We start from the raw sequence: 114,571 nt of genomic DNA on the forward strand, positions 1-114,571 counted from the left end.
GAACACCAGCGGTGCGAGGCCGCGCTCGCGCAACTGCGCAGCGGCAGCGAGACCGATCGGTCCGGCTCCGATCACCACAACAGGTAGTTCATCCATCACCAACACTCCTTCATCGACAGTCATCAATATTTAATCCGACTATATTGACGAACGTCGATGAATGCAACCATCGACCGTTATCGATATAGTGTGAATATGACATCGCTGCAGACTCCGGCCGTTCGCATCGGCGATTCGGCTCAGGGCCAGATCGGTTCGAACCTGATCGAACAGAGTGACGCCGACACGTATGCACAGTGGTTCGCTTGCCTGGCCGAGCCGATGCGGGTCCGACTCCTGCACCGGGTCGCGAGCGCTTCCGGCGGGATTACCGTCGGCGCACTCGCAGAAGCTCTGGGAATCGGACAACCAACCGTTTCCCACCATCTACGCAAGCTCGCCGACGTGGGATTCGTAGATCTGCGCAAGGATGGAACCAGCACCGTTGTTGCGATGAGTCCGACGTGCTGCGTTGCCTTGCCGCAGCCGGCCGACATCGTCATGGGAGTTCTCGCGCCGCGGCCCTGCTGCCCGACCGATCTGCCCGACGACGTCACCGTGCGGGCGATGGCCGACAAAGACTGGGACGCGGTCCTACGGATCTACGGCGAAGGGATCGACACCCGCAACGCCACCTTCGCCGTCGAGGTTCCTACCCGCGAGCAACTCGATGTGCAGTGGCTGCCAAAACACCGCTGGGTCGCGACCATCGACGATCTCGTCGTGGGATGGGCGACTCTGAGCCAAGCCTCCGGGAGAGACTGCTACCGCGGGGTTGCCGAGAATTCCGTCTATGTAGCCGACGGGATGCGTGGCCGAGGCGTCGGAAAAGCACTGCTACGCAAGCAGGTTATGTCCGCCGACGATGACGGCTTCTGGACCTTGCAGACCTCGATCTTCCCCGAAAACCGCGCTTCGATCTCACTGCATCACTCCGCCGGGTTCCGCACCGTCGGCATCCGCGAGAAGATCGCCCAACTCGACGGCATCTGGCGCGACACCGTTCTTCTCGAACGGAGATCAGCGGCCGAGTCCGCCTGAGGTCTTCGAGCGACGGTTCGGCCATCGCCGAATTGCGCCCTATTTCGATATCTGTCAATATTGACGAATGTCGAATCAAGACGTGCCGGAATCCGACGCGTGCTGCACCCCACTTGTCCGCGAACCGTTGACCGAGGACTGGGCCGGTGACTTGGCCCGGATGTTCAAGGCACTCGGCGACCCCGTGCGACTGCGCCTGTTGAGCCTGGTGGCCAGCCACAAGGGTGGAGAAGCCTGCGTCTGCGACATTTCCGACACGTTCGATCTGTCTCAGCCGACAATCTCGCATCACCTCAAGGTGCTGCGCCAGGCCGGACTGCTCGACTGCGAACGACGTGGCACCTGGGTGTACTACTGGGTTGTTCCTGCTGCACTACGACAGCTTTCAGCGGTTCTCCTGGTCGAAGGATCCGCCGCAGACAAATGCGCCGAGGTCACGGCATGAGCAACGCTGCCACAACCAAGAATCCAGCCGTTGTCGGCAAACTCTCCACTCTCGACCGATTTCTTCCGGCGTGGATCGGTGTCGCGATGGTTGCCGGACTGCTCCTGGGCCGTTGGGTTCCAGGCTTGAACACAGCAATCGAAAAGGTGCAGATCGACGGTATCTCGCTGCCGATCGCGCTGGGCTTGCTGATCATGATGTATCCCGTACTCGCGAAAGTCCGATACGACCGCCTCGACACCGTCACCGGCGACAAGAAACTCCTTGCCGGATCGCTGTTCCTGAACTGGATCCTCGGACCGGCACTGATGTTCGCCCTTGCCTGGCTTTTCCTGCCTGACCTCCCCGAATACCGGACGGGTCTGATCATCGTCGGCCTGGCCCGCTGTATCGCAATGGTCATCATCTGGAACGACCTGGCCTGCGGAGACCGCGAAGCCGCCGCGGTATTGGTAGCCATCAACTCGGTCTTCCAGGTAGTCATGTTCGCCGTGCTCGGCTGGTTCTACCTCTCGGTTCTGCCCGGGTGGCTCGGCCTCGAGCAGACAACGATCGACACGTCCCCGTGGCAGATCGCCAAATCCGTGCTGATCTTTCTCGGCATCCCGTTGCTCGCCGGCTTCCTGTCCCGCTTTTTCGGTGAGCGGTCGAAAGGCCGAGACTGGTACGACAACACGTTCATTCCCAAGATCAGCCCGTGGGCGCTCTACGGTCTGCTGTTCACTATCGTTGTCCTGTTTTCGCTGCAAGGCGAGCAGATCACTTCGCAGCCGTGGGACGTCGTCCGCATAGCGCTTCCCCTGCTGGCTTACTTCGCCCTGATGTGGGGCGGAGGCTACATCCTCGGTGCCACAATGGGATTGGGATACAAACGCACCACAACACTCGCGTTCACCGCAGCCGGCAACAACTTCGAATTGGCAATCGCCGTTGCCATCGCCACGTACGGCGCCACGTCCGGCCAAGCACTCGCCGGTGTTGTCGGCCCACTGATCGAGGTACCGGTGCTGGTCGGCTTGGTCTACGTCTCACTCGCTCTACGTAAACGCTTTGCCACCCAGGATATTTCACTCGAATCTGCCGACTCTACAAACGCATCGTCCTAGAGTTGCTTCGTGAAAGGAACCCGAAACTCATGTCCGACAAGCCCAGCGTTCTGTTCGTGTGCGTCCACAATGCCGGCCGGTCACAGATGGCGGCCGGATTCCTGAATCATTTCGCCGCCGATGCCATCGAGGTTCGCTCAGCCGGATCCGCGCCGGCCGAGAGCGTCAATTCCGCTGCGGTCGAAGCGATGGCGGAGCTAGGTATCGATATCTCCGACCAAACTCCGAAGATTCTCACCGCCGATGCAGTGCAGAATTCGGACGTTGTCATCACGATGGGTTGCGGTGATACTTGCCCGGTCTTCCCGGGTACAAGCTACCGAGACTGGGTTCTCGATGATCCGGCTGGAGCGGGCATCGACGCCGTCCGACCTATCCGGGACAAGATCAAGGCCCATGTACAGGCACTTGTCGACGAACTCACGGCCCAACCGGTCTAGCTGCTACTACCTAAACTGCAGTGTGGTTCTCGCTGCGTTCCGACTGCGCCAAGTGAGCACACGCCTGCACCAACAGTGCAAGTGACTCACTGGACAACCCCTCCGCGACACGCATGAATCGCAGCGCCCAGACGTCCGATACCTCGACCTCGTTGCTGCCACCCATCTCGCCCAACCATTCCAGGACGATCTTCCGGGGGTCTTGCCCCAGGAGTTCGCGACCATCGGTCAGCACTCCACCAGCCATCTCCCACTGAGCATCCGAGCAGGACAACACTGCCGCAAGGTGCCCACGAGTGAGTACCGTCCCCGATTCGGCCGCCGATTGGAACAGGACACCAAGGCGATCTGCTAAACCCCCGCCGCCGTATTGCCGATTGTCATTGTCGGACAACCCATTCGAGCTGCCGAGACTGATTGCCTGACGAGACATGGGAACGCCTTCCATGATGCTACCTCCACCGATTTCGCAATAACGGTCTTGTCACAACGGTCATCCATACGCCATCGGATGCCGTAGACATTCAGCCTGTCCACCAGGCTTACCGTTACAGGTTACCCAGATCTGTAAAGAAACGGCAAGTGTTTTGTTACATTCGCCCGAAAACTTCTTTTGTAGTGAACTATCTACATAAAACAAAGTACCGGTTGGTATGTATACAACTATGCCCGGTACCTGCCGGGTAAGTACCGTGAGAACTCGAGTAGGACTACGCATCCAGCCAAGGCGCTCGGACCTGCAGACTTATTGTCATGAGCACACCGACAACACCCTCGAAGAGCACCGCCGCATTTTTTGCACAGGCCGGAATAGCGTTTGCCGTGAGCTTCGTAGGCACCCTCGTGGGCATCGCCTACCTACCGATCGACGCCTGGCAGCGCGGATTCCTCGGCATGTCTCTACTGTTTCTGGTGACCAGCACATTCACCTTGGCAAAGGTGATTCGCGATCAGCAGGAAGCCTCCACCGTACGGGTTCGTATGGATGAAGCCAGGCTCGACAAACTGATCGCGGAACACGATCCATTCAAAGCTGCGGCGTGAGGACTTTCGACTCCCCCGCGGGGACGGGTGGTTGCCGCAGATCCAACCGTCGAAGCAATTGAGCGTTGACCGCAACCACCACGGTCGATACCGACATCAGGATTGCCCCCACTTCCATGGGCAGCACAAACCCGACAGGCGCCAGCACACCCGCAGCCAAGGGAACCGAAATCGCGTTGTAACCCGCTGCCCACCAAAAGTTCTGAACCATTTTCCGGTAGGTTGCGTGCGACAGCTCGATAACCGAGGCTACCGCTCGCGGATCATCGCTGGCCAGAACAACTCCCGCCGACGCGATCGCCACGTCAGTGCCGGCGCCACTGGCGATACCGACATCGGCCTGGGCCAACGCCCCATCACGACGTTGTCCCTCAATACATGCAGCACCGTCGAGCCTTCACCCAACCAGTGATCGCTACCTGAAATCACCTCAGCCACGGATTCCGACCCGCACCATCACCGTGCTGGTGATTGCGTGTCCGCACGCGCTGGGGCTGGCAATCCCGTTGGTAGGGTCGATTGCCACGGAACATGCTGCGCGAGCGGGGATTCTGATTACCGACCGCATGGCGCTCGAGAACATGCGCAGGCCACAGTGCCCGCAACCACCTGATCACCGATTGTGCGCCGCACCGTTTTCAACTCACCGGTGATCATGGACTCGTCCATGTCCTGAACGAATGCCCGAATCAACACCTCGACAATCGCGGGCACCGCTACAAGGCGGCCAGCATCGCTTGCATCTGCACAATCTCGGCCTGCTGAGCAGCGATGATCTCTTCTGCCAGCTTCTCGGCAGTTGGATCCAACCCGGAGTCGAGTTCGGTCTGCGACATGGTGATCGCGCCGGTGTGATGTTCGATCATCATGGTCAGCCACATCTTGTCGAACTCGACACCCTGGGCATCCATCATCTCGGCCATGTCGTCATCCGACATCATGCCCGGCATGTCCGCCATTCCTACTCCGTGACCGGAATGGTCCATGCCGCCTGTGGGGTTGGACGCCGGGTCGGGGCGCCCCCACTGTGTCAGCATTTCCGACATTTGCTGCATTTCCGGGTCCTGAGCAGCTTCGATCTGCGCTGCCAGCGCGATCAGTTCAGCGTTATCCGTCCGCCCCTCAACCATTTTTGCCATGTCGAGCGCCTGGGCGTGGTGCGGGTACATCCCCTCCAAGAACTCGATGTCCGCTGCGTTAACTCCCTGCGGGACCGCAGTCTGGGTGGCGGATATCGATGTCTCCGCTGCAGTTGTGGGCGCCGAATCACCGCCGTCCGAACAACCGGCGATCACCAACGCACCTGCTGCCAAGACGGGAACAAACTTCACATAACCACTCTTGAGAGAGAACACCACGACAACACTCCTGAAAATCCGACTTCACACGAAACTTATTACTGTGCAACGACTTCGAAATTGAAACCTTCGAAGCGTGCGTCCACCACCCTACCGACGAGAGTGCGCCGAAGCCCGTGATAACCGATCGAAACGGAGTACCTTCATCGAATCTTCACAGTCCACCGGAAGGCGCCGATATCGCCTCGCTGCTGGGCTAACCTGACAACATGAACTCCGAATCCGGACACTCACGCGCCGAGGGAGCCGACCGCGTCCTGGTGGTCGAGGACGAACCGGCACTCGCCAAGGTGGTAGCCAATTACCTTGCACGCGAAGGTTTTCACGTTCGCATCGCGCATGACGGTCCGACCGCCGTCGCGGCTGCCCATGATTTCGAACCTTCGCTTGTCGTTCTGGATCTGATGCTTCCCGGATTCGACGGCATGGAAGTCTGCCGACGAATCCGCAGTTTCTCCGATGCCTACATTCTGATGTTGTCGGCCCGCGGCGACGAGTCCGACAAGGTCGCGGGACTCGCAGCCGGTGCGGACGACTACGTGGTCAAACCCTTCGGACCGCGCGAACTTGTCGCGCGCGTCAAAGCGCTTCTACGTAGACCCAGGGCGTCGAGCCTGATGTCCGAACCGTTGCCGACGCCGGACGGCCTCGATATCGACCTCATCGCGCGGACCGTGCGCGTCGACGGAGCGCCCGTAGAACTCACCCCCACCGAGTTCGAACTTCTCACTGCCCTGGCGACCAGACCCGACGCCGCCCTGAGCCGAAGCGACATCATCACGGCAGTCTGGGGTTCCTCGTGGTTCGGCGATCAGCACATCGTCGACGTCCACATCCGCGCGCTCCGACGCAAACTCGGCGACGACGCAGCAGATCCCCGTTTCATCCGGACCGTGCGCGGTATGGGTTATGCATTGAGGTCGTCATGAACCGCCTCGGCCTGCGCGGCAGGTTGCTGGTCGCTCAGATTGTCGTTCTACTGGTGTGTTGCGTGACGATCGCTGCGGTCGCTGTCGCAATCGCGGCTCCTCTGTTCCACAATCACCTCGCGATGGCCGGGATCGAAGACGACAACGTCCGCCTGCACACCGAAGAAGCCTTCAGCCAAACAATATTCGTGGCACTGTTGAGCGGCATAGCGGTTGCACTCGTCGGCGCGAGTATCGCTGCGGTGTACGTCGTTCGGCGGATTACCGCACCTATCAGTCGACTCGCGGTCGCGGCGCAGAGCGTCGCCGAAGGCAAGTACGACGTCCACATCGAGCAATCGGATGTCGACTCGGATTTCACGCGCCTGGAAGGCGCATTCTGCGACATGGCCGAGCGACTTGATCATTCCGATCGCGTCCGTAAGCGCCTGTTGGCGGATCTGGCCCACGAATTACGCACTCCGGTATCAACTTTGGCAGCTTACGTGGACGGCCTCGAGGATGGTGTGCTCGAGGCCGATGGCACGTCATGGGCAGTGATGCGCGATCAACTGGAACGACTGCGACGGCTCGCTCATGATCTCTCCGATGTTTCGGCGGCCGACGAGCACGCCCTGGATCTCATTCTCGCAGCCGACGACCTCAGCGATATCGTCTGCAGCACAACAACTGCGGTCGCACCACGGTTCGAGGAACGCGCCGTGACGCTGTCTACGGCAACACCTGCGCACCCGGTGAGAGTTCGCGTCGATCGCCAGCGGATCGAACAAATTCTGTCCAACCTTCTCGAGAATGCATTGCGGCACACGCCAGGCGGGGGAAGCGTCGCCGTAGCCGTCACAGAATCGCCCGACCACATTTCGGTAGCTGTCAGCGACACCGGTGAGGGCATCCCGGAGGATCAACTCGAGTCTGTGTTCGACAGGTTTCATCGCGGCGAGAGTTCCGACGGTTCCGGATTGGGACTCACCATTGCGCGGAGTCTCGCACGCGCCCACGGCGGCACGTTGACGGCTCGGCCGAATCCGCTCGGCGGCACCATCCTCGAACTGGCACTGCCCGGGCAACTCGCATCAGACACATGAAAAACAGCGCCCGCCAACCAGGTGAACTGGTGGGCGGGCGCTGCCGAAAAGATGTATCAGGCGTTGACGATGGAATCCAATGCCGAGTAGAACAAGCCGAGTCCGTCGTCGCTGGGGCCGGTAAGAGCCTCGGTGGCGTGCTCGGGGTGCGGCATGAGTCCGACGACGCGACCGTTGGCGGAGGAAATACCCGCAATACGACGCTGTGAGCCGTTGGGGTTCTCTTCCGAGTAACGGAATACGACGCGGCCTTCGCCTTCGAGTTCGTCGAGAACGTTCTCGGATGCCTGGAAGCGACCTTCACCCGATTTGAGGGGGATGAGGATCTGCGCGCCGGCCTCGTAACGTGAAGACCAGGCCGTGTTGGTGGCTTCGACGGTCAGCCACTCGTCGCGGCAGATGAAGTGCAGACCCTGGTTGCGGGTGAGGGCTCCGGGGAGCAAACCAGCTTCGCAGAGGATCTGGAAGCCGTTGCAGATGCCGAGGACGGGCATGCCGCCCTTGGCTGCTTCGACAACCTTGCCCATGGCCGGAGCGAACCGTGCGATCGCACCACAGCGAAGGTAATCGCCGTAGGAGAATCCACCGGGGACGATGACTGCGTCGACGCCCTTGAGGTCGGCGTCGCCGTGCCACAGTGCCACAGCTTCACCGCCGGCCAAGTTCACCGCGCGAGCTGCGTCGACGTCGTCGAGTGTGCCCGGGAAGGTGATGACTCCGATTCGTGCGCTCATGCCTCGACTCGCCTGACGGTCCAATCCTCGATCACCGTGTTGGCCAGTAGGCCTTCGGCGATCTTCTCGAGCTCGGCATCTTCGACGCTGCCGTCGATTTCCAACTCGAACCGCTTGCCCTGACGGACATCGGATACTCCTGCAAAGCCCAGGCGAGACAGTGCCCCGACAATGGCCTGTCCCTGGGGGTCGAGAATCTCGGCCTTGGGCATGACTTCGACGACGACACGGGCCACGTGCTGCTCCTCGGTACTAGTGCGCGAACCCAGAGTGAAACACCGGGTATCGACGAGTTTACCGGGCGCAGTCTGGAACCTTCGCATCGAGTGAGAGCTGGGGTGACGCCCACCACCTGTAAAAGGCATACTCGAAATCATGCGACTGACACATTTTGGCCATTCCTGTGTACTTGTCGAATTGAACGGTTCGAAAATCCTCTTCGATCCGGGCAATTTCTCGCACGGTTTCGAGGGCGTGACCGGCCTCGACGCCATTCTCGTAACGCATCAGCACCCGGATCACGCGGATCCAGAGCGTCTGCCCGCTCTCGTCGACGCGAATCCCGACGCGGCTTTGTACAGCGATCCGCAAACTGCGGCCAAGCTCGGTGGCCGGTGGAATGCCGTTCGCGCGGGTGAGCACTTCAGCATCGGTGAGGTTCAGGTGACCGGCGCAGGCGGCGAGCACGCGATCATTCATCCCGATCTGCCGATGATCGACAACACTGCTTTCCTACTCGGCGATGCCGTCAATCCGGCACAGTTCATGCACCCGGGTGACTCGTTGGTCGTGCCCGAGCAGTCCGTTGATGTTCTTGCTTTGCCTGCCGCTGCGCCGTGGTTGAAGATCTGGGAAGCCGTCGACTATCTCCGAGCGGTAGCTCCTCGTGTCGCGGTGCCTATTCATCAGGGCATACTCCGCGAGGAGGCATCTGGCATCTTCTACGGTCGTTACTCCGACATGGCCCCCGCCGGCACCGAGTTCCGGGTGCTCGACGAGGAGTCCGACGTCGAGATTGCGTAGCTGGAGTTTTCCGAGGCGAGTTTCTTCTATGCCTTCACCTTGACGATGATCCAGCCGGTGCTTGTCCCACCATTCGCGTCGGTAAGGGTGTAGAGAATCTTGTCGGTGCCCGTCTTCGTTCCGGCTTTGAACACCACTTTGCCGTTTTCGAGCTTCACGGTGCCACCGAGCAGTGACGTTGCCTCGACACCGGTCACGGAGATCGAATCTCCGTTGCTGTCATGATCATTCGCGACTGCGTCGATCGTGGCCGTAGCACCGGATCGAACTTCTGCGGTGTCGAGTGCTGCGTAAGGCGGCAACGCGGTCGCGGTGTACCGGCCCAGGTCATCGAGTCGAGCCGACGCGACCTCGGCGGCATCGACGATGGCGGCAAATTCTGTTCCGTCGAAGCGGGCCAGATCATTGCCGTTCATGATCGTGCGGCCCTCCGCGCTACCTCCGTGGTAGTCATCGGCGTAAAAATTGTGTCCCAGTTCGTGACGGAGTACCCGGGAGAAGTTACCGTCGCCTTCCGCGCCGACGTGCGCGTAGCTGTGATCGATGAGGAACTTGGAGTAGTAGGCGTTTCCGCCACCGGACTTGCACACGACTGTCGCCTGATCGACGGTGGTGCCGACTTTGTCGGACCACTCGCTCTCGAGAGCATCAAAGTTTTCGCAGGAGGTCTTGTACGGATCACTGGCTGCATCGGCCCGCAGCACGACTTGACCGACGACCGGCCGAATTCCCACGTCCCTCATCCAGATCACCGCAGTTCGCGCGATGGATTCCTCGACGCGATCCAATGCAACTGCAGGACTGCCGTTGCCGTGCGCCGAGTACCACTCCCCGCTCAAATCCAATCCGATGTCGAACTGCTTCATGGTTTTTCCCACTGATGCAGCCGACGCGGGCGCGATAGCAGCGGTTGGCCATGTGGGGGCCGCGTCGGTCGGCGCGGAGGTACGGCCCACTACCGACGAGCCGACAAAATCGATAGAGGCGCCTCGATCGAAGATCACCTGTCCACGAAGGGTTCCGGTGGAGTCGACGATGGCGGCAACAACTGCGTCTGGATGACCGTCGACGCTTCCGAGATACGAACGTGGTGCAGGCAACTCCGAATCAACAAGGGCGCCACCGGATTTCTGCACGGCCATACGAAAATCCTTGCCGCGCAGATCTACCTTGTCCAACCGCAACGTCAAGGACGAGCCCTGATCATCGACGGTTGCAACGAGGGCGCCCTGGCCCGATTCGCTCGATCCGCCATCCAGGCTGCCAGTGGACAGCGAACCCAGGTCGACCGGTGCCGCAGTTGCCACAGTGGGTACCAGTGCCGCGCAGGCGAGTGCGCCCACTGCCGCGACAATACGTCGATTAGTCGACTTCGAGAACACTCGTGCGCGCATGGTTGTATCCCAGCCCGATCTACTAGCGGTAAATTAACTGGAAGCACCGTAGCACCGAACTGAGGCGTCGACCACACCCCCGAGGATGATTGTCCACTTTGCCCGCAAATTGTTGAGAGTCCGAAAATACCGTCGCTGATCACATAAAAGGTATTGAACGTACATTCCGATACCTAGCCGAGGGCGCAGGCAGCTAATCCAGCTACTCAATAGTTGCTATAGCTCGGTCAATCATCCCGTCGACAATCCGAACAGAAAACGCAGCGAACACGGTCGCAAGAGGTTGGCGGCATTCGCTATCAGTAATGCTGATCCCGGCTATCAGCATATTCATCTTCCCTTATCACCAGTGGCCGATCGATAGTGGTGGGAGTCACAAGCATGTGGCGCAATCCCCACACCGAAAGGGTCAGTCTCGTGGACCTTTCCGCCATCCCCCATCCGACATTCGCACTTGGCACCGTCAGGAGCGCCGATCGCTCGTATGCCGCGTTACTCGTCGACACCATGGTGCTCGACCTCGACACGGTCGCCGACACGCTCGCACTGGAGACACCGATCACGATTCGCGCAGTTCTCGATGCGTGGGACCGAACCGAACCGATCCTGCGCGGGCTGGGCGTCGACGCCGGTTGTTGGGTGCCAGTTGATTCGGTGACTGCTGCGGCACCGCTCGAGCCTCGCCAGATCCTGCAGGCGGGCGCCAATTACCGCACCCATGTCATCGACCTTGCGGTCAAGCATGCCGACATCGCCAACGGACGTTCGGAGGAGCAAGTTCGCATCGAGACAGCGGCGATGATGGATAAGCGCGCAGCAGAGGGAGATCCGTACTTCTTCATCGGCCTGCCATCTGCAGTCACCGGCCCGTACGACACCGTGACGTTGCCACCGAACACCACGACGAACGACTGGGAGCTCGAACTGGCGGCCGTAATCGGAAGACCCGCCCATCGACTGAGCCCCGAGAACGCTCTCACCGCAGTTGCCGGCTACACCATCGTCAATGACCTGACCACGCGTGAATTCGTCTTTCGCCGGGACATGCCCGAAATCGGCACGGACTGGCTGCGCGCGAAGAATGCACCCGGTTTCCTCCCCCTCGGCCCGTGGATAGTGCCGAGCGCGGAGGTCGGCGATCTGTCGGAGCTTCGTCTCACGTTGGAACTGGATGGGCAAGTGATGCAGGACGAATCCACCAAGGACATGCTTTTCGATACGGCTCAGCTCATTTCAGCGGTATCGCAAACCGTGACGTTGCTTCCGGGTGACCTTGTCCTGACCGGTAGTCCCGCGGGCAACGGGATGCACTGGGGCCGACTCCTTCGCGACGGCGACGTCATGGAATCGACAATTACAGGCTTGGGCTACCAACGAACGCCCGTCGTGCAGGCAACAATCGCTAGCGACGCCCGATGAGTGGCGCAGCGGTTGCGTCGGTTCTTGTCGTCGGAGCAGGCATCGCGGGAACTGCCGTTGCGGCAACGCTTGCGCGCGGTGGCGTAGAAGTTGACCTGGTCGAGATCAAACCACGTAACAGCGCACTCGGTTCCGGTATTACGTTGCAAGGAAACGCACTCCGAATCCTTCGAGACCTCGGAGTCTGGGACCAAGTCGCCGACAACGGGTTTGCATTCGACACTCTGGGGCTTCGCGCTCCGGATGCCGACGGCACAGTTCTCGTCGAGATGCCGGATGCGCGAACCGGTGGCCCTGACCTACCCGCGACACTGGGCATCGAGCGTCCGCTACTCGCGGAGATCCTGCATGCCAATGCCGAGAGCGCCGGCGTCAAGATGAAATTCTGCACCACGACAACGGGCCTGGTGCAGGATAATCAGGGAGTCGACGTCACTTTCTCCGACGGTTCGACGCGTCGCTACGACGTAGTGATCGGCGCAGACGGAATCCGGTCCTGGACAAGGCGCGCGCTGGGCATTCCGTTGGACACCAAGCCGACCGGGATGGGAATCTGGCGACTGATCGGCCGCCGTCCTGCGGCTGTGACGCGGACCGACCTCTACTACGGCGGAGCGTGCTATATCGCGGGCTACTGCCCCACCGGGGAGGACAGCCTGTACGCATATCTGGTCGAGGACGCTCGGGATCGCAGCAACCTCAGTCCGGAGGAGCAACTCGCGGTGATGCGGGAACTCGCGTCGAACTATCACGGCCCCTGGGACGAAATCCGCGAGCAACTGACCGATCCCGCGGCTGTCAACTACACATGGTTCGAGTCTCACGTACTGGACCAACCGTGGAACCGAGGCCGCGTCGTCCTGATCGGCGACGCTGCGCATGCCTGCCCTCCCACCCTCGCACAAGGAGGCGCGCAAGCACTCGAAGACGCAGCGGTACTCGCCGAACTGCTCCTCGACAGAAGCCTTGTCGACGAACATCTCTGGGACGAATTCATGAATCGGCGATTCCCGCGCGCGAAGGCCGTTGTCGAAGCGTCGTTGCAACTGGGCACGTGGATGCTCGATCACGACCAGGACGCGGACGTACCCGCCCTCATGGGTCGTATCGCAGCGCTTGTCAGCGAGCCGGCATGACAACCCCGGTGACGGATGTTCATGCCCACGCGATCATTCCGGAAGTGGAAGCAGTTGTCGCAGGGCAGGAAGGGCTGGCCCGGCATCGCCTGCTCGACGCGCAGCGCAACGGTGAGGAATCGCTCGCCGTATCCGGAAAGATGGTGGCGCAACGCATTCCGCAGCTCACCTCCGTCGAGCGCCGCTTGCGCGATATGGACGCTGCCGGCATCGACGTGCAGGTGGTGTCGCCGTCACCGTCGCAATACCACTACTGGGCAGATGAAGATCTGGCAATGACTTTGTGCCGCAGCGCAAACCGTGGGATCGCTGCTTTGGTCGCCGAAGAACCCGATCGATTCGTGGGTCTTGGTCTCGCTCCACTGCAGCACCCCCACTTGTGTGTGGCGGCTTTGGATGACGCGGTCCACGGGTGCGGACTGGCCGGCATCGAAATATCCTCACATGCGCAGTATGCCGAGGGCGAGGGAACTGTCGAACTGTCGGACAGCCGCCTGGAACCGCTCTGGGAGCGTGCGGAGGAACTCGGCGCAGTCATATTTCTGCACCCCTTCGGCTGCACGCTCGACGCCAGGCTTGATCGTTTCTACCTGTCCAATACCGTGGGACAGCCGGTGGAGAACGCAACTGCACTGTCGCACTTGATCTTTTCCGGAGTGCTCGACCGCCATCCGGCACTCGAAATCATCGCTGCGCATGGCGGCGGTTACCTGCCCACTTACTTGGGACGTTCGGATCACGCCTGGCGGGTGCGCCCCGAAGCGCGCAGATGCGCACAACTTCCGAGCAGCTATCTCAGCCGCATTACCTTCGACTCTCTGGTTCACGGATCCGGCGCACTACGTGCCCTGGTCGAAGCTGTCGGCTCCGAAAGGGTAGTTCTCGGGTCCGACTATCCATTCGACATGGGATCCGACGACCCTGTGGGCGAAATCAACTCGGCCGGATTCGATCTCGCCGCGAGCCGACGTCTGCTCGGTGGAAACGCCGCCCGACTCGGACTGATCCCCGACAACACCCGATCACACACTCCCGGAGTTCCCTCATGAGCGGTTACGCATTCACTCACCTGCGTCACGTCGATCTCGCAGTGCCGGACTACGACGCTCAAGTCGAGTTCTACAGCAAGCAATGGGGGTTGACGGTCACCGCAACAGATGGTGATGTCGCATACTTGGCGGCCGAGGGGTCGCCTGAGCAGTACGTCGTGCGATTGCGCCGCGCTGAAGACAAGCGCCTCGACCTGGTGTCCTACGGTGTCGCAGACGCTCTGCAGGTAGATCAACTCGCCGAACGCCTCGCGCAGGACAATGTACAACTCGTCGGCGAACCGGACACTATGCAAACGCCCGGTGGCGGATACGGGTTCCGGTTCTTCGATGTCGACGGCCGTACCGTCGAGGTATCCGCCGATGTCGCCGTCCGAACGCATCGGAAAGTGGAAGAGGGCGAGTCGATTCCGGTCAAACTTTCACACGTCGTGCTCAATTCCCCCAATCCTGAACGCACAGTATCGTTCTACGACAAGCACTTCGGGTTCCGGTTGTCGGACACTCTCATGCATCCACGGATGGGCGAGATGATGTGGTTCCTTCGAACCAACTCGCATCACCACAGTATGGCTGTCGCGCGTGGACCACATGTGTCGCTGCACCATGCCTCTTTCGAGCTTCGTGGTATCGACGAGTACATGCGGGGAACCGGAAGATTGTTGCGCAACGGAACCGAGAAGATCTGGGGGCCCGGGCGGCACCTCGCCGGCAACAACACTTTCTCCTATTTCCTCGATCCCAACGGCAACACTGTCGAATACACCACGGAACTCGAGGTTCTCGACGAGGATTCGTGGCACCCGCACCTTTACGATTTCTCCGATCCTGCCGTCTCCGACCAATGGGGCACGGCAAACGCGATGGATGAGTTCGTCGCAACTAAGTCGTTCAACGACCCTGACAAGGGCCTGTTCGTTGCCCCACCGGTGTAAGGGATTGCCATGAAGTTTGTTACGTATCTCCACGAGGACGTCGAACAGTCCGGTGTCGTCTCAGGCTCGCGAGTATTTCCGATTGCGGGGAATCCTTCGGTACTCGATCTCGTGACATCAGGCCTCGACAGTGCGCTTCACGCCGGCGATAGCGCCCTCAGAATGGGCAAAAGTGCTGCACTCGAAAGAGTTTCACTGCGTGCACCGCTGCAACCGCCGACCGTTCGAGACTTCGTTGCTTTCGAAGAACATGTCGAAGGCGTACGGCGCAGCATCGACGGCCAAGCCGGGGTGGTGGAAGCCTGGTACGAAGCGCCTCGGTTCTACTTCACCAATCCTTACGCGATAGTCGGTCCCGATGAGCAGGTGCGTGCGCCCTACGGATGCGCAGCGCTGGATTTCGAACTCGAGGTGGCCGCGGTGATCGGCAGATCCGGGTCCGGCATCACCGCGAAGGAAGCGACCGACCACATATTCGGGTACACAATCCTCAACGACTGGTCCGCCCGCGATCTGCAAAGCCGCGAGATGCAGGTGAATCTGGGGCCGTCGAAGGGCAAGGATTTTGCAACGTCGATCGGACCGTGGTTGGTGACCGCCGACGAACTCGACCCGTATCGAGACAGTGAGGGCTTCCTCGATCTCGAGTGCACCGTCGGTGTCAACGGTGTTGAGGTCGGCCGGGATATGTTGTCCAACATGGGCTGGACCTTCGAGACCATGACGGCGTACGCCTCACGAGACACGTGGGTGCACCCCGGGGATATTCTCGGTTCCGGGACCGTCGGAAACGGGGGTTGTCTCGCTGAACTATGGGGACGCAACGGAGAGAGAACGCCAGCACCCCTACGTGTCGGTGACCGAGTCGTCCTGTCTGTCGATGTGCTCGGAACACTCGCCAACACCGTTGTCGCCGAACTTCCCGCACCGGCACTGCCTCCTGTCCGGCGCCGCGATCATGCGCGTGCTCGAGCGAGCCTTCGGGCCGCCCGATGACCGACCTCACAGACAAGATCATCGTAGTCACCGGGGCCGCTGCAGGGATCGGCGCTGCCGTCGCGAACGTCTCACATGCACGGGGAGCCAGGGTAATCCGGTTGGACGTTGCACCCCCAGTCGAATCCGGACCCACCCACAAGTCTTTCGATGTCACCGATTCGACGGCTTGGGCGGACCTTCGGGACGAACTTTCTGCCGTCGTGGTGCATGGTCTGGTGAATTGTGCTGGGATAACCTGGCGTTCGCGCCTCGGCGAAGTCACCGCCTCCGATTTTGCACGCGTACAGGCTGTGAACGTGATGGGTCCGCTACTCGCCATTCAGTCATTGACTCCCCTCATGCAGGCCGGTGCATCGATCGTCAACATCGGGTCGCTCGCTTCGGTAACCGGGCATTACCCCATCGCGTACACGGCAAGCAAATGGTCGCTTCGAGGTGTGACACGATCCGCGAGCCTCGAACTGGGATCGCGCGGGATTCGCGTCAACATCGTGCATCCGGGTTTCATCGACACACCGATGACGGCCTCCGCGTCCGAAGCGTTTCGTCTCGGTTCGATCGCCGAAACACCTATGGGCCGAGCAGGTTCACCGGATGAGGTTGCGCGGGTGGTGGCGTTCCTACTGAGCGACGACGCTTCGTTCGTGAGTGGAGCCGAGATCGCCGTCGACGGAGGCGCATCGGGCCACGGCGGTGTGAAATCCATTTCCGACGCTCTGCACGAAGATTCAATTCGCTCCCGACACGAACAGGATTAGACGTGGACACCGAATACGAACTGGACCGATCAGATCCGGAAGCGGCCATCGCGGCCGCCGCAAAGCGCTGCTCCAACTGGGGACGCTGGGGTCCCGACGACGTTCGAGGCACAATGAACTTCCTCGACGAGTCGAAGCGAGTAGGAGCTGCATCACTGATAACGAGAGGAGTCTCCTTCTCCCTGGCACAGAGTTTCGATATGGACGGCCCGCAAAAAGGGTGGCGTCGTCGCACTAATCCCGTCCACACGATGCTCGACACGGGAACGGATGCCGTAGCCGGAGTGCAGGGATTTCCCCACGGAATCGGCGGCGCCGACGACGTGGTGTCGATGCCGCTGCAATGCTCGACTCAATGGGACGGCCTCGGTCACATCTTCGATCATGGAAAGGCCTGGAACGGCCGGCCGGCCGATCAGGTTGTCACCAGCCTCGGCGACGGAGTAACCGGGATCGAGACAGTTTCCGATGTAATCGTCGGGCGCGGAGTGCTTCTCGACGTCGGTCGCCATATCGGCGACGGTGAACTTCCCGACGGATTCCCCATCACGACCGAACATCTGGTCAGTACCGCCATGGCGCAGGGATCGTCGGCCAAGGTGGAGCGTGGCGACATAGTGCTGGTGCGCACGGGCCAACTCGCCCGCACTCGACGCGAGGGCTGGGGCGACTATGCCGGCGGCGCTGCACCCGGTCTCTCGTTCACGACAGCCGACTGGCTGCACCAAAGCGAGATTGCGGCAATTGCCACCGACACGTGGGGATTCGAGGTGCGTCCCAACGAGTTCGACGACGCTTTCCAACCGCTGCATCAGGTTGCTATCCCGAACATCGGGCTCTTTCTCGGCGAGATGTGGGATCTGGATGCTCTGGCCGAGGACTGTGCCCGCGACGGTGTCTACGAATTCTTCCTCACCGCAGCACCGATTCCGGTAACCGGAGCTGTGGGATCTCCGGTCAACCCCATCGCGGTGAAATGAGCAGCGACAGTGGTCGACTGGCCGGAAAGGTCGCCGTCATCACCGGCACCGCTGGTGGGCAGGGGCGTGCAGCGGCACTACTCTTCGCTTCGGAGGGTGCGATTGTCTACGGGTGCGACATCAAGGTCGACGAGGCTCGCGAGACGGCTGATCTCGTCGAATCGTCCGGAGGCCTGATGATCGACAGCTCACCGCTCGACCTCACGGACCCCGCCGCGGTATCCGTCTGGCTGGACTCGGTTTCCGCAGAACACGGTCGAATCGACATTCTGTACGCCAACGCGGGCGCCACCCGGTTCTCCCCCGTCGCGGACACATCCCTCGAGGATTGGAAATTCGTGCTGACCTACGAATTAGACGTGGTGTTCCTACCCGTCAAGCATGCGTGGCGTCACCTGCAGCGTTCACAGGCCGGAGCCGTCATCCTGGTTGGGTCCACAGCCGGCGTATCGGGCTCGGTAACCAATCCTCGCATCGCCCACACCGCTACCAAGGGCGCTGTGGTAGCGATGACCAAACAGTTGGCCGCGGAAGGTGCATCGTGCGGAATTCGAGTCAATTGTGTAAGCCCGGGGATGATTCGCACGCCCGCCACCGAGGCCGACCTTCTCTCCGACGATCATCCGATGAGTCGGATCGCGCTGAAGATACCCATGGGCCGAGTCGGACTGCCGGGGGAAGTGGCGTCTTGTGCCCTCTTCCTGGCCTCCGAAGAAGCGTCCTACGTGACCGGTGCAAATCTGATGATCGACGGCGGCTGGTCGGCGGTACTTCCTGGCGCGTGAGCCTGTTTGATCCACGCGGTATGGCTGATACTGATCGAACCGCACAAACACGGGAGCGTCATGAACCTGGGTAACTTGGACCTCAACCTGTTGGTCTCGCTCGACGCATTGCTACGCGAGCGGAGCGTCACCCGTGCAGCAAGCCGGATGAACCTCAGCCAGCCCGCGTTGAGCGCGGCATTGGGCAAACTCCGCAAGCACTTCGCCGACGAACTTCTGGTGCGATCAGGAAATTCCTACTTGCTCACTCCCCTGGCCAGTCAATTGCTCGAACGGTGCGCTCTAGCATTGTCGGACGTCGAAAGGGTCTTTGCGGCCACCGCGCACTTCGATCCAGCGGAGTGCGAGCGCGAATTCACTATCCTCACATCCGATTACGGACTGAGTATTCTGGGCCCCGACTTTGCGGCTGCAATGGCTCGGCACGCACCGAGAGTCCAAATCCGGTTCGAACAGCACTCTCCCGACATAATCGATCACGCCTTCGAGCGCCTCCGCGTCACCGACACCATCTGGCTTCCACACGGATTCCTCAGCGACCTGCCACATATGGACCTGTACACGGATCGGTGGGTGTGCGTTGCAGCCACGAACAATCCGGCAATCACGGAAGAGCTGACGGTGGAGAATCTCCGCACCCTTCCTTGGGTTGTCAATTACCAAACTCCCACGGCGTATACGCCTGCCACTCGACAGATGGAGCTGTTGGGTATCACCCCGCAGATCCAGGTGATCACGGATTCGTTCATCACCATCGCAGCCATGATCTCCGGTACCGATCGCATCGCACTGGTTCAGGAAAGGCTGGCAAGGCGCATCTCTCCCGAACTCGGTGTGATTATCTGGCCGGTACCCTTCGACGTCGTACCTTTGGTCGAGGCGGCGTGGTGGCATCCGCTGTCCGATCGCGATGTCGAACATCGCTTCATGCGTGATGTCCTTGCCTCCGTTGCCGAGTCGGTGTCGACCGATCCCCACACAACCTGAACAGACGCCCCGTTTCTGTCGATATCACTCGGACTGATGTCAAATACCCGCGAAAGTGATTTCCCTGCAACGGCTTCCACCTGCACACTTCGAGATGACCTGTGATGCAGGTCATGCCGAGAAGGACAAGGGGAAGTCATGACACGAATTACCTCGCCGAACACCGGCGCGAGCAGTGCAAGTATCCGACGCGCGGGACCAGCCCAAGGTGTTCTACTGCTGTCCATGAGCTGCCTGTCGGTGCTCGGAGCTGTGCTGCTGGCGCCGATGCAGCCTCGCATGGTCGATGCTTTTGCAGATCAACCTGGCGTCGCAGCTCTCGTTCCGTTGGTCATCACGGTGCCAGCCCTGATGATCGGCCTGCTGGCGCCTGTGGCGGGACGAATTGTGGATCGAGTGGGACGTCTCCAACTCCTCACTGCCGCGCTCGTCGTCTACGCTGCTTTCGGCACTGCTCCACTCTGGCTGAACAGCCTGCCGCTGATAGTCGCGAGTCGCTTCGGTGTGGGAGCAGCGGAAGCGGCGATCATGACGTGCTGCACCACGCTGCTCGCCGATTACTTCGAAGGTAAGGAACGAGATCGCTATCTCGGCCTCCAGATGGTCTTCACTTCCCTGTCCGCGGTTGTGTTCATCGCGGTCGGCGGCGCTCTGGGACAAGTGGATTGGCGTGCACCGTTCTGGCTGTACAGCGTCAGTCTCGTTTTTGCCGTGCTGTGCCCGCTACTCCTGTGGCGGCCGGTTGCCGCCGCAGCCGATGCATCCCGCGACGTTCCGATGCGTTGGCGTCCACTCCTGATCCCTCTCGCCGTAACGTTTGTCGGCGGAATTTTGTTCTACGCACCCATCGTCGAATTGTCGTATCTACTCGATGCGATCGGAGTCAGCTCACCGGGTATCATCGGCCTTGTAAGTGGATTCGCCTCTGCCGCAACAGCGCTCGGAGCCTTACTGTTCAGCCGAATATCCACGTGGGGCCCACGACGGCTTCTTGCCGCGTCGTTCTTGTTGATCGGTGCCGGACTCGCGGGAATGGGCGTCGGCAATACTGCCACGTCGATTGCGGCCGGCGCAATCGTCGCCTCTGCCGGCGCAGGCGTTCTGCTACCAACCCTCGTCACCTGGGTACTGTCTCAACTCGATTTCGAACAGCGCGGGCGCGGAACGGGTGCGTGGACCGCCAGCCTCTTTACCGGCGAGTTCATCTGTCCCATTCTTGTCATCGGATTGGCTGCACTGTTCGGCGGATTGCCGCCCGCCATTATCGTTCTCGGCGCAGCATCCGCGGCAACAGCGCTGGTGGTACGGACCGCTCTTCGCTAGGCTGCGCCCAGTTCCGACGCCGATGAGTTCCACCGGTACACATTCGATGTCGCTTCATGGAAGAGCGCAAGGTCGATCGCGTCGAGCATCGCCCGACGCGGCCCTTCGTTCCCCAACTGCTTGGCCGAAATCGACAGTCGGACAAGGCCGCCGCGCTTTGCGCTGCGGCCGGCCCCGAGGATCAGGGCCCGGCACCACCACGGTTCGACTTTGAAACCCTCACCGATTCCGAGCACACGACCTCGCTGCGATGTTCCTCGCGCAAGGTCGTGCACGGCGCCGAGTCCGGCCATCGAGCGAAATCCGGCCTCCGGCAACACCGACATCGCTCCGGTGGAGGCCACCCAGCGGGGCGGAGCGAACACTCTGGTGCGCAATCCTGCCTGCTCCAACACTCGATCTGCTGCCAGCAGACGGAGTTTTGCCTCATGCCTGGACAGCGTCGCGAACTCCGCGCGTCGACGCTTGGTCGCCGCCTGATCGTAGCCGTGCAATACGACGGCATCCCCGTGCTCGCGGCGTTCACGCAACCAGGCAGCGGTAACGGCGTCGTCGGCGAGTCGGTATTTGTCTTTGAGCCTGGGTGCCACGAGGAGGGAAAGCCGCACTCCCCTTGCATCCATCTCGTCTGCGAATCCCGCAGCGAGATAACATGTCTCGTCTCTGATTCCGGACACTGACACGATCAGTTCAGCAGACATACCTCTGATGGTGGCAGCTCCGGGTGAACAACACACTGCCGCCGGATGATCATCCGGCGGCAGGTGGTGGTCAGTTGTGCGGCAGAACCGCTTCGATGGCGGCAATGACCTCGGGAGCGTCCGGCTCGGTGCGCGGACGGAAACGGTTGACGACGGTTCCGTCCGGCGCGATGAGGAACTTTTCGAAGTTCCACTGAATGTCGCCGGCTTCGCCGTCTGCATCGGGAGTCTTGGTGAGTTCTGCGTACAGCGGGTGACGGTTCTCGCCGTTGACCTCGATCTTCTCCATCATCGGGAACGTGACTCCGTAAGTGGTGGAGCAGAAGGATTCGATCTCTTCGGCGGTGCCGGGTTCTTGGCCCATGAACTGGTTGCATGGGATACCGATCACGGTCAGGCCGCGATCTGCGTACTCACTCGCCAGCTTCTCGAGCGTCGCGTACTGCGGGGTGAGACCGCACTTGGACGCGACGTTGACCACGAGCACGGCCCGGCCACCGTATTCGCCCAGCGAGGTGGGTACACCGCCGAGTGTGTTGATCACGATGTTCTGTACTGGAGTTGTCATGATGTCCAACTTAGCGACTATCTCGCCCACCGCTACGTCGATGCTCCGAGAATTCGATCGAGGTCGTCCAGAACGGTGAGCCCACCGAACGATCCGACGCCGGTGATCCAGTACGACATGTCGACCAGGGCACTTCCGGCCACGTAAGTCCATTGCCGAAGAGTGACCTAAAGGGGCCACCGCTTCGGGGTGTTTGATGCCCAAATGTCCGTTATGTTCGCGAAGTGGTTACTTTCTGGTGCCATGCCGCACGGTGCGGGGACCAAATTGTGAAGGCCAAATAGATGACGACTCTTGATTCTCGCTCTGGGTGGACTCGCCTTGGTAGCGCCCGCCTCGCCGCCCTGGTCGGCGGGATCACGCTTGCCGCTTCCATGACGTTCGGTACCGCGGTCGGACCTGCGTCAGCAGAAACCGCCGCCGAATTCCTCGCCAGTCGGTGCGCAAATTACATCGCCAACCCCCAACCCTACGAGGCCGCCAGAAGCCATTGTGATGGGGCGGACCTGTCCGGCGTAGACCTGTCCGGCGTGGACCTGTCCTGGGCGTTCCTGACCGAAGCGAACCTCGCCGACACTGACCTCACCGGCACTGACCTGCACGGCGCCTACATGGCTGACGCGAACCTGGCCAACGCAACCCTGACCGGCGCGAACATGGACTCCGCGTACCTGGGTCAAGCGAACCTGACCGGCGCGAACCTGACCAACGCGAACCTCACCGACGCTGACCTGACCAGCGCGAACCTCACCGACGCTGACCTCACCGACGCGAACCTCACCGAAGCGAACCTGACCCGCGCGAACCTAACCGGCGCGAACCTAACCGGCGCGAACCTGACCGACCTGAACCTGACCGGCTCAGCTCTAGTGCCTGCCGACATCACTGTGGACGTTATGGATGCCGGATGGTCGTACGACGGGGCCTACGTAACATGGGCCACTCCCAGTATGCCCACCGGAGTGGAATTCGGCGCCTGTGACTATCCCTCCGGGACAAAGTTTCCCACCGAGCTCACGGTCGTGAAATGCGACGTCGCCACTTCCTCCAGCGGCAGTTATGGCTACTTCACCGTCTACGTCATCCCCGGACCGAACTGGGGCGAACCACCCGTCACCGGATCCCTTGGCTCTCTGAACTCGTTCTTCGGCAGCTGACCTTCCCGACAGTGCACGCGTCATCAGTGCAGGCTACCCCTCAAAAACATTGTCCTCCAAACCCTTCCGTAGGGGTGGAGGACTACCGTTCGGATTTCTCTCACCGATCAGTGTCCGAGAAAAGATCGGTTGACGGACACAGCGGCTTCGATGGGAACACAGTCGAGCAATCAACTCAGCCTCCCTCAGAGCTACCGGTCACTGCCCGGCCGGGCAGTACCCACTGTTCCAAGCAGTGCATCGGCGAGGGGGTCTGCCGTGCTGATGCCTGCGGCTACACCCCGAAGCAGAGCGTCGAAATCAGCGGCGACGATGGTGACCTCCTCGAACTCCGGCTCTCCCCCACGGACAACCTGACCGTCCGGTGCGATCGCCAGGTACTCGTACCCGTTGCGTGTCGACAGCAGGACCGGGAGGTGAGTGGACCAGAAGGCGTTGATCGCCGCGCGCTCAGCCGGCCCGGAAGCAACCGCCAGACTCTCGTGCCGGAACGCATCCCAGGGAAAGGCCTCATCGCTGATGCCAACTCCGCCGGCATAGTTCTCCGCCGAGAGAAACCACACCTGGTCGTCGGAACTGGCAAGTACGGAGAACGAACTCGCCCACACGATGAGTTGATCACAAGCGCCGACCAGCGGTTGCGGAACGGGGGCAGAGGCCGATCGAGTAGGTTCTTCGCGAACCCAGCCTGCGATCGACAGCGCGGCGGTTGCGTCGAGGTGAAGGCACATGGCCCCACGGTAGGTCAGGCGTCTCGCACCATTAGCGCCGGTCGGAAACGTTCGATTCTGGACGGCGGTCTGTGGGAATGAGCCGTGCTCCGCTCCGGCATCGCGATTTCAGCACCCACTGATGTCGGGAATGCGAATCGATATGACGGAAAGCCTGCCACGAACGAGGAACGAGACCGCCGCACGGTGAGTGCAACGGTCTCGTTCGTCATTCTCCGACCAGGATCACTGATCTGAAGTACGGGTTCCGCTCCAGCGGAGGGGTCAAACCTCTAGTGGTGGCTCACGAAGGACTGCTGGGTGCCAGTCGGCGCGGTTTCGAGTTTGTGCTGTTCGGCTTCGTCCTCGTCGTCCAGCATGGTCGCCTCGTTGAACGGAATCTTGCCGTCCAGAACATCGACGACGCGGTCCTTGTCGATGGTCTTCGTCCAGGAGCCGACGAGCAGGGTGGCGACTGCGTTGCCCGAGAAGTTGGTGAGAGCGCGAGCCTCGGACATGAAGCGGTCGATACCGACGATCAGGCCGACCCCGTCGAGTAGTTCGGGACGGTGACTTTGCAGGCCGCCTGCGAGGGTCGCGAGTCCGGCGCCACTGACTCCGGCTGCGCCCTTCGACGCGATGATCATGAACACCAGCAGCGAGAGCTGCTCACCGAACGCGAGTGGCTGACCCATCGCGTCGGCGATGAAGATGGAGGCCATGGTCAGGTAGATCGCGGTGCCGTCGAGGTTGAAGGAGTAGCCGGTCGGGACGACGATGCCGACGGTGGAGCGTTCGACGCCCACGTGCTCCATCTTGGCGATCAAACGCGGGAGTGCCGACTCGGAGGACGACGTCGCGAAGATGAGCAGGTATTCGCGGGCCAAGTACTTGACCAGCTTGAAGATGTTGAATCCGGTGACGGCGCGCAGCAGGGTGCCGAGGACACCGAAGATGAAGATCAAGCAGGTCAGGTAGAAGCCGATCATCAGTGTTCCGAGCTGGACCACTGCGTTCAGTCCGGTCTGGCCGACCACGCCGGCGATGGCACCGAAGGCACCGATCGGGGCGAGCCACAGGATCATGGTCAGGATCTTGAAGACCAGCTTCTGCAGGTGACCGATGCCCTTGAGGATCGGTTCACCGGACTTGCCGAGCGACTGGATCGCGAAGCCGACGAGCAGGGCGACAAACAGTGTCTGCAGCACGCTGCCCGCGGTCAGGGACGACAGCAACGACGTCGGGATGATCGACGCGACGAAGTCCCACGTTCCACCGGCACTGTGCGCTGCCGTGGTGAGCTTCTCGACGGACGCCGGGTTCGGCTCGATGTTCAGGCCGCTGCCCGGGTTGAGGAGATTACCGACACCCAGGCCGATCGCCAGGGCAACAGTGGACATCCCGATGAAGTAGGCGAGCGCCAGTCCGCCGACCTTGCCCACCTTGGCTGCTGCGCGCACCGAGCCGATGCCGAGCACAATGGTGCAGAAGATGACCGGGCTGATCATCATCTTGATCAAGCTGACGAACAATGTGCCCAACACGGCGACCGACTTGCCGAATTCGGGCGCGAGCCAACCGACGAGAATGCCTCCGATGACGGCGACGATGACGCTCATGTAGAGCCAATGCGTCTTGTCGCGCTTCGCCGGAGTGCCCTTCGGCTGGGGTGAATCGTTTACTGTCCCTGTTGCCGTGACGCTCATGGGGATGTCCTTTGATGGAAATCAGTGAAGTGATGGGGATCACTCGAGTTCGTGGAGAATTCTTGTTGGAAATGTGTAAGGCGTGAAGTTTGTGTTCATAACGTTCAGGAGTAACCGATGGTCCAACGACGCAGTCGCCGACGCATGAGCGTCGCCCGGCAGATCCTGCTGCTGCAGCTTGCGCTGTTGTCGCTGGTCATCGGCGCGGGAGCGGCACTGGCCGTAGTGGACGAGCGAGGTGACAGCGACGACGCCATTAGTCGGCAGGTGAGCTCGATCGCCGAGACACTGGCCTTGACGGACTCCACCGCGCAGGCGCTCTCCAGCGACGACCCGACCGCGATTCTGCAACCGCAGACCGAGAAAATTCGCATGGCCACCGGCGTCGACTTCATCGTGGTGATGGCGCCCGATCGCACCCGGTACACCCATACCAGTCCCGAACTGATCGGCGAATTGTTCACCGGCAACATCGACCGGGCGCTGGCAGGCGAGACGTTCACCGAGACCTACGCAGGTTCGTTGGGCCCGTCGATTCGCGCGGTCACACCGGTCTACGACGCGAGTGGGACGCTTGTCGGTTTGGTGGCTGTCGGCGTCACCCGAGAGGAGATCAGCAAGCAATTCGCCCAGAGCATTCCGACCATCCTGACAATTGCTGCCGCGGGATTGATTGCAGCTGTTTTGAGTTCGTTGTTGGTAAGTCGGCGAATCAGACGTCAGACCCTGGGCCTGGCACCCGACGAACTGCTCACGATGTACGAGCATCACGACGCCGTTCTCCACAGCATCGGTGAGGGACTGGTGGTCATCGGCCGGGGACGGGGCGGGACGGCTCAGGTGGACATAGTCAACGACGAAGCGCGTCGCCTTCTCGATCTACCGGAAGGCCGAGTCGATCTGTCCTCGATTCCGGCCACGTTGCGGGATGTCGACGCAAGTTCGGCCACTGATCAGGTCCACCTCACCGATCAACGAATACTCGTGGTCAATCAGCACCCGGTTGAGTGGGAGGGCAAGCGAATTGGCACAGTTCTGACTATTCGCGATCACACCGAATTGCAGAATGTTCTCGGCGAACTCGATTCGGTTCGCGATTTTGCAGAATCGCTGCGCTCGCAGGCCCACGAGAGCGCCAACCGCCTGCACACCATCATCACGATGGTGGAGCTTGGAAAATACGACGAGGCGGTTTCCTTTGCCACCAACGAATTACGGCTGTCTCAGCAGTTGATCGATCGTCTCGTCAATGCCGTTCAGGAACCGGCTCTGGCCGCTCTGTTGCTCGGAAAACTCAGTGAGGCGACCGAACGCGGAGTGGAGTTGACCGTCACCGAGGACACCGCACTCGGTGCTCTCACGCCGCTCACGTCCCGTGAGTTGGTCACACTGGTCGGCAATCTGGTGGACAATGCCATTGACGCCTCGCGGACCAGCGAGCAGCCGTGGGTGGAAGTGACGGTCATGGAAGAGGATTCGACAATGGTGGTTGCGGTGGCCGACAGTGGGCCAGGCATGACGCCCGATGCCCTCGAAAGGGCCAAGGAGCGTGGATATTCCACCAAATCCGGATCCCGCGGCATCGGCCTCGCGTTGGTTTCGCAGATCGTGAAACGCCACGGCGGCACCTTCGTGAGCGAGCCTGGGCTGGGTTCCATGCTGGTCGTGCGCATCCCGCTACGGCAGGCACAGCGGTGATCCGGGTACTCGTGGTGGACGACGAACCACTGATCGCGCAGGCGCACCGATCCTATGTGGAGCGAGTGCCGGGGTTTGTCGTGCACGGTGTGGTTCACAGCGGTCAGGCCACTCTGCGAGCGGTCACGGAAGCGCACGCCGCCGGTGAGTCCATCGATCTGGTGCTCCTCGACATCGGCCTACCGGACGCAAGCGGACTCGATGTTGCATCGGCGCTCGGTGGGTTGCGTCCGAGCCCAGACATCATTGCGGTGACCTCCGCTCGCGACCTCGATGTGGTGCGAACCGCCGTTGCCCGCGGAATTGTTCTCTACCTGCTCAAACCGTTCACGTTTGCGGCATTCCGCGACAAGCTCGAACGGTATGTGGAGTACCGCGCAGCGCTGCCCGCCGGCGAATCCGCAGCGAGTCAATACGACATCGATCGCGCGATGGCCGCACTACGCACCTCCGACGATCGGGCCGCGTCGGCGAAGGGCTTTGCCTCCCAGACGCTCGGACTCGTATCGGCGTGCGTTCGGGATACCGACACTCCGCTCACCGCAGCAGAAGTTGCCGCTTCCGTCGGCGTATCCCGGGTGACAGCGTGGCGCTACCTCGAAAAACTGGCAGACGACGGTCTGCTCACCCGGGAAACCGAATACGGACGTGCTGGGCGCCCCCAGGTCCGTTACCGCAGAAGCTAGTTCGCCGCCCCGACAGTGTCGAGGACCCACGCGAACTCGAAGGCAACTTCCTTCCACTTCTCGTAACGACCGCTGACACCACCGTGTCCTGCGCTCATCTCGGTCTTGAGAAGTAGTGGAGCGTCGCCGGTCTTGGTGGCACGCAGTTTCGCGACCCACTTTGCCGGTTCGACGTACAGCACTCGGGTGTCGTTGATACTGGTGATCGCCAGAATCGCCGGGTAGTCCTTGGCTTCCACGTTCTCGTATGGACTGTACGAGTGCATGTACTCGTAGACGGCCTTGTTGTGCAAGGGATTTCCCCACTCGTCCCACTCGATGACCGTCAGCGGCAGCGACGGGTCGAGGATGGACGTCAGCGGATCCACAAACGGCACATTCGCAAGAATGCCGGCAAAGAGTTCCGGTGCGAGGTTGGCTACAGCACCCATGAGTAGGCCACCCGCGCTACCACCGTCGGCAACCATACGATCGGCGGCGGTGACGCCGGTATCGATCAAATGCCGTGCACAGGAGACGAAGTCGGTAAACGTGTTCTTCTTGGTGAGAGCCTTGCCGTTCTCGTACCAATGCCGACCCATCTCACCGCCGCCGCGTACATGCGCGACAACAAACACAACACCGCGATCGAGTAGCGACAACCGCGCAACCGAGAACGACGGGTCGATGCTGGCCTCGTAGGAACCGTAGCCGTACAACAACAACGGCGCCGGACCTTCGGGGGCGCCGGCCTTGCGAACGATCGAGAGCGGAATGCGGGTACCGTCCTCGGCCACTGCCCAATCACGTCGCTGCACGTAGTTCTTCGCGTCGAAATCGCCGAGCACGGGCTGCGACTTCCGCAGCGCCAGTTCACCGCTGGCGACGTAGTAGTCGTACACCTGACCGGGAGTGATGAAAGACGTGAAGCCCAACCGGATGGTGGGCTGCGCCCATTCCGGATTCGATCCCATTCCGATACTGAAGAGCTCTTCGTCGAAATCGATCTCGTGACGCTCGCCGTAGCCGTCGGCTGTCAACGGCCACACGGCAACTCGGGTCAACGCCTCGCGGCGGTAACTCAGCACGATGTGGCCGGCAAAAGCCTCGGCTTCTTCCAGCCGCACGTCGTCGCTGTGCGCGATCAACGTCGTCATGTTCATCGGATCCGATACCGGAGCCTCCACCAGCACGAAGTTCTCGGCCTTCACACCGTCCACTACGTCGTTGTGGAGGATGAGGAAGCGGTCTTCTCCCCCGATCACGGCATGCTCCGCGCCGTATTCGACGCCTTCACGACGCGGAATGATCACACGGAAGTCACCTTCCGGGTTGGCCGATTCGAGGATCCAGCCCTCGCTGGTCACCTTGGAACCGACCCAGATCACCAGGTACTTCTCGCTGCGCGTCGAACCGACCGACACCCAGTACCGCTCATCCGGTTCGTGGAACACCGAAACATCTTGGCTCTGCGGCGTTCCCAGCTTGTGGCGCCACACAGTGTCCGGACGCCAGGATTCGTCGACAGTCATGTAGAAGACATGGCTGTGATCAAGTGCCCAGGTTGCGCCGGGAGCGGTGTCGGGAATCTCGTCACCGAGGATTTCCCCGGTCTCGAGGTTCTTGAACCGCAGCGTGTACCGCTCGTCGCCGACGACGTCCACGGAGTACGCCAGCAGGGTGCCGTCCTCGCTGATGGAAAACGCGCCGAGAGAGAAGAAGTCGTGCCCTTCTGCCTCGAGGTTACCGTCCATGAGGATCTGTTCGCCGTCCAGTTCAACCCCGGGGGTCAAGTTGGGCGGCGTCCAGTCACCGTCGTCGGCGATCGGGCAACGGCAGTGAACGTTGTACGACTTACCTTCGACGCTACGGGCGTAGTACCACCACTTACCCATCCGGGTGGGTACCGACATATCCGTTTCCTGGGTGCGCGATTTGATCTCCTGGAAGATCTTCTCGCGCAACGGCTCCAGATGCGCCGTCTGCTCTTCGGTATACGCATTCTCGGCTTCGAGATACGCCACTACCTCGGCGTTGTCCTTGTCCCGCAGCCACTCGTACTCGTCGACGAACGTGTGTCCGTGATGGGTGCGTTCGGTGGGAACCTTCTTCGCGACCGGCGGGACGAGGCTCATGCGCTGGGACCGACCCAATCTGCGAAGGACAATCCGGAAATACGTTCGTACGCTTCGATGTAGCGCGCACGGGTCGCGTCGACAATCTCCTGGGGCAAAGCCGGCGGCGGGGTATCGGACGCCCGATCCCATCCGGATTCGGGGCCGGTCAGCCAGTCGCGAACGAACTGCTTGTCGAAGCTCGGCTGAACCTTGCCAGGCTCGTAGCCTTCGAGTGGCCAGTACCGCGAGGAATCAGGTGTCAGCACCTCGTCGGCCAGCACGAGATTGCCGCCCCCGTCGAGACCGAACTCGAGCTTGGTGTCGGCGAGGATGATTCCGCGATCAGCGGCAAAATTGGATGCTCGCGCATACACGTCGAGGGTGTCCTCACGAAGCTGAATCGCGAGCGTCTGACCGACCTTCTCCACTACCTGATCAAAGCTGATGTTCTCGTCGTGATCTCCGAGAGCAGCCTTGGACGCCGGGGTGAAGATCGGATCGGGCAAGCGTGACGCTTCCACGAGGCCCTCCGGAAGGTTGACGCCGCACACCGCGCCGGTCTTCTGGTAATCGACCAGACCGGAACCTGTGAGGAATCCTCGGACCACACATTCGACGGGAATCATGTCGAGCGAGCGCACAACCAGCGCACGCCCGAGAACCTCTTCGGGGATGCGGTCGTCGTCTGGCTCACCTGCGAGGTGATTGTTGCCGCCGAGGACGTTGAAGAAGAACACGCTCATCGCGGTGAGGACGCGGCCTTTGTCCGGAATCGGCGTGCTGAGCACGTGATCGTAGGCCGAGATCCGATCACTCGCGACCAGCAGCAAGTGCTCGTCGTCGATCGTGTAAAGGTCACGGACCTTGCCACCGGCCAGATGAGTGTAGGAATCAAGTGTAGGACGCACGCTTATCACCCTATCGGGCGTTCGCAGTTCGTACAGAACCCTGGTAGCCAGGACGGGTACAGAGACTCCCCGTCCGGGGAGCCGTCTGCCCTGCTTAACCGGATAATGCAGCTAGCCAGGCCCGGTGCGCGAGAGGCCGCCGTCACAGTTGATGAACTGCCAGTTTGCAGACAATCCCGCCGAAGCAGATCTCCCATTGGGTGGGAGGCCCATCAAATTTGCGGGTTTCGCGGGTCCACACTCGATTCAGAGCCTCTCGCGAATTCAGATTCCCTCTCCACGAAGGACTTTCACATGTCACGAACTTCACGCAACACCGGCGTCCGTGCCGTCGCAGCACTGGCGATCTCGAGCACTCTCCTGATCGGCGGCGCTGCACTTGCCCAGGCTGCTCCCCAGCCGCCCGTCGGCTCGCTCGACTTCGGCTCTTTGGATTTCGGCAGCTCACAGCAGGTTGCCGATGCTCCTCGCCTGGTGGGTATCGACAACTTCCGCGACGTCGCCGGGACCGGATCCGGGTACTCGGGCTCCTTCGGCCAACACGTCAACAAGGGTGTTTTCTACCGAGCCAATGCCATCACACCGAAGGGCGCCGACATGGCTGCCTTGGAGTCACTCGGATTGACCAAGGTCTACGACCTGCGCACCGCAGCCGAAATCGCCGACAAGCCGGATGTTCTGCCTGCCGGGGTCGCTTACGAGAACATCCCGGTCCTGGCCGGCGACATCTACCAGATGGCATTCCAGATCAAGTCGCCCGAAGAAGCCCGGTCGTTGATGCAGGATGCAAACCGCGCGTTCGTCACGGGCACCGCAGAACGGGCCGGATTCACTCAACTGCTCACGTCGCTCGCGGAAACCGATGGGCCACAGGTCTTTCACTGCACCGCCGGTAAGGACCGCACCGGCTGGGCCTCGATGTTGCTTCTGAGCATCGCCGGCGTCGACCGCGCCACGATCATGAGTGATTACATGCTGACCAACGAGTACTCGACCGAAAGCATCAAGGCAACACTCGCGTACATCTCCAGCGTGGCTGGTCCGGCAGTGGCAACCAATATGGAGCCTCTCCTCGGAGTCGAGGCCGGTTACATCGAAGCCGGACTCGATCAAGTGGAATCCTCGTACGGAACCATCGACCGCTACCTGACCGAGGGCCTCGGACTCAGTCGGTCGACTATCGCAACGCTGAAGGCAAAGCTGCTCGGATAAGTGCACTCTCACGTGGTATTCGTCGCCGCTTCGCGGAGGCGGACACCACGTGCTCTTATCGAACCCGTGAATCTCTCACCATATTGTTCCGATACGCCCAGATGACAATCTGCACCCGCGTGCGGACATCGAGTTTCCGGCAGATATTGCCGATATGCGATTTCACCGTGCTCAGTTCGAGTTTCATCGCGTCGGCCACCTCACCGTTACCCAACCCACTCGAAAGTAGCTGGACCACTTCCATTTCCCGAACGCTCAATCCGTGGTCGGGAAATTCGACTGGGGCAGACGGTTTACGACGCGCGAATTCGGCGACCATTCTGCGGGTGAGCTTCGGCGACAATACCGAGCCACCGTCTGCAGCGGCAATGACCGCGTCCACCAAATCGTCCGGGTCGGTGTCTTTGAGCAGGAACCCGACCGCGCCTAGGTCGAGCGCACCAAAAACGTACTCGTCGAGGTCGAACGTCGTTACGACGATAATGCGAGTTTTCGGGAATTCCTTCAGAACCTCGAAAGTCGCAGTCAGCCCGTCACCGTGCGGCATGCGGATATCCATGAGAACCACGTCCGGTTGAAGCAATCGGACTTGCTGAAGTGCTTCGAATCCCGATGCCGCATGGCCGACGACCTCGATGCGAGGGTGATCGGTGAGGAAAAGCTCGAACCCTTGACGGACAACTTGCTGATCGTCGGCGATGAGTACTGTAATCACGCGATCATCCTCCAGCTCGGCGTGGTATTTAATCCACGTTATCGATCTCGATGATGGCAGACGCACAGTTACACCGATTTGCCGGATTGCCCGTTTACGTTCGATAACCGCAATAAATTTTCCGCCTCACCGGACCAGAGTGATATCTCCCAGTTTCCAACTTCGATCGAAATAAGGTTCCAGCGGACCGTAGAAGCGGAAATACGAGAACCACGATGTGCATCATCGGCGATACCACCAGCAGTCGGCCCCACGGTAGCTCGATAACCAAAGTCCCCGAAGCACCCACGTCGGGTGAACTACTGGATCAGGGCGTCTCGGATGACAGCAGCCGTACTGTCGAGAACTGACCTGGTGGGTGTGCGCGGAATTGCACGAAGCCCGAAACCGTCGCCCCGATTGCGCGGAATGACGTGCAGATGAACATGGAAAACTTCCTGCCCTGCAACGGCTCCGTCGGAGAGATGCAGGTTCACCCCGTCGACGGGCAGATGTCCGGTACGCATCGCTGTGGCGATCTTTTGCGCGACTGCAAATATCCTGGCACCTTCGTCGAAATCGAGGGTCGACAATCCGCTGGCATGACGCTTCGGCACCACCAGCAGATGCCCCGACGTGAACGGCCGAATATCCATGAAGGCAAGTACATTCGCGTCGTCGTAGACAACACTTGCCTCGACTTCGCCGGCGATGATGGAGCAGAAGATGCAGTTCATGGTCTTCGACCCTGTGCGCCTTTTCGGCAGGGGCCACTACCAGAAAGGCGCACGGGGTCGTAGCCCCTACAGAATCGGCGACGGCGCGTATGCCGCAGCTTCAGGATTGGCGTCGACAAGCTTCTGTACCTCGGCCACTACGGCGTCGACCTGAGCCGACGCAGCACCGATGAAGGCCGCCTTGTCCGCGAGTGCCTCGTCGAGGGCAGCGCGATCCAGGGGAAGGCGGTCGTCCGCAGCGAGGCGATCGAGCAGATCGGGTTCCTTGCCCTCTTCACGCATCGCGAGTGCCACGGCGACAGCATTTTCCTTGATGGCTTCGTGCGCGGTCTCACGTCCGACACCGGCGCGAACTGCTGCCATGAGTACGCGCGTCGTTGCGAGGAACGGCAGGTAGCGGGTCAGTTCCTTCTCGATGACGGCCGGGTATGCGCCCATTTCGGCGAGCACGGTCAGGAACGTCTCGAACATGCCGTCGATGGCAAAGAATGCGTCAGGCAATGCGACTCGGCGAATGACGGAGCAGAAGACGTCGCCTTCGTTCCACTGAGCGCCCGCCATCTCGGCAGCCATGGACCCGTAGCCGCGCAGGATGACCTGTAGGCCGTTGACGCGCTCGCACGAGCGGGTGTTCATCTTGTGCGGCATCGCGGAGCTGCCGACCTGGCCCGGCTGGAAGCCTTCGGTCACCAGTTCGTGGCCGGCCATCAGACGGATGGTGTGAGCGAACGACGACGGCGCTGCGCCCACCTGAACGAGCGCGGAGATGACGTCGTGATCGAGCGAGCGCGGGTAGATCTGGCCGACGCTGGTGAGAACGTTGGTGAACCCGAGGTGCTGGGCAACCTTAGTCTCGAGCTGCTCGAGCTTCGCCGCATCACCGTCCAGAAGGTCGAGCATGTCCTGAGCGGTGCCCATCGGGCCCTTGATTCCGCGCAGCGGGTAACGGTCGATCAGCTCACGCAGACGGGTCAAACCGACCAGCAGTTCGTCGGCTGCGGAAGCAAAACGCTTGCCCAATGTCGTCGCCTGAGCTGCGACGTTGTGCGAGCGTCCGGCCATCACGATGGACGAGTACTCGGCAGCGCGCTCACCCAGACGGGCGGCGACGGCGATGCCGTGGCTGTAGACGTGCTCGAGTGAGCGGACGATCTGCAACTGCTCGACGTTCTCGGTGAGGTCGCGGCTGGTCATGCCCTTGTGAACCTGCTCGTGACCGGCAAGAGCGTTGAACTCCTCGATACGTGCCTTCACGTCGTGGCGGGTGACGCGCTCACGATCCGCGATGGACGCAAGATCGACGTTGTCGATGACTCGCTCGTAATCGGCAATAGCGTCGGCCGGAATGTCGATGCCCAGCTCAGCCTGTGCCCGCAACACCGCCACCCACAACTGTCGTTCGAGCACGATCTTGTGCTCGGGAGACCACAGAGCTGCAAGCTCCGGGCTGGCGTAACGGTTGGCAAGGACATTCGGGATGCGGCTCACGAGGCCTCAGTCTAACGGTGCGTGAACAGTGCTGTTACCCCTACGCAGGTGGGGCCATCACGTCGATGGATTCGAGGAGCATTCCGCGCGCCAATCCACGTGGGTCGGGGTCGTACTCCCCCAGGGCCGAGATCATGGCGCCGTCGACCATCGCAACAAGGCGTCGCAACTGCCCTTCCGAGCTGGTGCGACCCGACCGTGCCAATGCCTCGGTGAGCGCCTCGTCCAGTTGCGCGCGCAATCGCAACTGGACTTCACGCAGTGCCGGGTGGCGGGCGCACGCCACAAATCTCTCGTACCGCGCGATCAATCGTTCTCGGCTCTCCGGCCGCTTCTCGTCTTCGCCGAGCAGAACCTCCACCAGCAGGTCGACGGTGGACTCCGGGCCCCGGCGACGCTGAGTCACCGCGGCAACCCGGGCGCGCACGGCATCCATGTCCGCGTTGCCGTTCAACTCGACGGCACACGCAATGAGATCGTCGAGTGAGTCGAAGTAATAGGTTGTCGAGGCCAGCGGAAGACCGGCCCTGGCAGCGACCGCGCGATGACGAACCGCGTCGAATCCACCCTCCAGCAAAAGTTCAGCAGCAGACGCCACCAACGCTTGGCGACGTTTCGCTCCCTTGGGTGTTGCGGCTCCCGACACGTTTCCATCGTGCCAGGAGCAGCAGTCTCGGCACCGGAAAACAGCCCGAACGTCCTGTTGATTGTTAAGTGAGCCACGTTTCGAGGCGTCGTAGTGCCTCTTCGATATCCGCGGTGGCACCAGCAAACGAGAGACGAACCATCCGATCTCCGTGCACCGTGTCGAAGTCGATTCCCGGGGCAAGCGCAACTCCGGTATCTGTCAGCAACCGCGAACACCAGGCAGTTGCGCCCTCGTCGCCGCACAGATGCCCGATATCGGCGTACACGTAGAAAGCGCCGTCCGCAGGAGCAAGTTCGGTGATGCCGAGCTTCGGCAGGCCTGTCAGCAGAAGTTCACGGTTGAGCGCGTACCGCTCGACGTGGCCGTCCAGCTCGATCTTCGCTTCCGCCGAGAACGCTTCGATTGCGGCGTACTGCGAAATTGCGGGCGGGCACACGGTCATGTTCGACGCCAGTCTCTGTAGCGGGCGACGCAGGTAAGTGGGCACCAGCATCCAGCCGAGACGCCACCCGGTCATGGAGAAGTACTTGGACACCGAGCCGATGACCACGGATTCGCGGGACGTTTCCCAGGCACTCGACGTCTGCTGGTCTCCGTAGCCGATGCCGTGATAGATCTCGTCGGAAATCAGCAATGTTCCGTTCTTGTCGCACCACTTCGCCAGTGCGGCAAGCTCTTCGGGTGCGATGACGGTACCCGTCGGGTTGGCGGGGCTGGCAACGATCAGTCCGGCCGGAGGCGTCGGCAGCGCGTCGAGCATCTCGACGGTCGGCTGGTACCTGGTAGCTGGGCCACAATCGAGTTCCACGACGTTACATCCCAGCGCCGCAAGCGTATTGCGGTAGGCCGGGTAGCCCGGACGCGCCACGACGACGGTATCGCCCTCGTCGAACGCCGCCAGGAACAGCAAGGTGAATGCACCCGAAGATCCGGTGGTGACAACGACGTCATCGGCGTCGACGGTGATTCCCGAACTCTGCGCGTGGTACCGGGCGATGGCCTCACGAAGCGGAAGAATGCCGAACGTCTCGGTGTATCCCAACAGTTCTGTGCCGAGGATCTCGCGCGTTGCGGCCAGCACCGGGGTGGGCGCCGGCGTCGACGGCTGGCCGGCCGCCAGCGTCAGGACGTCACCATGAGTCCGCTGACGTTCGGTGGCGGCTTTCCACACGTCCATGACGTGGAAAGTCTGGATGTTCGATCGACGAGATTCTGAGCGCACACCTCGACGGTAGTCGGTACGGGCAATCGGGTGTCAGCGGGTTCTCGATCAGTAGCATTACGGTCTGGAAAGCCACCTGAGAGAATCGAAGCGATGACACAGGCACACAGCGACTTCCCATTGACGGCAGACGAGTTACGCACAGTCGCAAGGTTCGCCGCCGAAAGCGCTCAACAGCTACTGCCCTATTTCGAGGCCGAAGCACCCGACGACCCACGCCCGCGAGCTGCACTCGACGCCGCACGGGCTTTCGCCGACGGAGCGCCGAGAACGATCTTGCAGCGCGTCGCCGCCCTCGATGCACACCGGGCTGCACAGGAGATCACGAGCGAGGCCGGGCAGCTCGCGGCACGGGCCTGCGGTGACGCCGCAGCTGCTGCCTACCTGCACCCCATCGCGAGAGCGACGCAGGTCGGCCACATCTTGCGAGCGGCGGCGTGTGCCGCCCGAGTAGCCGAACTCGAGGCGGGCGGCGATGAAGCCGCCGCAGCACAGTCCATAAAGTCGACCTGCGATCGCGCGACCTCTGTGCTGGTCGATGTCCTCGGGCGATACCCGACTCCCCCGATAGGGAAGAACAGGCTTGCCCAACTCATGAGCACGCTCGACAGCTCCCTACGCCGCCTCGAAACCTAGCGACGAATCACTCTCTCCTAAAACCTTTTTCGATTCAACCAAGCTAATTTCCGAGTTGTGCGGAAAACCACGCAATCGTGCCATCCCACTGATCTGTCGGTACAGCAAGAGGCTGCTCACCCACCCGCTCCAGCGAGACATGCAACGACTCCCCAGTTCGCCAAGCAAGGATCTCGTAAGTTCCACCCGGAACGTGTACCTGAGTGGTGCGCTCCGGATGCTCGACGACAGCGCTGTCCGCGAACTGGGCCGCCATCGTCAGATCCGTGAACGACGGGACAAAAAGCACTCCATCGGTAACATCGATCCGGGCAGATGCGCCGTCGTCGGGAACACGTTTCGGGTGACCGAGCCTGACATTCACCGCTGTGCCATCGGCCTCCGGGCCCACGAATACAACAAATGCCGACGCGAGCCGACGCGCGGCCGCAAAATGCTCCAACAGTTGCGGCAGGCTCCAGTCCTCGTCCACAAAACCCTCGTAGGTCGAAGTGTTCACCAACGCGAAGAAGCCGTCTTCGTCCACCTGAATCTCACCGACCACACGAAGGTCTTGCGAACCACTTGGCACGTTCCCCATTGCAATCCCCCGACTATCGGACACCAACGACACCACACGATAAGTGATCCTCAGTTGAAAGGATGCTGAGAAGGATCTTGCATACTTCCTTCCCTGGGCGAGACTGGACGGCATGAACTTCGCGTCGTCGATTCTCCATCCCTCACAGTGGAGTGTTCGTATCCGCTCGACTGTGGCGTCGACGCTGGTCATAGCGTTCTGCCTGGTAGCAGCGGGGTGCGCGCTCATACTTCTTCTCGCACACTCGCTTCAACTGTCGGCGCAGGACACCGCGGACACTCGCGCCACTCAACTCGTACAGGAACTCACAGCGGAAAGCGCAGCCGATCTCGATCCGTCCTTGCTCTCGACGGACAGCCAGGTCGGGATCGTTCAGATCGTCGGTCCGGATCATCGAGTTCTGGTGCAGTCCCCCGGTACCGGAAACCAACTACTTTCCCAAAAGACGCTCGAACCCGGAGACGCTGCGTCGCTCGGTCGCGTCGAAGTGGACGACAACGGCGACTACTGGCTTATCGGCCGCGGCGTCGCGACACCTACCGGGCCTGTCACCGTCTTTGTCGGGGCGGACCGAGAACCCGTCGAATCCGTAGTGACCGCTGTGGCAATACTTTTGGCGGTGGTGGGACCGTTTGTTCTCGGGTTGGCCGCTTTCGCGACGTACCGCCTCGTGGGTTCCGCACTGGCCCCCGTGGAACGTATTCGATCCAGGGTGGCGTCGATCTCGAGCGGAAGCCGCGGCGAACGAGTGCCAGTTCCGTCGGGAAACGACGAGATTGCCCGCCTCGCAAGGACAATGAACGACATGTTGGCCCGCCTCGACGAGGGCGCACAAGCACAGCAACGGTTTGTCAGCGACGCCTCCCACGAACTTCGAAGCCCGTTGTCCACCATCACAACTGCTCTCGAACTTGCACATCGACGCCCCGAACTACTCGACGATGCCTTGATCGAAGATGCATTGCTGCCCGAGGCCCGTCGAATGCGCCAACTCATCGACGACCTTCTGACACTTGCCCGTTCCGACGAGAGCAACGCCGAACACCCATGGGCCGTAGTCGATGTCGATTTGGATGACATCCTTCTCACCGAAAAGACCCGAATCGCCGGGATCTCGGACCTCACAGTGACAGTGGAGATTGCGCCGGTTCGAGTCAGCGGTGACCCACGTTCGCTGACCCGGTTGGTGCGCAACCTCGTCGACAATGCCATCAGACATGCGGGGTCGCAGGTGTGGCTGCACTGCTTCCACAGCAAGGACGGCGCACACATCGTGATCGAGGACGACGGACCGGGCATACCCGAGGCCGAACGTCTGCGAATATTCGACCGGTTCGTCAGGCTCGATTCCCCGCGCTCGCGGCAGGGTGGCGGCACCGGCCTGGGATTGGCCATCGCGTCGGATATCGCCGCCGCGCATGGTGGAACAATCACAATGAGTGAAAGGTTCGGCGGTGGAAGTAGATTCGAGATTGTGATTCCGACGACCGAAGACTGACCTTCAGTCCGATTCGCTCACAAATCGGTACCCGACACCTCGCACCGTCTCGATACTGTGTTTCCCGAACGGTACGTCAACCTTCTTACGCAAGTATCCGATGTAGACCTCGACGATGTTTTCGTCGCCTTCGTAATTGATATCCCAGACGGATCTGACGATCTCGCGCTTCGTCACGACAACTCCGCTGTTACGCATCAGGAATTCGAGAACGCTGTACTCGCGTGGCGTGAGCGTCAATTCGGTTGCACCCCGGCTCACTTGGTGGCGAGCTGGATCGAGCGCAAGGTCGCCAACGGTCAGTACCGTCGGGCGTTGTGGAGCACCGCGCCGTACCAGAGCGCGCAGGCGCGCGAGAAGCACGACAAAGGAAAAAGGTTTGACCAGGTAGTCGTCGGCACCGAGGTCGAATGCGTCGGCCAGGTCGTATTCCCCGTCTTTCGCCGACAACATGAGGATCGGAGTCCAGACCGCACGCGCGCGCAGGTCACGCACAATGTCGTAGCCGTGTTTCCCGGGGAGCATGATGTCGAGAACTATCACGTCGAACTCGTTGCTACACGCAGTGACAAACCCGTCGTCACCATTGTGTTCGACAGTGGTCACAAAGCCTTCGGCCACTAGCCCCCGCCGAATCGTCTCAGCCAGGCGCACCTCGTCCTCGACCACCAGCACTCGCACCACAGGCTCCATTTCCGTCGATACCGAAACCAGTAGACCAGATCCCGCACTGTTACCGAATGTGCATTCAGCGTTTCTTCAGCATCGTCTCGGCAGACTTCGGGCTATGCCTGCAACTGTCTCGGCCGTGCGAACCGCGGTCACCGAAGTGCTGACCGAAAGCTCCAGCGCAGAAATTGCTGTGACTGCTGTCGTCTTGGCTTCCGCTCTGTTCGTTTTCGGTTCGATCTACCAGGCGTCGACGCTGCGATCGAGCGTCATTCGCGCAACCGGATTGATCGTCGCTCTGGTAACCCTCTCCGTTGCCGTGATGCACAACGGGTGGTTGTCCCGATTCGACGGCCCTGTGACGGAATGGATGATCGCGCATCGAAGCCACGGACTCAACCAGATTGCAGTGGCCGTGACCGATCTCGGAAGTCCAGTTGCGACAGCAATTCTCGGGATCGGAGCCGGCGCCGTTCTTTCGTGGCAGGCCCGCTCGGTGATTCCCGGGATCGTCGTAGTCGGCACCGTCGGTTCGGCCGCGGTGGCGAGCACCGTGATGAAGGCCGTAGTCGCTCGCGAGCGACCCCCGACAGCTTCTCAGGTTCTCCTCGAGACCGATCATTCCTTTCCCTCCGGACATGTAACGGGCACTGGGGCATTGATCGGCATCGTTGTTCTACTTGTTGCGATGCAGCACACACCTTCAGTCAAACGGCTGTTGATGCTCGTGGCTGTCGTTGTCACTCTTGTCGTGGCGCTCACTCGGTTGTACCTGGGCGTGCACTGGCTCACCGATGTTGTTGCCGGCGCAACTCTCGCGACTTTCGCTGTCACGATCGGCGGCGCGGCGTTCCGGTATCTCGACAACCGATCATGCCCGAAACACGACGCCCTCACACCGTCGACGTCGGCGGACCCGAGAATTGCTGCTGCGGAATATCGCACGTTGTGAACACGGCATGAAGAATCATGTCGACGATGCGCCACCAGCAGGTTCAGGCACCGCCCCAGAGGCTTGGACCCGATGCAACACCGGGTCCAAGCTCTTGCCGCTCAGGTTCCTATTCGGATAATCCCAATCAGGAACCAGTTCATTTCTTGCGGTGTGTCTTTCAGGCGTTCCCTGTCCGGGGGCAACCGACGGACTGCGGGTCAAGGGTGATGTGGCGGCATGCTCACGACCCGGAATCGGCAGCGAGCCAGGCGTTCCCGAAGAGCATGATTCCGTCCGCGCTCGGCGTGATCTCGTGCACGTTCTTTCTCCACGTGACGAGGACCTTACCGGCACCGATAGTGGCCAAGGGCGCCGTGTCGTTGACGAGGGTTTGGACCTTCTCGAGAACGGCGAGTCGGTCGGCGTCGGTGGGCGCAGTCTGCAGTTGGGCGAGCAGCTGGTCCATCTCCGCGTTCTTGTAGCCGAGTACGTTCGACGGGGATTCGCTGTGGAAATTGCCGTACATTCTCACGAAGGGTGACTCCTCGAGGACACTGAATCCCCCGTGAGCGACATCGAAGTCGTGGTCGGCATACAGCCTCTTGACCAGGTCGGTAATGCTTGGGCTGTAAGAGATTTCGACGGTGAACCCGACGGCCTGCAACATTGACTGGTAGGCGAGGGCATTTCGCTGGGTCTCGGCACTGTTCGATCCGACGTAGGTGAGCTTGCCGTCGTAGCCGTCGGCTTTGGCCTCGGCGAGGTATTTCTTCGCGGCTTCGGGATCGTAGCCGGCAGCTGCAACCGTGCCGTGCCACTGGGACCACGACTGGAACATGTCGCTACCGGGCATGCCGTAGCCGTCCTCGGCCCGCTCGTTGTAGACGGCGGGGTTGATCGCGGCAACGATCGCCTTGCGCACTCGCTCGTCGGATGCTGCGCGGCCCTCTCGCTGGTTGATCAGACCGATGGTTCCCAGACTGACGGTGTGGATGTAGCCGATGTCGCCGGCAGCCAGTGCGTTGTGGACGGCCTCTGATCGTCGAACGTACGCTGCGTCGATGCCGCCACTGTGGAGCGCTTCGAGTTTGGCTTGTTCGCCCTGGATAACCGGGAAGCGCAGCTTCGCCAGGCGAGGTTGTCCGTTCCAGTAAGTCGAACTCGCCGCGAGAACCAATTCTTCCTGGGATGCAAACTTTTCCACGGTGAACGGCCCTGCACCGACAGGGGTGAACGTCCCGGTCGCCATGGACGAGGGCGCGACGATCATGCCCGGTCCGGTGGTGAACATGATCGGGAACTCGTTCCAGGGCTGCTTCAGGGTGAAGACCACCGTCGCCGGGTCCGGTGATGTCATGTCTGCGACGGAAGCCTTCCATACCTGTGTCTGCAGACCGTTCTTCTCCAGGTAGCGATTGATGCTCCATTGCACCGCGTCCGCATCGAGAGGGGTACCGTCGCTGAATTTCGCATCGGGTCGCAGCTTCAATGTCCAGACGGTGTTGTCGCCATTCACTGCCAGAGACTGCGCCAACTGGGGCTTGTATTCCTTGGCGTCCGTGTCGTAGCGAATCAACAGGTCGTAGATGGCGGCCATCTCACTACCTCCGGTTGCCCCGCTGTCCTGGCGGTTGACCGGGTCCAGGCTGCTGATTCCGGAGAGCGTGGCATAGGACAGCGTGCCACCGGAGGTAGGTTCGCCGCCGTCTGGTTGTTCGCCGACCAGGCCGGACGTCACACCGGACGCATCGGTCGCCGAATCAGTGGTAGCGGCACATCCGGAAAGCAGCACCACGGTAGCTGCCAACGCAGTGAACATGGTGCCTGCACGTGCAAGAGACGGTCGTCTCATCTTTTCTAACCTTCTTTTCGAAAGTCGCGGAGCGACAGGGAATTTGGCGGTGATGACACCTGGTTCTGAACGCCCGTCACATCGTGACTATTGCGCGGCCGAGAACTCTGCCGGCTGCGAGGTCGCTGACAGCTCGGTCGATGTCCTCGAGGATGTAGCGGTTGGTGACGAGCGTGTTGAGATCGAGCAGGCCTTCGGTGTGCCAGTCGAGGAACGTCCCGATGTCGTCTTGGCCGCAGCCGCCTGCGGTGGTTCCGATAAGTTGCTTCTGACCGCCGATGAGACCGGCGAGATTGAGTTCGGTGAGGCCCTTGGGGAGTCCGACGAGGACTACCGTGCCACCTCGCCGACCGCCGACTCGACCGGCGCGCACACTGTCGAGGGCTTGCACGGTGGTGGAGGTGAGCCCGACGCAGTCCACGGCGATGTCGACCCCTCCCGTCAGTTCGACGATAGCTGCGGCGGGGTTGTCCGTCACCGAAGCATCGATGGTGTCGGTGGCTCCGAATTGTTTGGCGAAGGCGAGCTTTTCGGCATCGAGATCGACTGCAACGATGCGTGACGCGCCACGGATCGATGCAGCGGCGACGGCGGACAGGCCGACTCCACCGGCGCCGAACACCGCGACCGTGTTGCCGGGCTCGACGGGGGCAGCATTGCAGAGGGCGCCCGCACCGGTGACAACCGCACAGCCGACAACCGAGACGACGTCCTCACGTGATTCGGGAGGTAACGGCATTACATACAGTTCGTCGACCAGTGCGTGTTCGGCCCAGGTGTAGACGTTGGGTGAGTGAGCTGTGCGTCCGTCAGGAAGATCGATCGAAGCGCGGGTGGGAATGCGGTCGTCGGTGCGGGGCACCCACGTGATCATCGCGGCCTCGCCGGCCGCGATGTGGGTGACGGCGGATCCGGTGGCGAGGACGGTGCCGTACCCCTCATGTCCGAACAACATCGGTTCGGCGTGATCGGCGTGCATCCAGAACAGCTGGCTTTGGCACACGCCGGTGGCATGGATCTGCACGAGAACGTCATGCGGGCCGGGGTCGGGCAGCGTCACCTCGCGTAGAGCGAGGGGGCCGTCGGTCGCGTCTTGGACGATGATGCGGGTGTTCATTGGCATGAGTGGTCTCCAAAGTTGGGGTGGGAGGGATGACGTCAGATTCCCGGCCACGGCCCGGGCAGGGGGGTATTGGCGGTACGAAGCGTGACGCGTTTTGTTCGGGTGCAGCCGGAGACCGCATCATCGCCATAGGCGCCACCGAGACCGCTCTGTTTGAAACCGCCGAACGGCAGCCCCGAGTCCAGCATGAGATTCGAATTACCGTGCACGACACCGGCTTCGATTCCCTCGCTCATCCGGATCATCCGACCCAGGTCGCGGGTCCACACATAGGACGAGAGCCCGAATTCTGTGGCGTTCGCAAGTTCGAGTGCCTGCGCCTCGGTCTCGAAGGTCAGCACGCTGAGCACCGGACCGAAGATCTCTTCGCTCGCGACTGTCATCGCAGGGTCGACTTGGTCGATCAGCGTCGGGGCGATGTAGAACCCACGTTGCTGTGTTGTCACCCGGCCGCCACCGAGCACGATCCGTGCTCCTTCGCTGCGCGCGGTGTCAAGGAATCCGAGGATCTTTTCGTGCTGACCGCTGCTGACGACGGGGCCGACCTGTGTTTGCGGATCGAGTGGATCACCGACACGCACCTTGCTCATACGCGCGGCCACTTCTGCCACGAAATCCTTCGCGATAGAAGCATGGACGAGGAGCCGACTGCCGGCGGCGCACACCTGCCCTGCGTTGTTCAAGATGCCGAGGACCGTTGCGCGAGCAGCCGAGTCGAGGTCTGCGTCGTCGAATACGATGATCGGCGATTTTCCGCCCATCTCGAGGGTGAGCTTTTTGAATGTATCGGCGGCCGCGCGGGCGATGTGCTGTCCGGTCGGGACGGACCCTGTGAACGAAATCCCGGCCACGTCCGGGTGCGAGCACAGGGCGCCGCCGGTGGCGCCGCCTCCGACGACCACTTGGAGAACGCCGGTCGGTATGCCCGCCTGTACGGCGAGTTCGGCCAACCGGATCGCTGAGCGCGGGGAGAGCTCTGACGGCTTGACAATGACGGAGTTACCGCAGGCAAGAGGTGGACAGGCCCGCGCCATGAACGAATGAGCCGGCGCGTTCCACGGCAGCACCACCACATAGGTACCGAGGGCCTCGAGCCGCGTGTAGGAGAACTGGCCGGGCACATCGCCGAACTGCTGACCGACAAGCTTGTCTGCCTTGCCTGCCCAGTACCGGGCGTGGCGGGCTCCACGGCGGGCCTGAGCACGTGCATCGGAGAGCACTTTGCCGGTGTCCTCGGTATCGAGCCGTCCGAGCTCGGCGCAGTCGTCCTCGACCAGTTGGGCCCAGCGCCACAACAGCTCGCTGCGCTGTTCACCGGCCATCGCAGCCCACACCCGCTGCGCCTCGGTTGCGCGGTCGACGGCGGCAGCGCATTCGTCCGCGCCGTCTATTGTGAGCTCGGCTGCAACCTCTTCGGTGGCCGGATTGATCACCCTCAGGGTGTCAGAGACGGTGGAGATGGGGGACATCGAACCAACTTTCTGTGCATCGTTCATTTCGGTGATCGAATAAGCTTGTAAGGCAGTGGGTTACGAGAATTCGACGCAGACGTCAGATGACTCCGTCGGCGCGCAGGCCAGCGAGCTCGCTGTCGTCCAGGTGTAGAAGCTGGGCCAGAATCTCGTCGGTGTGTTCCCCGAGGCCTGGCCCCAGAGTGCGAATCGTGCCCGGGGTGGCGCTCATTTTGGGCAAGGGAGCGGCCATCGGCAGCTCGCCGTATTCGATGTCGTCGACGGTCACGATGGTGCCGCGTTCGCGATAGTGCGGGTCGGCCGCGATATCGGCGATGCTCATGAGCGGCGCCGCAGGGACGTCGGCGTCGCTGAGTAACTTGACTGCGCCGTCGGCAGTCTGGCCAGCGACCCATTCGGCGATGATCGGATACAAGTGCTGTTGGTTCGCGACTCGGTCCGCTCTCGTGGCAAACCGCCGATCGGTCGCGAGGTGGGGTTGGCCGATCACCGTGGCGAACTTGCGAAAGAGGGCGTCAGTGCCGGCGTGCAGTGATATGCGGCGACCGTCGGCCGTGTCGAAGTCACTGGCCGGCACGATGCCGAGATTGCGGTTGCCGGCGCGTTCACGTACGTGTCCTTCAGCGCCGTAGGTCAGCAGTGCGTTCTCGCACGCGCGGAACCCTGCTTCGTACAGGCCTAGGTCGATGATTTGTCCGGGGCCACCGTGCTGGTCGCGGTGATACAGGGCGGTTACGGCGGCGAACGCGGCGAGATATGCGGACATGTAATCGATCACCGAGTAGCCGGACCGCACCGGGTCTCGCTCGGGTTCTCCGGTGACGTAGGTCAGTCCGGAGAATGCGCTCGCGATGCGATCGAATGCGCCCCGCTCACGATATGGGCCGGTCAGGCCGTAGCCGGTGATGCACACAATGATGGCGCGGGGGTTGATCTCGGCCATCGTCTCGGGACTCAATCCCCACTTTTCCAGTGTGGGGGGACGGTAGTTCGTCACGATCACGTCGAAATGCGGGAGCATCCCACGGATCAGCTGACGGCCCCGCTCGGTGCGCAGGTCGACGGTCACCGATTTCTTGTTTCGTCCTTCTTGCACCCACTGCAGTGATCGCAGGGAATTACTCTCGCCGCCTCCACGAATGAAGTCACCTGTGCCGGGTTCCTCGATCTTGACGACCTCGGCGCCGAAGTCGCCGAGGTACGTGGCGGTCACTGGCGCAGCCAGGACCGTTGCCATATCCAGGACGCGGATTCCCTTGAGGGGTAGCGCAGTTTCGGTCATGTTCCACCTATTAACGGTTCGTTATTAACGTTTGGTAGGTGTGGACTGTATCTTGTGAAGTGAGTCACGGCAAGCGGTGCTCGTGAACGCTTCGAGGAAGGCTGGGAGCATGGAGAACATGTCCGAAAGAGATGCTTCGACCCCCATCCGGCGCCCGCGAGGCACCAGAGAAGAAACCGAGAACGAGCTGATCGACGCAGTGCTGCGACTGCTCAAGCGCGATGGCGTTCTGGCAGGAATCACGCTGCGCGAGGTCGCTAAAGAGGCCGGGGTCAACCACGGGCAGATCTATCACTACTTCGGCACCCGCCGAGGACTGCTGCGCGCCGCGATTATGCGACTACTCGAAGGCAATCGCCCGGACCCGAAAACGCACTGGGACCAACCATTTGCAGACCGTCGCCGGGCCATGTGGCAGATCGCCCTGTCCAAGCGCGATTTCGTCAAGCTCGAGGCGCTCCTCGCCCTCGACGAGGATCCTGACTTTCAGATCTTCCCGGGTCTCGACGCCACTCGTATTGCGCTCGAACGGGACAAGAAGACGGGCGAACTCCCTGCCGACGCGGACGGCGATGTGATGCACGCGCTCAGTGCTGCAACGTATCTCGGATACGGCATATTTCGTGAGAGTATCGCCCGCGACCTCGGGATCGACGCCGTCGAGCTCGACAGCCGCGCTTCCGCGGTGTTCGACCTGATGCTCGACGGGCTACGCGGCGGCCATCAATAACGTATCGCCGGAGAACTGTCGCATCTCGCCCCGGAAGACATCGACACGACAGACCCTCCCCCGCCACCGTTGCCGATGACGCGAGGGTCGTAAACGCCACGTACCCCATAGAAACCAAGGCCATTCCATAACCCAGACGTATTGATCATTCCTCCGCATTGTCGCCTTAAGACAGTTAGCGTGACGTGAATTGTCCGCTATTCACGGAGGTAAGGATGTCGGCGTTTCGATCCATGCTGGTTGTGGTGGCTGGCCTGGCACTACTGATCGGCTCATCCCGTGCCATTGCGACAGCTGAGCCTCAGTATCCCGTTCCCTATGACCTCTTCGTTCAGGACTCGGTCCGCGATCCATACGGATCCGCGGCGGGCTCGAATGATTGGAACTGTGTACCTTCGGCCGCACATCCAGAGCCTGTGGTTCTTCTACACGGATTGGGTGCCAACCGATTCAATATGTTCACCACAATCTCACCGTTGCTAGCCAACGAGGGATACTGCGTTTTTGCGCCGACGTTCGGGGAAAACGCGAGCCTACCGGCACCGTTCGATTCGGTGGGCGGCCTGGGACGACTCGAGGACAGCGCCGCAGAGGTTGGGGAATTCGTCGAGCGTGTTCGCACTGCCACAGGCGCGCAGAAGGTCAGCATTGTTGGCGTTTCCGAGGGCACCCTCGTTGGCAACTATTACGTCAAATACTTTGGCGGAGCGCACGTTGTGGATAAATTTGTATCACTGGGTCCAGCCTGGAGGGGAACTCTGGGTACTGGTCCGAACGGCGACGGCCAGTGGATCCTTGATCTGGCCCCCGACGACGCACGGACTTTGATTCCGTTCTGCACTGGTTGCCCACAAGGGCTTCCGGCGTCAGATTTCCTGGCGAAACTGTGGGCGAGTGACGCAGGGAGTTATGCAGGCCTCTACGCGCCAAGCGTGACGTACACCAACATCATGACCCGGTACGACCAACTGGTGATCCCGTACACCAGTGGATATGCCGAGGCTCCTAATGCTACGAATATCTTTGTGCAGGATGGATGTTCGCTGGACTTCTCGGACCATCTTGCCATTGCGGCATCACGGGTTGCGACAGGGCACGTGCTCAACGCCTTGGACTCGGAGAGTACCCGCGCCGTGCCCTGCGTATTGGTGACTCCGTTTCACGGGGGTTGATTCGCTCGCGGATTCACCGACAACATTGTCCGATCAAGCTTTTGAACTTATCGATTCCCGCTGAAGAGCTGAATAGCAGTGCAAATACATGGTTTTCGATCAAATCTCCGTCAAACCTGTCCGATATGTCCCTAGGAATCGAAATTATGTTCGACTAAAATTAGTTCATGGACAGTCGGGAGGCGTGGCAATACGACGGCGAGGGCCTCAAGACCGAGGTACTCGACCTCGCGCGCGCCCGGCACCAGATGCAGTCCCGCATGGTCGTGATGATCACGGAAATGTTCACCCGCGACACACTCGGCGGCAAAGGATTCCGGGCCATCGCGCAGTGGCTGCACCTGTCCACGAATCTCGAGATCGGTGAATGCAGCCAACTTGTCGGCCTGGCGCGGTTGTTCATGCTCGAACCTGTTGTCGGACAATCTTTTCACGACGGCGACATCGACGCGTTGAAAGCGCGGCAGGTCGCCCACTTCTGCCAGCACCCGCCCAAGAACATGAGCCTCGCCGACGTCGAGAAAGCCCGCGAGATCCTCCTGACCCTCGCCTCGAAAAAGGTCACCGACTGCGATTCCGTCCGCGCCGCGATCCGGCGGATTCAGAAGCAGTACGGCAACCGTGCCGACGGAGTGCCGGCCGGTGAAGATTCCGAGCTCAACGAGTTCTACGCCTCCCGCGGACTGTACGGGCGAGTCAGCGTGAAAGGTGACCTCGACGCCGTCAACGGCGCCCGTCTCATCGCACTACTGTCCGCCCTCTCGGCGCCCACCCCGGAGAAGGACGGCGTGAAAGACGAACGCACCCCGGCACTTCGACGCGCCGACGGGTTCTGCGAAATGCTGCGCCGCTACGAAGCCGCGGGCCTCGGTCCCGTCGAAGGCGGCGTGAAACCCCACCTGACGATCACCGCCACCGCAAAAGACATGACCGATCTTCAGGCCCTCAAAGACATGCTGCCCTCCACTGAAGAACTCGGGTACGCGATCACCAACTGGGCCGGCCCCATCAGCCTCGACACCGCCCGCATGCTGGCCTGCGACTGCGAGGTCACCCGAATCCTCCTCGACGGCAACGGTGTTCCGCTCAATCACGGCATGAAAGCGCGCCTTGCCAGCGTCCCGCAGCGGCGGGCCCTGACGGTGCGAGACGGCGGATGCGCCTTCCCCGGTTGCGGCACTCCACCGGGCTGGTGCGATGCCCACCATCTGATCCACTGGCTCGATGACGGCCCCACGGATCTCGATAATTTGATCTTGTTATGCGGTCACCACCATCGGATGATGCATCACACCGAGTGGCGAGTCGACATCGGAGACGACCGAAAAACCCGGTTCTATCCACCAATGTCCGTGGATCCGTATCAAGTTCCCGCTCCCGGGAACACACCGCCGACAGCGGCCTGAAGAACAAACGTGTGCACCGGGGCAGAAACATGCCCCGGTGCACATTGCTGCTGAGCTAGTGCATGTCGTTCGCGATGATGTTCTCGATATTCCGTTCCGCCAGAGCGGTAATGGTGACAAACGGATTCACACCGACGTTGCCTGGAACCAGGGAGCCGTCCATGACATAGAGTCCCGGATACTCGGGAAGCCTGCCGTAATTGTCGGTCGCCTTACCCAGCACGCACCCGCCGAGCGGATGGTATGTCAGTTGATCGCCCCACGTCTGGACCGGACCGAAAAGATCGGTGCGATAGATAGTGCCTTCCTTCTTGTTGATCTTGTCGAACACCTTCTTGGCCATGGTGATCGACGGTTGATTCTGGGAGCGTTGCCAATTCAGTCCAACCTTGCCGGTGGTGGAGTTGAACTGGAATTGCGCGCGTTCGGGATTCTTGGCAATTGCCAGGTACAGGCTCACCCATAGCTCGGTCCCGGCCGGGAACGGTGCAATCTCCGCGAATACAGGTGCTGTGGAATCGGCCCAGTTGTCGATACCCATCACCGGTATCGACGCTTGCTTTGCCCCTGTCGCGTCCCACATGTGGTTGGCGCGGGCCACCATCACGTTGCCGTTGTGACCCCATTCCTGGCCGACGGCTCCAGGTAGGTTCGCCAGTTGCCCTTGCGCTTTCATCGACACGAGCAACTTGCTGGTTCCGATGCTTCCCGCTGCAAAGAAGACCTTGTCGGCAACAACCGTCTTGGTTCCGACGGTGTTTCCCTGCTCGTTGATCTGGTTCATCACTACCTGATACCCACCGCCGGTTGCTGCCGGCGACACACTGGTCACGACATGCAGTGCGGAAATCGTCAGGCGTCCGGTTGCCGACGCCGCCGCGAGGTAGGTCTTGTCGAGGGACTTCTTGCCCGCGTTGTTTCCGAAAATGACCTCGGACGCCAGGGCGGACTTGGCAACCGCCCCCGAAGCCTCCTGCTTCATGTAGTTGAAGTCGTAAACGTTAGGAACGAATGTTGTTGTGTAACCTGATCTCTCGGCGGTCTTCCGGCCGGTTCTCGCGAATGCGTAATACTCGGTCGACTCGAACCAGGCAGGATCGATATTGTTCACACCCAGCGCAGCGTTGGCCCGCGGGAAGTAGGTCGAGTACATCTCTTCGGAATCGACACCGGGAAGGATTTCCTCGAAGTAGTTGCGCTTCGGCGTCACCGCCATTCCGCCGTTGACAAGCGATCCGCCGCCCACCCCGCGACCCTGGTAGACCTTGATCCCACCGAAGTCCTCGGCGTCGAGAACGCCGACGTATCGGCTGATGTTCTTGTCGATCGAACCGCCCGAGAAGTGCGAAACCGGTTGTACTGTGCGATCTCTGAGCCAGAATGAACGACCATCCGGCGAGAGCGTCGGGCAGAAGATCTTACCGTCGGATCCCGGGGTGGTCCAGGATCGGCCCATCTCGACCATGTGCGTGTCGATACCGGCCTGCGTCAATCGCAGTGCTGCGACTGCTCCTCCGTAGCCACTACCTATCACCAGGGCCGGAACGCGGTCACCGTCACTCAGCGCCCGTCGGGGCGTGGCCGCTGCCGTCGTCCACGACGAAGACAATGCGGCAGCGCCTACAGCTAATCCTGTTGCGGCAAGGAAGTTTCTACGCGTCAGCCCGGAAGTGGTACGCGCGTATCGGTCCTTGGATCCAGCTCGAATGCTCAAGTGACTCCTTCTTGTTCGGTTGGCCCCCGCGCAGAGATATACCGTTCCCGAACAACTCCGATGAGCAATACCCGTCGGTAACATCGAGCAGTCGTTCATTTCAAACAAAAGTGACCGGTGAACACACGGTTCACCGGTCACTTAAGGAAGATGTGGATCAGGGAAGAGCGATACGCCCCTCGACGGCACCGAGGCCGATATCGGTTCGGAAATGCCCACCGGGAAGCTTCACGAGTGCAATCTTCGCGTAGGCGTCGTCGCGTGCTTCGGCAAGATCCTTACCCACTCCGACAACACTCAGCACACGACCGCCGGCCGACACCACGGCGCCGTCGTCACGCTTTTTTGTGCCGGCATGGAGAACGCCCTCGGCGTCTGCTCCGGTGATCACGTCGCCTGTGCGCGGCGTCGCCGGGTAGTTCTCTGCGGCAATCACGACTGTGACGGCACTGCCGTCGCGCCACTGCAACGGACCAACGGAATCGAGCGTGCCGGTGGACGCGGCGTTGAGCAATCCGCCCAGCGGCGTTTCGAGCAGCGCCAGAACTGCCTGCGTTTCCGGGTCACCGAATCGGCAGTTGAACTCGACCACGGCCGGTCCGTTGACACCCATCGCGAGGCCGGCGTAGAGGAGGCCGGTGAAACCGCTGCCCCGTGCAACCAACTCCGCGGCGACAGGCTTCACGACGTCGTCGACGATCTGCGTGACCATCTCGTCCGGCAACCACGGCAACGGGGTGTACGCACCCATGCCGCCGGTGTTGGGTCCGCTGTCACCGTCGCCGACGCGCTTGTGATCCTGCGCGGGCAGCAATGGAACAACCGTCTCTCCGTCGACGAGGCAGAAGAGCGACACCTCGGGTCCGTCGAGGAATGATTCGAGCAAGACCGGGTGGCCACTCTCGAGCAGTTCGGCAGCGTGGTCACGCGCTGCGCCGCGGTCGGTCGTAACTACGACGCCCTTGCCGGCGGCCAGTCCGTCGTCCTTGACCACCCAGTTGGGGCCGAAACGATCGAGGGCCTCGTCGAGCTTGGCGGGATTGTCGACGATCTCACTGTGAGCGGTCTTGACACCGGCAACAGCCATGACGTCCTTGGCAAAAGCCTTGGAACCTTCGATGCGGGCTGCGTCGGCAGAAGGCCCGAAGCAGGCGATACCGGCTGCTCGCACCGCATCGGCGACACCGAGTACCAGCGGAACCTCAGGACCGATGACAACGAGGTCTGCCTCGACCTTTTTCGCCAACGCAGTGACAGCCTCGCCCGACGCGACGTCGACCGGGTGTTGCTCGGCGATCTTGGCGATACCGGCATTACCGGGCGCGCAGATCAGGGCCGTGACACCTGGATCGCGAGCAAGAGAGAGAAGGAGGGCATGTTCACGGGCTCCGGAGCCGATTACGAGTACGCGCACGTGAACAGACTACGGCCCCACACCGATGCGTCTCGCAGCGTGTGCCACCTGGGGGTTCCCTGTACACAAGACAGAACAAGGTCGCGCAGTCCGATCAGGTTGACCGGACTGCGCGACCCTGCCGACGGCGCGTGTCAGACCGTCAGGTCGTAGAGAGTCACTCCATCCACTGTGGTCGCCGTGAAGTTCTCGGTCACCCATGTCGAGATCGCGGTGGCCGTTCCTTCGGCGTTCATACCGCCGCCCATTCCGCCGCCTGCGATGAAGAAGTGAATCTTCCCGTCCGCCACGTACTGCTGGAACTGCTCGAGCGTCGGCGACGGATCGCTACCGTTGAAGCCGCCGATCGCCATGACCGGAGACTCCGTCGCGAGTTGGTATCCCGACGCACTGTTCGACCCGATTGCCGCCGCTACCCAGGTGAACTGGTCGGCGTTCTCCTCGAGCTTCTCCACCACAGCCGCACCGGGGGTGCTGCCCCGCAGGAGCCCACCTGCCGAACCGCCCATGCCACCTCGAGCGCCGTCGATTGCAGTCCCCGTCGTGACAGCAGCTCCCGGGGTTGCGCCGGCACCTGGGGCCTGACCCATTCCGGTGGGCGGTGTACCCATTGCGGCGCCCGCGCCGCCAGTAGGTCGGGTGGCGCCCGCGCCGCCAGTAGGTCGGGTGCCGCCGTCGCCTGCTCCACCAAATCCCCCGCGACCACCACCCGGTCCACCCATTCCACCTTGAACACCGGGGCCGGCGGAGACTATCGAACCGGTGTGCGGAGTGTTGATCGTGTCGATCGCATAGGCGCTCGGCCCGGCGAGTCCCGTGAACAGCGCCGCGAGTACCACCACGACTACCAGTCGTCCCCGAGTGATCGCGGGAATCAGCATCGCCGCCGCGGCAACAATGCCGACCGCAAGAATGGTCCACCGCAGCCACGGGACAAACGACGGTGTGCGTCCCAGCAATACCCATGCCATCGCCACAGTTGCCGCCAGTGAAACAGCCAGGACGATACGAACCCACACAGTTTCGCGGCGACGCCACAAGAGCACGGAGCCTGATCCGACCAGCGCGGCAATCGCCGGGGCCAGCGCGACCGTGTAGTAGGCGTGGAAAATTCCGGCCATGAAGCTGAAGGTCAGTCCGGTTACCAGCAACCAGAGACCCCACACGATGAACGACGCGCGCTGCGTGTCGACACGAGGTGCCTTACCCCGCACTACGATTCCGGCAACAAGCAAAATGAGTGCTGCCGGAATCAGCCAGGCTATCTGGCCGCCCTGGGCTGATTCGAACAGCCGCGTGATGCCAGTGGTACCCCACATGCCGCCACCGCCGCCTGCGCCACCCGGTGCCGCTCCACCCCCGCCGACGCTGCCGGTCTCGTTGCCGCTCAATCGGCCCAATCCGTTGTAGCCGAGCGTCAATTCGAGAATGGAGTTGTTCTGCGAACCGCCGATCCACGGACGCGAATCAGCCGGCCACAGTTCCACGATCGCCAACCACCAACCGGCAGAAACGATCAGACCGCCGAGTGCGGCAAACAGTTGCAGAACCCGCCTGCCCAACTTCGGAGGACCCGCGATCAGGTAGGTCGACGCCAACGGCGGGACGACAAGCATGACTTGCAACTGCTTGGTCAGGAAGCCGAAGCCACAGAACACACCGACCAGCACGAGCCACCGGGTTCGGCCGTCTTCGACGGCTCTCATCATCGCCCATACTGCCGCGATCATGAGGAGAACCAGCAGCGCGTCGGGGTTGTTGAACCGGAACATCAGTGCGGCAACAGGAGTGAGCGCCAGAACCAGCCCAGCGAGGAGTCCCGCGGCGGCGCCGAAGTACCGGCGAACGGTAGCCCACAACAGCGCGACCGAACCGACACCGAGCAACGCCTGCGGCACCAACATCGCCCACGAACTGAGCCCGAAGATGCGCACGGACAACGACATGAGCCACAGCGACATCGGCGGCTTGTCGACGGTAATCGAGTTGGCCGCGTCCGAAGAGCCGAAGAAGAAAGCCTTCCACGACACCGAACCAGCTTGCACCGCAGCGGCATAGAACGAGTTCGCCCAACCGGAAGCTCCCAACCCCCAGATGTAGGCAACACCGGTACCCACAAGAAGCGCACCCAAAGCCCACGGCTCCCAGCGCACGGAACGTGGCGGTTCGGGAAGAGGCGCGACGACACTCTCCTGTTCGACAGTGGCGGTCATCGAGTAACTCCTACAGGTTGTGCGGAACGGAATACCCAGCGAAGTGCAACAAATCGACTCACTGTGGCAACAAGATTGGCGATGACCAGGACGGCCAACTCGATATGTTTGGATGCGCCAGGGGCCGCGGAATGCAGCACGAACAACGATCCACTGGTGAGAAGGAGCCCGAACGCGAATACCAGCAGACCTTGTGCCTGATGGCGCCCGGAACCTTCCGAACCTCGGATACCGAAGGTGAAGGCACGATTGGCCGTGGTGTTGAAGACCGCAGTCACCAGCAGTGCAACTGCGTTTGCCCACTGGGCACCCATCACCGAGTGCAGTGCGAGGTACAGGAGTGCGTAGGCCAGGGTCGAGACAACACCGACAACGGCAAACCTGGCCAACTGCCCGACCATCCCGCGTGGCACACCGGGAACCAGCGGCTCCCGTCCGAAGCTTGCCCGAAGGTCCGCCAGCGGCAGAGATCCGCTCGACAGTGCTCGGCCCACGCGCACTACTCCTTTGATATCGGCAACTGCGGTGGCAACGATGTCGACTCGGCTGTCGGGGTCGTCGACCCAGTCCACCGGTACCTCGTGGATTCGCATCCCGGACCGCTCGGCCAATACGAGCAGTTCCGTGTCGAAGAACCATCCTGTGTCCTCCACCAACGGAAGCAGTTGGCGCGCAACATCGAGGCGCATCGCCTTGAATCCGCACTGGGCGTCGGAGAACCGGGCGTGCAGTGCGCTGCGCAGAATGAGGTTGTAACTGCGTGAGATGAACTCACGTTTGGGGCCGCGAACGACCCGCGACGAACGTGCCAACCGGGATCCGATCGCGATATCCGAATGCCCGGACACCAACGGTGCGATCAGCGGCATCAATGCATTGAGATCGGTGGAGAGATCCACGTCCATGTACGCGACAATGTCGGCGTCGGACGCACTCCATACCTGCCGCAGCGCCCGACCCCGCCCCTTCTCGTCCAGGTGCACAACTCGGACGTCGTCGAATTCCTCGGCGAGAGAGCGTCCGATTGCCAATGTTCCGTCGACACTGGCGTTGTCGGCGATCGTTATCCGCGCCGGATAGGGAACGTGGGTTCGTAGGTGGTGGCGCAACCGCCGAACGCACGTGGCGAGGCCGGCTTCCTCGTTGTACACCGGGACCACCACGTCCAGCACTACCGCCGTCGTGGAACGTCCCCCAGCGTCCGTGGCGCCCACGGTCTGCATGGCTTCTGTCGTCATGCGTCTCAGAATCGCCCGCTACGCCGTGATCACTCTGGACACGGGCTGGGAGTTTCCTGGCAACCAGATTCCCAGTCGACGAGCTTTCCTGCCAACCGACGGGTTTCCTGCCAAACACTGTGCGGGATAGCCTTTGACCTATGCCTTCAGTATTCAGCGCCATCATCAACGGGGACCTACCTGGCCGTTTTGTGTGGGAGGACGACGACGTCGTTGCCTTCCTTACTATCGCGCCGGTGACACAGGGCCATGTACTGGTAGTTCCTCGTACCGAGGTAGATCAGTGGCAGGACGTCGATCCCGAACTTTTTGCCAAAGTGACCGCAGTTGCGCGCACGATGGGACAGGCCGTGCGCAAAGCGTTCGACGCGCCGCGCGCCGGGCTCCTGATCGCCGGTTTGGAAGTGCCGCATCTGCACGTCCATGTTTTTCCCGCATACACAATGGGAAATTTCGACATCAGTGGCGCCGATCCGTCGCCGTCGCCTGAATCTCTCGAAGACGCCCAAGCACGTCTGAAGGCAGCACTTCGCGAAATCGGACATACGAGCAACGTTTCAGCGCGCTGACGGTTAACTGTGAGAGTTGCCGCAATGTCCGATCCAGTGTTGCGGCCGTCCACTTTATTCCGTTTATTGACGGTGACCTGCACTTCCACATTCCGAACAGTCCGTTTACGTTGTCGCACAACAACGAGTTTCGCTGCTACCGTTGAGCGCTGGTCGCAGGACCAGCGCCCAACGGGACACACCAGTTGGGACCATTCGGAGGAACGGAAGCAATGCAGGAACGCGCCAAAATCAGTCGCCAGCAGATTCTCCGCGGCGCGGCTGACCGTTTCGAAATCTCTGGGTACGGCAGCACCAGCATGAATGACATCGTGTCCGCGTCACGGATGACCAAGGGCGCGGTTTACTTTCACTTCTCCTCCAAAGACGAACTTGCCCAGGCCGTCATCGACGAGCAGCATCGCATTTCCCTGGCATCGTTCTCTGCAGCTGCGTCTACCGGCGCCCCGGCATTGGAGCAGGTCATCATGGTCTGCAACGAGATCGCTCGACAATTGATCTCCGATCCAGTCGTTCGCGCCGGCATCCGACTCACCTTGGAGCTCAATACTGCCGACGGCCCCTTCGAGCCCTATCTCACCTGGATTCGAGAACTTCAAAGGCTGGCCGACATCGCACAGCAAGAAGGCGATATCCGCCAAGACGTCACACCCGAGTCCGTAGGTCGTGTTGTCACGGCGACATTCACGGGCGTGCAAATGGTCTCGAACGTGCTGACGCGTCGAGCGGATCTCTCGGAGCGCATCGACGAGTTGTTCGTACTGCTCCTTGCCGGTGTGGTCTCGGAGAAGCGTCGCGGCGACATCGACACCCTGGTGAGAACCCGCCTCGAGTCCTACGTCGCCTGACCGGACTTTCCTCGAACTCGGCAGCGGTGGGTCGCGCACTCCGCGTGTGGCACTCGACACGCCGAACGTCGATTACCACTTGTCTCGTACAAGCGTGCAACTTCGTCGAGATGTGCCTGTCGCTGGACTTGTTCGAAGATAACGCAGGTAATCGTTCTTTTTTCACCTTCGGCGGCAGCAGTTTTCACGATCTTGTCGCCCCGGAACTACCTCGTGACCGGTCTGGCGCCAACGACGTTCGAGTGGTGTTGCGCAGTGGATGCTACACAGTTTTCTCTCCAGGTCAGTCTTCGTGGTGCTCGCGAGGCAGTTCGACCCGGAAGGTCGCACCCTCGCCGGGCGCGCTGGTCACCGAGACGGTTCCGTGGTGCGCAGCGACCAACGCGGACACGATCGACAGACCGAGACCCGCACCGCCGGTTTCCCTCGTGCGGGACGTGTCCGCGCGATAGAACCTTTCGAAAATTCGTGCCGCGTCTTCCTCACTGAGCCCTTGGCCGGTATCCGAAACCTCGATGACCACAGTGTCTTCGGTAGTCCCCAATCGAATGACGATCTCAGCGTCCGGCGGAGTGTGCTTGACTGCATTTCCGACCAGGTTCGCGACTACTTGGCGCAGGCGGGCCTGATCCCCGATAACCTCGGGGGTCCCCGGCCCACCCGTCATCGCCAGCGTGACGCTCCGATCGGGCGCGATGGCCCGCGCCGCTTGAATCGAATCTGCCACAACGGCAAGGAGATCCACCGTCTTGTTGTCCAGTGGACGTTGCTCGTCGAGTCGCGCGAGCATCAGGAGGTCTTCGACCAGCAAGCCCATCCTCGACGCTTCCCCTTCGATGCGGTTCATCAGTGTGGCCGTATCCGTCATGGCACCTTGGCGATACAGTTCCGAGAACCCGCGGATGGTAGTCAGCGGAGTGCGCAATTCATGGCTCGCATCGCCGACAAAACGTCGCATACGCTCTTCCGAGCGGCGTGCCGATTCTTCCGACGCCTCCGTTGCAGCAAAGGCCCGCTGAATCTGGGCCAGCATTCCGTTGAGCGCCACCGACAATCGACCGATTTCGGTACGATCGTCCCTTTCTGGAACGCGTCGGTGGAGATCGCCCGCGGCAATGGCTGCTGCAGTTTCCTCAACTTCTACCAAAGGCCGAAGACTACGACGGACGACGAAGTAGGCCGCACCGCCGAGTACGAGTAACACCACCACACCGATCCCGAACTGGAGACCGATCAGGTCGTCGACAGTCTGCTCGATATCCGTCATGCGGACGCCGATTGTGGTGGTTGTTCCGTCTCGAACAGTGGAGAGCACACGCCACTTCACATCCGAACCGTCCGTCGAACCTGTCGTGACCGGCCCGTTCGTCGCGTCGACAGACAGGTCCGGCGTTGTCGACGACGATTGGTCGTTCAGGGTGATGATTTTTCCGTCCGCAGTCACCGTGCGCACGAAGAACGGGCTCGGCGGACGGGTATTCGGGCCGACGGCGCTGGGCGGCTGGACATCTCGCGAATGCGGCTTTGCCCAACCGTCGATGGCCTCGTACAGAGTCCGATCGGTACGTTGCGTCAGCGAGTTCTCGAGCGCAGACGTCACCGCCACTCCGGATGCGAGCAAACCCATTCCAGCCAGAATGAGTAGTGCGGCCACAAGCGTGAATCGGAGCGGAAGCGCATGCACACGGAATCGCCTTCCCGAGGAAGGCTTTTCGGTCTGCGACTGCGAAGTCATCGCCGAGGTTCGCGCATCACGTACCCGACGCCACGCAACGTGTGGATCAATGGAGTCTCACCCGTGTCGACTTTGCGTCGAAGGTAGGAAACATAGGACTCGACCACACCCACCTCGCCGCCGAAGTCGTAGTTCCAGACGTGATCGAGGATGCGCGGCTTGCTCAGGACAGTGCCGGCATTGACCATGAAGTACCGCAGCAGAGTGAACTCCGTCGGAGACAGCGATACCAGCTCTCCGTTCTTCCACACTTCACGCGTGTCGTCGTCAAGTTCGATGTCCGCGAACGTAACCCGAGGGGACTGCTCCGGCGCAACTCCGCGCCCTGCTCGGCGCAATATGACGCGCAACCGCGTCACCACTTCCTCGAGGCTGAACGGCTTGGTCACGTAATCATCAGCACCCAACGTGAGGCCGGTGATCTTGTCGTCCAACGCGTCCTTCGCCGTCAGAAAAAGCACCGGTGCGTCGACGCCGTCCGCACGCAACCGTCGCAGCAGTCCGAAACCATCCATTCCGGGCATCATGACGTCCAAGATGATCGCGTCGGGACGGAATGTCCGCGCCACGTCGAGGCCTTCGGCGCCACTGGATGCGGTGGCAACCTCAAAACCTTGAAAACGGAGGCTCACGGAGAGCAACTCCACGATGGTGGGCTCGTCGTCGACAACGAGGATGCGGGCTTCACTTGGCTTGTCGGTCACAAAAACGATCTTCTCCCCTCCTACTGGATTCACGCTGCGTGTTCCCTGGGAAGTTCCTGTGAACGGTTTCGGATGTGACTGGTCTGACCGCCCGAATCAGCCTTCGACCTGCGTTCCGTTGCTATCGTGAAGTGAGTCGGTAACGACATCCGGACGAGCACACCGTACCCGGCCAGCGACAAGACGGTGTTAGGAGTGTTCGTCATGGCATGGATCGTGCTCGTAATTTCCGGAATCTTCGAAGCTGTGTGGGCCACCGCACTGGGCAAATCCGATGGATTCAGCAAGCTGTCACCCACCATCGTGTTCATACTCGGTCTGATCGTCAGCATGGCCGGTCTTGCGTACGCAATGCGGACACTTCCGATCGGCACTGCGTACGCAATCTGGGTCGGCATCGGCGCCGCGCTGACCGTCGGATACGCCATGATCACGGGTACCGAGTCCTCGTCGATCGTCAAAGTCCTGTTGATTCTGGTCATCATCGGAGCAGTGGTCGGCCTCAAGGTTCTGCACTGACGTTCTTCTGCACTGACGCTCGCATTATCCGGGCGAGTATTTGTGTGTGACCGGTTACAGTTATTCAATGAGACTGGTCGAGATACTCACGCTACCCGTGCGCGCGGGCATCGCCGCCGCAGAAATCAGCCTGGGTATTGCCGAACTGACGGTGACAACCGTACGAGTTGTCATCTCGAACCCAGGCGCCGCGACGGTCGGCGCGGCATCTCTGGCAAATCCGCGCGGGCCGTTGCAGATGATTCAACAGTTGTCGTCTCTGACAGCGGACGACCGTCCCATCGGGCAGGCTCTCGCCGCCGGCGGGCCACTCGATCGACTGTTGGCCCCCGGCGGTCCGGTCGACAAGTTGACTGCACCGGACGGAACACTCGAACGCCTTCTAGCTCCAGGTGGCCCGCTCGAACGCGTGCTCGCGCCGGGCGGCCCGCTGGACCGAGTGCTCGCCGAGGACGGCGCGTTGGAGCGACTGCTTGCACCCGGTGGGCTACTCGACCGGATGACGGCCGAAGACGGCCCATTGGAAAGATTGACGGCCCAGGACGGCGCGGTGGAGCGCCTCACCGCAAAGAACGGCGTCATCGATCGCGCACTGGCAGAAAACGGAATCCTCGAAACGCTGCTCGCAGAGAACGGCGCATTCGAAAGACTTATCGCCGAGGGTGGTCCACTCGATCAGATTGTTGCCCTTTCCGACACTCTGACGTCATTGGCCCCCAACCTCGAACGCATGAGTGCGAGCATCGAGATACTTCAGGACACCGTCGCGGTACTGAGTGCCGCCGTGGGCCCACTCGGAGAACTTGCCGGAAAGCTCCCCAACCGATGGCTCAAAGGCAAGAGCGAGCGGCCGATATCCGATGTAGGCATGGAACCCGCATAACGGGTTCTTACCTGCATAACAGAGTAGTTTCGCGGAGTCAGTTATTGATCACGATATTGAGATTGACGATAATTCCGCCGAAAGTCAGGATCGTGTTCGCCAGGCCGAGGGTGAATCCGCTGTTCAATGCGGCAATAAGTCCATTCATTGTCGTATCCCCTTCACTGTCTTCGGGTTACACGTACAAGTTTGTGCGCTGGCGCTGAGAATAGGCCATGCACGGAGCATCCGGGGACTTGACGAAGAATCTTGTACTACAGTCGTAACTTCTTACGGATGTGTTGCAGCACAACAGATTTAGAGCGAACTGACGCATACCCATTTCTGCGCGTCGCCAAACGTCACCAGCAAATATGCTCGATGTCTGATTCGTGACAAAGGTAACGAATCCGACGGCAATCCACTCGTTCCGCGACTAAACAGACTGCAGACCAGGTATCCAGGTGCGAGAATGGGACAAATCACCCGAATTTGCGGGCCTGGAAGAAGGGTGTGCAAGTTATGACGCCGCCACACGCCGATATTTGCCATGGAACCGGTTACAGTGCAGGCACTTTCGTACTTCCAGCCCGATTGAGGGCAACTACCGACGCCCTGCGCTCACTCTATGCGCAACCCGATCAGCACACAGATGACGGGCACTTCCTCGAGCAAATCTGCAACCATGCCGTGGACATTATCGACAGCGCCCACCACGCCGGCATCACCGTCGCCGAGTCCGACTCCACCCATCGCACCGTCGCCGCGACCGACGATCTCGTCCACTCGGTCGACGAGCTGCAATTTCAGCTCGGAGTCGGGCCCGCCGTGGAATCCGCCCACGCCTCATGTGTCGTGCACGCACACTCCAGCGAAGCCAACCGTCGCTGGCCGCAATTTGCCGGTGAGGCGCGGCGTGCCGGAGTGTCGAGCTTCCTCTCCGCACCACTCCCCGGACGGGGGCAGCCCCTCGGGACACTGAATCTGTACAGCCGCGACCAGTACGGATTCACCGATGCCGACGCTGCAATCATCGAACTCTTTGCCCTCACGGCGTACTTCGCGTTGCGCAGTTCGCATCGACTCGAGCTTGCCCGAGCACGCACGAGGGACCTCGAACTCGCCCTCGAATCCCGAGGCGTGATCGAGCAGGCAAAAGGCATCATCATGGGCACCCGACACGTCACCGCCGACGACGCGTTCTCGCTCCTCATCCAAGAATCCCAGACGAGCAACATCAAACTTCGTGTAGTCGCGCAACAACACATCGCCGCTGCGATCAATCCGAGCCAGGCCAACGCGGATACCCACGACACCAGGCCGTCCGCCAACTAGGTCCACCAGCAAAAAGGGCGCCCCTCGGCTGATTGCCGGGTGGACGCCCTCTGCATTGGAGCCTCCTGTCGGGATTGAACCGACGACCTTTCGCTTACAAGGCGAGTGCTCTACCACTGAGCTAAGGAGGCGAAGTCGCACGCGTCGCCGCGAACGATCTTTGCGGAGCCATCATATCCAAGCCGTCACGGTGGCCGCGCGCGGGTCACATTAGATACCGTGGGCCCCATGAGCACCCCGCAGAGTCGACCACCGACGCGCCGCCCTTGATGTCGAAACTCGCCGAGGCCCTCGACCGTTTGACCGGCCACCGCCAGGCCACGCTGGACACGGTCACGTCGGCACCCGCGCCTCTACAACCGATCGACCTGACCGACGACGCAGTGGTGGCCGAAGTCCTCGACCTGGCAGTTCGGGTCGGCGAGGTGCTCCTCGCATCGGGAACGGCGGCGATGGACACCGCCGAACAGGTTCAGTTCATCGCAGCGACCTACGGTTTGGCTCAGTGCGATGTCGATGTCACGTACAACTCGATCGTTCTGTCCGCGTATCGAGGACCGACCCGCCCGCCGGCCAGCACGATGCGTATCGTCCACTACCGCTCGATGGACTTCACCCGCCTCGCTGCGGTGGACCGTCTGACGCGTCGCATCAGACGCGAGGCCATCACCCCGAATCAGGCCCACGAGGCACTGACGACGATCACAACCGCGCCCCATCCGTACAGTCGCTGGACCGCAACTCTGGCGTGGTCTGCGATGGCCGCGTCGGTGTCCGTGCTCCTCGGCGGCGGACTCCTGGTTGCCACGGTGTCATTCTTGACGACGATGGTGATCGACCGAGTTAACCGGGTTCTCAACCGTTTCGGATTGCCGTTCTTCTTCCAGCAGGTGATGGGCGGCCTGATCGCCGCTGCCCCGGCCGCGACCCTGTACACCTTTCAGGAACAGTTGGGGATCAGCATCAGACCGTCGCTGATCATCGCGGCCGGGGTGGTGGTTCTGCTCTCGGGGCTGTCGTTGGTCGGCTCGGTGCAGGACGCCATCATGGGCGCGCCCATCACCGCAGTGGCACGTTTCTTCGAAGTCGTGATGATGACGGGCGGCATCATCGCCGGCGTCGCGATCTCGCTGCGCGTCACCGGAATGTTGGGCTCGACGTTGCCGCCGATCAACGTCGAAGCCTCCCCGATCACCCAGCTTCCGGTGCTGATGCTCTCCGGCGCATTCGCGTCGGTGTTCTACGCACTTGCCTGTTATGCGGAAAGGCGAGCGTTGACAGCCGCCTTCCTCGGCGGCGCGGCGGGCAGTGGTGTCTCGATCTATGTGCAGACACTCGACGTCGGGCCAGTCATCGCGGCTGCAATCGCAGCGACGGTCGTCGGCCTCGCCGGCGGTTTGATGGCACGCCGGGCACTGACTCCGCCGCTTGTCGTGGCCGTCGCAGGCATTACGCCACTGCTTCCCGGTCTCTCGCTGTACAAGGGGCTCTATTCGTTGCTCAACGATCAGGTGCTGGTCGGGTTGACTGCCCTGTTGTCGGCCTTCGGTATCGGTTGCGCATTGGCCGCGGGCGTCACACTCGGCGAGTGGGTGGCCCGGACGCTACGACGCCCCCGGATTCTCATGCGTGTGGACTCACTGCGTCGTCCCATGGTCCGAAAGCGGAAACGCCGCACACCGGCAGCCAGCAGGTAGACCTAACCAAACGCGAAAAGCTGGGCACCTATGTCGGTGCCCAGCTTTTGTCGCGTGTTCCAGGAACGGATCAGCTCTCCGAGCTGCGTCCTGCTGCAGCCTGGTCTGCTTCCATCGCCTCGCGCAGGCTCTTGGGACGCATGTCGGTCCAGTTCTTCTCCACGTACTCGAGGCACGCTGCCCGGCTCTCTTCGCCGAACACCACACGCCAGCCCGCAGGGACCTCGGAGAACGTGGGCCACAGCGAATGCTGGTCCTCGTCGTTCACCAGCACGTAGAAGCGTCCGTCTTCGTCATCGAAAGGATTAGTGCTCATCTCGCCTCACTTGTTACGTACGTTTCTTGTGCGCTCAGACTAGCAAGCGCACCGGTCGTCTTCTGGTTGCTCAGAACGGACGCCAGAATCTCGCCTGCACGTACCGCGACGTTCGACAACAGCGACGACGTCAGTCCGTGTGTCCGTTCCGTACCACCCTGCAGGTAGATACCGCCCGTCACGTCATCCGTTACAGCCATACGATAGTCCCGACTTACGGTACGCGGAACGGACGAATCAGACACGAGTTCGCCCAACAACGTATCCAACGGGGCGGCGGTGAAGCCGGTAGCGAGGACCAGTGCGTCGCACTCGAGCGTCTCGGTGAGTCCGTCGAGACTGCTACGAACGGTCAGTTCGATGCCGGATTCGGATTCGGTGGCACTCGTGATCTCCGACGCCTTGCGCATGAACAACCGGCGCGGACCGCGGACCATTTCCTGATACTCGGTGGCATAGAGGCTGTTGATCAATTCGATGTCGACAACCGAGTAATTGGTACTGCGGTGCAGCGCCAGAATCCGCTCACGCTCGGCGGCACTTGCACCGTGCAGAGCGTCGACGGCTTCCGGATCGAAGATGCGGTTGGCATACGGGCTGTCGTCGGCGGGGCTGTATCCGTAGCGAGAAAAGACACTGTGCACTTCTGCGTTCGGGTAGTGGGAATGCAGATAGTCGACGATCTCCGCGGCGCTCTGGCCTGCGCCGAGGACAACAAACCGGTTGTGTGTCGGTGCCGGCATCGCGTCGAGATGGAACAGGAACTGATGGTTGTGGAAACAGCGGGAGGACAGTTGCGCCCACTCGGGAATCCGCTCCACCAGACCAGCAGCGACCACGACGTTTCGCGCGGTGACCACGGTCCCATCGTCTAGCCGAACGTCGAAACGGTCGACAATGCCGTCGCCGTTTCGATTTCCGTCGACTGCTTCGACCGCGGTTCCGAAACTCACGTCTGCATCAACCCGACGAGCGGCCCAGCACAGGTAATCGTTGAACTCGTGACGCGTCGGGAAGAAAGTCTGGTGATTAACAAAATCGACGAGGCGCCCGTGCTCGTGAAGGTAGGAGAAGAAGCTGTATCCGCTCTGGGGATTGCGGAACGTCACCAAATCCTTGGGGAAGGCAATTTGCATAGTGGCTCCGTCGAGGAGCATTCCCGGGTGCCAGGCGAACTCGTCCTGCTTCTCGAAGAATCGTGCGGTGACACGATCAACTGCTGCACAGTTTGCGTTGTGTTCCTCGATTGCGATTGCCAAGGCGAGGTTGGCGGGGCCGAACCCGATTCCGACAATATCGACAGTGAGAGATGCAGCACTGAAGTCACTCGGTGATTCACTCATACAGGTTGTCCATCCCCGACATCACGACCAGGCGGCCGATCATCGATCCCAAGTCAGAAGCAAAGGCTATCCTTAATTAGGTGAGGGTATCAACATGGCGACCCATCGCATAGCGCTTGGCGCCCGGCCACAATGCGACGCACGTCATAGTTTGTCGGCCAGGGTACGAATCGCCTGTTCAGCGCCGGTCCCACGGACCGAACTCGAGCAGAATATCTATCGCAAAGCCGTCATCTTGGGCACGCACCACATGTTCGAGCGCATAGACGCGGAAGCCTTCGGCAGCTCGCGCTAGATCGGAAATGCCCGGCAGGATGTCCGGCTCAGGCGGACCGCCGACCCCTCGGTGGTAGTTCTCGATCGAATGCCCGAGGTACATCACTCGCCCACCCGGCGCGACCCACCCGGCGACGCGTCGCAAAGTGTCGACAAGTTCAGCGAGCGGAAGATGCAGAAAGCTCACCAGAACCAGGTCAACGTCACTTTCCGTTGTCCATGACGTCGCATCACCAACCTCCCATTTGACGGCACTGTCCACGTCCGCCGACCGCGCACGGTCGATCGCCACCGACGAGTAGTCGACACCGGTCACCGACCAACCGTGCTCCGCCAGCCAGCGGGCATGACGCCCGTCGCCACACGCCAGGTCGACGGCAGTTCCCGGGTCCAGGTCGGCCACACGCGTAGCCACCGTTCCGGCCGGGTCGATCCCCCACGGCTGCGTCACTGCTCTGTACCGCTCGTCCCAATCCGATGCATCCATGCGCGTCTCCTCACTTTCCGAACGAGTGTCTTCATCTTCCGGCCGAAATCGACGCCTCAGCCGCTCTCCGCCGACAGCCTAAGCCGACATCAGTACCGCACTTCTCATGGTCCGAGATGTGACAACAAGATACCCCCAGGGGTATAAATGAAAGCAATTCGCAAATACCCCCACCCGTATCAGGAGTTGGAATGACGACCGCAACAAGCGCCGATTCGGCGCCACCCGACCAGGGCGCACGCGACGGAGCACTCGCCCGACTCGGACGCACCATGGCCACGCATACCCGCTGGGTTATCGGCATCTGGTTGATCGCCCTCGTGGCACTTGGCGCCGCAGCACCAAGTGTCTTCACGTCATTGGCCGGCGCAGGTTGGCAAGCGAACGGGTCGGAATCGGTACAGGTCCGGGAGTTGGCAGAGCAGCATTTCGGCGGAAATTCCTCGGCCGCAGTCCAGGTTGTCGTGCATTCGGATTCGCAGCAGATCAGCGATCCGGAGTTGCAGGACACCCTCGCCCGCGCAACGGCACTGTTCGCCGGAGACAGTCGATTCGGTGACGTTGTCGCACCACAACCCGGCATGACGATCAGCCCCGACGGACACACCGGCATCCTGATTGCCGGCGCCAACGCAAGTACAGACGACATGGTGAGCGCCATCGACCAACTCGGAGGAAAACTCTCCGACCTCTCGACCAACGAGATCGAGGTGTACCCGACCGGCGCGTCGGCGTTGTGGAGCGATTTCAACAAGGCCAATCACGAAGCCATGATCAAGGCCGAAATGATGTCGTGGCCAGTCACTCTCGCGATCATGGTGCTGGCTTTCGGTTCCCTGGTCGCAGCCGGATTGCCACTGCTTTTGACCCTCGCGGGTCTCGTCGCGTCGGCCGGCGGACTGGTGATTCTCAACGAGATCACGCCGATCTCGGTGTGGGCCATGAACTTCGCGATGATGTTTGCCCTTGCACTCGGCATCGACTACGCCCTGTTCCTGGTGGCCAGATTCCGCGACGCGCTACGAAAGAACCCCGACCCCCGAGCCGCTGTTGCCGAAACAATGGACACCGCAGGCAAAGCCGTTGTTCTCTCCGGCCTGACAGTCCTCGTCAGCCTCACGGCGGTTCTGATCGTTCCCGCACCCGCAGTACGAACGATGGCGGTGGGAATCATGCTCGCCGTGATCTTCGTTCTCGCTGCAACACTGACCCTGCTCCCTGCAGTGCTCGGCACAATCGGCGCAAAGGTCAACGCCGGCTCACTCCCGTACGCGCGGCGCCAGCAGCACCGTTCCCCACTGTTCGCGTCGTGGGCGTCACTGCTGCACCGGCATCCCTGGCCGTTCGGCATCGGTGCACTACTAATTCTGATTGCGCTCATCATCCCCGTCTTCGGACTGAAAGTGGCCATGCCGTCCATCGCGGTGGTTCCCGAGGACGCTCCGGTCCGCCAGGGATACGAATTGGTACAGCAGCAGTTCGGTGACGGCGCTCCCGGAATGCTGCAAATTGTCACGACCGCCGAGGATGCAGAAGGGACAGCACGCGTTGCCGAATCCATCGACGGCATAGCGATGCTCACTCCGGCACAACCCTCGGAAGATGGTTCCGATCTGGTTATGCTGCAGGCGGTTCCAAGCGTCGACCCGTCAGATCCCGCAATGGAGAGCATCCTCGCCGACCTGCGAGAGCGACTACCCGAATCCGCGCGTGTCGGGGGCGCCCCAGCCGAGAATCTCGATCTTCAGCAAGCATTGAACGACTACCTGCCGATCGTGATTGCCGTGATTCTGACACTCGGATTCGCCCTACTGCTGATAGCGCTGCAAGCACCCCTCATCGCCGTCATCGGCACGCTGGTGAGTCTGCTGTCCACCGGCGCGGCATTCGGTGTCGCGAAGCTGATATTTCAGGACGGCCACGGATCCGGCCTGCTCGGCTTCGAACCTCAGGGCTTCTTGAACGGATGGGGTCCGGTGTTCTTCTTCGCGATGATCTTTGCGATTGCGATGGACTACACCGTCTTCCTCCTCTCGAGCGCCAAGGAACACTACGAGCGAACCGGCGATCCCAAGATCGCGCATATCGACGGACTGGCACACTCCGGCCGAGTGATCGCAGCAGCGGCTGCCGTGATGGTGGCCGTATTCTTCACCTTCGCGTTGGCAGACCCCTTGCCGCCGAAGGAGATGGGAATCATCCTCGGCGTCGCGGTCGTACTCGACGCCGTCCTCGTCCGCCTGGTTCTTCTTCCGGTTGCGCTGCGCCTGACCGGCAAGGCGGCGTGGTGGTCACCCACGTGGCTGCGCCGGGTTCTGCCGAAGATCAGCTTCTCGCACGGCTAGATCATGTACCCGACATCACTGTTAACCAGATACCCCTAGGGGTATACTGAAAGGAAGACGACAGAAGGAGAACTCCCATGGATATCGCTCTTGGCACCAAGGTCAGCGGAACATTCGACGACGTCGTGGCCCGCACTCGCGGAGCCCTCTCGGATCAAGGCTTCGGCATCCTCACCGAAATCGACATGCAAGCAACCCTCAAGGCCAAACTCGGTGAAGACATGGAGAAGTACCTGATCCTGGGTGCCTGCAATCCGCAGCTCGCGCACCGCGCCGTTGGGGTCGATCGTCAAATCGGTCTACTGCTGCCGTGCAATGTCGTGGTTCGCGAAGACACGTCGGCCGAAGATTCGTTTTATGTCGAGGCCATGAATCCGGATGTGATGGTGCAGGTTTCCGACGAAAGCGGACTCGAGGCGGTCGCGACCGAGGCGGCCACCAAACTACGCGCCGCCATCAGCGCGCTCTGAGGCTTCGATCGTGAAGGATTCTGCTCGCTGCGCGAGCAAAATCCTTCACGATCAGCCGCCATGCCCCCCGGGGTACTCTCGTCCGAGTACGAACATTCGAGAAAGGGCCACGATGACCGGCGACGAAGAGAGCATTGCGCTCGTATTGAACAGACTGCGCCGCGCTCACGGCCAACTCGCCGGAGTGATCACGATGATCGAGAGCGGCCGTGACTGCAAGGACGTAGTCACCCAATTGGCCGCGGTCTCGAAGGCACTCGACCGGGCAGGCTTCAAGATCGTTGCCTCCGGCCTGCGTGAATGCATGACCGGCGCCGAAGGCAAGGACCCTCTTACCGAAGCCGAACTCGAGAAACTGTTCCTCGCACTGGCCTGAGCGGTTTATCCGGCCAGGAAGTCGATCAGCACCTTGTTCACGGCATCCGGTCGCTCGAGGTAACCGTAGTGACCGGTGTCCGGGATCTCTTCGTACGTCGCGGTAGCGATGCAGTCTGCAACCTCGCGGGAAAGGAAGGGCGGAATCATCCGGTCATCGGCGAAGGCTACCGACAGGCAGGGACGCATGATCGCCCGGTACTCACTACGGCGATCGAACGAGCGATCCATGTTCAGCTGAGCTCGAACGCCGGGTGCTGTTGTGCCACCGGAGAATTCGAAGATGTCCAGCCAGTCCCGGGCTGAGCGCTCGTCAGCCAAGGTAGTGGGCGACAGGTTCATCACTGCTGTTACTGCAGCGCGATACTTTGCGGGCAACTCGACGCCGCTGTCGACCAACTCGCGCTCCCCCTCGGACAGCGTCTGCTGGAAGTGATCCATCCGAGCATGGCCGGCGAGGAACACTGCCTTGCGGACCAGGTCCGGACGGGCCAACGTGAGTTCCTGAGCCACTCGGGCACCCATCGACGTTCCGATCACGTACGCAGGGCCGCCACCGAGATGCTCGATCAATCCTGCGGTGTCGGCAACCATGTCCGGCATCGTGATACCGCTGACACTCTCACCGGACGGCGCGATTCCACGGTTGTCGAAGGTGCAGACGCGGTACCCCGCCGCAACGAGTGCGGGGGTCTGGTGAAGATCCCACACCCGCCCAGGACTTCCAGTACCCATGATGAGCACCACCAGATCCCCATCACCTTTGACCTGGTAATTGATCGGGATTCCGTTGATAGTGGCGACCGTCATAGCTGCCTTCCTCCTCGTGTTCTGCCGCTGCATTTCTCAGCCTGATTTCGGGTTGACCGAAGCTCCCCCGCTTGCGGCAACACTATCGCGTCTCGCGACCTTCCCATGCTGTCCACAGGTGCGCGTACCGCCCGCCCGCAGCCACCAACCCGAGGTGCGGCCCCTCCTCCACGATCCGTCCATGCTCGAGCACGATCACCCGGTCCGCTGCCGCCGCTTGCGTAAGCCGGTGAGCGACAACAAGAGTGGTCCGCCCGGCCGTTGCCGCATCAGCAGCTGCCTCCAATTCGCGGGCACCAGCACTTCCGGCCTCCGCCGTCGCCTCGTCCAGCACCGCAACAGCCGGGTCTGCCAAAACCAACCGCGCCAACGCCAACTGTTGTGCCTGCGACGCCGTCATCTCGTGGCCACCTTCGCCGACAACGGTTGCAAGACCGTCACTCAAGGCCGCCACCCACGCAGACGCCCCGACGGTCTTCAGCGCCGACATCACGTCCTCCTCGGACGCCTCGGGTGCTGCGAGACGCAGGTCCTCGATCAGCGGGCCGGCAAATACGTGCACTTCCTGACTGACAATGCCGATGTGGCGTCGTAGGTCAGCGACGCCGGCCAACGCAACACCACCGATCAGCACGCTTCCCGACGTCGGTGCCCACGATCCGGCGGCGATCGCCGCCACCGTCGACTTCCCGGCGCCGGTCGAGCCGACCAGCGCCACCCGCTCCCCCGCGGCCAGAGTGAGACTGACGCCGTGGAGAACCTCGCGGCCGTCGTAGCTGTGCCTGATGTCCCGCAATGTCAGTGAGCGATCGTGAGGTTCGGCCACGTCGATGTCGGCGAGGTCGGGTTCCGGGATATCCACGACACCCACAAGGCGTGCGAGGCTCGCGCCCGCCGACTGCACTTCGTCGAAGGTGTAGAGAAGCGAACCGATCGGATTGAACAGGCGGTGGAACAGCAATGCTGCCGTTGTGGTCTGGCCGACCGTCACGATGTCGTCGCGCACCAGCAGGAACCCGACAACAAGGATCATGGACAGGCCCACGAACTCGGCCCGGTTCCCGCGCCCGGCGAACCTGGTGAACAGGCCGAACACTCCCACCGCAAGATCGCGGGCCTTCGCCGACGCGTCGTCGATTCGTCCGAGGTGCTCCTTCTCCAGGCTGTAGGCCCGCACCGTCCGAACACCTTGCACGCTACTGATCAATGCCTGCGAACGTGCACCCATCGCCACGCGCTCGGCCGCATAGATCGGCGCCGATCGTGGCAGGTACCACTTCAGCGCCATCGCGTACATCGGGAGCGCCACCAGACCGGCCAGTCCCAGACGCCAGTCCAGACCGAGCATGGTCACCATGCTGAGCGCGACCAGCAGAACGGCTCCGATCAGGTTCGGAATCACCTCGGAGACTGCCTTGGCGATCACGGCAACGTCATCGCCGACGCGAGAAAGCAGATCACCCTTGCCGACCTTCTCCAGCGTCGGCACAGGCAACCGCAGTGCCCGGTCGACGGTGCGCTCGCGTAGATCCGCGAGGATGTTCTCACCCAGCCTCTTGACCAGATACGACGCGTATCCCGTGAAAACACCGCCAACGACGGCCGCCGACGCGATGATCGCCACCACTGTCAGAATCGTCGACGTGGGGGCACCCTCACGAACCCGATCGACCAGGACACCGAACACGTAGATCGGTACCAACGCCATCGCGGCCGCTGCGGCCGACACCGCCACAACAAGAAAACTCTGCAGCTTCCGCTGCGCCAACTCCGACCTCAACCACTGCCAGGTTTCGCGCCCGCCCGCGATCGGCAGCAGTTCGCGTGTCTCTTTCCCGGTCATCGCAGAACCGCCCCTCGATAGTCGGTGTCGTGGTGAGCGAGTTCGGCATGCGTCCCCTGTGCCACTACTACTCCCCCATCCAGAACGACCACACGATCCGTTGCCGCCAGCAACGCCGGGCTGCTCGTGATCAGGATCGTGGTGTGCAGCGCTGTTCCGCTGTGGCGCAATTCCGCGATGCCTGCCGCAATCGACGCTTCCGTTACCGCGTCCACCGCGGTTGTCGGATCATGCAGCACCAGCACGGGCGCCTTCGTGAGCAACGCGCGTGCCAGCGCGACCCGTTGCCGTTGACCGCCGGACAGGCTGGCTCCGCGGTCGGTGACCTCGAGGTCGAGTCCATGGGGATGGGAGTCGACGACATCGGCGGCAGCCGAGGCGGCCAGCACCTCCCCCAGATCCGAGGACTGCGCATCGCCTGCGCCCGCTGCGAGATTGGAGCCAAGCGAACCCCCGAACAGATCGGTCAGGTGCGGTTCCACCAGCACGGTGCGCCTGGCCAGTGCCAAGTCCATGTCCTGCAGCGAAATTCCGCCGATCCGCACAGAACCTCGGTACTCGTGTGCGCCCGGTTGCCCGGACAGCACCGTGGCCAGCGCCTCGGCGTCCTGCGGTTGGTACGCCACGACCCCCAACAATTCGCCGGCGTCGCAGTGCAGATCGACGCCGCCGAGTGAACGGAATTGCAGCCCTTCGAGGGTCAGATCGTAGCCCGGTGTCTCGGTCACCGAGCCCGAGGTCAGGATCGGATCGGCGTCGAGCACCAACGCCAACCGATCGGACGACGCGCGAGCAACCGCAAAATATCCGGGGAGAGAAGCAAGCAGGCCGAGCGGTTCGAGAAAGAACTGCGCCAGGCCGACCACGGTGATCAACTCCCCCACCGAGATTCGGCCCTGCAATGCGAAGTAGCCGGCACAACCGGCGATCCCCACAGCAAGCAAAGCGCTGACCGTCGCCGACACACCGGTGTAGACCGCAGTGGCCTTTGCCGTGTGCACCGCAGATGCAAGGGCTTCGCGGCTTGCACCGCGATAGCGATCGGACGCCGACTTCTCCGCGCCGATACCCCGGAGCGGCCGCAGTCCACTCACCAAGTCCGTTGCCATTGCCGATGCCCGGGCGATCGACGCCTGCTTCCCCGTCGCGCGGGACGTGATCAGCGGCGCCGACAGTTGCAGTAAACCGAGAATGACCGGGGTGCCGATCAACACCGCCAGCCCCAGCGTGACGTCGATCCACAGCAACGCGACAGCCGACGCCACCGCGGCGGTCAGTGCCGCTGCTGCCCGCGGCACGATGTCGGCTATCCAGGACGCCTGTTCCGCGTCGGACGTCGATACCGTGAGCAATTCGCCGGATCGCAGGTTCGTGTGTACACCTCGCGGGTCGAGAACGCGGTGTGCCACTTCGAGGCGCAATCTGTGTGCCTCCTGCTGCATCGCCGTCACGATGAACCGAGCACCGAACCGCCAGGCTGCGGTGAGCACGAGAAACAATGCACCGAGCGCACAGATCGATACGACGAGCGTGGTGGTGTCCGAAGTCTCGATTGCCCGATCGATGATGACACCGATCGAAATCGGCACCGCGGTTTCGGCGAGTTGATGCAGGCACACCAGAACGGTGCCGATGGCCAGCGGTCCCCGATTACGCACGAGAACTCGACGCAAAATCGCAGCCCCACTGCTTTTACCTGCGCCTGATTCACCCGAATCGACGGCTTCACTCACCTGGGTCGTGCTCATGGAACTCCAAGCATTGATAGGGACGAGAATGTCCGGTAGACACAGAAGTAAGTCGACCCTAATGCATGAGCAACTAGCGTTGACGTGCCCAGTTCTCATAGAGTCGCTGTAGAACCATTGCTTGCGGAACCATTGCTTGCGCCGTGCAGGCAAGCACGAGAGGAACATGATGTCTGAGAAGACGACCGTCGAAGCCGAAGTCGAGATCCCGGACGAGGAAATCGAGACTGTAGCCGAGGAAACCGCCCGTATGGCACAGCGCGTTGTCGCTGCGTACGCGGAAGACGCCGACGAGTGCAGGATGCTGCTCTCGATGCTCGGAATCAGCCCCGTCAGCAAGCTCGACTGAATCTCGATCGAGTCTCTCACCTATACCTAACGAGAAGGAACCACGTGTCTGTCAGTCCGGAATCGGCCAGCTCAATCCCCTCTGACGACGCAGTTGCTCTCTCCGCAGAGAAGACCGTGTCCGGGCAGGCCGAGTTCGTCGTAGTAGCGAACCGCCTGCCCGTCGACCTGGAGCGGTTGCCAGACGGTTCCACAAGATGGAAGCGCAGTCCCGGTGGTTTGGTCACCGCTCTCGAACCGATCTTGCGTAGCAAGCAAGGTGCGTGGGTCGGCTGGGCCGGTGTTGCCGACGCCGACATGGACCCCATTGTCGAAGACGGACTGGAGCTGTACCCGGTACCGCTCAGCGCCACCGAGATCAACGAGTACTACGAAGGCTTCTCCAACGCGACGCTCTGGCCGCTCTATCACGACGTCATCGTCAAGCCCGAGTACCACCGCGAATGGTGGAACGCGTACGTCGAGATCAACCGCCGCTTCGCCGAAGCCACCGCCAAGGCTGCGGCGCACGGCGCGACGGTCTGGATCCAGGACTACCAACTTCAACTCGTACCGAAGATGCTGCGGATGCTGCGCCCCGACCTCACCATCGGGTTCTTCCTGCACATTCCGTTCCCGCCGGTCGAACTGTTCATGCAGATGCCGTGGCGAACCGAGATCATCGAAGGCCTCCTCGGCGCCGACCTCATCGGTTTCCACCTTCCCGGCGGCGCACAGAACTTCCTCTTCCTCGCCAGGCGTCTTGCGGGACAACAAACTTCACGCGGCAACGTCGGCGTGCGCTCCAAACTTGGTGTTGTGCAGGTGGGTTTCCGCACCGTCCGCGTCGGCGCGTTCCCCATCTCCATCGACTCCGGCAAGCTCGACGAGCGATCACGCTCCAAGGCAATTCGCGACCGCGCCAAGCAGATTCGCAAAGAAATCGGCAACCCCAAGAAGATCATGCTCGGCGTCGACCGCCTCGATTACACCAAGGGCATCGACGTTCGGTTGAACGCACTGCACGAACTACTCATCGACGGACGGATAGATCCAGCCGATACCGTCATGATCCAGTTGGCAACTCCAAGCCGCGAGCGCGTCGAAAGCTACGTCCAGATGCGCGGTGACATCGAGCAGATGGTCTCGCGCATCAACGGCGAGTTCAGTGAAGTCGGCCGCCCTGTTGTCCACTACATCCACCGACCGGTCGACCGTGACGAACTCATTGCGTTTTTTGTTGCCGCCGACCTCATGTTGGTCACCCCGCTTCGCGACGGCATGAACCTGGTTGCCAAGGAATACGTAGCGTGCCGCAGCGATCTGGGCGGCGCTCTACTGCTCAGCGAATTCACCGGTGCGGCAGCAGAATTGCGTCAGGCATTCCTGTGCAACCCCCATGACCTCGACGACGTCAAGGACTCCATGGTGGAAGCACTGAACCAGCCGAAGGAAGACGGACGACGCCACATGCGCGCCCTGCGCCGTCAGGTACTCACTCATGACGTGGACCGTTGGGCTCACTCGTTCCTCGACGCTCTCGCGCACGGCGGCGCTGCGGGGCCGGCACTGATCGCACCGGACGAGAACCACGAAATCGACGACAACAACTGAGTACGCCGGCATGAAACAACCCGGCCGAGGGGACTCCCTCGGCCGGGTTGTTTCATGTCGAGCATGTGTCGATCAGAACGGCTGAACGCTATTCACCAACCAGCGACCATCCTGCTTCTCCAGCCCCATCTTGACGCGGCTGCCACTGGCGACTGCCTCCGGCGAATCCTTCGACGTCGTAATCTGATTGAGGAAGAGCATCGTGGTGGCGGTATCCGGTGCGGCATCGAGAACTGCCGCGCCCTGTACGACAACCTGGACGGTCAGCGCCTTCTCCTGCGCGCCGGGAATGATGACCGACTCGATCAACTCGGTGAACTGATTCTGGAAATCACCGGTCAATCCTTCTGTTGCCGAGTGCAATTGCTGATCGACATTGTTGTGGTCGTACTGGAACATCGCGACTGCCTGGTCCGAGGACACTTGCACCACTTCTTCTCTGGTGTTGTCCGTGGCCGCGAGATCCCGAGTTCCGTCCGGACCGAAGTACAGATACGCCGACAAGCCTGCCAGTGCAATCGCCAGCGCGCTGATCACGCACAAGACGATGGTTAATGGTGACACGCGCGCGGACGTCGTGCCTGTAGCTGTAGTTGCTGGGTCTGTCGTCTCCGGGGTCATGGCACAAACTCCACATTCGAGGCAAGGAGCTGCCCGTCGGTATCGCACATGGTGATTCGCAGGCGATAGTTGCGTTCCTCGGGCTCGGGTTGCTCCGCGTTTTTCTGCATTGCACGCACCGCGACGAGCGAGGTTCCACAATCGCCGTCGATCTTTTCCAACCCGGCTTCGAGGATCTCGCCGTCCGTCTGGACGCCTACCTGTCCGAGAACGTCGACAAACGAGTCCTTACGTCCGTCGAGTTGCGATTGAAATTCCTCGGTGGTGCCGGCCAAGAACTTGTCGAGGTCTGCGCCCGCAGTTTCCGAATGCAGAGTCGTCAGGTTGAGCGCTGTGGTCCGCGCACCGGCGATATATGCAGACCGTTCTTCCTCAGCGCTGGAGGCCTTGCTGCGATCCACCAAGAGCAGTACAGACACCACCGCAAACACCAGCGCGACAATGGATGCCAGGACTATCCCGCCGACCAACTTCCGGGACTTCGGTGGCGTTGTTGCCGGAACCGAAGGTTCGGAATCCGGTGACACCGCCGCAGGCGCCTTCGGCTCTTCAGCCTGCGACTTCGGTGCACTGACACTCGCTTCGGTTTTGGTCAGTGCGACAGGTTGTTCAACCGGTTTCTCACTGGGCACTGGCTTTTCACTGGGCACTGCCGTTTCACTGGGCACTGCCGTTTCACTGGAAACTACCGTCGACGCTGCGTCTGTATCGGCGCCGGTCGGTCCGGCGCTCCGGGACGCGCGACGGCGCACCCGCTGCTTGGGTTCTTCTTCGTTCATCAACCTTGCTGACCCTTCATGAACTCTTCGAGACTGATGTCTCCGCCGGCACCGAGTTTCGGCTGCGAGTACGTCCTCCCGTCGGGTCCTATGTACGTGCCTGTAGTCGGATCGTACCGACGTGCGGTGACGCCAGGTTCCGACGCATAGGAACTGGGGGTCGCGGTGATCGGTTGCGGCGGCCCGGTCTGCGGATTGGTGCCCAGGGGCTCGTAACCGGTCCGGCACTGTTCCACTGTCGCGGCGCGGCGCCCCGGGAATTCCGCGCACGGCAGGTTGCGTGCACCGCGCACGGCGATCGGCGAGTCCTGGGCTATGCGGCAGAACAGATCCGACGGAGTTGCGATCGGTGATTCGTCTGCGGGACTGCGCCACTCCTCGGCGGGGAGGAATCCTGTGGTGCACGGCGGCGGATCGTTGACTTCGAGGTGGAAGTCGACCAAGGCGCCATCCGCGGGGTTTCCGGAGCCGGCGACCGTAACGAGCGCTGCCGACAGCGGTGGGTAGATCACAAGGATCTGCTCGATTGCGTTGTTGTACAACACCCCGACCTCACCGACGGACACCAGGTTCGCCAAAAGGATCGGCAACGTGGGCTGAAGATCCTGGAGAAGTGCATTGGCCTCGGACGCCGCTGCCGGGCCCTTCTGGATAATCGCCCGCAGATCCGGGTCACTGGCTCGCAGCTGATCCGTGAAGGTCACCAGATCGCTTGTCCACGAACGGATGGCGTCGCTGCTGACAATCTGGGTGTCGAGCAGCGGTCCGGCCTGCTCGATCAGCGTCTTGGTGGCGTCGGAGTTGTTGTTCGCTTCTTCGACGAACAGGCGAGCCGAGTCGATCAGCTTCTGCAGATCCGGTCCCGCACCGTTGAACGCCTTGAAGGATTCGTCGATGACGGTCTTGAGTTTTGTGTCGGAGATGCTCTGCAGCAACAGATCTGCCTGATCGAGTAACGCGCCGACATCCTGGGGCACGGAACTGCGGTCAACCGGTATGACGGAGCCGTTCTCCAGATGACCGGATACGACGATGGCACCGGAGGAGTCGGTGTGCGGGATCAGATCGACAAACTGCTCGCCGATCGCGGACACGCTTTTGACCACGGCGTCGACGTCAGCCGGAATCTCGACTCCGCTGTCCATGGACAACTGGGCGTTCACACCGGTTTGCGACAACTCGACGGCCTTCACGACGCCGACGCTCTGGCCGCGGTACGTCACATTGGAGTTCTTGTACAACCCACCGGTGGACGGTAATTCGACGGTGACGGCGTAGCGTCCGATCCCGATCATCGCTGGAACACGTACGTATTGTGTTGCCATCACGACCAGACCGATAACGGTCAATACCGCGAAGATGACAAGCTGGATGCGGACGAACTTTGTGAGCATCATGGTGCTGGTGCCCCCTGAGGAAGTCCTGGAATGGTGATCGGCGGAAGTCCCGGGATCGTGATGGTGTTCGGGTCCGCCGCGGGAGCCTCTGCTGCCGGAGCCGGAGCTGCGGGAGCCGGAGCTGCGGCCGGCCTGAGTGGATCACTCAACGGGTTGCCTGCCTGCCCGCCCAGCCCCGCTTGCGTGCCGAGAACACCTTCCGGGCCCCCTAGGGAACCTGCCAGCGGTGTACCGGTGAGGAAGTTCGCGTCGAGTCGCGGCAGCGTCAAGTCGATGGTCATGGCCAGGTTGGCGTAATCGCCTCGAATGACGTTGTCGATTCCGTTTTGCGGGAACGGGAACGTGAGCAGAACCCCGAGCACCTGCGTCAGCGCATTACCGGAATCGGCAAGTGCTTTCAGAGTTGGCGACAGCGACCGAACATTGGTGGCAAAATCCTCGCCGCTTTCGTTGATGACGCGACTGGCCACCTCACTCAGGCCGCCGAGGGACGTCAACGCGTTGGTGATGTCCTGACGTTGTGCCACCAGGATGTCCAGTGCCGGGGGGATTCCGTCGAGCGCCTTGTTCAGAGTGTCACGTTGCGCCTCGACGGTGTACGACAGCCGGTCGATACCTTCCATCGCCGAAATGATGTCTCCGCGTTGCTTGTCGAGGCTTCCGACGAGCTGATCGAGTTGCGGGAGCAAGTCGCGAACAGCATCCTCTCGCCCGATGAGTGCCGCGTTCAATTCCGTGGTGATGTCCTGCACCTGTGCTAGTCCGCCACCGTTCAGTACGACGGACAACGAAGACAGCGTCTGCTCGGTGGTCGGGTAGGCACCCGCTCGTTCGAGGGGAATGACGTCGCCGGCCTCGAGACGCCCCTCCGGCGCCTCCTCGACCGGCGGAGCCAGTTCGATGTGCTGCGATCCGAGCAAACTGGTCTGCCCGATCTTCGCGGTCGCGTTGGCGGGCAACTCGACCTCGGGGTTGAGCGACACCGTCACCAGAGCATGCCAGCCCTGGACCTCGATATTGGAGACGCTCCCCACGGCCACGTCGTCCACCCGGACGGGTGAATTCTGCGACAGGGTTGTGACATTGGGCATCTCGATCTGAACCTCGTACGACCCCTCGCCTCGGCCCTGGGTGCCGGGCATCGGCACGGAGTTCAGCCCGTTCCATTCACAACCACTGGCGCCGAGAGCAACGCCGACGGCTAACGTCACCACTACTGCTTTACCTCTGGCGCGCATCAGTTGCCTCCCCCCATGTTGAAGAGTTCGGTGAGGTCCTTGGGCACGGACGGCATCGGCACGCCGTTCAACGGATCTGCTGCCGCCTGCGGGGCCGACGCGGCCTGACCCGGACTTGCCGCCGCTTCCAAACCGGGCTCCGTGTACACGATCTGGTCCGGGAAGGCCTGGACTCCGGAGACCGGGTTGAAGAGGAATCCCGGGTAATTCATGATGAGCGTGCTGAGCACCGGGCCGAGATACTCCTTACACAGGTCGGCACTTCTCTCAGCTGGACCGGTATCGATGGCTTGAATGGATCCGCAGATCCACTGAATCGGATTCTTGAAGTTACTCAGTGCAATTGCACCGGTCATGCTGCCCTGCGCCGGCTTGTAGATCTGGTAGAAGTTGGCCAGCGATGTCGGGCCCGAGTGGAGCACCTGTTCGATCTCGGGGCGCTTGTCGGTCAGGACCTGGGTCGCGTCGGCCAACCGCGCCACCGATTCGCTCAGAGCTGCCTGATTGTCGTTGACAAACCGCTGGACGTCACCCACCGCGAGGTCAAGATCGCTGAGGGCCGTGCCCAATTCGTCGGAGCTGCTTGCGAGAACACTGCTGACCGAAGCGAGATGTCCGCTGAATTGCACGATCTGCTCGTTGCTCGAGGACAGCGCGGTGACAAACGCCTGCAGGTTACGGATGGTGGAGAAGAGATCCGTCCGGCCTTCAGACAGTGTGTGCATGGTGGCGGACAACTCGCGCAACGTCATCCGAATGGATTCTCCGTTGCCCTCGAGGTTGTCGCCGAGCGTATTGATGAAGCGTCCCAATGAACCTTCGTCGTCGATACCTTCCGGGCCTAGTGCCTCGGAGAGTTTGGCAAGTTCCGTTTTGATCTCGTCCCACTCGACCGGGACCGCGGTGCGTTCGATCGGAATAACGCCACCGTCTGGCATCTGGTCACCACCGGAATACACCGGGGTCAGCTGAACGAACCGCGCAGAAACGAGGCTCTGCGCGACGATGAGAGCCTGAGCGTCCGCTGGTACGTCGACGCCGCGGTCGACAGCCATCTCGACGTAGGTGTCCTGATCTCGAGGCTCGATCTTCGTGACCTTGCCGACGTTGACGCCGAGTACGCGGACGACGTCGCCTTCGTACAGTCCCGTCGTGGACACGAAGTGGGCGGAGATCTTGGTCTTGCCCAGTCCCGGAATCAGAAGGTAAGCCGCGGCCGCGACGAGTAGCACGACCAGCGCCGCAGCGCCGATCAGTACCCACTTATTACGCGAGCCGGTGGAGGCTGTTGTGTCGGTCATTCTCCTGGCCCCCTGATCGTCGGCGGAATCCCGGGAAAGAAGTCCTCGAGATCCGACGGAATTTGTTCGGGATCAACGCTGCTGTCCACCAGGGTCTTCCACCAGTTACTGGGAAGAATGTTGATGATGAAGGCGTCGAAGAACGGTCCGCTTGCCACGGTCTCGCCGAGTGCCGTGATGTACGGGCCGAGGCCGTCGAGCGCGCCGGAGATGTTGTCCTTGTTGTTCTGAAGAACCTCGGCAACAGAATTCAGCTTCTCGAGGGTGGGACCCATCTGGGCCTCGTTCTCCACAACCAACCCCGAGAGCTGACGTGATACCGCTGAGGTGTTGACGATCAGCTCACTGATCGCGTCACGGCGCAAGCTCAGCTCACCGAACAGCTTGTTTCCGTCCACCAGCAGAGAGTCGATCTGCCCGCTGCGATCCGCGAGAATCTTGGTGACGTCCTCAGCGCGCGAGAGCAATTGGAGCAAACTTTCGTCTCGCGCGTTGATGCTCTGCGAGAGCCGAGTCATGCCGTCGAGGGCTCCCCGCAACTCCGGCGGGGTGTCGGCAAGCGTATCCGAGATCGCGTTGAGAGAATCGTTGATCTGTTCTGTGTCGAGTTCCGCCGCGGTGGTACCGAGATCCCCGAGTGCTTCGTTGAGTGAGTACGGAGAGTTGGTGCGTTCCAAGGGGATCGGCGTACCGGTGCGCAACAGCCCCGGCCCCTCGGACCGAACGGCCAGCGACTTGCGGCCAAGCACGGTATTCGTCTTGATGTCGGCTGACGTCTGTTCTCCGAGTGCAATGCCGTCCTGGACGGTGAAGGTGACCAGCACGCTTTGATCGTCGAGTTCGACCTCGCTGACCTTGCCGACGTTGACGCCGGCCAGCGTCACGTTGTCACCGGCAACCAAACCGCCTGCGTCGGCGAAGTAAGCGGAGTGCCGGATACCGCCGGACAGGAACTGGAGCTGATCGTATTGCAGTGTGGCACCGACCGTCGCGACAGCCAGGACCAGACCGACGACGCCGATCTGTACGGGATTTCGTTCACGGGCAGGACTCATTGTGTCTTCGCGCACCTTCCCGTGGTCTGTACTGCCGTGGGCAGGACGATCGTGGTTCCGTCCGGGCCGGAGAATTTGAAGGTGTTGGCGCACAGATAGAACTGGAAGAACGAACCGTAGGTTCCGACGCGGATCAGCTTCTGGTAGTCCGAGGGCAGACGCGCGAGTGCGGTGTTGATGTCTTCCTTGCCCAGATCGAGTTGTGTCATCGTGCGGTTGGTTTCACCGATCAACGTCTGAATGTCCGGACGGGTAGCTCCCAGTAGCGCCGCAAGATCCCCTGTTGCACCCGCGATTTCGGTGATCGAATTTGCGATCGGACCGCTGTCCTGCGCCAGACCACTCACCAACTGCTGGAGTTGATCGATCGTGGTGGAGAACTGATCGCCCTTGTCGTTGATCGTCCCGAGAACGTCGTTGAGATTGGTGATCACGTCACCGATCAACTGGTCGCGATCCGCGAGCGTATTGGTGAACGAATTGGTGTTTCCCAGAAGAGAAACCAGAGTTCCGCCCTGGCCTTGCAGGACATGAAGCAGCGCTCCTGACAGATCGTTGACTTGCTGAGGATCCAGCGCGCGCAGGAGCGGCTTGAAACCACCGAGCAACAGATCCAGGTCCAGAGCGGGCGATGTCTGATCAACCGGAATCGAACCGCCTGACGACAAAGATTCGGTCGAACCGGTGCCTTCCAGTAGCTCCATGTAGCGATCGCCGACCAGGTTCTCGTAGCGGACCGTCGCTTTGGTGCTCTTCATCAACGAGTACTGAGTATCGACGTCGAAGCTGACTTCAGCCTGGTTGGAATCATCGATGGACACGCCCGTCACGGATCCGACCGGAACACCGGCGATCCGCACCTTGTCGCCGGACTTCAGACCGGAAACATCGGCGAACGTGGCGTGAAAACCGTTGCTACTGCTGAATCGCACCTGACTGAACACGATGGCCAGTCCGGCAAAAATCACCGACATGACGAGTGTGAAGATCAAGAGCTTTACCGTTGTCGGTCTCATCACTCCCCGTCCTGTTCGTAAGAGTCCCCGAAGAGGAACTGGAAGATCGTCGGAACCGTCACCTCGAACTCCGTGTTGGGCACGAACGGCACGTTTCCGGTGTTGGTGACCGCAAACGGGGCCTTACCGTCGACCTTCGGATCGAAGGTGGGGAAGCCGTAACAATTCGGGCCGCCCGATGCGGCAACCTTGGGAAGGGACTCCGGATTGGTGTACGCCTTTGCACCCCACATGAAGCTCGCACTGAGCATCAACGCCGCTTTGTCACCGGTGCCGGCCATCGGCTCGAATTTGATGCGCCCGTCGTTCAATCCGACGAGGAAGCACGTCAGACCGGGTGAGTATTCCTCGAGCAGCGTCGTGGTTGCCGTCAGGGTGTCCAGGGACGTGGTGAGGTCCTGCTCGTTGTCGGTCAGCAAGGCGTTACCGGTGTTGGCGAGGCCGGTGATGTTGAGCAACAGCAGATCCAGGTTGGCCTGCTCGGCCACGATGGAACCACTTGTAGTGGTTGCGTTGTCGAGGATGCGCAGTAGGTCCGGTGCCACGTCCGCGTACAGGTTGGTGACCGTGGCCGCGCTCGCCAGATCCTCTTGCAGTTGCGGCAATGTGGGATTCATCTTCTGCAAGTAGGTGTCGCCCAATTCGAGAACCTCGCCGAGTGCTTCGCCGCGGCCGTTGAGTGCCGTCGAAATAGCACCGAGTGTTGCGTTCAGCTTTTCCGGCTCGACCTGGGCCAGTACCTCCGAAAGATGTTCGAACACACTGTTGAACTCGACGGTCACGCTGTCGGAGGTAATGACCGCACCTTCTTGAATGGGCTGTGTCGACGGATCGTCCGGGATGACGATGTTGACGTACTTGGCTCCGAAGACGGTGGTGGACTTGATCTCCACGCCGGCGTTGGACGGAATCTTCGACATCTGGTCGGGATACATCGCCAGTTGCAGACTCGCTTGATCTCCGTCGAGGGAAATCGATTCGACGCTGCCCACCTGCACGCCGCGCAATTTCACCTTGGCGTCCGGTTCCATGACAAGACCGGCGCGAGCGGACATCACGGTGATGGGGGTGCTCTCGGTGAAGCCGCCCGCAAACATGGTGAGTGCGACGGCCACGATTGCCGCGAGTCCGAGGATCAAACCGGCCGCGGCAAGTTTCTTGTGCCACCTGGGAACTGTCATTCTCTCCGTCCCCTATCCCGACAAGTTGAAGTTGCCGGACCCACCGTAAATGGCGAGTGAGATGAGCAGGGTGACGGTGACAACCGCAATCAGTGAGGCGCGCACCGCATTACCCACGGCGACGCCGACGCCGACCGGGCCGCCGGTCGCGTTGAAGCCGTAGTAGGTGTGAATCAACATGACCGCTAGGGCCATGACTATCGCTTGCGCAAACGACCACAATATGTCCGTGGGTATCAGAAAGGTTGTGAAGTAATGGTCGTACACACCGCCGGACTGGTTGTACAGGAACACCGTCGCGAAACGGCTGGCCATGAACGACGCAATCACTGCCAGCGAGTACAACGGGATGATGGCGATCATGCCGGCCATGACACGGGTGCTGACCAGATACGGGATGGACGGGATGGCCATCGTCTCCAGGGCGTCGATCTCCTCCGACACACGCATCGCTCCGAGTTGCGCGGTGGAGCCGGCACCGATGGTGGCGGCCAAACCGATTCCCGCGATGACGGGTGCGGCGATACGAACGTTGATGAACGCTGCGAAGAATCCTGTCAGTGCCTCGACGCCGATGTTGCCGAGCGAGCTGTAGCCCTGCACGGCGATGGTGGCTCCGGTGAAGAGAGTCAGGAAGCCGACGATCACGACGGTGCCACCGATGACGGCCAGTGCTCCGGTTCCCATGCTGATCTCGGCGATCAAGCGAAGTGTCTCGCGTGGGTAGCGCATCAAAGCCTTTGGTGCATGCCCGATCGCTTTCGCGAAGAACAGTGCCTGATCACCGATGCTGTCGACGCCGCGAGAGACGGATCGAATCTGCCGCCGAGTTCGCGGGAAACGCCCTGCTGCTGCCAATGCCATCAGTACGCCTCCCGTCCGTCGTGGTGTGTCACAGTTCTCCTGCTCGCCGTGCGCCTCATCCGGCCGTCAACTTGATACCGATGGTGGTGATGAGCACATTGACGACGAACAGCGCCATGAAGGCGAACACGACGGTCTGGTTGACGGCGTCGCCGACGCTCTTGGCGCCGCCCTTGACGTTGAGCCCGAGATACGAGGCGACAAGTCCGGCGATCATGCCGAAGAGTCCAGCCTTGACCATCGAGAGCATCAGCTCGCCGAATCCGGTCAGCAAGGTGATGCCGTTGACAAATGCTCCGGGGTTGACGTCCTGGATGAATACCGAGAACACAAAACCGCCGAGGATGCCGATGGTAATGACCAGGCCGTTGAGCAGCAGGGCCACTCCGGTGGACGCAAGCACCCGAGGCACAACAAGCCGCTGGATCGGATTGATGCCGAGCACTCTCATCGCGTCGATTTCTTCGCGGATGGTACGGGCGGAGAGGTCCGCGCAGATTGCGGTGGCGCCGGCACCGGCGACGATGAGGACTGTCACGATGGGGCCGACCTGTGTGACGGTGCCGAGCGCGGCTCCCGCACCGCTGAGGTCGGCAGCGCCGATCTCCCGCAGCAGGATGTTGATGGTGAAGCTGACGAGCACGGTGAACGGGATGGCGACCAGCACGGTGGGGACCATCGAGACCCGGGCTACGAACCAGGCCTGATCGATGAATTCCTGACGCTGGAAGGGACGAGAAAAGACTGCCCGCAAGGTTTCCGCTGACATCTGAAAGAAGCCACCGACCGCCCGTAATGGCACCTCGACGAGGTCTACCATCCGTCCTCCTCGTCTCTTGTTGCCGCAACACTGTCTGTTTGCATAGTCCAGCCCCCGACAGCTTGTGACTCAGGTCATATTAACTAGAACGTGTTCACCTGTCAAAAACGGGCGCATATCACCGGGAATAGCCAAATTTCACGACCGGGAAACCCTGCATCGAACACACCTCACATTGTCCGCCATTTGCGGCCAAATGATCGAAATATCATGCAAATTAATACTTTTGGTGGATGATCGACATCGGCGATGCCGTCAACAATCAGAAAACGCGCACTCCGTTCGCGGGTTCTACCACCCTGTCCATGACGCGCGAAATTAGAACACAGTCCACTTTTTTGAAGACCGACAGTCTCGCATTCGCGACAAATCAGTCATTCGGACATGTGACCATGCTCTTTCTACCAAAAAACACGACGACAACGGCGATATCTGTGAATTCGAGTTTCGTGTCGTGGGCAAGCCGGCAGCAACCCGCGTCAGCCCAACTCCCGAAGAGCTGCAGAAGCCGAGAACATCGTGGCGGGATCCCGGTCGGCAAAGTAATCACCGATCGCGACGGACAACGACTCGGGCGACCAGGCCGCCCCGTCGGCGTCGAACCGCCGCTCCACCACGGGCGCCGCCATCAGCGCGACCATGGGGCCGTAGACGATAAAGACCTGACCGTTGACTGCGTCTGCTGCCGGCGATGCCAGATACGACACCAACGACGCCACATGCTCGGGTGAGAGCGGATCGATGCCCTCGTCCGGCGCGTCACCGAAAACACCCTCGGTCATCGACGTCCGTGCCCGTGGGCAGATGGCATTGGCGCGCACCCCGTATCGAGACAACCCGCGAGCGGCGGAGAGAGTCAGCGCCGTGATGCCCGCTTTGGCGGCACCGTAATTCGGCTGACCTTCCGGCCCCAGCAATCCCGCTTCGGACGACGTATTGACGATGCGCCCGTATACCGGCGCGCCGGCTTCCTTCGACTTTGTGCGCCAATACGCAGCGGCGTTGCGGCACAACAGAAAATGTCCACGCAGATGGACTTCGAGTACCAGATCCCAGTCTTCGTCGGACATGTTGAACAGCATCCGATCGCGGACGACTCCGGCGTTGTTGACTACGATGTCGACACTGCCGAACTGGCCTTGCGCCTTCTCCATGAGCGCGTCCGCCGTGGAACGTTCGCCGACATTGCCGGCAACAAATTCGACCTTGGCGCCCAGGCTACGAATCTCGTCGAGAGTTGCTTCGACGGCCTCGTTCGGCGCCAGATCGTTGACAACCACCGACGCGCCGGCTTTCGCCAGGGCGATGGCCTCGAACTTTCCGAGTCCCGATCCGGCACCGGTCACGATGGCGACCTTGCCTTCGAGACTGGTGTCCTCGCTCTTCACAGCATTCATCGACGCGTTCTCCCAGTTCTGTGCGATCGTGAACCCGACCGTCTCGGCAGAGCCTGTCGGGCCTCACGACTTCGCAACTTTAGAACGTGTTCCTGTTTTGGGCAATAGCCCTCACGGATGTTCCGTCAATGCGGCGCGTGGGCACTGGGCGATCGCGGAACGAACATCCTCCCAGCGATCCTCCGGTGGACGCGCCGAACTGATCACCAACTCCTCGTTGTCGTCGAGGTCGAAAATATCGGGGGCGATACCGACGCAGACTCCGTTGGCCTCACAACGGTCCAGATCAACCCTGACCTCCATGGGTATTCCTCTTCTCTACTCACACATTTGGGCGCCACAGACTAGTGGAGAAACGGGCATCGCAGGGCTGCGCTCCGCACCGTTCCTGCCATAACACTAGAACCTGTTCCACCTCGTGTGCAATGATTCGGAAAAGTAGCAGAAACGAGTGCCTGGATTCGCCCACGTGCGTGCCACGCCCGGAGAACCTGCCTATAGAACCTGTGCCAGATAGTCGATTTGTATCTCTACTTCGAGAGGCAACCATGCACATCACCTACACACCTGAGCAACAAGCGCTTCAGGAGGAGTTGCGCGCGTACTTTGCTCAACTGATGACCCCGGCTCGCCGCGAAGCCCTCGCAGCCACCACCGGCGAGTACGGCGAAGGAAACGTCTACCGCGAGGTTGTGGCACAGATGGGCCAGGACGGCTGGCTCACGCTCGGCTGGCCCAAGGAGTACGGCGGGCAGGAACGATCCGCCATGGACCAGCTGATCTTCACCGACGAAGCTGCGATCGCCGGAGCGCCGGTGCCCTTCCTGACCATCAACTCCGTGGCCCCGACAATCATGCATTTCGGCACCGAGGAGCAGAAGGCATTCTTCTTGCCGAAGATCTCGCGCGGCGAACTGCATTTTGCCATCGGGTATTCCGAGCCCGGAGCCGGAACCGACCTGGCATCGCTGCGCACATCCGCCGTCAAGGACGGCGACGACTACATCATCAACGGCCAGAAGATGTGGACAAGCCTCATCCAGTACGCGGACTACATCTGGCTCGCCTGCCGCACCGATCCGGAAGCCAAGAAGCACAAGGGAATCAGCATGCTGATCGTCCCCACCACCGCCGAAGGATTCTCCTACACGCCGGTGCACACCATGGCCGGACCGGACACCAGCGCCACCTACTACCAGGATGTGCGTGTTCCGGCGTCGTCGATCGTCGGTGAGGAACACGGCGGCTGGGGCCTGATCACCAATCAGCTCAATCACGAACGTGTTGCGCTTACCTCGGCCGGTCCGATTCTGACGGCGCAGCGCGAGGTCCGCGAGTGGGCCCAGAACACCAAGCTTCCCGACGGCCGACGCATGATCGATCAGGAATGGGTGCAGATCAACCTGGCGCGGGTGCATGCCAAGGCCGAGTACCTGAAACTGATGAACTGGGAAATCGCGTCGACCACCGATCACGCTCCTGGCCCGGAAGCGGCGTCGGCCAATAAGGTGTTCGGCACCGAATTCGCCACCGAGGCTTACCGATTGCTGATGGAAATCCTCGGAACGTCGGCCGTCATCCGGCAGAACTCCCCCGGCGCGGTCCTACGTGGACGAATCGAACGGATGCACCGTTCCTCGTTGATCCTGACGTTCGGCGGCGGCACAAACGAAGTGCAGCGCGACATCATCGGTATGACGGCCCTGGGCTTGCCGCCCTCAAAGCGATAAGGACACCTCGCGACATGGATTTCACCTTCACCGAGGCCCAGAACGATCTGGCCGGCCTCACCCGCGGAATTGTCAACGAACTGGTCACCAACGACCGCCTCCGTGAACTCGACGCAGCGCAGGACCGCACCGACCGTACGCTGTGGGCGGCGCTCGCATCGTCCGGCGTTCTCAGCGCAGCCTTGCCGGAATCGGTGGGCGGAGACGGATTTGGCGTGCTCGAGCAGTGCAGCATTCTTGTCGAATTGGGCCGGGCTGTTGCGCCGGTGCCGTATCTGACGTCCATCGTGTCGTCCGCCGCCGCGATCGCGGAATTCGGCGACGACACCCAGCGCGCCGACTGGGCTGCGCCCGCAGCACGCGGCGAGAAGATCCTGACAGCAGCGCTGTCCGAAGAATGGGGCGACAATCCGGCTCTCCCGTTCACGCGTGCGAACCGAACGGAAACCGGTTGGGAGCTGACCGGCACGAAGATCGTGGTCGACAGCGCACCGATAGCCGACCTCTTCCTGGTCCCCGCAAGCACCGACGACGGTGTTGTCGTGTTCCTGGTGCAGCCGGGCGACGTCGGTGTCAGTGTCACAAGGCAGTCGATAGTCGACTTCGGCAGCGCAGGCCAGGTCGATCTCGATGCGGTCCAACTACCGGACGACCGGGTGCTCGGCTCGGTGGCTCAGGGCTCCGAGATCAGCGAATGGATCGTCGAACGTGCCCGACTCGGTTCCAGCGCATACCAATACGGTGTACTCGATCAGGCCCTGAAATTGACCGCGGAATACGCGCGCGAGCGAGTCCAGTTCGGTCGCCCGATCGGCAGCTTCCAGGCTGTGGCTCAACGACTGGCCGACGGGTACATCGACGTCAAGGGAGTGCGTCTGACTCTCTGGGCAGCGGCCTGGCAGCTGAGCGAATCTCTCCCTGCCAGCGAGTCCGTCAAGACCGCGAAGTTCTGGGCAGCCGACGCCGGCCATCGCGTCGCACACACCGCCGTCCACGTCCACGGCGGCGTCGGATTGGACGAGGATCACCCGATCCACCGGTACTTCCTCGCTGCCAAGCGTCACGAATTCCTGCTCGGCAACACCACCGATCTGCTGCGCAGTCTCGGTAAGGAACTCGCTGACGAGCCCGCATGAGCTTGTCTCATTAAGCGGAGTCCCACCAAGCGGAATACCCGGACCTGGTCCTCGACGAATCGGTAATGATGCAATTATGAGTGAGAGCCCCACCGTTTCAGATCTGCTCCTCGGAGTCAGTGAGATCGACTCGTACGGCATCCGATTCGAGGACCAGGCCATCACCTGGCGCGAGCATATCCAGGCGTCGTTCGACCGCGCCGCGATGCTCGATGCTGTGCTCGACCACGAGCGTCCACGACACTTCGGTTTGTTGATGGAGAACATTCCGGAGTTCTCACTGCTGTTGGGCGCCGCGGCCTTCTCCGGCACGGTGCTGGCCGGACTCAACACAACAAGGCGGGGGCCGGCGCTGGCTCGAGATGTCGCATTGGCCGACTGCCAGATCATCTTCACCGAGAACAGTCAGGCGCATCTTCTCGACGGGGTCGACCTCGGCGACGTTCGGGTAATCAACGTCGACTCGCCGGAGTGGGCGGAACTGTTGGCGCCCTTCGCCCGTTCCCCGCACAACGCCTGCGCAGTCTCTCCCAACGACCTGATGATGCTCATCTTCACCTCGGGGACCAGCGGCGATCCCAAGGCTGTTCGTTGCACGCACTCCAAGATCGCAGATCCCGCGATCATGCTCGGCGATCGATTCGAACTCGGGCCGAGCGATGTCATCTACATGGCAATGCCGATGTTCCATTCCAACGCGATCATGGCAGCGTGGGCAATCGCGTTGCACCGCAAGTGCGCAATTGCCATGCGTCGCAGGTTCTCCGCTTCGGGATTCCTCCCTGACGTCCGCAAGTACGGCATCACCTACTCCAACTACGTCGGCAAACCGCTTTCCTTCATCGCCGCGACACCCGAGCAGCCCGACGATCACGACAACACTCTGAAGATCATGTACGGCAACGAGGGTGCCGCTCCCGCAGTCGCCACGTTTGTCCGTCGCTTCGGCGCGCGCGTCATCGACGGATTCGGTTCCACCGAGGGTGGAGTGTCGATCGGCGCAGCACCTGTCCCCCGTGCCGGCACTCTGGGACTGCTCCCCGAAGGCGTGAAGATTCTTCACCCCGAAACCGGAGTTCCCTGCCCACCTGCAGAATTCGACGCGGATGGCCGGATCGTCAACGCAGACGAAGCAACCGGCGAAATGGTCAACGTGACCGGTCCGGGAGCCTTCGCCGGGTACTACAAGAACCCCGAAGCCGACGCCGAACGTATGCGCAACGGTCAGTACTGGACCGGCGACCTCGCGTACGCCGACGCCGACGGATACGTCTACTTCGCGGGGCGCAGTTCTGGGTGGCTGCGCGTCGACGGCGAGAACATCGGCGCCGCCCCCATCGAACGCGCGCTGACCGCCTACCCCGGCTTTGCGCAGGTGTCCGTCTACGCAGTCCCGGACAGCGATGTCGGCGACCGAGTGATGGCGTCGGTCATCCCGGTAGGTGATGTCAGCAACTTCGATCCCGAAGCGGTTGCTGCATACATAGATTCACGTCCTGAGCTGGGCCCGAAGCAGAAGCCCACACTCATCCGGGTCTGCAGCGAATTTCCGCGGACCGCAACCTTCAAAGTTGTCACCCGCACCCAGAGCGCGGAGCGCTGGAATACCAGCGATCCGGTCTGGATCCGTCAACGCGGTGAGGCCGAATTCCAGTTGCTCACGCCGGAGCGGGCGCTCACTCTCGAGAAAGTCACGGTCGGAGCACAGTGAAGGTGCGGCGTCGGCTCAGTAGTGTTGCGCGAGCGGCTTGTGCGCTGACACCGTCTTGTAGAACTCGGTGAGCTGAAGCTTCGACGCCGCGGCTTCGTCGACGACAACTGTTGCGTGTGGGTGCAATTGAAGAACCGATGCGGGACAGACCGCGGCGAGGGGTCCTTCGACCGCGGCGGCGATCGCGTCTGCCTTGTGTTCTCCGGTTGCGATCATCACAAGATGCCCTGCGTCGCAGATCGTTCCGAGACCCTGCGTGATGACGTGGCGCGGAACGTCGTCGAGGCTCTCGAAGAATCGTGCGTTGTCTATCCGGGTCTGTTCGGTCAACGTTTTCACCCGTGTGCGTGAGGTCAGCGACGACGTCGGCTCGTTGAATCCGATGTGGCCGTTTGCCCCGATGCCGAGGAGTTGTACATCCACCGGACCGTTGGCGGCGATCGCACGATCGTAGGCTGCGGCAGCGCCGAACGGGTCTCCGGTAGTTCCGTTCGGACTGAACACGCGAGCACTGTCGAGGTCAAGGTGATTGACCAGCTCGGTCCGGATTACCTGCGCATAGGACTCGGGGTGTCCATCCGGGAGTCCGACGTACTCGTCGAGCAGAAAAGCCTGCAGGCCGGCAAAACTCAAGCCTTCCTCGCGGTGGCGCCTCGCAAGTTCGCGGTAGACGGAGAGCGGCGACGATCCAGTTGCCAAGCCCAAAGTTCGTGCGCCGGAGCGTACTGCGTGGTCGAAGATATCGGCGACAACCGTGCCGGCTGTATCCGCGTCGTTGACGATGACAATTTCCATCGGAGTTCTTCCCCTCAGCTTTCCATGGTGTTCGTAAGCCAGTTTCCCGAAGCCATGACTGCTCGGGGCAAAAGTTTTTTGTCGGTAACGACAAGATCGGCGCGGCATCCCGGGACGAGGTCACCGACAATCCCGGTCAATCCCAACAGCGCAGCGGGAGTTGCAGTTGCGGCGGTGACCGCCGAGAGCAGATCAACGCCGGCATCGAGCACCGTCCGCCGCACGATATCCATCAGTCTGCTGGTACCGCCGGCTATAGCAGTGTCGCCTTGTCCGGCAAGTCGGGCCACTCCGTCGACAACGTCCACGTCGAGTGGACCGAGCGGGTACCGCCCATCCGGCATACCTGCTGCCGCCATGGCGTCGGAGACCAGAGCAATCTGATGTGGGCCGACAAGATCGAACACCGTGGAGACAGTTTCATCGGCCAGATGAACACCGTCCCCGACCAACTCGACCACCATCTGGCCACGGGCTGCGGCCGCCAGGCAGGCAGCCACTGCGCCAGGCTCACGGTGGTGCATAGGCGCCATTCCGTTGAAAAGGTGTGTGGCACTGAGCGGTGCCTGAGCGGAATGCGCGATCGAGCGGGTGGCGGTGGGATTGGACGCGTCGGTGTGACCGATGCTGACCACTACGCCGTTCTCGGTCAGCATGGTCGACAGTTCGGCAAAATGCGCGGTCTCGGGTGCGATGGTCATCGAACGGATGTGACCGCGCCCGGCAGCCAACAGCGACTCGAGCAGGGCTGGATCGCCGTCGAGAATGCTTGCAGGATCCTGTGCACCACACCGCAGTACCGACAGGAACGGTCCTTCCAGATGGATTCCGGCGAGCGTGCCGCGCTCCACAAGCGACGCCAGCAATTCGATGCGGCGATGCAAGACATTCGGCGGCGCCGACACCAACGACCCGATCACCGAGGTTGTTCCGTTGTGTCGGTGGTGATCCGCCGCTGCGGTGGAACCGTCACGATCGGCTTCCGGGAAACCGAATCCGCCGGCCCCATGGCAGTGCACGTCCACGAGACCGGGAATGATCGTCGTGCCCGGATCAGCGGGTTCCGGGAGCTGATCCGTCCGCTCCGACGCGGGTCCGGCCCACACCACTCGATCACCGGACGTCTCGACAACTCCGTCGGCCAGCATGCGGCCTCCGGTGATCAGCTTTCCACGCAGGATCACGACATCACCTGTGTTGCAACAGAACTGTCCATGTCGGCGATCCCCAACTCGCGGAGCACCGCGTCCGCCAGCACATAGTGCCCGTTCTCGTTCGGATGGAACGCATCAGCCAAGAGCGACGGCGGCGGCCCCTCCGGTGAATCCGCGAACCACTGCTCGTAGTGATCGATGAAGATCGCGCGCGTCGACGCGGCAACCTGGCGGGTCATCTCGACGTAGTCGATCAGCGCGGATCGCGTCGGCGCGTTCGGGACGTCGATGGGCGGCGGCGTCTGCAGAATCGGAACGGCACCGAGCGCACGTGAGCGGAAGATGATGTCGGACAGGTCTTCCCGGAATCGTTCGAGATCGACGCCGCCGCCGAGAGCGTCGTTGGTGCCGAGCATGATCAGCACCACCGACGGCTCGAAGATCTCGATGCGATGGGCAAATCCGTCACGGACGTCGGACGAGCGGTTACCGCTCACGCCGGTGTTGATCACAATGTGATTGAACAGCGACATCTCGCCACGGATGCGTTCCGCAAAGTGTTCGACGTAGCTGCGCTGCCCGTTTGTGTGAGCCAAACCCTGCGTGATGCTGTCGCCGGTGAACACCCACCGGATCGGTGTGGACGAATCTTTCAGCAGTGCTTCGACTCTGCGACGCTCAGCCGTCATCGACCATCGCTCCGTGCGCCCGCGATCGCCTTGGCGAACGTCGCGGTAATGAAGGCTGGATCGGTGATCGCGGTACCCACCACTACCGAATCCGCACCAAGCGCAATCGCCTGCGCTGCATGCTCCGGGCTGTGGTAGCGACCTTCCGCGATCAGCACTGCATCGGGAAGTGCGTTCCTCAGTTCCGAGATCAGCTCCAGATCGGGACCACTGAGCCGTCGACTGTTCTCGGTGTAACCGGCAAGGGTACTCGAGATGATGTCGGCGCCGGCCTCTGCGGCCGCAATGCCATCTTCGAGCGTTCCACAATCAGCCATCACCAGAGCGCCTCGCGCATGGACTGCCTCGACGGTATCCGCGAATGTCAATCCGTCCGGGCGTTCGCGCAATGTCGCGTCGGCTGCAACGATCTGTGCACCGGCGTCGACAACGTCCAACGCGGATTCTCGTGTCGGAGTGATGAACACCCCGGAGGATCCGATCTTCGTCAGACCGATCACCGGCACCGTCACAGCAGCGGCGACAGCGGCGACGTCGGGTGTTCCGCCCACTCCGCCGCAGCGAATCGCGGCAGCGCCGCCGTCGACGGCAGCCCTGGCCATCCGCTCGATTGTTGCCGTGTCACGCAGCGCGTGCCCATGGCCGGCCTGGCACGAGACGACCAGCTTTCCCCTGATGATCTTCAGTAGCTCGTCGAGTGTCATCGTGATACCTCTGTTCGTGTTGCGGCGGCAAGCAGTCCGGCGCCCACCAATGGCGCGTCGGTGCCCAACCGTGCCGGGAGAATGGCGGTCTCGGCGATCGGCTTCATCGCTTCGACGCGGAATGCCGACATCAAGGGCGACAGCAGATCTGCTCCGATCTGGGCGGCGCCGCCGCCGATCACGATCACCTCGGGATCGAAGGCCGTTGCCACTCCGGCCAGAACCCGGCCGAGTAGTTCACCCGCATCGGTGATCACTGCGCGGGCAATCGGGTCACCCGAGTGCATCAGTGCAACCACCTTCTGCAGAGGCTGCACGGGAACACCAGCCCTGGCGGCATACTCGGCAGCCATGGCGGGTCCGGAGGCAACCGCTTCGAGGTGATCGGTGCGGCCGCAGCCACAGCCGATGGCACCGGCCGCGGGAACGAGCAGATGTGCCAGTTCACCTGCCGTGCCGTGAGCGCCATGACGGAGTTCACCGCCGATGGACAGCGCGCCACCGATGCCGGTGCCGATCGAGACGAACAACACGGAACTCCGACCGTGGCCGGCACCGATCATGTTCTCCCCGTGCGCCATAACTCGCACGTCGTTGTCCACGGTCACCGGCAGCGACGTACGCGCTTCGAGCTCACTGCGCACCTCTGCGCCCATCCACCCGGGCAGGATGTCGGAAGCGAACACCACTCGACCACTGGACCGATCGACGATTCCCGGTGCACCAACACCGATTCCGTCAACGGTGTGTGTGACGCGTAACTGGTCGATCAATGCAGCTGTAGTGTCGAGCACCGCATCTCGGCCCGCCGCCGGTGTTGCTGCGCGTACGGATTCGAGCACTTCACCTGAGGAGGTAACCACGGCTGCAGCTACTTTGGTGCCCCCGATGTCGACACCGATCCAACGCTCCTGCCCGTGCGTCATCGTCAGATCAGTCCGGCGCGTTCGAGAATGACCTTGATGGTTGCGGCCTCGGACTCGTCGAGAGACAGCATCGGAGCGCACATCGTGTTGCTCGAGATGACACCGCGCAGAGCCAGTGCAGTCTTGAAGGCGCCCAATCCGGCAGCACCTGCACTGACGCGGCCCGGCGTCGGCGCGTCGACGATGGAGAAGAGATCCGTGAGCCGGTCCTGCTCGACCTTGGCGGCAGCCCAGTCGCCGGCCTGCGCGGCGCGCCACAACCGGACGTAGCCGTGGGGATCGACGTTTGCCAGGCCGGGCACCGCACCTGATGCACCCATGAGCAGGCAGCCGTCGACTACAACCTCGTGGCCGGTGAAGACGGCAAAGTTCTCCAGGCCGACGGACTGACGCAGCAGCATGCGGAAGCTGACGTCGTCGCCGCTCGAGTCCTTGACACCGGCAATGACACCTTCGCGGCCGAGTTCGACCAGCATTGCGGTGGAAAGCTTGCTGTGAACACGGACCGGAACGTCGTAGGCAAACAGCGGAAGGTCCACTGCCGCATGGATGGAGCGGAAGTGCGTGGCCGTCTCTTCGGCGTTGGTGATCGCGTAGAAGGGAGCTGTCGCGACGATGGCGTCTGCACCGGCCTCACGTGCCTGCTCGGCAACTGCGATGACGCGGTTCGTCGTCATGTCGTTGACACCGACCAACACCGGCAACTGGCCGCCGACGTGTCCGATGGCCGTCTGCACAACCTGGGCGCGCTGAGCATCGGTCAGGTAGCCGACCTCGCCCGAGGAACCGAGGATGAACAGGCCGTCGACGCCCGCCTCGATCTGCATCGACAGGAGGCGCTCGAGCGACTTCGTGTCGACGTCACCGTCAATGGTCAAGGGTGTGACGATCGGAGGAACAATTCCGCTGAAGGTCGTGGTGTCCGTGCTCATGGGGTCTCCGTACGTTGATTATCGGATTAAATTGCGGGGCAAAACACTTGAAGGTTGATCACACGGAAACCGGCTGCCCGCACGCGGCGGACCGGTAGGCGGCGTCGATCACGCGCATCGATGCGCGAGCGTCGGCAACCGAGTAATCGGGGTTGATCCGGTTCGGCAGTCGATCGAGTAGGTGAGCGAGGAAGCTCGACACCGCATTGTCGGATCCGAAGCCCCCGATGGGTAGTGCGGTGACATCACCGGAAGCACCGAACTGCATGAGCGCTGGTTTGTCGTCGTCCGAACTGGCGTAACCGTGCGATCCGAGTACCCGAACCGTTGCGGTATTGGCACCGAAACCTGGTGCTGCGGGGATTCTTCCGACTGTGACGGTCGCAGTGACGCCGTGTGCCAGCGCGAGTGAAATGAGCGCGGTGTCTTCCACACCGAACTTCTCGTGTGCGCCGCCGTACAACGTGCTTGTCTCCGCGTACACCTCGGTGACGTCGAGTCCGGTGAGGTAACGGAGGTAGTCGGCGGCGTATCCAAGGAAGTTCACAACTTCTCCCCCGCCGGACAGTGCTGGGTCGACAACCAACTCCGGCCGTTCCACGGATGTCGCAAAATGTGTTCCGCTGGCGAGGAACTCGATGTCCACGTGGCGTGGAAGTCCGAGGTTTCCCGCGTCGATCCAGCGGCGCAGTCTCCGCAGGGCGGGTGAATGCGTGCGGTTGACTACGGTGCAGATGCGCCCGTTTGCCTCAGCTGCTTCCTGAACCGCCGCGGCTTCTGTCTCGTCGATTCCCACCGGCTTGTCCACGAGGACATCAAGTCCCGCGTTCAAGGCAGCTATAGCGAGCCTCGCATGCCGAGTCGGTTCGCTGCAGATCACTGCCAGGTCGATCCGGTCGGGGTCGAGAAGCTCACCGAGGTCGTCGATCCACGCGATGTCGGCGGCAGCGGCCATCTTCATTCCGTCTTCGCGGATCCAGTCGGGCACCGATGATTCGTCGGCGACACCGACCAGGTGCACGCGGGGGTCGGCTCGCAACAAGTCCGCGTAGGACCCGGCATGCCTTACGCCGCTGATGAATCCGACACGGATCGAACCAGTGCTGGTCATTGCTGCCCTCCGATTGCAACGGCGCGCCCGGTATCAAGCGATTGTTGCGCGGCGACGGCTGTGGCGAGCGCCGCGCGCACCTGCCAGTTCTGGACCAACGGCGTCTGAGAACCGTCAAGAGTGCCGATCCAGTGGCGCATCTGATGCGTCATGGCGTCTTCGATCGACGACGGCGGCGCGTTGGTGATGTCGGACATGAGCCCCGGATCATCGCCCGTGTCGTGCGCGAGAGTGCCCTGCGTGCCCGAGACGACGATGCGACGCACCATCTTTCCCGATTGTGGCAGCGCGTACGCCAACTCGATCAACGCCAAGGAACCGTCCTCGAAGCGGACGGTCAGATGGAAGCTGTCATGAACGGGCATGCCGGCGGCAAACGTCGGAAAGCTGCGAGCGAAAACGCGAATCGGCTTGCGGTCGATCAGCCAGGTCACCAGATCGAGTGCGTGCGTTCCGTTGTGAACGGGATGCCCACCGGAGCGTTCCTTGTCGTGTTGCCACCCGCGCCAGCCGCCCGGCCAGACGTGGCCGGTGTACCAACTCAAATGGATCAAGCGGGGATCCCCGATAGCGCCCTGCGCGACGGAAGCGCCGATCGAGGTGATCGACGGCTGGAACCGCACGGTCTGACCGACCATCAACGACGTACCGTTGCCTTCGGTCGCTGCAACCATGGCGTCGAAGTCGGCGACGCTCAGCGCGGCCGGCTTCTCCACGTGGACATGCTTTCCCGCACGGCCTGCTGCAATCGTCACCGGCGCATGATCCGGAGTTGCCCCGACGACGTTGACAGCCGTGATCGACGGATCTGCCAGAACTCGGTCCAGGTCGGTGCTCGCCTGCGCGCCCGGTGCGAGGGCAGCCACCGATGCAGCCCGGTTCAAGTCACTACCGACTACGTAGGCGACCTCCACTGTCGGCAGGCCGGCGAGCGAACGTACGTGGTCCCGCGCGATTCCGCCGCTGCCGATCACGGCAACGCGGACGCTCATCGCGCAGCTCGAATGTCCGCGGGCTCGGCTTGTCCGAGACGCACCTGCTGCGCCACGACCAGCGCTCGGTCGGTGTCCGCCGTGAGGGGCGATTCGGCGCCGGAATCGAGAACCCGTGCGATCTCGTCGATTTCGTGGCGGATCGCGGCCTGCATCCACACCGACGACGCCGCGCCGCCGGAGTTGTACTTCTGCGTCTTGGTTGCCGAGTCGATCAAGGACTGATTCTCGTCCGCGTCGTCGAAGATGGGCCAGGTTTCGACAACCTGACCTCCGGTGAAGCGCTGCACAAGTCCGGTACGGAAATCCGCCCGAAGCGCGCCGTCCGATCCGTTGACCGTCAGATCCCACGACGACGTGTGCGAGCGGGTCGAGATCGTGTGGGTGCCGACCGCGCCGTTGGCGAACTTCACGACCGTCGTCCGGAATCCGTCGTCCGGTGTCGCGATGCTCGACACGCCGTCGACGTCACCGCCGAGCCAGCACATCAAATCCAGTTCGTGAATCTCGTGAGTGAGTTCGCCGCCGGTCTGACTCTTGTCGAGCTTCCACCACTGTGGGTCCGCGCCGGCGGTGTCTATCCACCGGGACCTCGATGTCTCGATGGCATTGACGTCACCGATGTCTCCGGACCGGACCGACGCGGCCAGGGCTCGCACACCCGGCATCATCCGCATGATGTGTCCGACCATGAGCGTCGAACCGTTGGTGTCGGCGCACTCGATCATGCCGCGAGCTTCGGAGAGCTCGACTGCGAGTGGCTTCTCCACGAACACTGCCTTGCCCTGTGTCAGTGCGGCAAGTGCCGGTTCCGCATGGGTGTGATTGGGCGTCGCGACTACAACAAGGTCGATCGTCGCTTCAGCCGCCACCGCACCGTGATCGTTGGTGGGGGTCGCACCGAATTCTCCCGCGGCTTCCGTCGCCCGCTCTATATCTCGGTCGCAGAGCATCGTGAGTTCGAAACGTGGATGGGCAGCAAACTCGCGTGCGAGTGAACTACCGAAGAATCCGCAACCGACCACGCCGACTTTGTATCGGGTCATGAAGTCTCCAAAGATTGGATAAGGGATGTCCTATGTTATACGGCCAGTGAGATCGACCGTCAATTCGAGGTCGGTAACACAGTCTTCATCTATGCAGGTGAGAGCACTAAATGGTGAATGAAACTCGCCGAAATACGAAATTTCTCCCCGCAAGTTCTCACGACTCTCTAGACGCGTTCTGATCCACAATGTAGGTTACGCAACATCGGACGTCGAACATAGGACATCCCCTATCCCACCCGAGATGTCCCGCTCCCCGCCTTGGAGGCCGCCTTGAAGAACCAACGACCGCTGAGCTCCGCCATCACCCGCCGGGACCTGTTCCGGTACACCGGCCTGCTCGGAGCAGCTGCAGGTATCACCGCAACACTCGCAGCGTGCGGCGGCGGCCCCTCGTCGACCTCGGCCGTGGGCGGCTCCTCGTCCACGGGCGACCTCACCACCGCCATCGGTTACGGAAACGACCAGAGTTTCGATCCGATGCAGACCGCATCCGGCTTCCTGATGGCCGCGGTCAACCACGTGTACGAAGGCCTGCTCGAGAACGATCCGGCCACCGGCGAGACGTATGCCGCGCTGGCGAAGACTGTTCCCACCGACGCCACCGCGTCGAGCTGGACCATGCAGATCCGCGACGGCGCCACCTGGCACGACGGCACCCCGGTCACCTCGGACGACGTTGTCTTCAGCTTCGAGCGCATTCTCGATCCCCAGCAGAACGTGCTGATCCGCGCCTTCTTCTCTTCCTGGTTGCAGTCCGTCACCAAGGTCGACGACCAGACCGTGACACTCAACTTCAACTACCCGTTCAGCGCTGCCGCTCAACGCCTTTCGATTGCCAAGATCATGCCCAAGCATGTCTTCGACGGCCATTGGGACGAAGCCAAGTCCGGCGCGCTCGTGGTCGGCTCCGGTCCGTACAAGGTGACCAGCCATACTCCCAAGAGCAACACGGCATTCGAAGCCTTCCCCGCGTACAACGGCCCGCGTCCGGCCAACTTCACGACCATGAACTGGCTGTCCATCGTCGACACGTCCTCGCGTATCGCACGAGTATCGGGCAACAATGCCGGCGCTCAGCTCGCCGACAACATCCCCGTCGCGAACGTCCCGACGCTGACGTCCGGTGGACGTACCGTCGAGGGCAATCCGGGCATGAACCTGATGTACCTGCTCTTCGACACGACGCAGGCACCGTTCGACGACGTTCGTGTTCGCCAGGCTATGTTCTACGCTCTCAACACTCCGAAGATGATCGAGATCGCCCTGGGCGGCAAGGCCGCTCCGGCCACGAGCTACCTGTACGAGCGCAATCCCGACTACTCGCGCGCGTCCACCGTCTACTCGTACGATCCGGACAAGGCACGCTCGCTCCTCGCTGCCGCCGGCGTCAGCGGACTCGACCTCACGTTGCTCTCCACCAACGTCAGTTGGCTCGCCGATTGCCTCCCCACTATCAAAGAGTCCTGGGACGCAGTCGGATTCAACACCACGCTCGAGCCGCAGGACACCAGTGCGATGGTCAGCAAGCTCAACAGTGGCCAGAAGTTCCAGATCGCGGCCGGCACGTCGAACCCGCAGGCTTTCGGATCCGACGTCGACCTTCTCGTTCGCTACACGTACAGCAAGGGCGGCCTGTGGACCAAGACGTACGCCAAGTGGGACGACACGCCGCAGGCTCAGAGAATCTACGCCACGATGGACGAGGCAACTCGCGAGACGGACCCCGCCAAGCGCAGCACCCTCGTGCAGTCGTACCTGAACCAGATCGCCGAAAACGCTGTCTACTACCCGGTTCTGCATCAGGAACTGCTGACCGCGTGGGATCCGCAGAAGATCACCGACGTCACCCCGCTGCCGTACCCCGGCGTCAACCTGCTTGCGGCAAAGCCGGCCTGATCGCCCGCGCGCGGCAATTTCCCATCAACTGAGAGATCCCCCGATGGCCAGAGTCCTCCCCATGCTGATCAGGCGATTACTGATACTGATCCCCCTGATCCTCGGCATCATCGCGTTTGTTTTCATCGTGATGCAGTTCGCGCCCACCGATCCCGCAACGGCGGCGTTCAACGGTGGTAACCCGACGGCAGAACAGTTGCAGCAGTTCAAGGAAGAGAACGGACTGCTCGACCCACTGCCGCTGCAGTACGTCCACTTCGTCACCGATCTCCTCAGTGGGAACATGGGTGACAGCCTGATTTCCGGTACCCCGGTGCTGGATTCGATCTCCACGGCACTGCCGCTGACGATTCAGCTCACTGTTCTGGGCCTGGTGATCGCCATCGTGCTCTCACTGATCTTCGGTGTCACCAGCGCCCTGTTCCGTGATCGTTGGCCAGATCAGGTCATCCGGGTGGTTTCACTCGCCGGCGTCGCCGCACCGTCATTCTGGTTGGCGCTGCTCATGATTCAGTATCTGGCTGTCAAACTCGGGTGGTTCCCCACCGGCGGCTACGTCAATCCGGCCGACTCGGTCACGGACTGGCTGTGGTACATGGCGCTCCCCGCCTTGTCTCTGTCACTCCCCGTCGCGGCTCAACTCACCCGCATCATCCGCACGTCCATGGTCGAGGAATTGGACAAGGATTACGTCCGCACGGCCATCGGAAGCGGCCTGCCCTACCCCGTGGTGATCGGGCGAAACGTGTTGCGTAACGCGCTGATCAACCCGCTCACCGTTCTGGGTCTGCGCGTCGGGTATCTCTTGGGTGGCGCCGTTGTCATCGAGCAGATCTTCGGCCTTCCCGGCATGGGTCAGCTCATGATCAACGGCGTCACCAACGGCGACCCTGCAGTTGTCCAGGGTGTTGTCATCGTCATCGCAGTCGGTTTCGTCGTCGTCAACCTCGCGGTCGACATCCTCTACCTGCTTGTCAATCCACGACTTCGGAGCGCAGCATGATGAGAAGAAAACTCACCGAGAAGCTTTCGCGTCCCGGTATCACCTTTTCACGGTTTCCCCTCTCCGCCTGGCTCTCGATGGCCGTCCTCGCGATCATCGTCCTCGCCTGCCTGTTCGCGCCGCTCATCACGCAGTACAGCCCGCTCGAACAGGCTGTTGGTACGTCCGGCCCCAGCGCGGAACACTGGTTCGGCCAGGACAGCCTCGGCCGAGATCTGTTCAGCCGCTTGCTGTACGGCGGACGCTGGTCACTGACTATCGGCCTCGGGTCCACCTTCCTGGCACTGTGCGCCGGCGCCCTCATCGGTTCGGTGGCCGCAACCAGCCGAAAGTCCGTCGACGAGACCATCATGCGTGTGCTCGACGTCGTCATGGCGTTCCCGGGCATCGCGCTCGCAGCCGTCCTCGTTGCAGCGTTCGGCGGTTCGATCCCCGTCCTCATCGTCACCATCGCCTTCCTCTACACCCCGATGGTTGCGCGTGTCGTTCGCGCCAACGTGCTCGCCCAGTACGGCGAGGATTACGTCGCCGCTGAAAAAGTCATCGGGGCAAGCACTTCCCACATCGTCGTCAAGCACGTCGTCACCAACTGCGCTGCCCCTGTTCTCGTGTTCTGCACGGTCATGGTTGCCGACGCCATCGTGCTCGAAGCCAGCCTGTCGTTCATCGGCGCGGGCGTGCGACCACCGGACCCGTCGTGGGGATCGGTAATCGCCGACGGCAAGAACATGGTCCTGCTCGGTGGTTGGTGGGCAACGGTGTTCCCCGGTCTGCTGATTCTTCTGACCGTGCTCTCCCTGAACGTCCTCGCCGAGGGTCTCACCGACGCGATGGCTGATCCGAGCCTGAAGAAGACCAAGAAGACAGCTCTCGAATCAGCCAGCACCGCCGCTGCGGAGGAAACGTCCAACGAGCTCATCCTGGAAGAAGAGGCCGCGCGAGACGCCGAATCACTGGTTGTCAGTGATGACTTCGCCGACTCGAGTGTCATTGTCACCAAGGCGCTGAAACCGGTCGTCGCGCCGACGCCACTCGAAACGCACCTGAAGATCCTGGCGGAAACCGAACGGACACGCACCGATCGTCTTGTCTACGAAGGCGACGCCGCTCCACTGCTCGAGGTACGCAATCTGACGATCCGTTTCCCGGAACGCTACGGCGACACCGCAATCGTCGACAACGTCAGCTTCACGGTCCGTCCGAACGAGACGATGGCTCTGGTCGGCGAATCAGGCTGTGGCAAGTCGCTGACGTCACTGGCGATCATGGGCCTGCTGCCCAAGACCGCAGTGGTGACCGGTGAGATCCTCTTCGACGGCGTCAACGTCCTCGAACTGAACAACCGGGAACGAAACAAGCTTCGCGGACACGACATGGCCATGATCTACCAGGACGCACTCAGCTCCCTGAACCCGGCAATGTTGATCCGCGCCCAGTTCAAGCAGCTCACCAAAAGAGGCGGAACACGTACCGCCGAGGAGCTTCTCGAACTTGTCGGACTCGACCCGGTTCGCACGCTTGCCAGCTACCCGCACGAGTTGTCGGGTGGTCAACGCCAGCGCGTCCTCATCGCGATGTCGCTCACGCGTAGCCCGCGCCTGATCGTCGCCGACGAGCCCACCACTGCTCTCGACGTCACCGTCCAGGCTCAGGTGGTGGACCTGCTCAACGATCTGCGGGAAAAGCTCGGCTTTGCGATGGTTTTCGTGAGCCACGATCTTGCACTCGTTGCTTCGCTCGCCCACAAGATCACGGTGATGTACGCCGGTCAGGTCGTCGAGTCTGCGCCCACCAGCGATCTGCTCATCGATCCGCGTCACGAATACACCCAGGGCCTCCTCGGCGCCGTTCTCTCCATCGAGGACGAGGCTCCGCGGCTCCACCAGATCCAGGGAACCGTGCCGTCGCCCGGCAGCTTCGCCACCGGTGACCGTTTTGCCGAACGTTCCCTGCGTCCGGATTCCGATCCCCACCGAAAGCCCGAGATGGTTCGGATCGGCGGGACCGAGCACTGGTTCGCCAACCAGTCCGCGGCACCCGTATCCGCAGAATCGGAATTGGAGAGCGTGCGATGACCACAGCCGAAACACCCATCCTGGAACTGAAGAACATTCACGTCGTCCACAAGACTCGTTCGGGATCGTTGTTCAAACCCGGAACCGTGCACGCCGTCAACGATGTCAGTATCGCCGTGCGACGAGGGACGACGATCGGCATCGTGGGCGAGTCCGGTTGCGGCAAGTCGACGCTCGCGAAGGTCATGGTCGGACTGCAGAAGCCGACGTCGGGCGACGTCGTCTTTCGTGGACAGAGTGCTCTGACCCGATCGGCGTCGGTCCGCAAGGAATTCGGGCGCGCTATCTCCATCGTGTTCCAGGACCCGGCCACCGCGCTCAATGCGCGAATGACGGTGGCCGACATCCTCACCGATCCACTCGACGTACACGGCATCGGGAATCGTTCCACCCGCTCTGCTCGGGTCCGCGAACTGGTCGGACTGGTCGGGCTTCCCCAATCCGCGCTCGAAGTCATCCCGAGTCAGATCTCGGGCGGACAGCGCCAGCGCGTTGCCATCGCCCGTGCGCTGGCACTCGAACCGGACGTGATCGTCGCCGACGAGCCGACATCCGCACTCGACGTGTCGGTGCGCGCGCAGATCCTGAATTTGCTCAGCGACATCAAGGCACGACTCGGGCTGGGAATGGTCTTCATCTCGCACGATATCCAGACCGTTCGCTACGTCTCCGACAGCATTGTCGTGATGAATGCCGGGCGGATCGTCGAACAGGGAACTGCGCAAGAAGTGTTCGACAACCCGTCCGACGCCTACACCGCAAAACTGCTCGGCGCGGCCCCAAGCCTGCTGCAACGCACCGTGGATGCGTGATACCCGATGGAGTCGACAAGCGGACATAGGATGAAGGACGTTCAATTCGGAAAAGGGGAATCGATGTCTGTTCGGAGTGGCACACCGCGTGCTCGTTTCAGCGCGCAGAACCGTATGCGCGCACTTCAATCAGACATCATGAACCTGATCCTGGATCGTCGGCTCTCCCCCGGTGATCCGATGCCCACCGAGGCGGAACTCTCCGAAGAACTGGGAATCGGCAGGAACACTCTGCGCGAGGCTCTCAAGGTTCTGCAGGCCTTGGGCGTCGTCGAAATCCGGCACGGTTTCGGAATGTTTGTCGCTCCGAGTAACTTCGACGCGCTGGCCGACGGCCTGACGTTCCGGGGCAGATTGTCACTTCAGGGCACCGGCCACGAAGCGATGGAATTGGTCGATATCCGTCAGGCTCTCGAAACCGGTCTGATCGGCGCCGCAATGGCAGAGATGACCACCGAGGACCACGACGCTCTCGACGAACTCGTCACAGGGATGGAAGTCCGCGCAGCAGCCGGAAAGAATTTCTCCGATATCGATGCGACTTTCCACAGCCGGTTGTATTCACCGCTCGACAATCAGGTGCTTGCACAATTGATGGATGTCTTCTGGCAGGTGTACAGCGAAATCCAGCAGGCAATCGGGCATTCGGATACACCGCTCGTCGATATAGCGTCGAAGCATCGCGCAATTCTCGACGCTATTCGTACCGGCGATGCCATCGAAGCTGCGCACACTCTCGACGTGCATTTCGGTGGTCTACGACAGCGGATCGGAAACCTGCACGCGGACACATCGACCTAGGACATTCAAGGCAGCATTGATCTTCGACACGGTATCTCCCATGCCGACAGATCTTGCGGCAAAATTACAAGTATGAAGAATCCGAACCTGACGCCATCGCGCATCCTCGCGTTGGTCGCCGCCGCTGCCCTGGTCATTTTCGTGATCGCCCGTCGTCGAGACGACGGCGGCGTGCTCAGTCGCGGAGAATGGCTGGCCGACAACGTCGGACCGGACGACTTGGCGGGCTGAAACAACAAAAGGCTCTCGGCCACTGTGGCCGAGAGCCTTTTGCTCTGTCTGCTATTTCATGGAGTCGAGACGCGCACGCGCATCTTCGAATCCGGAAACCAACTCCGCCATAACCTCGGCGACCGGACGGATCTCGTTCATCCGCCCCACGATCTGACCGACCGGCATTGCCACGACATCAGGATTCTCCGACGCCGAAATACGTTGGTGCGCATCACTGACCAGAAGATTCTGCAACGGCATCGGCAACGCGTCCGGTGCGCCGGGCTTCGACCACGCTTCAGTCCACTTCGTCTTGAGCAACCGCGCCGGCTTGCCCGAGTAGATCCGGGACCGAACGGTGTCCGCCGACGTCGCTTTCAGCAATGCACGTTGAATTGCCGACGGCCCTTCCCCTGACGCGCTGCCCAGTTTGTACTCCGACGTGGTGAGCCAGTACGAACCCATCCACACTCCGGACGCACCGAGCGCAAGAGCTGCAGCCACCTGTCGACCGCTTCCGATTCCACCGGCAGCCAACACGGCCGCAGAGTCACCGAGGGCATCGACGATTTCGGGAACCAGCACCATGGAGGCGATCTCACCGGTATGCCCGCCGGCTTCGTAGCCCTGCGCGATCACGATGTCGACGCCATTCTCCACATGACGACGGGCATGTTCGACAGCACCGGCCAGCGCCGCGACCGGGACCCCCTTTGCATGAGCCTGATCGATGACATCTTTCGGCGGTGAACCAAGAGCATTGGCGATCAAAGCAATTCGATGCCCCAGAGCAACATCGACGTGCGAGCGGGCAACGGAGTGCAGCCAGCCCAACACACCAGTGGCATGTTCGACGTCGTCGGACAACGGCGGCACACCGAGCTCGTCGAGGGTGCGATCGACAAACGCGCGGTGCTCGGCCGGGATCAACTTGTCGAGATCGATCGCGCCGCCCTCGGTGGGAACCTTTGCGGGCATGACGATGTCAACGCCGTACGGCTTACCGTCGGTGTTCTCGTCCATCCAGGTCAGGGCAGCTTCGAGTTCTTCGGGATCGTTGAATCGCACGCAACCCAGGACTCCGAGTCCGCCGGCGCGAGAGATCGCAGCCGCTACGTGCTCCGACGGCGTGAATCCGAAGATCGGGTATTCGATGCCGAACTTGTCGGCAAGATCGGATCTCATCAGGCTTCCACGCTCTCTGCACTGTTTGCCTCGGGAGCACCGTTGCCGTTGTGGTCGTCGGCCTCACGGGACTCCGTTTCGGCCTTCGCCCACCGGTAGTCCGGCTTACCGGCCGGGTTGCGCTTGATCTGGTCGACAAACCACACGCTGCGCGGAACCTTGTATCCGGCAATCTCTTTGCGTGCTGCTGTGGCGATGTCGTGCAGCGTCGGAGACGTACCTTCACGGACCTGAACCACCGCGGCAACTCGCTGCCCGAAACGCTCGTCCGGGACACCGACCACCAGCACGTCGAAGATGTCGGGGTGCGCCTTCAACGCGCCTTCGACCTCTTCCGGGTACACCTTCTCGCCGCCGCTGTTGATGGATACCGAACCGCGTCCGAGCATCGTGACCGTGCCGTCGGCTTCGACCTGTGCATAGTCACCGGGAATCGAGTACCGAACACCATTGATGGTGCGGAATGTCTCGGCCGTCTTGACCTCGTCCTTGTAGTAACCGAGCGGGATGTTGCCCCTGCGCGCAAGCATTCCGCGCTGACCCGATCCCGGTTCGACCTCGTTGCCGTCGTCGCCGAGAACCGTTGTGGAGGCGTCGATCTTGACCGTCGGACCGCCAGTGTGCTTCTGCCCCTTGGAGAGAACCGCCAAGCCGCCGAAGCCGGTCTCCGACGCTCCGATGGAGTCTGTGAGCAGACGGTTGGGCAGCAGCTCCAGGAACTGCTCCTGAATGCTCGGTGAGAAGAGCGCCGCGCTGCTTGCCATGACGTACAGCGACGAAAGGTCGTAAGGCTCACCCGTTTCCGGGTTTCCGGCAATCAACGCGTCGAGCATCGGTCGAGCCATCGCGTCGCCGGTGATGAAGATGAGGTTGACCTTGTGCTTGTCGATGTTCTGCCATACCTCATGGGCGTCGAACTCAGGGTGCATCAAACAGGTTCCGCCACCGAAGAGACTGTGGAACACCGCCGACTGCGAGCCGCCGTGGATCATCGGAGGAATCGGGTAGCGAACCATGCTCGGGTTGGCTGCGCCGACCTTCGCCATCTCGTACTCGTCCTCGACCGCAACGCCGGTAACGAAGTTGATGCCACCACCGAGCACTCGCCACCAGTCCTCGTGGCGCCACATGACGCCCTTCGGGCTACCCGTCGTGCCGCCGGTGTAGAGCATGAAGATGTCGTCGTTGCTGCGATCCTCGAAATCGCGCTCGCCCGAACTCTGCGCCAGTGCGGCTTCGTACTCGATGCCGAACGACGAGTAGTCGCCGTCGGTGCCGTCTTCGATGACGACAACCGACTTGACGAGGGGCGCGTTCGGGAGAACGTTCTTGATCTTGTCTGCGTATCGACGCTCGGCGACCAGCGCAACCATGTCCGAATTGTCGAAGATGTATTGCAACTCGTTCTCGACATAGCGGTAGTTGATGTTGACCATCACCGCCCGGATCTTGAAGATCGCGACCATGGCCTCGATTGCCTCGATGACATTGCGGCAGTAGATGCCGACCTTGTCACCCGGCTTCACGCCATGTTCGCGCAGGTAGTGACCGAGCCTGTTGGCGCGGTCCTCGAGTTGCGCGTACGTCACCTCCCGATCATCGGAGACCAGTGCAACCCGGTCCGGAACGAGGTCGATCGAGTGCTCTACGAAGTCTGCGATGTTAAGGGCCACGCCCTTCAAAGTAGAACGTGTTACCTTTTCTGGCAAGACCCAATTTGAGAGCCAGCTCACAGACGCCCCAGGAGCCATCAGTGTCCTCTACGACGACCGAAAAATCCGACACTTCGGAAACTGCACCGCACTGCCTCGTGGAGAAACGCGGTCACGTCCTGATCATCACCATGAACCGCCCCGAGCGAAAGAACGCCATCACCGGCGACATGATGGCGATCATGGTCGACGCCTGGAATCAAGTCGACAACGACCCAGACATCCGCGTCGCCGTCCTCACGGGAGCCGGGGGCGATTTCTGCGCCGGCGCCGACCTCAAGAACATGTCCGCCAAACCCCCGGGAGACGCCTTTGCCGGCGGCGGCGTCGACATGTCCAAAATCGAAGGTCTCCTCAAAGGCCGACGGCTTACCAAGCCCCTCATCGCAGCCGTCGAGGGCGCCGCCATCGCCGGCGGAACCGAAATCCTGCAAGGCACCGACATCCGAGTTGCCGGCGAAAGCGCCAAATTCGGAGTGTCCGAAGCCAAGTGGGGACTCTTTCCGCTCGGCGGTTCAGCAGTGCGCCTGGTCCGACAGATTCCGTACACCATCGCCGCAGATATTCTGCTCACCGGACGCCACATCAAAGCTCCGGAAGCCAAGGAAATCGGGCTCATCGGCCACGTCGTCCCGGACGGTCAGGCTCTCGACAAGGCACTCGAACTTGCCGAACTCATCAGCGCCAACGGACCTCTCGCAGTTCAGGCGATTCTCAAGACCATCCGCGACACCGAGGGCATGCACGAGGAAGAAGCCTTCCGCATCGACTCGGAGTTGGGCATGAAGGTCTTCATGAGCGCGGACGCAAAGGAAGGTCCCCGCGCCTTCGGCGAAAAGCGGGCGCCCAAGTTCAAGGGAGTCTGAGGCTCCTCCCACTCCCCTTTTCGAGCGAACGTACCTTTCGGCGCATCCAAGGCGACGAAAGGTACGTTCGCTTGGTCTGTTTCGGTCCACTTCGTCCCGCTTATGGTGATTCTGATCAGTTCGCGACGGCGGACACTTGTGGTCGCGGACGAGAGCAAGCAAGCGCAAAATGTCTCTTGAGGTCGTCGATGACACGTTCAGGGTCGGTGCGCAGCGCGCTCGGCACCGTGGGAAGCACGATAATTCCGGCGTTTTGCATCCGCGTCCGACGCTCGACCGTGCGTTTGTAGTCCGTCGGCGACAAGTGCCACTCCAACGAATCGATGTCCCACGCGAATGCGACAGAGTCGATCCATCCATCCGGAATTGCGATGAATTTTCCGTCCGCGTCGCGTATCTCTTGGTTGAACAACATGTCGGGCAGACCACTTCGCTTCCACAATTCGCGCGCCTCGATTTCCGGGACGGAATGCAGATTGGCGTTCACCTCACGCAACACTGCCCGAGGAAGGGCGGACCCACGACAACTTCCCGCATCGAGTTCTTTGGCGAGTTCACGCACCGACGCATCACCTCGTTGAATGACCTCCGCAATCAGCGCCCGAGTAGGACCGATGCCCCTACATCGCCGGGCCGCGTCGAGCAGTGAACGCGGAAGCGGCGCACAACGCAGGCCGCTCCGCGTCTCTGGTTCAGGTAGCCGAATAGTGCGCTCCGCCACCACAAATCCGACCGACTGCGCACGTCGATGGATCGGTATCAGAACCTGCACGTCACCCGAATTGCTGCGATATCCGTACTCTGCCAACGCGGACCGACCCGTGAGCATCGCGTCGGCGCCACTGAACATGAGCGCGGCTACCGCCCGCTGCCGTGGGGTCGGCTGCCCGTTTCCGAGCATGATGACCCCGGGAAGTATCCGTTGCCACGGCCCGCCGGCTCGGCATCTGCCGTGAACGGCTGAGTTCGACACTCGTAGTCTCGCCAACTCAGACACTCGGATTACTCCGCTCGTGCTGGCTCGGTAAATCTCATCGGGGTCCCGCCCCCACTCGCCTCGACGCATGAGTGCAGCATGACGCACACGTCACCCTCACCATCGACGGCGACCTGGGGTTTTACCGGCACCTGTGGATAACTTTCGCGGTGCGAAAGTGGCGTTGATCGCCTCAGATGCGCTGAAAGGTACGTTCGCTCAAAAAATGTCAGCCCCGCACCGCTGCCGCCAATTCCCGCACATGATCGGCGTCGCGGCAGGTCACGAGGAGCATCGTGACGCCGGCCTCTTCCCAGCGCTTCACGCCGGCCCGAACTTCGTCGAGGTTGCCGATGATCATGGTCTCGGTGACCATTTCGTCGGGGACGACCGCCGCAGCTTCTTCCTTGCGACCGGACATGAAGAGCCGGCCGATCTCGTCGACCTCTTTCTCGTAACCCATGCGCTTGTAGACCTGGGCGTGAAAGTTCAACTCCGGTGCGCCCATTCCGCCCACGTAGAGGGCTGTCATGGGTTTGAGCTTGGCGATGGCTGCTGCGCGATCGTCCGTGACGATGACCTGGCAGGTGGCAGCTACCTCGAAGTCTTCACGGCTACGACGCGCTCCGGCGCGCGCGAATCCTTCGTCAAGCCACTTGTTGTACATCGGTGCGAGCCGCGGGGTGTAGTAGATGGCTAGCCAACCGTCGGCGATTTCGCCGGCGAGGGCAACATTCTTGGGTCCTTCGGCGCCGAGCCAAATGGGGATGTCGGCCCGCAATGGATGCGTAATCGCCTTGAGCGGCTTGCCAAGACCCGAACTTCCGGGCCCGTTGTACGGCAGCGGGTAGTGCGGTCCGGAGCTGGCGACGGGTTTTTCGCGAGCGAGGACCTGGCGGATGATGTCCACGTATTCACGGGTGCGCGCGAGCGGCTTTTCGAACGGTTGCCCGTACCACCCTTCGACAACCTGCGGCCCGGATACGCCGAGCCCCAGGATGGTCCGACCACCACTGAGATGATCGAGTGTGAGCGCG

109 protein-coding genes, 1 tRNA gene, 1 pseudogene and 1 riboswitch (2 of these 112 only partly in view) are annotated in these 114,571 nt (G+C 61.6%); of the genes and pseudogenes, 49 read left to right on the forward strand and 62 right to left on the reverse strand.

Annotated features, from left to right (window positions below):
• Positions 1–96: the start of an NAD(P)-binding domain-containing protein gene (locus R4P64_RS10275; protein ID WP_317821083.1), read on the reverse strand. The gene continues 1,251 nt to the left of window position 1, outside the view; only the first 96 of its 1,347 coding nucleotides appear in the window; the start codon lies at positions 94–96; its stop codon lies off the left edge, out of view.
• A 99-nt stretch (positions 97–195) separates the two neighbouring features.
• Here R4P64_RS10275 and R4P64_RS10280 point away from each other — a divergent pair, with 99 nt between their 5' ends.
• From R4P64_RS10280 to R4P64_RS10295, 4 genes are all read left to right on the forward strand, one after another.
• Positions 196–1,080, forward strand: a complete 885-nt coding sequence (locus R4P64_RS10280) for a helix-turn-helix domain-containing GNAT family N-acetyltransferase (RefSeq protein ID WP_033234329.1) — start codon at positions 196–198, stop codon at positions 1,078–1,080.
• A gap of 67 nt (positions 1,081–1,147) precedes the next feature.
• A complete protein-coding gene (locus tag R4P64_RS10285) occupies positions 1,148–1,525 on the forward strand; it encodes a metalloregulator ArsR/SmtB family transcription factor (protein ID WP_317540665.1) in 378 nt (125 codons plus the stop codon).
• Complete coding sequence (gene arsB, locus R4P64_RS10290) at positions 1,522–2,631, forward strand: ACR3 family arsenite efflux transporter (RefSeq protein ID WP_033233939.1); 1,110 nt, start codon at positions 1,522–1,524, stop codon at positions 2,629–2,631. The genes R4P64_RS10285 and arsB overlap by 4 nt, the downstream gene beginning before the upstream one ends.
• 29 nt (positions 2,632–2,660) lie before the next feature.
• Positions 2,661–3,071 (forward strand): arsenate reductase ArsC, encoded by a 411-nt coding sequence (locus tag R4P64_RS10295; protein WP_033233938.1) that lies wholly within the window; start codon positions 2,661–2,663, stop codon positions 3,069–3,071.
• A gap of 10 nt (positions 3,072–3,081) precedes the next feature.
• Here R4P64_RS10295 and R4P64_RS10300 read toward each other — a convergent pair whose 3' ends face one another.
• Positions 3,082–3,504, reverse strand: a complete 423-nt coding sequence (locus R4P64_RS10300) for a hypothetical protein (protein ID WP_154883440.1) — start codon at positions 3,502–3,504, stop codon at positions 3,082–3,084.
• Between the two features lie 320 nt (positions 3,505–3,824).
• Between R4P64_RS10300 and R4P64_RS10305 the strand changes: the two genes are divergently transcribed.
• Positions 3,825–4,115 (forward strand): YiaA/YiaB family inner membrane protein, encoded by a 291-nt coding sequence (locus R4P64_RS10305; protein ID WP_033233936.1) that lies wholly within the window; start codon positions 3,825–3,827, stop codon positions 4,113–4,115.
• Here the strand turns inward: R4P64_RS10305 and R4P64_RS10310 are convergent.
• Both R4P64_RS10310 and R4P64_RS10315 read right to left on the reverse strand, forming a co-directional pair.
• Positions 4,099–4,467 (reverse strand): annotated as a pseudogene (locus tag R4P64_RS10310) (heavy metal translocating P-type ATPase); the annotation flags it as partial. The gene R4P64_RS10305 and the pseudogene R4P64_RS10310 overlap by 17 nt on opposite strands.
• A 364-nt stretch (positions 4,468–4,831) precedes the next feature.
• Positions 4,832–5,470: a DUF305 domain-containing protein gene (locus tag R4P64_RS10315; RefSeq protein ID WP_045069717.1), complete on the reverse strand. Its 639-nt coding sequence runs from the start codon at positions 5,468–5,470 to the stop codon at positions 4,832–4,834.
• 212 nt (positions 5,471–5,682) lie between these two features.
• On the opposite strand from R4P64_RS10315, the gene R4P64_RS10320 reads away from it, so the two are divergent.
• Together R4P64_RS10320 and R4P64_RS10325 are read left to right on the forward strand one after the other, a co-directional pair.
• A complete protein-coding gene (locus R4P64_RS10320; RefSeq protein ID WP_033233934.1) occupies positions 5,683–6,402 on the forward strand; it encodes a response regulator transcription factor in 720 nt (239 codons plus the stop codon).
• Positions 6,399–7,487, forward strand: coding sequence for a sensor histidine kinase (locus R4P64_RS10325; RefSeq protein WP_317820650.1), 1,089 nt, complete (start codon positions 6,399–6,401; stop codon positions 7,485–7,487). Before R4P64_RS10320 ends, R4P64_RS10325 begins: the two co-directional genes overlap by 4 nt.
• Before the next feature lie 56 nt (positions 7,488–7,543).
• On the opposite strand, the gene purQ is transcribed toward R4P64_RS10325, so the two are convergent.
• A complete protein-coding gene (gene purQ, locus R4P64_RS10330; RefSeq protein WP_033233932.1) occupies positions 7,544–8,221 on the reverse strand; it encodes a phosphoribosylformylglycinamidine synthase subunit PurQ in 678 nt (225 codons plus the stop codon).
• On the reverse strand, positions 8,218–8,457 hold the full coding sequence (gene purS, locus R4P64_RS10335; RefSeq protein WP_003945817.1) for a phosphoribosylformylglycinamidine synthase subunit PurS: 240 nt from the start codon (positions 8,455–8,457) through the stop codon (positions 8,218–8,220). Before purS ends, purQ begins: the two co-directional genes overlap by 4 nt.
• Before the next feature lie 139 nt (positions 8,458–8,596).
• Here purS and R4P64_RS10340 point away from each other — a divergent pair, with 139 nt between their 5' ends.
• Positions 8,597–9,244 (forward strand): MBL fold metallo-hydrolase, encoded by a 648-nt coding sequence (locus R4P64_RS10340; protein WP_033233931.1) that lies wholly within the window; start codon positions 8,597–8,599, stop codon positions 9,242–9,244.
• A 26-nt stretch (positions 9,245–9,270) separates the two neighbouring features.
• Here R4P64_RS10340 and R4P64_RS10345 read toward each other — a convergent pair whose 3' ends face one another.
• A complete protein-coding gene (locus R4P64_RS10345) occupies positions 9,271–10,638 on the reverse strand; it encodes an Ig-like domain-containing protein (protein ID WP_317540662.1) in 1,368 nt (455 codons plus the stop codon).
• A 417-nt stretch (positions 10,639–11,055) separates the two neighbouring features.
• Between R4P64_RS10345 and R4P64_RS10350 the strand changes: the two genes are divergently transcribed.
• From R4P64_RS10350 to R4P64_RS10395, 10 genes are all read left to right on the forward strand, one after another.
• On the forward strand, positions 11,056–12,057 hold the full coding sequence (locus R4P64_RS10350) for a fumarylacetoacetate hydrolase family protein (RefSeq protein WP_233364169.1): 1,002 nt from the start codon (positions 11,056–11,058) through the stop codon (positions 12,055–12,057).
• Positions 12,054–13,193, forward strand: a complete 1,140-nt coding sequence (locus tag R4P64_RS10355) for an FAD-dependent monooxygenase (RefSeq protein WP_317820652.1) — start codon at positions 12,054–12,056, stop codon at positions 13,191–13,193. Before R4P64_RS10350 ends, R4P64_RS10355 begins: the two co-directional genes overlap by 4 nt.
• The gene (locus R4P64_RS10360; protein WP_219110905.1) at positions 13,190–14,242 is read left to right on the forward strand and encodes an amidohydrolase family protein; all 1,053 of its coding nucleotides are present in this window, start codon (positions 13,190–13,192) and stop codon (positions 14,240–14,242) included. Before R4P64_RS10355 ends, R4P64_RS10360 begins: the two co-directional genes overlap by 4 nt.
• On the forward strand, positions 14,239–15,177 hold the full coding sequence (locus R4P64_RS10365) for a VOC family protein (RefSeq protein ID WP_219110904.1): 939 nt from the start codon (positions 14,239–14,241) through the stop codon (positions 15,175–15,177). The genes R4P64_RS10360 and R4P64_RS10365 overlap by 4 nt, the downstream gene beginning before the upstream one ends.
• A 9-nt stretch (positions 15,178–15,186) precedes the next feature.
• Positions 15,187–16,173, forward strand: coding sequence for a fumarylacetoacetate hydrolase family protein (locus tag R4P64_RS10370; RefSeq protein ID WP_317820654.1), 987 nt, complete (start codon positions 15,187–15,189; stop codon positions 16,171–16,173).
• On the forward strand, positions 16,170–16,934 hold the full coding sequence (locus R4P64_RS10375; protein ID WP_317540658.1) for an SDR family oxidoreductase: 765 nt from the start codon (positions 16,170–16,172) through the stop codon (positions 16,932–16,934). Before R4P64_RS10370 ends, R4P64_RS10375 begins: the two co-directional genes overlap by 4 nt.
• Before the next feature lie 2 nt (positions 16,935–16,936).
• On the forward strand, positions 16,937–17,914 hold the full coding sequence (locus tag R4P64_RS10380; protein ID WP_219110902.1) for a cyclase family protein: 978 nt from the start codon (positions 16,937–16,939) through the stop codon (positions 17,912–17,914).
• Positions 17,911–18,699, forward strand: coding sequence for an SDR family NAD(P)-dependent oxidoreductase (locus tag R4P64_RS10385; RefSeq protein WP_317540656.1), 789 nt, complete (start codon positions 17,911–17,913; stop codon positions 18,697–18,699). The genes R4P64_RS10380 and R4P64_RS10385 overlap by 4 nt, the downstream gene beginning before the upstream one ends.
• Before the next feature lie 60 nt (positions 18,700–18,759).
• Positions 18,760–19,686, forward strand: coding sequence for a LysR family transcriptional regulator (locus R4P64_RS10390; protein ID WP_219110900.1), 927 nt, complete (start codon positions 18,760–18,762; stop codon positions 19,684–19,686).
• 138 nt (positions 19,687–19,824) lie between these two features.
• Positions 19,825–21,009 carry an MFS transporter gene (locus tag R4P64_RS10395; protein ID WP_219110899.1) on the forward strand — a complete coding sequence of 395 codons (1,185 nt, stop codon included), beginning with the start codon at positions 19,825–19,827 and terminating at the stop codon, positions 21,007–21,009.
• On the opposite strand, the gene R4P64_RS10400 is transcribed toward R4P64_RS10395, so the two are convergent.
• Positions 21,006–21,710 carry a DUF2334 domain-containing protein gene (locus R4P64_RS10400; RefSeq protein ID WP_033233929.1) on the reverse strand — a complete coding sequence of 235 codons (705 nt, stop codon included), beginning with the start codon at positions 21,708–21,710 and terminating at the stop codon, positions 21,006–21,008. The genes R4P64_RS10395 and R4P64_RS10400 overlap by 4 nt on opposite strands.
• 70 nt (positions 21,711–21,780) lie before the next feature.
• Positions 21,781–22,278, reverse strand: coding sequence for a glutathione peroxidase (locus tag R4P64_RS10405; protein ID WP_033234327.1), 498 nt, complete (start codon positions 22,276–22,278; stop codon positions 21,781–21,783).
• 284 nt (positions 22,279–22,562) lie between these two features.
• On the opposite strand from R4P64_RS10405, the gene R4P64_RS10410 reads away from it, so the two are divergent.
• The gene (locus tag R4P64_RS10410; RefSeq protein ID WP_317820657.1) at positions 22,563–23,435 is read left to right on the forward strand and encodes a pentapeptide repeat-containing protein; all 873 of its coding nucleotides are present in this window, start codon (positions 22,563–22,565) and stop codon (positions 23,433–23,435) included.
• A 191-nt stretch (positions 23,436–23,626) separates the two neighbouring features.
• On the opposite strand, the gene R4P64_RS10415 is transcribed toward R4P64_RS10410, so the two are convergent.
• Positions 23,627–24,166 carry a hypothetical protein gene (locus R4P64_RS10415; RefSeq protein WP_317820658.1) on the reverse strand — a complete coding sequence of 180 codons (540 nt, stop codon included), beginning with the start codon at positions 24,164–24,166 and terminating at the stop codon, positions 23,627–23,629.
• 272 nt (positions 24,167–24,438) lie between these two features.
• Positions 24,439–25,851 (reverse strand): cation:dicarboxylate symporter family transporter, encoded by a 1,413-nt coding sequence (locus R4P64_RS10420; RefSeq protein ID WP_219110896.1) that lies wholly within the window; start codon positions 25,849–25,851, stop codon positions 24,439–24,441.
• Positions 25,852–25,968: 117 nt separating this feature from the next.
• Here R4P64_RS10420 and R4P64_RS10425 point away from each other — a divergent pair, with 117 nt between their 5' ends.
• Positions 25,969–27,549, forward strand: a complete 1,581-nt coding sequence (locus R4P64_RS10425) for a sensor histidine kinase (protein WP_141486483.1) — start codon at positions 25,969–25,971, stop codon at positions 27,547–27,549.
• Positions 27,546–28,235, forward strand: a complete 690-nt coding sequence (locus R4P64_RS10430; protein ID WP_033233926.1) for a response regulator — start codon at positions 27,546–27,548, stop codon at positions 28,233–28,235. Before R4P64_RS10425 ends, R4P64_RS10430 begins: the two co-directional genes overlap by 4 nt.
• Here R4P64_RS10430 and R4P64_RS10435 read toward each other — a convergent pair.
• On the reverse strand, positions 28,232–30,349 hold the full coding sequence (locus R4P64_RS10435) for a S9 family peptidase (protein ID WP_317820660.1): 2,118 nt from the start codon (positions 30,347–30,349) through the stop codon (positions 28,232–28,234). The two genes, R4P64_RS10430 and R4P64_RS10435, sit on opposite strands and share 4 nt — an antisense overlap.
• Positions 30,346–31,239, reverse strand: a complete 894-nt coding sequence (locus tag R4P64_RS10440; RefSeq protein WP_045068766.1) for a phosphoribosylaminoimidazolesuccinocarboxamide synthase — start codon at positions 31,237–31,239, stop codon at positions 30,346–30,348. The genes R4P64_RS10435 and R4P64_RS10440 overlap by 4 nt, the downstream gene beginning before the upstream one ends.
• 294 nt (positions 31,240–31,533) lie before the next feature.
• On the opposite strand from R4P64_RS10440, the gene R4P64_RS10445 reads away from it, so the two are divergent.
• Positions 31,534–32,451 (forward strand): tyrosine-protein phosphatase, encoded by a 918-nt coding sequence (locus R4P64_RS10445; protein ID WP_045068764.1) that lies wholly within the window; start codon positions 31,534–31,536, stop codon positions 32,449–32,451.
• A 55-nt stretch (positions 32,452–32,506) separates the two neighbouring features.
• On the opposite strand, the gene R4P64_RS10450 is transcribed toward R4P64_RS10445, so the two are convergent.
• The 5 genes from R4P64_RS10450 to R4P64_RS10470 all read right to left on the reverse strand — a co-directional run bounded on the left by R4P64_RS10450 (position 32,507) and on the right by R4P64_RS10470 (position 37,241).
• Positions 32,507–33,166, reverse strand: coding sequence for a response regulator transcription factor (locus R4P64_RS10450; RefSeq protein WP_033233922.1), 660 nt, complete (start codon positions 33,164–33,166; stop codon positions 32,507–32,509).
• A gap of 299 nt (positions 33,167–33,465) precedes the next feature.
• Positions 33,466–33,882, reverse strand: coding sequence for an HIT family protein (locus R4P64_RS10455; protein ID WP_287160609.1), 417 nt, complete (start codon positions 33,880–33,882; stop codon positions 33,466–33,468).
• Between the two features lie 66 nt (positions 33,883–33,948).
• Positions 33,949–35,370: an adenylosuccinate lyase gene (gene purB / locus R4P64_RS10460; protein ID WP_172935789.1), complete on the reverse strand. Its 1,422-nt coding sequence runs from the start codon at positions 35,368–35,370 to the stop codon at positions 33,949–33,951.
• Between the two features lie 40 nt (positions 35,371–35,410).
• A complete protein-coding gene (locus R4P64_RS10465) occupies positions 35,411–36,016 on the reverse strand; it encodes a TetR/AcrR family transcriptional regulator (protein ID WP_141486485.1) in 606 nt (201 codons plus the stop codon).
• 64 nt (positions 36,017–36,080) lie between these two features.
• Positions 36,081–37,241 (reverse strand): pyridoxal phosphate-dependent aminotransferase, encoded by a 1,161-nt coding sequence (locus R4P64_RS10470; protein ID WP_033233918.1) that lies wholly within the window; start codon positions 37,239–37,241, stop codon positions 36,081–36,083.
• 93 nt (positions 37,242–37,334) lie between these two features.
• Between R4P64_RS10470 and R4P64_RS10475 the strand changes: the two genes are divergently transcribed.
• Positions 37,335–37,877, forward strand: a complete 543-nt coding sequence (locus tag R4P64_RS10475; protein ID WP_317544797.1) for a putative immunity protein — start codon at positions 37,335–37,337, stop codon at positions 37,875–37,877.
• Positions 37,878–37,920: 43 nt separating this feature from the next.
• On the opposite strand, the gene R4P64_RS10480 is transcribed toward R4P64_RS10475, so the two are convergent.
• Entirely contained in the window at positions 37,921–38,448 is a 528-nt protein-coding gene (locus R4P64_RS10480) for a hypothetical protein (RefSeq protein WP_317544791.1), read from the reverse strand.
• Between the two features lie 121 nt (positions 38,449–38,569).
• Here R4P64_RS10480 and R4P64_RS10485 point away from each other — a divergent pair, with 121 nt between their 5' ends.
• Positions 38,570–39,955, forward strand: a complete 1,386-nt coding sequence (locus tag R4P64_RS10485; protein WP_317544790.1) for an ATP-binding protein — start codon at positions 38,570–38,572, stop codon at positions 39,953–39,955.
• 3 nt (positions 39,956–39,958) lie between these two features.
• Here R4P64_RS10485 and R4P64_RS10490 read toward each other — a convergent pair whose 3' ends face one another.
• Positions 39,959–40,636: a response regulator transcription factor gene (locus R4P64_RS10490; protein WP_033234324.1), complete on the reverse strand. Its 678-nt coding sequence runs from the start codon at positions 40,634–40,636 to the stop codon at positions 39,959–39,961.
• A 106-nt stretch (positions 40,637–40,742) separates the two neighbouring features.
• Here R4P64_RS10490 and R4P64_RS10495 point away from each other — a divergent pair, with 106 nt between their 5' ends.
• The gene (locus R4P64_RS10495) at positions 40,743–41,576 is read left to right on the forward strand and encodes a phosphatase PAP2 family protein (RefSeq protein ID WP_317820668.1); all 834 of its coding nucleotides are present in this window, start codon (positions 40,743–40,745) and stop codon (positions 41,574–41,576) included.
• 223 nt (positions 41,577–41,799) lie between these two features.
• On the opposite strand, the gene R4P64_RS10500 is transcribed toward R4P64_RS10495, so the two are convergent.
• From R4P64_RS10500 to R4P64_RS10515, 4 genes are all read right to left on the reverse strand, one after another.
• Entirely contained in the window at positions 41,800–43,410 is a 1,611-nt protein-coding gene (locus tag R4P64_RS10500) for an ABC transporter substrate-binding protein (RefSeq protein ID WP_317544784.1), read from the reverse strand.
• 76 nt (positions 43,411–43,486) lie between these two features.
• Positions 43,487–44,533, reverse strand: a complete 1,047-nt coding sequence (locus R4P64_RS10505; RefSeq protein WP_317544782.1) for a zinc-binding dehydrogenase — start codon at positions 44,531–44,533, stop codon at positions 43,487–43,489.
• A 35-nt stretch (positions 44,534–44,568) separates the two neighbouring features.
• Positions 44,569–46,002, reverse strand: a complete 1,434-nt coding sequence (locus R4P64_RS10510; RefSeq protein ID WP_317820670.1) for an aldehyde dehydrogenase family protein — start codon at positions 46,000–46,002, stop codon at positions 44,569–44,571.
• 82 nt (positions 46,003–46,084) lie between these two features.
• Positions 46,085–47,287 carry a CoA transferase gene (locus R4P64_RS10515; RefSeq protein WP_317820672.1) on the reverse strand — a complete coding sequence of 401 codons (1,203 nt, stop codon included), beginning with the start codon at positions 47,285–47,287 and terminating at the stop codon, positions 46,085–46,087.
• Positions 47,288–47,405: 118 nt separating this feature from the next.
• Here R4P64_RS10515 and R4P64_RS10520 point away from each other — a divergent pair, with 118 nt between their 5' ends.
• The 3 genes from R4P64_RS10520 (at position 47,406) to R4P64_RS10530 (ending at position 50,595) form a co-directional block, all read left to right on the forward strand.
• Positions 47,406–48,017 carry a TetR/AcrR family transcriptional regulator gene (locus tag R4P64_RS10520; protein WP_162487754.1) on the forward strand — a complete coding sequence of 204 codons (612 nt, stop codon included), beginning with the start codon at positions 47,406–47,408 and terminating at the stop codon, positions 48,015–48,017.
• A gap of 215 nt (positions 48,018–48,232) precedes the next feature.
• On the forward strand, positions 48,233–49,189 hold the full coding sequence (locus R4P64_RS10525) for an esterase/lipase family protein (protein WP_317820674.1): 957 nt from the start codon (positions 48,233–48,235) through the stop codon (positions 49,187–49,189).
• Between the two features lie 167 nt (positions 49,190–49,356).
• On the forward strand, positions 49,357–50,595 hold the full coding sequence (locus tag R4P64_RS10530; protein WP_317820675.1) for an HNH endonuclease signature motif containing protein: 1,239 nt from the start codon (positions 49,357–49,359) through the stop codon (positions 50,593–50,595).
• A gap of 55 nt (positions 50,596–50,650) precedes the next feature.
• Here R4P64_RS10530 and R4P64_RS10535 read toward each other — a convergent pair whose 3' ends face one another.
• The 4 genes from R4P64_RS10535 to R4P64_RS10550 all read right to left on the reverse strand — a co-directional run bounded on the left by R4P64_RS10535 (position 50,651) and on the right by R4P64_RS10550 (position 57,174).
• Positions 50,651–52,309, reverse strand: a complete 1,659-nt coding sequence (locus R4P64_RS10535; RefSeq protein ID WP_317820676.1) for a GMC oxidoreductase — start codon at positions 52,307–52,309, stop codon at positions 50,651–50,653.
• 157 nt (positions 52,310–52,466) lie between these two features.
• Positions 52,467–53,723: a phosphoribosylamine--glycine ligase gene (gene purD / locus R4P64_RS10540; RefSeq protein ID WP_317820677.1), complete on the reverse strand. Its 1,257-nt coding sequence runs from the start codon at positions 53,721–53,723 to the stop codon at positions 52,467–52,469.
• A gap of 134 nt (positions 53,724–53,857) precedes the next feature.
• Positions 53,858–55,936 (reverse strand): glycosyltransferase family 39 protein, encoded by a 2,079-nt coding sequence (locus R4P64_RS10545; protein WP_317820678.1) that lies wholly within the window; start codon positions 55,934–55,936, stop codon positions 53,858–53,860.
• Positions 55,933–57,174 (reverse strand): bifunctional glycosyltransferase family 2/GtrA family protein, encoded by a 1,242-nt coding sequence (locus tag R4P64_RS10550; RefSeq protein ID WP_141486493.1) that lies wholly within the window; start codon positions 57,172–57,174, stop codon positions 55,933–55,935. Before R4P64_RS10550 ends, R4P64_RS10545 begins: the two co-directional genes overlap by 4 nt.
• A 140-nt stretch (positions 57,175–57,314) precedes the next feature.
• Between R4P64_RS10550 and R4P64_RS10555 the strand changes: the two genes are divergently transcribed.
• Positions 57,315–57,743, forward strand: coding sequence for an HIT family protein (locus tag R4P64_RS10555; RefSeq protein WP_116102257.1), 429 nt, complete (start codon positions 57,315–57,317; stop codon positions 57,741–57,743).
• Between the two features lie 212 nt (positions 57,744–57,955).
• The gene (locus R4P64_RS10560) at positions 57,956–58,591 is read left to right on the forward strand and encodes a ScbR family autoregulator-binding transcription factor (RefSeq protein WP_033232267.1); all 636 of its coding nucleotides are present in this window, start codon (positions 57,956–57,958) and stop codon (positions 58,589–58,591) included.
• A gap of 283 nt (positions 58,592–58,874) precedes the next feature.
• Here the strand turns inward: R4P64_RS10560 and R4P64_RS10565 are convergent, their stop codons facing one another.
• Together R4P64_RS10565 and R4P64_RS10570 are read right to left on the reverse strand one after the other, a co-directional pair.
• A complete protein-coding gene (locus R4P64_RS10565) occupies positions 58,875–60,326 on the reverse strand; it encodes a HAMP domain-containing sensor histidine kinase (protein ID WP_317820681.1) in 1,452 nt (483 codons plus the stop codon).
• A complete protein-coding gene (locus R4P64_RS10570; protein ID WP_033232268.1) occupies positions 60,323–61,030 on the reverse strand; it encodes a response regulator transcription factor in 708 nt (235 codons plus the stop codon). Before R4P64_RS10570 ends, R4P64_RS10565 begins: the two co-directional genes overlap by 4 nt.
• Before the next feature lie 130 nt (positions 61,031–61,160).
• A riboswitch (guanidine-III (ykkC-III) riboswitch) is annotated at positions 61,161–61,223 on the forward strand.
• Positions 61,224–61,234: 11 nt separating this feature from the next.
• Here R4P64_RS10570 and R4P64_RS10575 point away from each other — a divergent pair.
• From R4P64_RS10575 to R4P64_RS10585, 3 genes are all read left to right on the forward strand, one after another.
• Positions 61,235–61,549: a DMT family transporter gene (locus R4P64_RS10575; RefSeq protein WP_033232602.1), complete on the forward strand. Its 315-nt coding sequence runs from the start codon at positions 61,235–61,237 to the stop codon at positions 61,547–61,549.
• A gap of 67 nt (positions 61,550–61,616) precedes the next feature.
• Entirely contained in the window at positions 61,617–62,432 is an 816-nt protein-coding gene (locus R4P64_RS10580; RefSeq protein ID WP_233364190.1) for an ABC transporter, read from the forward strand.
• 501 nt (positions 62,433–62,933) lie between these two features.
• Positions 62,934–63,746: a GAF and ANTAR domain-containing protein gene (locus R4P64_RS10585; protein ID WP_317820685.1), complete on the forward strand. Its 813-nt coding sequence runs from the start codon at positions 62,934–62,936 to the stop codon at positions 63,744–63,746.
• A 56-nt stretch (positions 63,747–63,802) separates the two neighbouring features.
• On the opposite strand, the gene R4P64_RS10590 is transcribed toward R4P64_RS10585, so the two are convergent.
• Positions 63,803–63,877, reverse strand: a tRNA-Thr gene (locus R4P64_RS10590).
• 138 nt (positions 63,878–64,015) lie between these two features.
• Between R4P64_RS10590 and R4P64_RS10595 the strand changes: the two genes are divergently transcribed.
• Entirely contained in the window at positions 64,016–65,443 is a 1,428-nt protein-coding gene (locus R4P64_RS10595; RefSeq protein ID WP_033232271.1) for a threonine/serine exporter ThrE family protein, read from the forward strand.
• A gap of 70 nt (positions 65,444–65,513) precedes the next feature.
• Here R4P64_RS10595 and R4P64_RS10600 read toward each other — a convergent pair whose 3' ends face one another.
• From R4P64_RS10600 to R4P64_RS10610, 3 genes are all read right to left on the reverse strand, one after another.
• Positions 65,514–65,759, reverse strand: a complete 246-nt coding sequence (locus R4P64_RS10600; RefSeq protein ID WP_033232272.1) for an MbtH family protein — start codon at positions 65,757–65,759, stop codon at positions 65,514–65,516.
• The gene (locus tag R4P64_RS10605; protein ID WP_233364192.1) at positions 65,756–67,102 is read right to left on the reverse strand and encodes a lysine N(6)-hydroxylase/L-ornithine N(5)-oxygenase family protein; all 1,347 of its coding nucleotides are present in this window, start codon (positions 67,100–67,102) and stop codon (positions 65,756–65,758) included. The genes R4P64_RS10600 and R4P64_RS10605 overlap by 4 nt, the downstream gene beginning before the upstream one ends.
• A 178-nt stretch (positions 67,103–67,280) precedes the next feature.
• Positions 67,281–67,865 (reverse strand): class I SAM-dependent methyltransferase, encoded by a 585-nt coding sequence (locus R4P64_RS10610; RefSeq protein WP_033232274.1) that lies wholly within the window; start codon positions 67,863–67,865, stop codon positions 67,281–67,283.
• Positions 67,866–68,056: 191 nt separating this feature from the next.
• Between R4P64_RS10610 and R4P64_RS10615 the strand changes: the two genes are divergently transcribed.
• The 3 genes from R4P64_RS10615 to R4P64_RS10625 all read left to right on the forward strand — a co-directional run bounded on the left by R4P64_RS10615 (position 68,057) and on the right by R4P64_RS10625 (position 71,056).
• Entirely contained in the window at positions 68,057–70,210 is a 2,154-nt protein-coding gene (locus tag R4P64_RS10615) for an MMPL family transporter (RefSeq protein ID WP_233363974.1), read from the forward strand.
• Positions 70,211–70,287: 77 nt separating this feature from the next.
• On the forward strand, positions 70,288–70,680 hold the full coding sequence (locus tag R4P64_RS10620; RefSeq protein ID WP_095888281.1) for a DUF302 domain-containing protein: 393 nt from the start codon (positions 70,288–70,290) through the stop codon (positions 70,678–70,680).
• A 112-nt stretch (positions 70,681–70,792) separates the two neighbouring features.
• Positions 70,793–71,056 (forward strand): metal-sensitive transcriptional regulator, encoded by a 264-nt coding sequence (locus R4P64_RS10625; RefSeq protein WP_033232278.1) that lies wholly within the window; start codon positions 70,793–70,795, stop codon positions 71,054–71,056.
• Between the two features lie 5 nt (positions 71,057–71,061).
• Here the strand turns inward: R4P64_RS10625 and R4P64_RS10630 are convergent, their stop codons facing one another.
• From R4P64_RS10630 to R4P64_RS10640, 3 genes are all read right to left on the reverse strand, one after another.
• On the reverse strand, positions 71,062–71,865 hold the full coding sequence (locus R4P64_RS10630) for an alpha/beta fold hydrolase (RefSeq protein ID WP_045068722.1): 804 nt from the start codon (positions 71,863–71,865) through the stop codon (positions 71,062–71,064).
• An 82-nt stretch (positions 71,866–71,947) separates the two neighbouring features.
• Entirely contained in the window at positions 71,948–73,708 is a 1,761-nt protein-coding gene (locus R4P64_RS10635) for an ABC transporter ATP-binding protein (protein ID WP_317820692.1), read from the reverse strand.
• On the reverse strand, positions 73,705–75,456 hold the full coding sequence (locus R4P64_RS10640; RefSeq protein ID WP_317820694.1) for an ABC transporter ATP-binding protein: 1,752 nt from the start codon (positions 75,454–75,456) through the stop codon (positions 73,705–73,707). The genes R4P64_RS10635 and R4P64_RS10640 overlap by 4 nt, the downstream gene beginning before the upstream one ends.
• 169 nt (positions 75,457–75,625) lie before the next feature.
• Here R4P64_RS10640 and R4P64_RS10645 point away from each other — a divergent pair, with 169 nt between their 5' ends.
• The gene (locus tag R4P64_RS10645; protein ID WP_371851322.1) at positions 75,626–75,805 is read left to right on the forward strand and encodes a hypothetical protein; all 180 of its coding nucleotides are present in this window, start codon (positions 75,626–75,628) and stop codon (positions 75,803–75,805) included.
• 116 nt (positions 75,806–75,921) lie between these two features.
• Positions 75,922–77,397 carry a trehalose-6-phosphate synthase gene (locus tag R4P64_RS10650; RefSeq protein ID WP_275586642.1) on the forward strand — a complete coding sequence of 492 codons (1,476 nt, stop codon included), beginning with the start codon at positions 75,922–75,924 and terminating at the stop codon, positions 77,395–77,397.
• 72 nt (positions 77,398–77,469) lie between these two features.
• Here R4P64_RS10650 and R4P64_RS10655 read toward each other — a convergent pair whose 3' ends face one another.
• The 12 genes from R4P64_RS10655 to R4P64_RS10710 all read right to left on the reverse strand — a co-directional run bounded on the left by R4P64_RS10655 (position 77,470) and on the right by R4P64_RS10710 (position 89,369).
• Positions 77,470–77,934 (reverse strand): twin-arginine translocation pathway signal, encoded by a 465-nt coding sequence (locus R4P64_RS10655; RefSeq protein ID WP_230590044.1) that lies wholly within the window; start codon positions 77,932–77,934, stop codon positions 77,470–77,472.
• A gap of 80 nt (positions 77,935–78,014) precedes the next feature.
• Complete coding sequence (locus R4P64_RS10660) at positions 78,015–78,797, reverse strand: hypothetical protein (RefSeq protein WP_116102276.1); 783 nt, start codon at positions 78,795–78,797, stop codon at positions 78,015–78,017.
• Positions 78,797–80,194 (reverse strand): MCE family protein, encoded by a 1,398-nt coding sequence (locus R4P64_RS10665; protein ID WP_033232285.1) that lies wholly within the window; start codon positions 80,192–80,194, stop codon positions 78,797–78,799. Before R4P64_RS10665 ends, R4P64_RS10660 begins: the two co-directional genes overlap by 1 nt.
• Complete coding sequence (locus tag R4P64_RS10670; RefSeq protein WP_033232286.1) at positions 80,191–81,432, reverse strand: MCE family protein; 1,242 nt, start codon at positions 81,430–81,432, stop codon at positions 80,191–80,193. The genes R4P64_RS10665 and R4P64_RS10670 overlap by 4 nt, the downstream gene beginning before the upstream one ends.
• Positions 81,432–82,733 carry an MCE family protein gene (locus R4P64_RS10675; protein WP_095888277.1) on the reverse strand — a complete coding sequence of 434 codons (1,302 nt, stop codon included), beginning with the start codon at positions 82,731–82,733 and terminating at the stop codon, positions 81,432–81,434. The genes R4P64_RS10670 and R4P64_RS10675 overlap by 1 nt, the downstream gene beginning before the upstream one ends.
• The gene (locus R4P64_RS10680) at positions 82,730–83,788 is read right to left on the reverse strand and encodes an MCE family protein (RefSeq protein ID WP_033232289.1); all 1,059 of its coding nucleotides are present in this window, start codon (positions 83,786–83,788) and stop codon (positions 82,730–82,732) included. Before R4P64_RS10680 ends, R4P64_RS10675 begins: the two co-directional genes overlap by 4 nt.
• Positions 83,785–84,804 carry an MCE family protein gene (locus R4P64_RS10685; RefSeq protein WP_033232291.1) on the reverse strand — a complete coding sequence of 340 codons (1,020 nt, stop codon included), beginning with the start codon at positions 84,802–84,804 and terminating at the stop codon, positions 83,785–83,787. The genes R4P64_RS10680 and R4P64_RS10685 overlap by 4 nt, the downstream gene beginning before the upstream one ends.
• A complete protein-coding gene (locus tag R4P64_RS10690; protein WP_033232292.1) occupies positions 84,804–85,985 on the reverse strand; it encodes an MCE family protein in 1,182 nt (393 codons plus the stop codon). The genes R4P64_RS10685 and R4P64_RS10690 overlap by 1 nt, the downstream gene beginning before the upstream one ends.
• Positions 85,986–85,997: 12 nt before the next feature.
• A complete protein-coding gene (locus tag R4P64_RS10695; protein ID WP_095888276.1) occupies positions 85,998–86,849 on the reverse strand; it encodes an MlaE family ABC transporter permease in 852 nt (283 codons plus the stop codon).
• Between the two features lie 55 nt (positions 86,850–86,904).
• Positions 86,905–87,669, reverse strand: coding sequence for an MlaE family ABC transporter permease (locus tag R4P64_RS10700; protein WP_033232294.1), 765 nt, complete (start codon positions 87,667–87,669; stop codon positions 86,905–86,907).
• A 479-nt stretch (positions 87,670–88,148) separates the two neighbouring features.
• Entirely contained in the window at positions 88,149–89,066 is a 918-nt protein-coding gene (locus R4P64_RS10705; RefSeq protein WP_045068701.1) for a 3-oxoacyl-ACP reductase, read from the reverse strand.
• A 111-nt stretch (positions 89,067–89,177) separates the two neighbouring features.
• Entirely contained in the window at positions 89,178–89,369 is a 192-nt protein-coding gene (locus R4P64_RS10710) for a ferredoxin (protein ID WP_033232296.1), read from the reverse strand.
• 245 nt (positions 89,370–89,614) lie between these two features.
• Here R4P64_RS10710 and R4P64_RS10715 point away from each other — a divergent pair, with 245 nt between their 5' ends.
• The 3 genes from R4P64_RS10715 (at position 89,615) to R4P64_RS10725 (ending at position 93,643) form a co-directional block, all read left to right on the forward strand.
• Positions 89,615–90,796 carry an acyl-CoA dehydrogenase family protein gene (locus R4P64_RS10715; RefSeq protein ID WP_045068700.1) on the forward strand — a complete coding sequence of 394 codons (1,182 nt, stop codon included), beginning with the start codon at positions 89,615–89,617 and terminating at the stop codon, positions 90,794–90,796.
• A 14-nt stretch (positions 90,797–90,810) separates the two neighbouring features.
• Entirely contained in the window at positions 90,811–91,932 is a 1,122-nt protein-coding gene (locus R4P64_RS10720; RefSeq protein WP_317820695.1) for an acyl-CoA dehydrogenase family protein, read from the forward strand.
• Between the two features lie 76 nt (positions 91,933–92,008).
• A complete protein-coding gene (locus R4P64_RS10725) occupies positions 92,009–93,643 on the forward strand; it encodes a long-chain-fatty-acid--CoA ligase (RefSeq protein WP_317820696.1) in 1,635 nt (544 codons plus the stop codon).
• A 15-nt stretch (positions 93,644–93,658) separates the two neighbouring features.
• Here R4P64_RS10725 and nagB read toward each other — a convergent pair whose 3' ends face one another.
• From nagB to R4P64_RS10770, 9 genes are read right to left on the reverse strand one after another with little or no spacing between them, the layout of a single operon-like run.
• Complete coding sequence (gene nagB, locus R4P64_RS10730) at positions 93,659–94,438, reverse strand: glucosamine-6-phosphate deaminase (protein ID WP_033232300.1); 780 nt, start codon at positions 94,436–94,438, stop codon at positions 93,659–93,661.
• Positions 94,439–94,452: 14 nt separating this feature from the next.
• Positions 94,453–95,622: an N-acetylglucosamine-6-phosphate deacetylase gene (locus R4P64_RS10735; protein ID WP_317820697.1), complete on the reverse strand. Its 1,170-nt coding sequence runs from the start codon at positions 95,620–95,622 to the stop codon at positions 94,453–94,455.
• Entirely contained in the window at positions 95,619–96,281 is a 663-nt protein-coding gene (locus R4P64_RS10740; protein ID WP_095888271.1) for an SGNH/GDSL hydrolase family protein, read from the reverse strand. Before R4P64_RS10740 ends, R4P64_RS10735 begins: the two co-directional genes overlap by 4 nt.
• A complete protein-coding gene (locus R4P64_RS10745) occupies positions 96,278–96,985 on the reverse strand; it encodes an N-acetylmannosamine-6-phosphate 2-epimerase (RefSeq protein WP_317820698.1) in 708 nt (235 codons plus the stop codon). The genes R4P64_RS10740 and R4P64_RS10745 overlap by 4 nt, the downstream gene beginning before the upstream one ends.
• Positions 96,982–97,911, reverse strand: coding sequence for an ROK family protein (locus tag R4P64_RS10750; RefSeq protein ID WP_095888270.1), 930 nt, complete (start codon positions 97,909–97,911; stop codon positions 96,982–96,984). Before R4P64_RS10750 ends, R4P64_RS10745 begins: the two co-directional genes overlap by 4 nt.
• 2 nt (positions 97,912–97,913) lie before the next feature.
• Positions 97,914–98,843 (reverse strand): dihydrodipicolinate synthase family protein, encoded by a 930-nt coding sequence (locus tag R4P64_RS10755; RefSeq protein ID WP_033232306.1) that lies wholly within the window; start codon positions 98,841–98,843, stop codon positions 97,914–97,916.
• A 58-nt stretch (positions 98,844–98,901) separates the two neighbouring features.
• Positions 98,902–99,954: a Gfo/Idh/MocA family protein gene (locus R4P64_RS10760; RefSeq protein ID WP_033232307.1), complete on the reverse strand. Its 1,053-nt coding sequence runs from the start codon at positions 99,952–99,954 to the stop codon at positions 98,902–98,904.
• Positions 99,951–100,946, reverse strand: coding sequence for a Gfo/Idh/MocA family protein (locus R4P64_RS10765; RefSeq protein ID WP_219110866.1), 996 nt, complete (start codon positions 100,944–100,946; stop codon positions 99,951–99,953). The genes R4P64_RS10760 and R4P64_RS10765 overlap by 4 nt, the downstream gene beginning before the upstream one ends.
• On the reverse strand, positions 100,943–101,992 hold the full coding sequence (locus tag R4P64_RS10770) for a Gfo/Idh/MocA family oxidoreductase (RefSeq protein WP_317820699.1): 1,050 nt from the start codon (positions 101,990–101,992) through the stop codon (positions 100,943–100,945). Before R4P64_RS10770 ends, R4P64_RS10765 begins: the two co-directional genes overlap by 4 nt.
• A gap of 273 nt (positions 101,993–102,265) precedes the next feature.
• On the opposite strand from R4P64_RS10770, the gene R4P64_RS10775 reads away from it, so the two are divergent.
• The 6 genes from R4P64_RS10775 (at position 102,266) to R4P64_RS10800 (ending at position 108,813) form a co-directional block, all read left to right on the forward strand.
• Positions 102,266–103,891, forward strand: a complete 1,626-nt coding sequence (locus R4P64_RS10775) for an ABC transporter substrate-binding protein (RefSeq protein WP_051730369.1) — start codon at positions 102,266–102,268, stop codon at positions 103,889–103,891.
• Positions 103,892–103,934: 43 nt separating this feature from the next.
• A complete protein-coding gene (locus tag R4P64_RS10780; RefSeq protein WP_033232310.1) occupies positions 103,935–104,894 on the forward strand; it encodes an ABC transporter permease in 960 nt (319 codons plus the stop codon).
• Entirely contained in the window at positions 104,894–106,969 is a 2,076-nt protein-coding gene (locus R4P64_RS10785; RefSeq protein ID WP_033232614.1) for a dipeptide/oligopeptide/nickel ABC transporter permease/ATP-binding protein, read from the forward strand. Before R4P64_RS10780 ends, R4P64_RS10785 begins: the two co-directional genes overlap by 1 nt.
• Positions 106,966–107,781 (forward strand): ABC transporter ATP-binding protein, encoded by an 816-nt coding sequence (locus tag R4P64_RS10790; protein WP_033232312.1) that lies wholly within the window; start codon positions 106,966–106,968, stop codon positions 107,779–107,781. The genes R4P64_RS10785 and R4P64_RS10790 overlap by 4 nt, the downstream gene beginning before the upstream one ends.
• Positions 107,782–107,844: 63 nt before the next feature.
• A complete protein-coding gene (locus R4P64_RS10795; RefSeq protein WP_033232618.1) occupies positions 107,845–108,582 on the forward strand; it encodes a FadR/GntR family transcriptional regulator in 738 nt (245 codons plus the stop codon).
• A gap of 72 nt (positions 108,583–108,654) precedes the next feature.
• Complete coding sequence (locus R4P64_RS10800; RefSeq protein WP_165826328.1) at positions 108,655–108,813, forward strand: hypothetical protein; 159 nt, start codon at positions 108,655–108,657, stop codon at positions 108,811–108,813.
• A gap of 51 nt (positions 108,814–108,864) precedes the next feature.
• On the opposite strand, the gene R4P64_RS10805 is transcribed toward R4P64_RS10800, so the two are convergent.
• Together R4P64_RS10805 and R4P64_RS10810 are read right to left on the reverse strand one after the other, a co-directional pair.
• On the reverse strand, positions 108,865–109,980 hold the full coding sequence (locus R4P64_RS10805; protein WP_033232313.1) for an NAD(P)H-dependent flavin oxidoreductase: 1,116 nt from the start codon (positions 109,978–109,980) through the stop codon (positions 108,865–108,867).
• Positions 109,980–111,653: an acyl-CoA synthetase gene (locus R4P64_RS10810; RefSeq protein ID WP_045068668.1), complete on the reverse strand. Its 1,674-nt coding sequence runs from the start codon at positions 111,651–111,653 to the stop codon at positions 109,980–109,982. The genes R4P64_RS10805 and R4P64_RS10810 overlap by 1 nt, the downstream gene beginning before the upstream one ends.
• Positions 111,654–111,733: 80 nt before the next feature.
• On the opposite strand from R4P64_RS10810, the gene R4P64_RS10815 reads away from it, so the two are divergent.
• The gene (locus tag R4P64_RS10815; protein WP_317820701.1) at positions 111,734–112,558 is read left to right on the forward strand and encodes a crotonase/enoyl-CoA hydratase family protein; all 825 of its coding nucleotides are present in this window, start codon (positions 111,734–111,736) and stop codon (positions 112,556–112,558) included.
• Between the two features lie 115 nt (positions 112,559–112,673).
• Here R4P64_RS10815 and R4P64_RS10820 read toward each other — a convergent pair whose 3' ends face one another.
• A complete protein-coding gene (locus R4P64_RS10820) occupies positions 112,674–113,624 on the reverse strand; it encodes a hypothetical protein (protein ID WP_033232619.1) in 951 nt (316 codons plus the stop codon).
• Between the two features lie 139 nt (positions 113,625–113,763).
• On the reverse strand, positions 113,764–114,571 hold the 3' portion of the coding sequence (locus tag R4P64_RS10825; protein ID WP_045068664.1) for an LLM class F420-dependent oxidoreductase. It continues 230 nt past the right edge of the window; the window shows 808 of its 1,038 coding nt (coding positions 231–1,038); the start codon falls outside the window, past its right edge; its stop codon occupies positions 113,764–113,766.

It is taken from the genome of Rhodococcus sp. IEGM 1366 (assembly GCF_033142425.1).
GTDB classification, from domain to species: domain Bacteria; phylum Actinomycetota; class Actinomycetes; order Mycobacteriales; family Mycobacteriaceae; genus Rhodococcus_F; species Rhodococcus_F globerula.

Coding starts and splice junctions, on each gene's coding strand:
- R4P64_RS10280 (WP_033234329.1), top strand. CDS start 196: ATGACATCGCTGCAGACTCCGGCCGTTCGCATCGGCGATTCGGCTCAG.
- R4P64_RS10285 (WP_317540665.1), top strand. CDS start 1,148: ATGTCGAATCAAGACGTGCCGGAATCCGACGCGTGCTGCACCCCACTT.
- arsB (WP_033233939.1), top strand. CDS start 1,522: ATGAGCAACGCTGCCACAACCAAGAATCCAGCCGTTGTCGGCAAACTC.
- R4P64_RS10295 (WP_033233938.1), top strand. CDS start 2,661: ATGTCCGACAAGCCCAGCGTTCTGTTCGTGTGCGTCCACAATGCCGGC.
- R4P64_RS10300 (WP_154883440.1), bottom strand. CDS start 3,504: ATGTCTCGTCAGGCAATCAGTCTCGGCAGCTCGAATGGGTTGTCCGAC.
- R4P64_RS10305 (WP_033233936.1), top strand. CDS start 3,825: ATGAGCACACCGACAACACCCTCGAAGAGCACCGCCGCATTTTTTGCA.
- R4P64_RS10320 (WP_033233934.1), top strand. CDS start 5,683: ATGAACTCCGAATCCGGACACTCACGCGCCGAGGGAGCCGACCGCGTC.
- R4P64_RS10325 (WP_317820650.1), top strand. CDS start 6,399: ATGAACCGCCTCGGCCTGCGCGGCAGGTTGCTGGTCGCTCAGATTGTC.
- purQ (WP_033233932.1), bottom strand. CDS start 8,221: ATGAGCGCACGAATCGGAGTCATCACCTTCCCGGGCACACTCGACGAC.
- R4P64_RS10340 (WP_033233931.1), top strand. CDS start 8,597: ATGCGACTGACACATTTTGGCCATTCCTGTGTACTTGTCGAATTGAAC.
- R4P64_RS10345 (WP_317540662.1), bottom strand. CDS start 10,638: ATGCGCGCACGAGTGTTCTCGAAGTCGACTAATCGACGTATTGTCGCG.
- R4P64_RS10355 (WP_317820652.1), top strand. CDS start 12,054: ATGAGTGGCGCAGCGGTTGCGTCGGTTCTTGTCGTCGGAGCAGGCATC.
- R4P64_RS10360 (WP_219110905.1), top strand. CDS start 13,190: ATGACAACCCCGGTGACGGATGTTCATGCCCACGCGATCATTCCGGAA.
- R4P64_RS10365 (WP_219110904.1), top strand. CDS start 14,239: ATGAGCGGTTACGCATTCACTCACCTGCGTCACGTCGATCTCGCAGTG.
- R4P64_RS10370 (WP_317820654.1), top strand. CDS start 15,187: ATGAAGTTTGTTACGTATCTCCACGAGGACGTCGAACAGTCCGGTGTC.
- R4P64_RS10375 (WP_317540658.1), top strand. CDS start 16,170: ATGACCGACCTCACAGACAAGATCATCGTAGTCACCGGGGCCGCTGCA.
- R4P64_RS10385 (WP_317540656.1), top strand. CDS start 17,911: ATGAGCAGCGACAGTGGTCGACTGGCCGGAAAGGTCGCCGTCATCACC.
- R4P64_RS10390 (WP_219110900.1), top strand. CDS start 18,760: ATGAACCTGGGTAACTTGGACCTCAACCTGTTGGTCTCGCTCGACGCA.
- R4P64_RS10395 (WP_219110899.1), top strand. CDS start 19,825: ATGACACGAATTACCTCGCCGAACACCGGCGCGAGCAGTGCAAGTATC.
- R4P64_RS10400 (WP_033233929.1), bottom strand. CDS start 21,710: ATGTCTGCTGAACTGATCGTGTCAGTGTCCGGAATCAGAGACGAGACA.
- R4P64_RS10405 (WP_033234327.1), bottom strand. CDS start 22,278: ATGACAACTCCAGTACAGAACATCGTGATCAACACACTCGGCGGTGTA.
- R4P64_RS10410 (WP_317820657.1), top strand. CDS start 22,563: ATGACGACTCTTGATTCTCGCTCTGGGTGGACTCGCCTTGGTAGCGCC.
- R4P64_RS10415 (WP_317820658.1), bottom strand. CDS start 24,166: ATGTGCCTTCACCTCGACGCAACCGCCGCGCTGTCGATCGCAGGCTGG.
- R4P64_RS10420 (WP_219110896.1), bottom strand. CDS start 25,851: ATGAGCGTCACGGCAACAGGGACAGTAAACGATTCACCCCAGCCGAAG.
- R4P64_RS10425 (WP_141486483.1), top strand. CDS start 25,969: ATGGTCCAACGACGCAGTCGCCGACGCATGAGCGTCGCCCGGCAGATC.
- R4P64_RS10435 (WP_317820660.1), bottom strand. CDS start 30,349: ATGAGCCTCGTCCCGCCGGTCGCGAAGAAGGTTCCCACCGAACGCACC.
- R4P64_RS10445 (WP_045068764.1), top strand. CDS start 31,534: ATGTCACGAACTTCACGCAACACCGGCGTCCGTGCCGTCGCAGCACTG.
- R4P64_RS10455 (WP_287160609.1), bottom strand. CDS start 33,882: ATGAACTGCATCTTCTGCTCCATCATCGCCGGCGAAGTCGAGGCAAGT.
- R4P64_RS10475 (WP_317544797.1), top strand. CDS start 37,335: ATGACACAGGCACACAGCGACTTCCCATTGACGGCAGACGAGTTACGC.
- R4P64_RS10485 (WP_317544790.1), top strand. CDS start 38,570: ATGAACTTCGCGTCGTCGATTCTCCATCCCTCACAGTGGAGTGTTCGT.
- R4P64_RS10495 (WP_317820668.1), top strand. CDS start 40,743: ATGCCTGCAACTGTCTCGGCCGTGCGAACCGCGGTCACCGAAGTGCTG.
- R4P64_RS10500 (WP_317544784.1), bottom strand. CDS start 43,410: ATGAGACGACCGTCTCTTGCACGTGCAGGCACCATGTTCACTGCGTTG.
- R4P64_RS10505 (WP_317544782.1), bottom strand. CDS start 44,533: ATGCCAATGAACACCCGCATCATCGTCCAAGACGCGACCGACGGCCCC.
- R4P64_RS10510 (WP_317820670.1), bottom strand. CDS start 46,002: ATGTCCCCCATCTCCACCGTCTCTGACACCCTGAGGGTGATCAATCCG.
- R4P64_RS10515 (WP_317820672.1), bottom strand. CDS start 47,287: ATGACCGAAACTGCGCTACCCCTCAAGGGAATCCGCGTCCTGGATATG.
- R4P64_RS10520 (WP_162487754.1), top strand. CDS start 47,406: ATGTCCGAAAGAGATGCTTCGACCCCCATCCGGCGCCCGCGAGGCACC.
- R4P64_RS10525 (WP_317820674.1), top strand. CDS start 48,233: ATGTCGGCGTTTCGATCCATGCTGGTTGTGGTGGCTGGCCTGGCACTA.
- R4P64_RS10530 (WP_317820675.1), top strand. CDS start 49,357: ATGGACAGTCGGGAGGCGTGGCAATACGACGGCGAGGGCCTCAAGACC.
- R4P64_RS10545 (WP_317820678.1), bottom strand. CDS start 55,936: ATGACCGCCACTGTCGAACAGGAGAGTGTCGTCGCGCCTCTTCCCGAA.
- R4P64_RS10550 (WP_141486493.1), bottom strand. CDS start 57,174: ATGACGACAGAAGCCATGCAGACCGTGGGCGCCACGGACGCTGGGGGA.
- R4P64_RS10555 (WP_116102257.1), top strand. CDS start 57,315: ATGCCTTCAGTATTCAGCGCCATCATCAACGGGGACCTACCTGGCCGT.
- R4P64_RS10560 (WP_033232267.1), top strand. CDS start 57,956: ATGCAGGAACGCGCCAAAATCAGTCGCCAGCAGATTCTCCGCGGCGCG.
- R4P64_RS10565 (WP_317820681.1), bottom strand. CDS start 60,326: ATGACTTCGCAGTCGCAGACCGAAAAGCCTTCCTCGGGAAGGCGATTC.
- R4P64_RS10575 (WP_033232602.1), top strand. CDS start 61,235: ATGGCATGGATCGTGCTCGTAATTTCCGGAATCTTCGAAGCTGTGTGG.
- R4P64_RS10580 (WP_233364190.1), top strand. CDS start 61,617: ATGAGACTGGTCGAGATACTCACGCTACCCGTGCGCGCGGGCATCGCC.
- R4P64_RS10585 (WP_317820685.1), top strand. CDS start 62,934: ATGACGCCGCCACACGCCGATATTTGCCATGGAACCGGTTACAGTGCA.
- R4P64_RS10595 (WP_033232271.1), top strand. CDS start 64,016: ATGTCGAAACTCGCCGAGGCCCTCGACCGTTTGACCGGCCACCGCCAG.
- R4P64_RS10600 (WP_033232272.1), bottom strand. CDS start 65,759: ATGAGCACTAATCCTTTCGATGACGAAGACGGACGCTTCTACGTGCTG.
- R4P64_RS10605 (WP_233364192.1), bottom strand. CDS start 67,102: ATGAGTGAATCACCGAGTGACTTCAGTGCTGCATCTCTCACTGTCGAT.
- R4P64_RS10610 (WP_033232274.1), bottom strand. CDS start 67,865: ATGGATGCATCGGATTGGGACGAGCGGTACAGAGCAGTGACGCAGCCG.
- R4P64_RS10615 (WP_233363974.1), top strand. CDS start 68,057: ATGACGACCGCAACAAGCGCCGATTCGGCGCCACCCGACCAGGGCGCA.
- R4P64_RS10620 (WP_095888281.1), top strand. CDS start 70,288: ATGGATATCGCTCTTGGCACCAAGGTCAGCGGAACATTCGACGACGTC.
- R4P64_RS10625 (WP_033232278.1), top strand. CDS start 70,793: ATGACCGGCGACGAAGAGAGCATTGCGCTCGTATTGAACAGACTGCGC.
- R4P64_RS10630 (WP_045068722.1), bottom strand. CDS start 71,865: ATGACGGTCGCCACTATCAACGGAATCCCGATCAATTACCAGGTCAAA.
- R4P64_RS10635 (WP_317820692.1), bottom strand. CDS start 73,708: ATGACCGGGAAAGAGACACGCGAACTGCTGCCGATCGCGGGCGGGCGC.
- R4P64_RS10640 (WP_317820694.1), bottom strand. CDS start 75,456: ATGAGCACGACCCAGGTGAGTGAAGCCGTCGATTCGGGTGAATCAGGC.
- R4P64_RS10645 (WP_371851322.1), top strand. CDS start 75,626: ATGTCTGAGAAGACGACCGTCGAAGCCGAAGTCGAGATCCCGGACGAG.
- R4P64_RS10660 (WP_116102276.1), bottom strand. CDS start 78,797: ATGAACGAAGAAGAACCCAAGCAGCGGGTGCGCCGTCGCGCGTCCCGG.
- R4P64_RS10665 (WP_033232285.1), bottom strand. CDS start 80,194: ATGATGCTCACAAAGTTCGTCCGCATCCAGCTTGTCATCTTCGCGGTA.
- R4P64_RS10670 (WP_033232286.1), bottom strand. CDS start 81,432: ATGCGCGCCAGAGGTAAAGCAGTAGTGGTGACGTTAGCCGTCGGCGTT.
- R4P64_RS10675 (WP_095888277.1), bottom strand. CDS start 82,733: ATGACCGACACAACAGCCTCCACCGGCTCGCGTAATAAGTGGGTACTG.
- R4P64_RS10680 (WP_033232289.1), bottom strand. CDS start 83,788: ATGAGTCCTGCCCGTGAACGAAATCCCGTACAGATCGGCGTCGTCGGT.
- R4P64_RS10685 (WP_033232291.1), bottom strand. CDS start 84,804: ATGAGACCGACAACGGTAAAGCTCTTGATCTTCACACTCGTCATGTCG.
- R4P64_RS10690 (WP_033232292.1), bottom strand. CDS start 85,985: ATGACAGTTCCCAGGTGGCACAAGAAACTTGCCGCGGCCGGTTTGATC.
- R4P64_RS10695 (WP_095888276.1), bottom strand. CDS start 86,849: ATGGCATTGGCAGCAGCAGGGCGTTTCCCGCGAACTCGGCGGCAGATT.
- R4P64_RS10700 (WP_033232294.1), bottom strand. CDS start 87,669: ATGGTAGACCTCGTCGAGGTGCCATTACGGGCGGTCGGTGGCTTCTTT.
- R4P64_RS10705 (WP_045068701.1), bottom strand. CDS start 89,066: ATGAATGCTGTGAAGAGCGAGGACACCAGTCTCGAAGGCAAGGTCGCC.
- R4P64_RS10710 (WP_033232296.1), bottom strand. CDS start 89,369: ATGGAGGTCAGGGTTGATCTGGACCGTTGTGAGGCCAACGGAGTCTGC.
- R4P64_RS10715 (WP_045068700.1), top strand. CDS start 89,615: ATGCACATCACCTACACACCTGAGCAACAAGCGCTTCAGGAGGAGTTG.
- R4P64_RS10720 (WP_317820695.1), top strand. CDS start 90,811: ATGGATTTCACCTTCACCGAGGCCCAGAACGATCTGGCCGGCCTCACC.
- R4P64_RS10725 (WP_317820696.1), top strand. CDS start 92,009: ATGAGTGAGAGCCCCACCGTTTCAGATCTGCTCCTCGGAGTCAGTGAG.
- nagB (WP_033232300.1), bottom strand. CDS start 94,438: ATGGAAATTGTCATCGTCAACGACGCGGATACAGCCGGCACGGTTGTC.
- R4P64_RS10740 (WP_095888271.1), bottom strand. CDS start 96,281: ATGACGGCTGAGCGTCGCAGAGTCGAAGCACTGCTGAAAGATTCGTCC.
- R4P64_RS10745 (WP_317820698.1), bottom strand. CDS start 96,985: ATGACACTCGACGAGCTACTGAAGATCATCAGGGGAAAGCTGGTCGTC.
- R4P64_RS10750 (WP_095888270.1), bottom strand. CDS start 97,911: ATGACGCACGGGCAGGAGCGTTGGATCGGTGTCGACATCGGGGGCACC.
- R4P64_RS10755 (WP_033232306.1), bottom strand. CDS start 98,843: ATGAGCACGGACACCACGACCTTCAGCGGAATTGTTCCTCCGATCGTC.
- R4P64_RS10760 (WP_033232307.1), bottom strand. CDS start 99,954: ATGACCAGCACTGGTTCGATCCGTGTCGGATTCATCAGCGGCGTAAGG.
- R4P64_RS10765 (WP_219110866.1), bottom strand. CDS start 100,946: ATGAGCGTCCGCGTTGCCGTGATCGGCAGCGGCGGAATCGCGCGGGAC.
- R4P64_RS10770 (WP_317820699.1), bottom strand. CDS start 101,992: ATGACCCGATACAAAGTCGGCGTGGTCGGTTGCGGATTCTTCGGTAGT.
- R4P64_RS10780 (WP_033232310.1), top strand. CDS start 103,935: ATGGCCAGAGTCCTCCCCATGCTGATCAGGCGATTACTGATACTGATC.
- R4P64_RS10785 (WP_033232614.1), top strand. CDS start 104,894: ATGAGAAGAAAACTCACCGAGAAGCTTTCGCGTCCCGGTATCACCTTT.
- R4P64_RS10790 (WP_033232312.1), top strand. CDS start 106,966: ATGACCACAGCCGAAACACCCATCCTGGAACTGAAGAACATTCACGTC.
- R4P64_RS10795 (WP_033232618.1), top strand. CDS start 107,845: ATGTCTGTTCGGAGTGGCACACCGCGTGCTCGTTTCAGCGCGCAGAAC.
- R4P64_RS10800 (WP_165826328.1), top strand. CDS start 108,655: ATGAAGAATCCGAACCTGACGCCATCGCGCATCCTCGCGTTGGTCGCC.
- R4P64_RS10805 (WP_033232313.1), bottom strand. CDS start 109,980: ATGAGATCCGATCTTGCCGACAAGTTCGGCATCGAATACCCGATCTTC.
- R4P64_RS10820 (WP_033232619.1), bottom strand. CDS start 113,624: ATGCGTCGAGGCGAGTGGGGGCGGGACCCCGATGAGATTTACCGAGCC.